The organism is Streptomyces sp. NBC_01257 (assembly GCF_035917255.1).
Lineage (GTDB): Bacteria > Actinomycetota > Actinomycetes > Streptomycetales > Streptomycetaceae > Streptomyces.
On the sequence record NZ_CP108472.1, the window covers coordinates 4,789,427 to 4,904,769 of the forward strand.

At 70.6% G+C, this 115,343-nt stretch carries 86 protein-coding genes, 6 tRNA genes, 3 rRNA genes and 1 riboswitch (2 of these 96 running past the window's edge); of the genes, 51 read left to right on the top strand and 44 right to left on the bottom strand.

Translation table 11 applies throughout. The annotated features are described in order from the left end of the window. Positions 1 to 30, bottom strand: the 5' portion of a protein-coding gene (locus OG408_RS20655; RefSeq protein WP_266780537.1) for a histone-like nucleoid-structuring protein Lsr2. The gene continues 306 nt to the left of window position 1, outside the view; 30 of the gene's 336 nt are visible here — the first part of the coding sequence; its start codon is at positions 28 to 30; its stop codon lies off the left edge, out of view. A 384-nt stretch (positions 31 to 414) separates the two neighbouring features. On the opposite strand from OG408_RS20655, the gene purS reads away from it, so the two are divergent. From purS to OG408_RS20680, 5 genes are all read left to right on the top strand, one after another. Continuing rightward, positions 415 to 675, top strand: a complete 261-nt coding sequence (gene purS / locus OG408_RS20660; RefSeq protein ID WP_030929711.1) for a phosphoribosylformylglycinamidine synthase subunit PurS — start codon at positions 415 to 417, stop codon at positions 673 to 675. Continuing rightward, on the top strand, positions 672 to 1,352 hold the full coding sequence (gene purQ / locus OG408_RS20665; RefSeq protein ID WP_326671260.1) for a phosphoribosylformylglycinamidine synthase subunit PurQ: 681 nt from the start codon (positions 672 to 674) through the stop codon (positions 1,350 to 1,352). The genes purS and purQ overlap by 4 nt, the downstream gene beginning before the upstream one ends. After that, complete coding sequence (gene purL / locus OG408_RS20670; protein WP_326671262.1) at positions 1,349 to 3,598, top strand: phosphoribosylformylglycinamidine synthase subunit PurL; 2,250 nt, start codon at positions 1,349 to 1,351, stop codon at positions 3,596 to 3,598. The genes purQ and purL overlap by 4 nt, the downstream gene beginning before the upstream one ends. 201 nt (positions 3,599 to 3,799) lie before the next feature. Next, complete coding sequence (locus tag OG408_RS20675) at positions 3,800 to 4,381, top strand: ArsR/SmtB family transcription factor (protein WP_326671264.1); 582 nt, start codon at positions 3,800 to 3,802, stop codon at positions 4,379 to 4,381. A gap of 84 nt (positions 4,382 to 4,465) precedes the next feature. Next, entirely contained in the window at positions 4,466 to 5,461 is a 996-nt protein-coding gene (locus OG408_RS20680; protein WP_326671265.1) for a M23 family metallopeptidase, read from the top strand. Here OG408_RS20680 and OG408_RS20685 read toward each other — a convergent pair. After that, a complete protein-coding gene (locus OG408_RS20685; RefSeq protein ID WP_326671266.1) occupies positions 5,446 to 7,179 on the bottom strand; it encodes an MFS transporter in 1,734 nt (577 codons plus the stop codon). The genes OG408_RS20680 and OG408_RS20685 overlap by 16 nt on opposite strands. Before the next feature lie 134 nt (positions 7,180 to 7,313). On the opposite strand from OG408_RS20685, the gene OG408_RS20690 reads away from it, so the two are divergent. Beyond that, positions 7,314 to 7,952: a TetR/AcrR family transcriptional regulator gene (locus OG408_RS20690; RefSeq protein WP_326671268.1), complete on the top strand. Its 639-nt coding sequence runs from the start codon at positions 7,314 to 7,316 to the stop codon at positions 7,950 to 7,952. A gap of 226 nt (positions 7,953 to 8,178) precedes the next feature. Continuing rightward, a complete protein-coding gene (locus OG408_RS20695) occupies positions 8,179 to 8,979 on the top strand; it encodes a maleylpyruvate isomerase family mycothiol-dependent enzyme (RefSeq protein ID WP_326671270.1) in 801 nt (266 codons plus the stop codon). A gap of 10 nt (positions 8,980 to 8,989) precedes the next feature. Here OG408_RS20695 and OG408_RS20700 read toward each other — a convergent pair whose 3' ends face one another. Both OG408_RS20700 and OG408_RS40185 read right to left on the bottom strand, forming a co-directional pair. Beyond that, entirely contained in the window at positions 8,990 to 10,426 is a 1,437-nt protein-coding gene (locus OG408_RS20700; RefSeq protein WP_326671272.1) for a sulfatase-like hydrolase/transferase, read from the bottom strand. Positions 10,427 to 10,675: 249 nt separating this feature from the next. Beyond that, entirely contained in the window at positions 10,676 to 10,768 is a 93-nt protein-coding gene (locus OG408_RS40185) for a putative leader peptide (RefSeq protein ID WP_353051401.1), read from the bottom strand. 506 nt (positions 10,769 to 11,274) lie between these two features. Here OG408_RS40185 and purF point away from each other — a divergent pair. Next, complete coding sequence (gene purF / locus OG408_RS20705) at positions 11,275 to 12,801, top strand: amidophosphoribosyltransferase (protein WP_266780546.1); 1,527 nt, start codon at positions 11,275 to 11,277, stop codon at positions 12,799 to 12,801. Between the two features lie 60 nt (positions 12,802 to 12,861). Next, positions 12,862 to 13,935 (top strand): phosphoribosylformylglycinamidine cyclo-ligase, encoded by a 1,074-nt coding sequence (gene purM, locus OG408_RS20710; RefSeq protein WP_326671274.1) that lies wholly within the window; start codon positions 12,862 to 12,864, stop codon positions 13,933 to 13,935. A 341-nt stretch (positions 13,936 to 14,276) separates the two neighbouring features. Here the strand turns inward: purM and OG408_RS20715 are convergent, their stop codons facing one another. Both OG408_RS20715 and OG408_RS20720 read right to left on the bottom strand, forming a co-directional pair. Next, entirely contained in the window at positions 14,277 to 14,531 is a 255-nt protein-coding gene (locus tag OG408_RS20715; RefSeq protein WP_266780548.1) for a DUF3073 domain-containing protein, read from the bottom strand. A 354-nt stretch (positions 14,532 to 14,885) separates the two neighbouring features. Beyond that, positions 14,886 to 15,977, bottom strand: coding sequence for a Leu/Phe/Val dehydrogenase (locus OG408_RS20720; protein WP_266780550.1), 1,092 nt, complete (start codon positions 15,975 to 15,977; stop codon positions 14,886 to 14,888). Between the two features lie 188 nt (positions 15,978 to 16,165). Between OG408_RS20720 and OG408_RS20725 the strand changes: the two genes are divergently transcribed. Continuing rightward, positions 16,166 to 17,011, top strand: coding sequence for a hypothetical protein (locus OG408_RS20725; RefSeq protein ID WP_266780552.1), 846 nt, complete (start codon positions 16,166 to 16,168; stop codon positions 17,009 to 17,011). Between the two features lie 512 nt (positions 17,012 to 17,523). Beyond that, complete coding sequence (gene bldC, locus OG408_RS20730; RefSeq protein WP_003949541.1) at positions 17,524 to 17,730, top strand: developmental transcriptional regulator BldC; 207 nt, start codon at positions 17,524 to 17,526, stop codon at positions 17,728 to 17,730. A 524-nt stretch (positions 17,731 to 18,254) separates the two neighbouring features. Here the strand turns inward: bldC and OG408_RS20735 are convergent. The 3 genes from OG408_RS20735 to hrpA form a co-directional block, all read right to left on the bottom strand. Next, positions 18,255 to 18,716, bottom strand: coding sequence for a DUF6274 family protein (locus OG408_RS20735; protein WP_326671278.1), 462 nt, complete (start codon positions 18,714 to 18,716; stop codon positions 18,255 to 18,257). A 140-nt stretch (positions 18,717 to 18,856) separates the two neighbouring features. Further along, positions 18,857 to 18,931 (bottom strand) — tRNA-Asp (locus OG408_RS20740). A 138-nt stretch (positions 18,932 to 19,069) separates the two neighbouring features. Continuing rightward, positions 19,070 to 22,990: an ATP-dependent RNA helicase HrpA gene (gene hrpA / locus OG408_RS20745; RefSeq protein WP_285564345.1), complete on the bottom strand. Its 3,921-nt coding sequence runs from the start codon at positions 22,988 to 22,990 to the stop codon at positions 19,070 to 19,072. A gap of 158 nt (positions 22,991 to 23,148) precedes the next feature. Here hrpA and OG408_RS20750 point away from each other — a divergent pair, with 158 nt between their 5' ends. From OG408_RS20750 to OG408_RS20760, 3 genes are all read left to right on the top strand, one after another. After that, positions 23,149 to 23,535 carry a hypothetical protein gene (locus tag OG408_RS20750; RefSeq protein WP_326671280.1) on the top strand — a complete coding sequence of 129 codons (387 nt, stop codon included), beginning with the start codon at positions 23,149 to 23,151 and terminating at the stop codon, positions 23,533 to 23,535. Between the two features lie 61 nt (positions 23,536 to 23,596). Next, complete coding sequence (locus tag OG408_RS20755; RefSeq protein ID WP_326671282.1) at positions 23,597 to 24,424, top strand: DsbA family protein; 828 nt, start codon at positions 23,597 to 23,599, stop codon at positions 24,422 to 24,424. Then, entirely contained in the window at positions 24,421 to 25,287 is an 867-nt protein-coding gene (locus tag OG408_RS20760; RefSeq protein WP_266780562.1) for a cytochrome c biogenesis CcdA family protein, read from the top strand. Before OG408_RS20755 ends, OG408_RS20760 begins: the two co-directional genes overlap by 4 nt. 38 nt (positions 25,288 to 25,325) lie before the next feature. Here OG408_RS20760 and OG408_RS20765 read toward each other — a convergent pair. From OG408_RS20765 to OG408_RS20780, 4 genes are all read right to left on the bottom strand, one after another. Further along, a tRNA-Phe gene (locus OG408_RS20765) sits at positions 25,326 to 25,402 on the bottom strand. 22 nt (positions 25,403 to 25,424) lie between these two features. Then, positions 25,425 to 25,499: transfer RNA gene (locus tag OG408_RS20770), tRNA-Asp, on the bottom strand. A gap of 39 nt (positions 25,500 to 25,538) precedes the next feature. Then, a tRNA-Glu gene (locus OG408_RS20775) sits at positions 25,539 to 25,611 on the bottom strand. Positions 25,612 to 25,691: 80 nt separating this feature from the next. Further along, positions 25,692 to 27,248 (bottom strand): metallophosphoesterase family protein, encoded by a 1,557-nt coding sequence (locus OG408_RS20780; RefSeq protein WP_326671284.1) that lies wholly within the window; start codon positions 27,246 to 27,248, stop codon positions 25,692 to 25,694. An 85-nt stretch (positions 27,249 to 27,333) separates the two neighbouring features. Between OG408_RS20780 and OG408_RS20785 the strand changes: the two genes are divergently transcribed. The 9 genes from OG408_RS20785 to OG408_RS20825 all read left to right on the top strand — a co-directional run bounded on the left by OG408_RS20785 (position 27,334) and on the right by OG408_RS20825 (position 42,256). Continuing rightward, on the top strand, positions 27,334 to 27,684 hold the full coding sequence (locus OG408_RS20785; RefSeq protein WP_206309567.1) for a metallopeptidase family protein: 351 nt from the start codon (positions 27,334 to 27,336) through the stop codon (positions 27,682 to 27,684). Positions 27,685 to 27,906: 222 nt separating this feature from the next. Next, positions 27,907 to 28,482 (top strand): hypothetical protein, encoded by a 576-nt coding sequence (locus OG408_RS20790; RefSeq protein WP_326671286.1) that lies wholly within the window; start codon positions 27,907 to 27,909, stop codon positions 28,480 to 28,482. A 241-nt stretch (positions 28,483 to 28,723) separates the two neighbouring features. Continuing rightward, positions 28,724 to 30,967 carry a DEAD/DEAH box helicase gene (locus tag OG408_RS20795; RefSeq protein ID WP_266780569.1) on the top strand — a complete coding sequence of 748 codons (2,244 nt, stop codon included), beginning with the start codon at positions 28,724 to 28,726 and terminating at the stop codon, positions 30,965 to 30,967. 258 nt (positions 30,968 to 31,225) lie between these two features. Then, positions 31,226 to 34,303 carry an FG-GAP-like repeat-containing protein gene (locus tag OG408_RS20800; protein WP_326671288.1) on the top strand — a complete coding sequence of 1,026 codons (3,078 nt, stop codon included), beginning with the start codon at positions 31,226 to 31,228 and terminating at the stop codon, positions 34,301 to 34,303. A 432-nt stretch (positions 34,304 to 34,735) separates the two neighbouring features. Continuing rightward, positions 34,736 to 36,712: an FG-GAP-like repeat-containing protein gene (locus OG408_RS20805; protein WP_326671290.1), complete on the top strand. Its 1,977-nt coding sequence runs from the start codon at positions 34,736 to 34,738 to the stop codon at positions 36,710 to 36,712. Positions 36,713 to 36,762: 50 nt separating this feature from the next. Next, entirely contained in the window at positions 36,763 to 38,907 is a 2,145-nt protein-coding gene (locus tag OG408_RS20810) for a VCBS repeat-containing protein (protein WP_326671292.1), read from the top strand. A gap of 155 nt (positions 38,908 to 39,062) precedes the next feature. Then, on the top strand, positions 39,063 to 40,622 hold the full coding sequence (locus OG408_RS20815; RefSeq protein ID WP_326671294.1) for an amino acid permease: 1,560 nt from the start codon (positions 39,063 to 39,065) through the stop codon (positions 40,620 to 40,622). Between the two features lie 91 nt (positions 40,623 to 40,713). Beyond that, positions 40,714 to 40,787: transfer RNA gene (locus OG408_RS20820), tRNA-Lys, on the top strand. Between the two features lie 242 nt (positions 40,788 to 41,029). Further along, on the top strand, positions 41,030 to 42,256 hold the full coding sequence (locus tag OG408_RS20825; RefSeq protein WP_326671296.1) for a lipase family protein: 1,227 nt from the start codon (positions 41,030 to 41,032) through the stop codon (positions 42,254 to 42,256). 106 nt (positions 42,257 to 42,362) lie between these two features. On the opposite strand, the gene OG408_RS20830 is transcribed toward OG408_RS20825, so the two are convergent. Further along, a complete protein-coding gene (locus OG408_RS20830) occupies positions 42,363 to 43,340 on the bottom strand; it encodes an alpha/beta hydrolase (protein WP_326671298.1) in 978 nt (325 codons plus the stop codon). Between the two features lie 380 nt (positions 43,341 to 43,720). Between OG408_RS20830 and OG408_RS20835 the strand changes: the two genes are divergently transcribed. Further along, on the top strand, positions 43,721 to 45,160 hold the full coding sequence (locus OG408_RS20835) for an NAD(P)/FAD-dependent oxidoreductase (protein ID WP_326671300.1): 1,440 nt from the start codon (positions 43,721 to 43,723) through the stop codon (positions 45,158 to 45,160). A 103-nt stretch (positions 45,161 to 45,263) separates the two neighbouring features. Here OG408_RS20835 and OG408_RS20840 read toward each other — a convergent pair whose 3' ends face one another. Further along, positions 45,264 to 45,674: an SHOCT domain-containing protein gene (locus tag OG408_RS20840; RefSeq protein WP_266780583.1), complete on the bottom strand. Its 411-nt coding sequence runs from the start codon at positions 45,672 to 45,674 to the stop codon at positions 45,264 to 45,266. 205 nt (positions 45,675 to 45,879) lie between these two features. Further along, the gene (locus tag OG408_RS20845) at positions 45,880 to 46,281 is read right to left on the bottom strand and encodes a hypothetical protein (protein ID WP_326671302.1); all 402 of its coding nucleotides are present in this window, start codon (positions 46,279 to 46,281) and stop codon (positions 45,880 to 45,882) included. Positions 46,282 to 46,597: 316 nt separating this feature from the next. Here OG408_RS20845 and OG408_RS20850 point away from each other — a divergent pair. From OG408_RS20850 to OG408_RS20865, 4 genes are all read left to right on the top strand, one after another. Further along, positions 46,598 to 46,671, top strand: a tRNA-Met gene (locus OG408_RS20850). Positions 46,672 to 46,832: 161 nt separating this feature from the next. Beyond that, positions 46,833 to 48,047 (top strand): PP2C family protein-serine/threonine phosphatase, encoded by a 1,215-nt coding sequence (locus tag OG408_RS20855; protein WP_285564327.1) that lies wholly within the window; start codon positions 46,833 to 46,835, stop codon positions 48,045 to 48,047. A gap of 287 nt (positions 48,048 to 48,334) precedes the next feature. Next, positions 48,335 to 48,489, top strand: a riboswitch (cyclic di-AMP (ydaO/yuaA leader). 11 nt (positions 48,490 to 48,500) lie between these two features. Then, the gene (locus tag OG408_RS20860; protein ID WP_285564326.1) at positions 48,501 to 49,700 is read left to right on the top strand and encodes a M23 family metallopeptidase; all 1,200 of its coding nucleotides are present in this window, start codon (positions 48,501 to 48,503) and stop codon (positions 49,698 to 49,700) included. Between the two features lie 161 nt (positions 49,701 to 49,861). Then, positions 49,862 to 50,806 (top strand): aldo/keto reductase, encoded by a 945-nt coding sequence (locus tag OG408_RS20865; protein ID WP_285564325.1) that lies wholly within the window; start codon positions 49,862 to 49,864, stop codon positions 50,804 to 50,806. Between the two features lie 48 nt (positions 50,807 to 50,854). On the opposite strand, the gene OG408_RS20870 is transcribed toward OG408_RS20865, so the two are convergent. The 4 genes from OG408_RS20870 to OG408_RS20885 form a co-directional block, all read right to left on the bottom strand. Continuing rightward, positions 50,855 to 52,588 (bottom strand): PrsW family intramembrane metalloprotease, encoded by a 1,734-nt coding sequence (locus OG408_RS20870; RefSeq protein WP_326671305.1) that lies wholly within the window; start codon positions 52,586 to 52,588, stop codon positions 50,855 to 50,857. 118 nt (positions 52,589 to 52,706) lie between these two features. Beyond that, complete coding sequence (gene trmB / locus OG408_RS20875; protein WP_326674568.1) at positions 52,707 to 53,594, bottom strand: tRNA (guanosine(46)-N7)-methyltransferase TrmB; 888 nt, start codon at positions 53,592 to 53,594, stop codon at positions 52,707 to 52,709. Next, on the bottom strand, positions 53,584 to 54,840 hold the full coding sequence (gene lhgO, locus OG408_RS20880) for an L-2-hydroxyglutarate oxidase (RefSeq protein WP_326671307.1): 1,257 nt from the start codon (positions 54,838 to 54,840) through the stop codon (positions 53,584 to 53,586). The genes trmB and lhgO overlap by 11 nt, the downstream gene beginning before the upstream one ends. A 144-nt stretch (positions 54,841 to 54,984) precedes the next feature. Beyond that, entirely contained in the window at positions 54,985 to 56,697 is a 1,713-nt protein-coding gene (locus tag OG408_RS20885; protein WP_266780596.1) for a sporulation protein, read from the bottom strand. A gap of 1,383 nt (positions 56,698 to 58,080) precedes the next feature. Here OG408_RS20885 and OG408_RS20890 point away from each other — a divergent pair. Together OG408_RS20890 and OG408_RS20895 are read left to right on the top strand one after the other, a co-directional pair. Further along, the gene (locus OG408_RS20890) at positions 58,081 to 60,192 is read left to right on the top strand and encodes an asparagine synthase-related protein (RefSeq protein WP_266780598.1); all 2,112 of its coding nucleotides are present in this window, start codon (positions 58,081 to 58,083) and stop codon (positions 60,190 to 60,192) included. 131 nt (positions 60,193 to 60,323) lie between these two features. After that, positions 60,324 to 63,686 (top strand): BTAD domain-containing putative transcriptional regulator, encoded by a 3,363-nt coding sequence (locus OG408_RS20895; protein ID WP_326671310.1) that lies wholly within the window; start codon positions 60,324 to 60,326, stop codon positions 63,684 to 63,686. Positions 63,687 to 63,731: 45 nt separating this feature from the next. Here the strand turns inward: OG408_RS20895 and OG408_RS20900 are convergent, their stop codons facing one another. Further along, complete coding sequence (locus OG408_RS20900; RefSeq protein ID WP_326671312.1) at positions 63,732 to 65,798, bottom strand: sigma-70 family RNA polymerase sigma factor; 2,067 nt, start codon at positions 65,796 to 65,798, stop codon at positions 63,732 to 63,734. A 455-nt stretch (positions 65,799 to 66,253) separates the two neighbouring features. Further along, positions 66,254 to 67,144 (bottom strand): TetR/AcrR family transcriptional regulator, encoded by an 891-nt coding sequence (locus OG408_RS20905; protein WP_285564320.1) that lies wholly within the window; start codon positions 67,142 to 67,144, stop codon positions 66,254 to 66,256. A 419-nt stretch (positions 67,145 to 67,563) separates the two neighbouring features. Here OG408_RS20905 and OG408_RS20910 point away from each other — a divergent pair, with 419 nt between their 5' ends. Both OG408_RS20910 and OG408_RS20915 read left to right on the top strand, forming a co-directional pair. Next, the gene (locus tag OG408_RS20910) at positions 67,564 to 68,880 is read left to right on the top strand and encodes an NAD(P)/FAD-dependent oxidoreductase (RefSeq protein WP_266780606.1); all 1,317 of its coding nucleotides are present in this window, start codon (positions 67,564 to 67,566) and stop codon (positions 68,878 to 68,880) included. A 192-nt stretch (positions 68,881 to 69,072) separates the two neighbouring features. Further along, positions 69,073 to 70,737 (top strand): ATP-binding SpoIIE family protein phosphatase, encoded by a 1,665-nt coding sequence (locus OG408_RS20915; protein WP_266780608.1) that lies wholly within the window; start codon positions 69,073 to 69,075, stop codon positions 70,735 to 70,737. A gap of 24 nt (positions 70,738 to 70,761) precedes the next feature. Here OG408_RS20915 and OG408_RS20920 read toward each other — a convergent pair whose 3' ends face one another. Next, positions 70,762 to 72,069, bottom strand: a complete 1,308-nt coding sequence (locus OG408_RS20920; RefSeq protein WP_285564319.1) for an MFS transporter — start codon at positions 72,067 to 72,069, stop codon at positions 70,762 to 70,764. Between the two features lie 147 nt (positions 72,070 to 72,216). Here OG408_RS20920 and OG408_RS20925 point away from each other — a divergent pair, with 147 nt between their 5' ends. The 4 genes from OG408_RS20925 to rrf all read left to right on the top strand — a co-directional run bounded on the left by OG408_RS20925 (position 72,217) and on the right by rrf (position 78,609). Beyond that, positions 72,217 to 72,771, top strand: a complete 555-nt coding sequence (locus OG408_RS20925; protein ID WP_266780612.1) for a MarR family winged helix-turn-helix transcriptional regulator — start codon at positions 72,217 to 72,219, stop codon at positions 72,769 to 72,771. A gap of 691 nt (positions 72,772 to 73,462) precedes the next feature. Then, positions 73,463 to 74,988: ribosomal RNA gene (locus OG408_RS20930) — 16S ribosomal RNA — on the top strand. A 300-nt stretch (positions 74,989 to 75,288) separates the two neighbouring features. Continuing rightward, positions 75,289 to 78,413: ribosomal RNA gene (locus tag OG408_RS20935) — 23S ribosomal RNA — on the top strand. Positions 78,414 to 78,492: 79 nt separating this feature from the next. After that, positions 78,493 to 78,609, top strand: a 5S ribosomal RNA gene (gene rrf, locus OG408_RS20940). The 16S, 23S and 5S rRNA genes sit together here, the layout of an rRNA operon. A gap of 84 nt (positions 78,610 to 78,693) precedes the next feature. On the opposite strand, the gene OG408_RS20945 is transcribed toward rrf, so the two are convergent. The 4 genes from OG408_RS20945 to OG408_RS20960 are packed head-to-tail and all read right to left on the bottom strand — an operon-like array spanning position 78,694 to position 82,408. Then, entirely contained in the window at positions 78,694 to 79,359 is a 666-nt protein-coding gene (locus OG408_RS20945; protein ID WP_266780614.1) for a response regulator, read from the bottom strand. Further along, positions 79,356 to 80,615 carry a sensor histidine kinase gene (locus tag OG408_RS20950; RefSeq protein WP_326671316.1) on the bottom strand — a complete coding sequence of 420 codons (1,260 nt, stop codon included), beginning with the start codon at positions 80,613 to 80,615 and terminating at the stop codon, positions 79,356 to 79,358. The genes OG408_RS20945 and OG408_RS20950 overlap by 4 nt, the downstream gene beginning before the upstream one ends. Before the next feature lie 54 nt (positions 80,616 to 80,669). Then, positions 80,670 to 81,479 (bottom strand): ABC transporter permease, encoded by an 810-nt coding sequence (locus OG408_RS20955; RefSeq protein ID WP_285569334.1) that lies wholly within the window; start codon positions 81,477 to 81,479, stop codon positions 80,670 to 80,672. Next, on the bottom strand, positions 81,476 to 82,408 hold the full coding sequence (locus OG408_RS20960) for an ATP-binding cassette domain-containing protein (RefSeq protein ID WP_326671318.1): 933 nt from the start codon (positions 82,406 to 82,408) through the stop codon (positions 81,476 to 81,478). The genes OG408_RS20955 and OG408_RS20960 overlap by 4 nt, the downstream gene beginning before the upstream one ends. A gap of 163 nt (positions 82,409 to 82,571) precedes the next feature. Between OG408_RS20960 and OG408_RS20965 the strand changes: the two genes are divergently transcribed. After that, positions 82,572 to 83,129, top strand: coding sequence for a GNAT family N-acetyltransferase (locus tag OG408_RS20965; protein ID WP_285569329.1), 558 nt, complete (start codon positions 82,572 to 82,574; stop codon positions 83,127 to 83,129). A 26-nt stretch (positions 83,130 to 83,155) separates the two neighbouring features. Here the strand turns inward: OG408_RS20965 and OG408_RS20970 are convergent, their stop codons facing one another. The 10 genes from OG408_RS20970 to sigJ all read right to left on the bottom strand — a co-directional run bounded on the left by OG408_RS20970 (position 83,156) and on the right by sigJ (position 94,334). Then, complete coding sequence (locus tag OG408_RS20970; protein ID WP_326671320.1) at positions 83,156 to 84,679, bottom strand: type VI secretion protein; 1,524 nt, start codon at positions 84,677 to 84,679, stop codon at positions 83,156 to 83,158. Between the two features lies 1 nt (position 84,680). After that, positions 84,681 to 86,099 carry an ATP-binding protein gene (locus OG408_RS20975; RefSeq protein WP_266780626.1) on the bottom strand — a complete coding sequence of 473 codons (1,419 nt, stop codon included), beginning with the start codon at positions 86,097 to 86,099 and terminating at the stop codon, positions 84,681 to 84,683. 42 nt (positions 86,100 to 86,141) lie between these two features. After that, entirely contained in the window at positions 86,142 to 87,692 is a 1,551-nt protein-coding gene (locus OG408_RS20980; protein ID WP_266780628.1) for an SCO6880 family protein, read from the bottom strand. Beyond that, positions 87,689 to 89,044, bottom strand: coding sequence for a hypothetical protein (locus tag OG408_RS20985; RefSeq protein ID WP_326671323.1), 1,356 nt, complete (start codon positions 89,042 to 89,044; stop codon positions 87,689 to 87,691). The genes OG408_RS20980 and OG408_RS20985 overlap by 4 nt, the downstream gene beginning before the upstream one ends. Then, entirely contained in the window at positions 89,034 to 89,897 is an 864-nt protein-coding gene (locus tag OG408_RS20990; RefSeq protein WP_326671324.1) for a hypothetical protein, read from the bottom strand. The genes OG408_RS20985 and OG408_RS20990 overlap by 11 nt, the downstream gene beginning before the upstream one ends. 183 nt (positions 89,898 to 90,080) lie before the next feature. Further along, a complete protein-coding gene (locus tag OG408_RS20995; RefSeq protein WP_018101695.1) occupies positions 90,081 to 90,389 on the bottom strand; it encodes a hypothetical protein in 309 nt (102 codons plus the stop codon). A 279-nt stretch (positions 90,390 to 90,668) separates the two neighbouring features. After that, the gene (locus OG408_RS21000) at positions 90,669 to 91,388 is read right to left on the bottom strand and encodes a DUF402 domain-containing protein (protein ID WP_326671326.1); all 720 of its coding nucleotides are present in this window, start codon (positions 91,386 to 91,388) and stop codon (positions 90,669 to 90,671) included. Between the two features lie 464 nt (positions 91,389 to 91,852). Continuing rightward, positions 91,853 to 92,464: a hypothetical protein gene (locus OG408_RS21005; RefSeq protein WP_266780636.1), complete on the bottom strand. Its 612-nt coding sequence runs from the start codon at positions 92,462 to 92,464 to the stop codon at positions 91,853 to 91,855. A 69-nt stretch (positions 92,465 to 92,533) separates the two neighbouring features. Further along, positions 92,534 to 93,262 (bottom strand): DUF5701 family protein, encoded by a 729-nt coding sequence (locus OG408_RS21010; protein ID WP_326671328.1) that lies wholly within the window; start codon positions 93,260 to 93,262, stop codon positions 92,534 to 92,536. 145 nt (positions 93,263 to 93,407) lie between these two features. Continuing rightward, the gene (gene sigJ / locus OG408_RS21015) at positions 93,408 to 94,334 is read right to left on the bottom strand and encodes an RNA polymerase sigma factor SigJ (protein WP_285569306.1); all 927 of its coding nucleotides are present in this window, start codon (positions 94,332 to 94,334) and stop codon (positions 93,408 to 93,410) included. 103 nt (positions 94,335 to 94,437) lie between these two features. Between sigJ and OG408_RS21020 the strand changes: the two genes are divergently transcribed. After that, positions 94,438 to 94,800, top strand: a complete 363-nt coding sequence (locus OG408_RS21020; protein WP_326671330.1) for a hypothetical protein — start codon at positions 94,438 to 94,440, stop codon at positions 94,798 to 94,800. Between the two features lie 92 nt (positions 94,801 to 94,892). Here OG408_RS21020 and OG408_RS21025 read toward each other — a convergent pair whose 3' ends face one another. Next, positions 94,893 to 95,678: a DUF4232 domain-containing protein gene (locus tag OG408_RS21025; protein ID WP_326671332.1), complete on the bottom strand. Its 786-nt coding sequence runs from the start codon at positions 95,676 to 95,678 to the stop codon at positions 94,893 to 94,895. A 294-nt stretch (positions 95,679 to 95,972) separates the two neighbouring features. Here OG408_RS21025 and OG408_RS21030 point away from each other — a divergent pair, with 294 nt between their 5' ends. Further along, positions 95,973 to 97,163 (top strand): hypothetical protein, encoded by a 1,191-nt coding sequence (locus OG408_RS21030; protein ID WP_266780646.1) that lies wholly within the window; start codon positions 95,973 to 95,975, stop codon positions 97,161 to 97,163. Positions 97,164 to 97,219: 56 nt separating this feature from the next. On the opposite strand, the gene OG408_RS21035 is transcribed toward OG408_RS21030, so the two are convergent. Continuing rightward, the gene (locus OG408_RS21035) at positions 97,220 to 98,410 is read right to left on the bottom strand and encodes a low temperature requirement protein A (protein WP_326671334.1); all 1,191 of its coding nucleotides are present in this window, start codon (positions 98,408 to 98,410) and stop codon (positions 97,220 to 97,222) included. Positions 98,411 to 98,717: 307 nt separating this feature from the next. On the opposite strand from OG408_RS21035, the gene OG408_RS21040 reads away from it, so the two are divergent. From OG408_RS21040 to OG408_RS21075, 8 genes are all read left to right on the top strand, one after another. After that, entirely contained in the window at positions 98,718 to 100,355 is a 1,638-nt protein-coding gene (locus tag OG408_RS21040; protein ID WP_266780650.1) for a hypothetical protein, read from the top strand. A gap of 170 nt (positions 100,356 to 100,525) precedes the next feature. After that, entirely contained in the window at positions 100,526 to 100,909 is a 384-nt protein-coding gene (locus tag OG408_RS21045) for a hypothetical protein (protein WP_266780652.1), read from the top strand. Next, on the top strand, positions 100,906 to 102,714 hold the full coding sequence (locus OG408_RS21050; protein WP_326671337.1) for an alpha/beta hydrolase: 1,809 nt from the start codon (positions 100,906 to 100,908) through the stop codon (positions 102,712 to 102,714). The genes OG408_RS21045 and OG408_RS21050 overlap by 4 nt, the downstream gene beginning before the upstream one ends. Positions 102,715 to 102,797: 83 nt before the next feature. Continuing rightward, a complete protein-coding gene (locus OG408_RS21055; protein ID WP_326674569.1) occupies positions 102,798 to 103,250 on the top strand; it encodes a hypothetical protein in 453 nt (150 codons plus the stop codon). A gap of 347 nt (positions 103,251 to 103,597) precedes the next feature. After that, complete coding sequence (locus OG408_RS21060) at positions 103,598 to 105,910, top strand: alpha/beta hydrolase (RefSeq protein ID WP_326671339.1); 2,313 nt, start codon at positions 103,598 to 103,600, stop codon at positions 105,908 to 105,910. Further along, a complete protein-coding gene (locus OG408_RS21065) occupies positions 105,907 to 106,503 on the top strand; it encodes a hypothetical protein (protein WP_266780658.1) in 597 nt (198 codons plus the stop codon). The genes OG408_RS21060 and OG408_RS21065 overlap by 4 nt, the downstream gene beginning before the upstream one ends. Before the next feature lie 255 nt (positions 106,504 to 106,758). Then, positions 106,759 to 107,751, top strand: a complete 993-nt coding sequence (locus tag OG408_RS21070) for a C40 family peptidase (protein ID WP_266780660.1) — start codon at positions 106,759 to 106,761, stop codon at positions 107,749 to 107,751. 268 nt (positions 107,752 to 108,019) lie between these two features. Continuing rightward, positions 108,020 to 108,754, top strand: a complete 735-nt coding sequence (locus OG408_RS21075) for a phosphatase PAP2 family protein (RefSeq protein WP_266780662.1) — start codon at positions 108,020 to 108,022, stop codon at positions 108,752 to 108,754. Positions 108,755 to 108,884: 130 nt separating this feature from the next. On the opposite strand, the gene OG408_RS21080 is transcribed toward OG408_RS21075, so the two are convergent. Beyond that, entirely contained in the window at positions 108,885 to 110,477 is a 1,593-nt protein-coding gene (locus OG408_RS21080; RefSeq protein ID WP_326671343.1) for an FAD-binding oxidoreductase, read from the bottom strand. A gap of 84 nt (positions 110,478 to 110,561) precedes the next feature. Beyond that, entirely contained in the window at positions 110,562 to 110,750 is a 189-nt protein-coding gene (locus tag OG408_RS21085) for a hypothetical protein (RefSeq protein ID WP_266780666.1), read from the bottom strand. A 132-nt stretch (positions 110,751 to 110,882) separates the two neighbouring features. Between OG408_RS21085 and OG408_RS21090 the strand changes: the two genes are divergently transcribed. Both OG408_RS21090 and OG408_RS21095 read left to right on the top strand, forming a co-directional pair. Further along, a complete protein-coding gene (locus OG408_RS21090; protein WP_285569275.1) occupies positions 110,883 to 111,767 on the top strand; it encodes a hypothetical protein in 885 nt (294 codons plus the stop codon). A gap of 161 nt (positions 111,768 to 111,928) precedes the next feature. Continuing rightward, entirely contained in the window at positions 111,929 to 112,123 is a 195-nt protein-coding gene (locus OG408_RS21095; RefSeq protein ID WP_266780670.1) for a hypothetical protein, read from the top strand. A 36-nt stretch (positions 112,124 to 112,159) separates the two neighbouring features. Here the strand turns inward: OG408_RS21095 and OG408_RS21100 are convergent, their stop codons facing one another. Further along, positions 112,160 to 112,543 (bottom strand): metal-sensitive transcriptional regulator, encoded by a 384-nt coding sequence (locus OG408_RS21100; protein ID WP_266780672.1) that lies wholly within the window; start codon positions 112,541 to 112,543, stop codon positions 112,160 to 112,162. Positions 112,544 to 112,743: 200 nt separating this feature from the next. On the opposite strand from OG408_RS21100, the gene OG408_RS21105 reads away from it, so the two are divergent. Continuing rightward, entirely contained in the window at positions 112,744 to 113,364 is a 621-nt protein-coding gene (locus tag OG408_RS21105) for a DUF47 domain-containing protein (protein ID WP_148019498.1), read from the top strand. Positions 113,365 to 113,369: 5 nt separating this feature from the next. After that, positions 113,370 to 114,368 carry an inorganic phosphate transporter gene (locus tag OG408_RS21110; RefSeq protein ID WP_326671347.1) on the top strand — a complete coding sequence of 333 codons (999 nt, stop codon included), beginning with the start codon at positions 113,370 to 113,372 and terminating at the stop codon, positions 114,366 to 114,368. Between the two features lie 119 nt (positions 114,369 to 114,487). Here OG408_RS21110 and pstB read toward each other — a convergent pair whose 3' ends face one another. After that, on the bottom strand, positions 114,488 to 115,264 hold the full coding sequence (gene pstB / locus OG408_RS21115) for a phosphate ABC transporter ATP-binding protein PstB (RefSeq protein WP_266780677.1): 777 nt from the start codon (positions 115,262 to 115,264) through the stop codon (positions 114,488 to 114,490). A 23-nt stretch (positions 115,265 to 115,287) separates the two neighbouring features. Then, a protein-coding gene (pstA, locus tag OG408_RS21120; protein ID WP_285569266.1) for a phosphate ABC transporter permease PstA crosses the window boundary here: on the bottom strand, positions 115,288 to 115,343 show its end. 1,030 nt of this gene lie beyond the right edge of the window; only the last 56 of its 1,086 coding nucleotides appear in the window; its start codon lies off the right edge, out of view; its stop codon occupies positions 115,288 to 115,290.

A 115,343-nucleotide genomic window follows, 5' to 3' on the forward strand; every position in this document is an offset into this window, starting at 1 on the left:
GGAGAGCGTGACCACTACGCGCTGAGCCACGGATTTCGGTCCTTTCCTACGGCATCCGCGCCTGACATGCGCGGATGCCGGCCTTCCGGCTGTGAGCGCGGATGCGGGCCGACCGGTGTCGGCCGTTTAAGGGCAATGTTGCTTTCCCTGGTAATCATTTGTACAGCGATGGGTGCCGCATTGTGAAGCCCGCCCAATTACCTGCGCGTGTCAACCGGCTTTGTGTGCCGCTGGTGAGGATTTTTTTTGCAGGATTTTCCGCACCCGTTGTCGCGGCCGATATCTCGGCGTGATCCGGGCCGCTCGATATCTACCCGCGTAGAATTTCAGGCCAGGTACGCTGAGTGGACCCGCGGGGGTCTGGGGAACCCCCCGGAGAAACAGCCGCACCACACCACCACACCGGGAGTGCCAGTGGCACGCGTCGTAGTCGACGTCATGCTCAAGCCCGAGATTCTCGACCCGCAGGGACAGGCTGTGCAGCGTGCGCTGCCCCGTCTCGGCTTCGAGGGAATCGCGGACGTACGTCAGGGAAAGCGTTTCGAGCTGGAGGTCGAGGGGCCGGTCGATGACGCCGCCCTCACCCGTATTCACGAGATGGCCGAGACGTTCCTCGCCAACACCGTGATCGAGGACTTCACCGTGAAGGTGGAGAAGGCCGAGGAGTCGAAGTGACTGCTCGTATCGGAGTCGTCACCTTTCCGGGCACGCTCGACGACCAGGACAGCCTTCGGGCCGTACGGGTCGCCGGCGCCGAGCCCGTATCGCTGTGGCACCGCGACAAGGACCTGCACCAGGTCGACGCGGTCATCCTGGCGGGCGGTTTCTCCTACGGCGACTACCTGAGGGCCGGCGCCATCTCGCGCTTCTCGCCCGTCATGGAGACGGTGATCGAGCAGGCGAAGGCGGGCATGCCGGTTCTCGGCATCTGCAACGGCTTCCAGATCCTGACCGAGGCGCACCTGCTGCCCGGCGCGATGCTGCGCAACAACCACCTGCACTTCATCTGCCGCGACCAGAAGCTGCGCGTCGAGAACGCGGAGACATCCTGGACCTCGGACTACTCCGCGGGCCAGGAAATCTCCGTACCGCTCAAGAACATGGACGGCCGCTACACCGCCGACGAGCACACACTCGACGAGCTGGAGGCAGAGGGCCGTATCGCGTTCCGCTACGTGGACGTGAACCCCAACGGCTCGCTGCGCGACATCGCCGGCATCACCAATGCCGCGGGCAACGTCGTCGGCCTGATGCCGCACCCGGAGCACGCCGTGGAGCCGCTGGTCGGCACCGGTCGTACCGACGGTCTCGGTTTCTTCACCTCGATCATCAAGAAGCTGGTCAACGCATGAGCCTGGACACGGTCAAGCACGCGGCCGAAACCCCGGACACCGCGCAGCCCTGGAAGGAGCTCGGCCTCAAGGAGGACGAGTACGCCCGGATCCGCGAGATCCTGGGCCGCCGTCCCACCGGCGCCGAGCTCGCCATGTACTCCGTGATGTGGTCCGAGCACTGCTCCTACAAGAGCAGCAAGGTCCACCTCAAGCAGTTCGGCGAGAAGGTCCCGGAGAACGACGCGATGCTCGTCGGCATCGGCGAGAACGCCGGTGTGGTCGACGTCGGTCAGGGCTACGCGGTCACCTTCAAGGTCGAGTCGCACAACCACCCCTCGTACATCGAGCCCTACCAGGGCGCGGCCACCGGCGTCGGCGGCATCGTCCGCGACATCCTCGCCATGGGCGCCCGTCCGATCGCGGTCGTCGACCCGCTGCGCTTCGGTGCGGCCGACCACCCCGACACCCGGCGCGTCCTGCCGGGCATCGTCGCGGGCATCGGCGGCTACGGAAACTGTCTCGGCCTGCCGAACATCGGCGGCGAGGTCGTCTTCGACGCCTGCTACCAGGGCAACCCGCTCGTCAACGCCGGCTGCATCGGCGTGATGAAGCACGAGGACATCCACCTGGCCCAGGCCTCCGGCCCCGGCAACAAGGTGATCCTTTACGGCGCCCGCACCGGCGGCGACGGCATCGGCGGCGTCTCCGTGCTGGCCTCGGAGACCTTCGACGACACCAAGCCCACCAAGCGGCCCGCCGTCCAGGTCGGCGACCCGTTCCAGGAGAAGCTCCTCATCGAGTGCACCCTGGAGATCTTCAAGGAGAAGCTCGTCGCGGGCATCCAGGACCTCGGCGGCGCCGGGCTCTCCTGTGCCACCTCCGAGCTGGCCTCGGCCGGCTCCGGCGGTATGCGCGTCGAGCTGGACACCGTGCCGCTGCGCGACTCCTCCCTCTCGCCCGAGGAAATCCTCATGAGCGAGTCGCAGGAGCGCATGTGCGCGATCGTCGAGCCGCAGCACGTGGACCGCTTCCTGGAGATCTGCGAGAAGTGGGACGTCATCGCCACCGTCATCGGTGAGGTGACCGAGGGCTCGCAGCTGGAGATCTTCTGGCACGGCGAGCAGATCGTGGACGTGCCGCCGCGGTCCGTCGCCCACGAGGGCCCGACCTACCACCGCCCGTTCGCCCGCCCGACCTGGCAGGACGCGCTGCAGGCCGACGACGCCGGAAAGCTGGCCCGTCCGGCGAACGGCGCCGAGCTGCGCGAGCAGGTGCTGGCGCTGGTCTCCTCCCCGAACCAGGCCTCGAAGTCCTGGATCACGGACCAGTACGACCGGTTCGTGCAGGGCAACACCGTGCTCGCGATGCCCGAGGACGCCGGCATGGTCCGCATCGACGAGGAGTCCAACCTCGGCGTGGCCATGGCGACCGACGGCAACGGCCGGTACGCGAAGCTCGACCCGTACACCGGCGCGCAGCTCGCGCTGGCGGAGTCGTACCGCAACGTCGCCGCTTCCGGCGCCAAGCCGCTCGCCATCTCGGACTGCCTGAACTTCGGTTCGCCCGAGGACCCGGACGTCATGTGGCAGTTCGCCGAGGCCACCCGTGGTCTGGCGGACGGCTGCCTGGAGCTGGGCACCCCGGTCACCGGCGGCAACGTGTCGCTGTACAACCAGACCGGTGACACGGCGATCCACCCGACGCCGGTCGTGGCCGTGCTCGGTGTGATCGACGACGTGACCCGGCGTACGCCGGTCGCCTTCAAGGAAGAGGGCCAGCTCCTCTACCTGCTGGGTGACACGCACGAGGAGTTCGGCGGCTCGGCCTGGTCCGAGGTCGTCCACCAGCACCTCGGCGGCATGCCGCCCAAGGTCGACCTGGGCCGCGAGAAGCTGCTCGGCGAGATCCTGATCTCGGCGTCCCGCGACGGCATGATCGACGCGGCGCACGACCTGTCCGACGGCGGCCTGATCCAGGCGGTCACCGAGTCCTGCCTGCGCGGCGGGAAGGGTGCCCGGCTGGTCGTGCCGGACGGACTGGACGCGTTCACGTTCCTGTTCTCCGAGTCGGCGGGACGTGCGATCGTCTCGATCCCGCGCAGCGAGGAGCTCCGCTTCAACGACATGTGCGGGGCGCGGGGTCTGCCCGTGACCCGGATCGGTGTCGTGGACGGCGAGGAGATCGAGATCCAGGGCGAGTTCAGCATCCCGCTGAGCGAGCTGCGTACGGCGCACGAGGGAACGATCCCCGCGCTGCTGGCGTAGCCCCGCCCGACTGTCAGGCACTGTGACGTGCTGTGACGTGTCGTGATGTGCTGCCACGTGCGCGCGTCACGTGCGCGCGTCACGCTTTGCAGAAGCCCCCGCCCGGCTCGACCGGACGGGGGCTTCTGCATGCCCGGGTTGGTTCCGCCGGTTTCAGGGGAGGGCTTGACGGGGATTACGTAATTACGTAATCCTTGAGCAATGGAACTGGAGGAACGGGTCTCGGAGCTGGAGAGACGGCTTGAGGCGCTCGTGGGCGACCACTCCGAGGCGCCGCGACCGACCGGGGCCGATTTCTGGGCCCTGGAGGGGTTGAAGCGGGAGCTCTCGGGGGCGGGGGTGGCTGACGGGGGAGTGCTCTATACGGGGGCGGTGCGGCTGCCGACGGGTGAGCGGTACGAGTGGCAGTACGGCGCGCTGACCGAGCAGCTGCTGGACGTGGAAGGGCCCGCCGAGGCGGATGGCAGTGACAGGACGGAGGAGGGGGGCGGAGAGGAGAGCGGTCGGGCGGCGCCCGGTGCCGACTGGTCGGATACCGCCGAGTCCTTCGCCGCCCTCGGCCACCCGGTGCGGCTGCGGCTGCTCCGGGAGATCCTCGGCGGCCGGCGCACGGCGGCGGAGCTCGCCGCGCTCGAGGAGACCGGGACGACGGGGCAGATCTACCACCATCTGCGTCAGCTGACCGGCGCGGGCTGGCTGCAGACGAAGGGGCGCGGGAGATACGAGGTCCCGGGGGCCCGCGTGGTGCCGCTGCTGGTGATCCTCACGGCGGCCAGACCCTGAGGAGGCCCGTGCGGGCCATCCGCGACCACTGACGAGACGACGACGAAGAGACCGACGTTCGGACCCGACGACCAGGGGGAAGTCATGTCTGCCCGCAAGACCGTCATGGTGCTCTACCGGCTCTGCTGGATCACCTTCTTCGCGATGGTGGTCATCAGCCTCTCCACCCGCCCACCGTTCCCGTACTGGGTGACCTGGGTGCCCGCTGTCGCCGCGATCGCCCTGCTGCTGACGGCGGGCCGCAAGGCCCGCGCGGCCGTGGCCGACCCGCCGCCCGCGGTGGAGGTGGAACCTCCGGTGTCCGGGCGCTGGACCGCGTTGAACAGTCCGGCGGACAAGGTGCCCAGCCACGGGATACACGGCTACGGGCAGACGTACGCGATCGACATCGTGGCCGAGCCCCGGCCGTGCGATGAGCCTCAGCCGCCTTGCGACCCTCAGCTGCGTGACGACCCTCAGCCGCGTGACGATTCCCGGCCTCCGCCGCGAGCCGGGGAGGATCCGGCAGAAGGCCCCGGGGGATCGGCCGCTGCGGACGACGGCCTGTCCCGTCCGGAGTTCCGCCGCCTGTGGCCGGTCGCCCGGCGCAACCACCACTTTCCGGCGTTCGGAGCCCCGCTGCTCGCGGTCGCCGACGGCACGGTGGTCCACGCCTCGCACGGCCGGCGTGACCATCTCAGCCGCAATTCCATGCCCGCGCTGGTGTATCTGATGGTGATCGAGGCGTCCATACGGGACGTGCTCGGACCGGGCAGCATCGTCGGGAACCACATCGTGCTCGACCTGGGCGACGGTACGTATGCGCTCTACGCCCATCTGCGGCGCGGCTCGCTCCGAGTGCGCGAGGGGGACAGCGTCCGGACAGGGCAGCAGCTCGCCGAATGCGGAAACTCGGGGAATTCCACCGAACCGCATGTGCATTTCCAGCTGATGGACGATCCGGACCTGGATGTGGCGATCGGAATTCCGTTTACCTGGCGCGGGATAGGCGTGCCGGCCAACGGCGAGACGTTCACGGTCGGAGGGCCTGCGGACGGGAGTCCTGTTCCCGGTCAGGACGCGGCTCAGACCGCTTCCTGAGTCCGCGCCGCCGCGCCTTCCTGAGCCCGCGCCGCCGCGCCCGGCAGCCGGGTGGCCAGGACCAGGGCCAGGACCATCACGGCGGTGGCGCAGCCGAACACCACATCGGTGGAGGAGGCGAAGGCGTTCAGGGCCTGTTGGTGCGCGGCGCCGGTGAGCCCGCCGATGCCGCTGGTCGTCCCACCGGGCCCGCGGGCCGCGTACACCCTGCTGAGCACGGTGCCGAGGAGGGCGGCGCCGAGGGCGGTCCCGAGGGTCTGGAAGAAGCGGACTCCGGTGGTCGCGACGCCCAGTTGGCGGGGTGGGGCGGTGTCCTGGATCAGCTGGATGAGCTGCCCGACGAGCTGTCCGAAGCCCAGCCCCATGAGCAGCATCGCGCCGCGCACCGTCCAGAGACCGGTGTCCGTCGTCAGGGTGGCCAGCAGGGCGAGGGCGGCCGACGCGAAGACCGTGCCGCTGACAACGAAGGTCTTCTGCGACCAGCCGGCCGATACGAGGCGGCCGGAGACGAGACCGACCACGGTCATGCCGACCGCCATGGGGACCAGATACAGCCCGGCCGAGGTCGCGGCGACTCCCCGTACGACTTGGAGATAGATCATGACGTAGACGATCGACCCCATCATCGCGGCGCCGACCAGCCCTTGGATGGCGAAGCCGTAGCGCATCGTCCGGTTGGCGAACAGGGTGAGCGGCAGGATCGGTTCGGCCGCGGTGGCCTGGCGCCGGAGGAAGAGGCCGAGGGTGGCGACGGCGGTGACCAGCAGGCCGACGATCAGCGGGGAGGACCAGGCGTGGTCCTGGCCGCCCCACTCGGTGACCAGGAGAAGGGAGGTGGAGAAGGCGGCGGCGAGACCTGCGCCGAGGAAGTCGATCCTGTGGCGTGTGGTGCCGGAGGGGAGCTGCAGGACTGTGATGGCGGCGACCAGGACGGCGATGCCGACTGGCAGATTGACGTAGAAGATCCATCGCCACCCGGCATGGTCGGCGAGGGATCCGCCCAGCCAGGGGCCGAGGGCCATGCCGGCACCGGCGATGACTCCGCCGAGGTTGCCGCCCTTCTCGCTGCGGCCCGTGCCGGAGGACGCGGTGCCGCCTGCGCCGGATGCGTCCTTGTGGCGTCGGTTGCGGCTTGGGCTTTGGCTCCGGGTGCCGCTGTCGTCGGCCTCGGGCCCCTGTTTGGCGAGGTGGTGCAGGACGACCATGGTGACGCTCATCAGGCCACCGCCGCCAATGCCCTGGAGGGCGCGTGCGGCGATCAGTTCGCCCATGGACTGCGCCATGCCGCACAGCGCGGACCCGGTCAGAAACGTGGCCAGCGCCCCGATGAAGACCTTCTTCGGGCCGAGTGAGTCGCAGAGCTTTCCGTACAGCGGGAGGGCGGCGGTCGCGGCGAGCTGGTAGGCGGCGATCAGCCACGGGATCCGGTCGAGGCCATGGGCCGGGTCGAGGTCGCGGACGATCGGCACGGTCGCCGAGGACACGATGTTCGAGTCGAGCACGGCCAGGAGGATCGTGATGACGCAGAGCGCGATGCCGAGGGTGCGCCTTCCGCCGGAGCCCGGCGGGCGGGCGGGGGAGGCGGAGGCCGTGGGACCGGCCTCGGTGGACGCGTCGGTGGGCGCGTCGAGCGATGCGTCGGACGGTGCGTTGGGCGGCGCTTCAGACGGCCGTCCGGACGGTGCTTCGGGCAAGGCTGTGGACAGGGCTTTGGGCATGGCGGGCTCCCCTCCTGGGCGGCGAAGTGCCGCCTTGGTGGGCACCACTGTTCCCGTAAAAATGTACTGGGTCAACTTTACGTCCAGGATAAAAATTATTCTGAGATCAAGTTTCATCCTGGTACAGTGATGGCATGACCGAGGGGATGGGCCTGCGCGAGCGCAAGAAGATCCAGACGCGACGCCGTCTGCTGGCCGAGGCCACGAGGCTCTTCGGCGAGCGCGGGTTCGACGAGGTCTCGGTTGCGGAAATCGCCGAAGCGGCCGATGTGTCGAAGATGACCGTCTTCAACTACTTTGACAGCAAAGAGGACTTGGTTCTCGCTCCCATGGAGGAGCACATCGGCGATGTCGCCCGGGTGGTGCGTGACCGGGCCCCCGGCGAGTCAGCGGTGACCGGTATGCGTCGCCACTTCCTGGCCGCGATCGAGGACCGGGACCCCGCGGTCGGGATGAGTGATTCGCCGGTGGCGCTGGGGCTCATCCAGTTGATCCAGCAGACGCCGGCCCTGCTCACCCGGGCCTACGCGTTCTTCGCGCGCACCGACGAGATGCTGATCGACGCCCTGGTCGAGGACGGGGAGGATCCGGCTGTCGCGCGCATCGTGGCTGCCCAGCTGATCAGCACCCGCAACACCTTGATCACCGAGAACCAACGGCGGTTGCTCGCAGGTGAGTCGGCCGACGCGATCGCGGCGGACGCCGTCGCGCTTGCCGAGCGAGGGTTCGACCTGCTGGAGAAGGGCCTGGGCGACTTCGCGACCCGCGCCTGACCCGGGCCGCCCCGCCTGACCCGACCCGACCCGGCCTGGGCGACTTCGCGACCCGCGCCTGACCCGGGCCACCCTGCCTACCCCGACCCCGACCCCGGCCCCCACCCCCACCCTCGCTCTCTCCTGCCCGGCCCAGCCCCCGCCCGACCTCGCCCGACCCCGGTCTGCCCCCGCGCCCTCCCCCGCCCGTCACGCGACTCCGGCGGTACGTCGTAGGCTCCCGTGCATGCCGCCGTCCCGGAAGCGCGCCCGTCGCTACGACCCGGTCAGGACCCGCACTGCGGTCCTGGCGCAGTTCGCCCATGTCCGCACCGCAGTAGGCGCGCTGACACCGCAACAGCTGGACGCGCCGAGTGGGCTCGGCGCATGGACCGTGCGCGAGCTCGCCGTCCACGTGACCATGGCGCTCTCGCACGTCAGCAGGCATCTCGAACTGCCCGAACCGGCTCTGGCCAAGCCTGAGACGACCTTGTTGGAGTGGCCGTTCGCCACAGCGGAGCGGGCCGGCCGGATCGCCGACGACACGGTGGCGCTCGCCGCAGGGCACCCCGATCCGGACGCCCTGTACGCGGAGGTGGCCGACCGCTTCGAGGCGCTGGTGCAGGCCGCCTCCGAGGACCGGCTGCTGGCCACCCGGGTCGGTGTCATGCGGCTCGGGGACTTCCTGGTCACGCGCACCGTGGAGCTCGTGGTCCACACGTACGACCTCAACGAGGCGGCCGGGCTGGACATCCCGTACGACCGTCAGGCGCTGGCCGCCTGCACCCGGTTGCTCGCCGACGCCCTGGCGGAGAAGGCGCCGGGCGGTTCGGTCGAGGTGAGGGTCCCGCCGTTCGCCGTCGTCCAGTGCGTCGAGGGACCCCGGCACACCCGCGGCACGCCGCCCAATGTCGTCGAGACCGATCCGCTCACCTGGATCCGGCTCGCCACCGGGCGTACGTCGTGGGCGCGGGAACTCGACGCGGCGAAGGTCGGCGCCAGCGGCGAACGGGCCGACCTTGCCGCGCTGCTGCCCCTGATGGGGTGACGAGCGCCGGTCAGGAGCTCTTCGGATAGGGCAGCAGGCCGGCGTCCGTCCGTTCCCAGGCCGCTTTCAGTGCTGCCAGCAGTGCCGGCTCGGCGGCCGCGCGGTCGGCCTGCTCCCGCTGGTCCTTCGCCAGGTGGAAGAGCTGGTCCGCCCCGCCGCTGCCCCGGTAGTACTTCCAGTCGCCGCGGCGCAGCGCGCGCTCCCCGCGCACCCGCCAGAACAGGTCCCGTTCCCGCGGTTGTTCGCCCCGCAGGAGGTATCCGGCGAGGCTGATGCCGTCCAGCGGGTATGCCGGATCGGGGCGGGCACCGGCGAGTTCCAGCAGCGTCGCCGTCCAGTCGGGAGAGAACAGCGGCAGATCGCTCACCTGGCGGGGATCGATCCTGGCCGGCCAGCGCAGTACGGCGGGCACCCGGATGCCGCCCTCCTGGAGGGAGCCCTTGTTGCCGGAGAGCGGCCACTGGTAGGAGAAGCGCTCACCGCCGTTGTCGCTGGCGAAGAAGACCAGGGTGTCCTCCTCCTGCCCGGACCGCTTCAGCGCCTTCAGTACCTCGCCGACCGAGCGGTCCAGGTCCTCGACCATTTCCTTGTACTTGGCGAGCGAGCCCCCGTCGGCGTGGAACAGCCCGCCGAGACCGCCCTCCTTGATCTTCCGTACGATCTCGGCGCTCTCGGCCGTGTCGCCCTCGGCGATCCAGGGCCAGTGCGGTGTGGTGAAGTTGAGGTTGAGCAGCCACGGCTTGTCGTGGTCGCGCTGGACGTACTCGCTCGCCCGCTCGGTCAGGATGCGCGTGTAGTAGCGCAGGTCCTTGTACTCGGCATCGCCCTCGTAGAGGTCGTACTCACCGCCGAGACCGAGCTTCGAGTAGTACTCCAGCGCCCCGCCGAAGTTGCCGAAGAACTCGTCCCAGCCGGACTTGGTGGGGCTGTAGTCCGGCAGGTAGCCGCAGTGCCACTTGCCGATCAGCGCGGTCGCGTATCCGGCGCCGCGCAGCAGCGAGGCGAGCGTCGGGTGAGTGGGTTCGAGACCGACCGACCGGTCTGCGATGGGTTCGGCGAGGCCGCCCTTCGTACGCCCGGGATAGCGGCCCGTGTACAGGCTGAACCGGGTCGGCGAGCAGGTCGCGGACCCGGCGTAGGCGTCGGTGAACCGCACACCCTGCCGGCCGAGCCGGTCCAGGTTCGGGGTACGGATGTCCGGCGACCCGTACGAGGAGAGATCGGCCCAGCCGAGGTCGTCCCCGAGGATGAACAGGATGTTGGGCCGCCGGGAGTGCCGGCCCCGGGCCGCCCGGAAGGCCTGCTCGGGGGCGACCGGTTCCGCAGCGGCGGGGGCGGCTGCGGTCACGCCCACCGCGGCGGTGGCGGCCGTGGCGCCGACGGCGGTTCCGAAGGCGCGGCGGGTCAGCGGAGAGCCGGAACTGTGGTTCGAGTCGTGAGAAGGCATGACTGCTCCAGGGCAGGGCTGGGCCGCTCAGCGGGACGGCAGCGGATGCGGCATCGGAGGGGGCAGTGGAGACGGCAGCGGAGGCGGAGGAGGGTCCCGTCACGTCCGTCGGCGGCGGGGCGACTGTGGATGCGCGTGCCTACGGGCCCGGGCGGCCTCGGCGGAGCCGGGAGGGCGGAGCGGGGGAGGGGACAGCAGGAGAGGGGGAGAAGAGGTGAGGCAGCGGAACCCTCGTGCGCGCCGGAGGAATCAGGCGCGGCGACAGATGGCGCTCGACACACGTCCCAGATCGACGTGACGGCGCTCCACGAGCGTGACCGTGCGGTCACCGAGGGGCTGCATGGGCCAGGAGCCTGCCAACGCGCCATGCGCCTGTCAACGCCGGTCTCGCGCCTCGGACGGGTCCGCCCGCGGACGTCGACGGCTCCTGACAGCCGCACCGCCGCCCCCGTCGCCCCAGCCGACCTCCCAGCCGCCTCCCCCCCCCACGTCCAGCCGCTCGCCAGAAGCCGCATACCGGTCGTCCCGGTGTGAGGCTCGCCACGAAACGAGCGTTCGGCCACCCCGCGGGGCGGCGGGGTCGGCCGCCTCACGGAGTGCCACGAACTCGTCCCGCCGGTGCCGGAGCCCAGTGGCCGGAACCTGTCGGTAACCCGCCGTTGATCGGGGCGACGACTGCCCTCCGCCCGTTGCGGCCCTCATGCGCACACCGGAGCGTGATCACTCCGCGTCACCGTGCGGTAGGGGGTGGAAGGGGGCCGGAAGGGGGGTGCGGGGTCCGTTCACCCGTGCTCGGGCGGGGTGTCCCCAATTCGGACCAGTGGTCGATCTCGCCTACACTCGGTGGCGTGCCTCGTGGTGATGGACGACTCAACCACGACCTGCTCCCCGGAGAGAAAGGCCCCCAGGACGCTTGTGGCGTCTTCGGTGTCTGGGCTCCGGGTGAAGAGGTCGCCAAGCTCACCTATTTCGGACTGTATGCCCTGCAGCACCGTGGACAGGAGTCCGCGGGCATCGCAGTGAGCAACGGGTCCCAGATCCTGGTCTTCAAGGACATGGGACTGGTCTCGCAGGTCTTCGACGAAACGTCTCTGGGATCCCTCCAGGGCCATATCGCGGTCGGTCATGCCCGCTACTCCACCACCGGTGCCTCGGTGTGGGAGAACGCGCAGCCGACGTTCCGTGCGACCGCGCACGGCTCGATCGCCCTGGGTCACAACGGCAACCTGGTCAACACTGCCCAGCTCGCCGAGATGGTCGCCGACCTTCCGCGCAAGGACGGCCGCGCCACCCAGGTCGCCGCGACCAACGACACCGATCTGGTGACCGCTCTGCTCGCCGGCCAGACCGATGAGGACGGCAAGCCGCTCACCATCGAGGAAGCCGCCGGCAAGGTGCTTCCCGAGGTGAAGGGCGCCTTCTCCCTCGTCTTCATGGATGAGCACACCCTCTATGCGGCCCGCGACCCGCAGGGCATCCGCCCGCTGGTCCTCGGCCGGCTGGAGCGTGGCTGGGTGGTGGCCTCCGAGTCCGCCGCCCTCGACATCTGCGGCGCCAGTTTCGTCCGCGAGATCGAGCCGGGCGAGCTCGTCGCCATCGACGAGAACGGGCTCCGCACCTCGCGCTTCGCAGAAGCGAAGCCGAAGGGCTGTGTCTTCGAGTACGTCTACCTGGCCCGCCCCGACACGGACATCGCCGGGCGCAACGTCTACCTCTCCCGGGTGGAGATGGGCCGCAAGCTGGCTGCCGAAGCCCCGGTCGAGGCCGATCTGGTCATAGCGACACCGGAGTCCGGCACCCCCGCGGCCATCGGTTACGCGGAGGCCAGCGGAATCCCGTTCGGCGCCGGACTGGTGAAGAACGCCTACGTCGGCCGGACCTTCATCCAGCCCTCGCAGACCATCCGGCAACTGGGCATCCGCCTCAAGCTGAACCCGCTCAAGGAAGTCATCAAGGGCAAGCGACTGGTGGTCGTCGACGACTCGATCGTCCGCGGCAACACGCAGCGCGCACTCGTCCGGATGCTCCGCGAGGCTGGCGCCGCCGAGATCCACATCCGGATCTCGTCCCCGCCGGTGAAGTGGCCCTGCTTCTTCGGAATCGACTTCGCGACCCGCGCCGAGCTGATCGCCAACGGCATGTCCGTCGACGAGATCGCCACGTCGATGGGGGCCGACTCGCTCTCGTACATCTCGATCGACGCGATGATCGAGGCGACGACGATCGACAAGCCGAATCTGTGCCGCGCCTGCTTCGACGGTGAGTACCCGATGGAGCTGCCGGACCCGGAGCTGCTCGGCAAGCAGCTGCTGGAGACCGAGCTGGCGGCAGGCCCTGCGGCGACCGCCGCGGCCGACGCGCTGCGCCGTCCGTGACCCGGACCGCACGGCAGCCTTCCCCCCAGCCCCGTATTTCCACACGAAAGATCCCAGGCAATGTCTGAGACAACAGGTGCTTCCTACGCGGCAGCGGGCGTCGACATCGAGGCCGGCGACCGCGCCGTAGAGCTGATGAAGGAGTGGGTGAAGAAGACGCAGCGCCCCGAGGTCGCAGGCCTCGGCGGTCTCGGCGGCTTCGCCGGGCTCTTCGACGCCTCGGCCCTCAAGCGCTACGAGCGTCCGCTGCTCGCCTCCGCCACCGACGGCGTCGGCACGAAGGTCGACCTCGCCCGCCAGATGGGCGTGTACGACACCATCGGCCACGACCTCGTCGGCATGGTCGTGGACGACCTCGTCGTCTGCGGTGCCGAACCGCTCTTCATGACCGACTACATCTGCGTCGGCAAGGTGCATCCCGAGCGTGTCGCGGCCATCGTGAAGGGCATCGCCGAGGGCTGTGTGCTGGCCGGCTGCGCCCTCGTCGGCGGCGAGACCGCCGAGCACCCCGGCCTGCTCGGCGCGGACGACTTCGATGTCGCCGGCGCCGGTACGGGTGTCGTCGAGGCCGACCGCCTGCTCGGCCCGGACCGTATCCGCAAGGGCGACGCTGTCATCGCGATGGCATCGTCCGGTCTTCACTCCAACGGGTACTCGCTCGTCCGTCACGTCGTCTTCGACCGCGCCGGCTGGGCGCTGGACCGCCAGGTCGAGGAGTTCGGCCGGACGCTCGGCGAGGAGCTCCTGGAGCCGACCCGGATCTACTCCCTGGACTGCCTGGCGCTGACCCGTACGACCGAGGTGCACGGCTTCAGCCACGTCACCGGCGGCGGACTGGCCAACAACCTGGCCCGGGTCATCCCGGACTCCCTGCACGCGACGGTGGACCGTTCCACCTGGACGCCCGGCGCGGTCTTCGACCTCGTGGGCAAGGCCGGTCAGGTCGAGCAGCTGGAGCTGGAGAAGACGCTGAACATGGGCGTCGGCATGATCGCGATCGTCCCGGCGGAGTCGGTGGACGCGGCCCTGACGACACTGGCCGACCGTGGCGTCGACTCCTGGGTCGCCGGCGAGATCACCGACCGCGGTGCGCACACGGCGGGCGCGGAGCTCGTGGGCGGGTACGCGCGCTGAGCGCGGGCGCGCGGGATGCCCGCAGGCGCCGGACGGGCCGCGACGGCCCGTCCGGGTGCCATGGCCATGACGGCCCGGGACGAGCCCGTGGCGCAACGTTGCGTGCGGCGGACGAACCAAGGCGAGTGACGTTGCGGGCGGCGGAGGACACTCAGCCCGCGACGCCGAGTGCCGCAGCGGACACAGGGCACGCGACGACGTCGAATGCGGCGCAGGACGGCAGACGCCGGCAGGCAGTGGCAGTGGACCCCGCATGCGGTACACCGCGCACGATCCGGACCGGGACAGCACAGAACCCGGTCCGGGACAGGCCCGGACCGGGTTGATGTGTCAGCGCGAGGTCAAGCGCCGCGGCGCTGTGACGACGGACCGGACTGATCGTCCTCGTCCTCGTCATCGTCGTTGTACTGATCCGCGTACTGTGCGTACGGGTCATCTTCCTCGTCGTCGTCCTCGAACGGCTCAGCGTTCGGTGGTTGACTCGAAGGTGATGCGCCCAGCTCATTGGCCAGACGCGACAGGTCAGTCCCGCCGCTGCTGTACTTCAGCTGACGGGCGACCTTGGTCTGCTTGGCCTTTGCCCGGCCGCGCCCCATGGCTCGACCCCCTCGGTGACGGGGCTCGATGGCCCCAGAGTCTTGACACGCGTTCATGTTTCAGGACGGACTCTCGGCAGAGAGACCGCGCCTGTAGTGCTTTAACGGTACCTGCTTCCGCGGCCATACGGTACGCCGCCCGCATCACGCGCCTCGGAAGAGGACCCGCGAAGAGCTCTGTCCTCGCTGGTCAACTGCGATTTTAACCTCATATTGGCATGCGACCCGCCGACCGGGGTGAGTCTTGTCTCGCCGGTCGACGGGTCGCAAACCGTACGCATGCCGTAGCCGTGCCGTGCGCGGACCGTGTGCGTGCTGCCTACAGGCGGTGACGCCCGACGGGGTCCGCCCCTGTCAGCCGCGGCGTGCTTCGGCCATCCGCTGTTCGGCGATCCGGTCGGACGCGGCGGCCGGCGGGATGCCGTCGGCCTTCGCACGCGCAAAGATGGCCAGCGTGGTGTCGAAGATCTTCGCCGCCTTCGCCTTGCACCGGTCGAAGTCGAAGCCGTGCAGCTCGTCCGCGACCTGGATGACACCGCCCGCGTTCACGACGTAGTCGGGGGCGTACAGGATCGACCGGTCCGCCAGGTCCTTCTCGACGCCCGGGTGCGCGAGCTGGTTGTTGGCCGCACCGCACACCACCGAGGCGGTGAGCACCGGGACGGTGTCGTCGTTCAGGGCGCCGCCGAGCGCGCACGGGGCGTAGATGTCCAGGCCCTCGGTGCGGATGAGCGCGTCGGTGTCCACCGCGACGGCGACCTCGGGGTGCTTCTCGGTGATCCGGCGCACGGACTCGGCCCGCACATCGGTGATCACCACCTCGGCGCCGTCCGCCAGCAGGTGCTCGACGAGGTGGTGGCCCACCTTGCCGACACCGGCGATGCCCACTTTCCGGCCACGCAGCGTCGGGTCGCCCCACAGGTGCTGGGCCGAGGCCCGCATGCCCTGGAAGACGCCGAAGGAGGTGAGCACGGAGGAGTCGCCGGCGCCGCCGTGCTCGGGGGAGCGGCCGGTGGTCCAGCGGCACTCGCGGGCCACGACGTCCATGTCGGCGACGTATGTGCCGACATCGCAGGCCGTCACGTAGCGGCCGCCGAGCGAGGCCACGAAGCGGCCGTAGGCCAGCAGCAGTTCCTCGCTCTTGATCTGCTCGGGGTCCCCGATGATGACGGCCTTGCCGCCGCCGTGTTCGAGACCGGCCATGGCGTTCTTGTACGACATGCCGCGCGCCAGGTTCAGCGCGTCCGCGACGGCCTCCTCCTCGGAGGCGTACGGATAGAAGCGGGTGCCGCCGAGGGCCGGGCCCAGGGCGGTGGAGTGGATGGCGATGACGGCCTTGAGGCCGCTGGCGCGGTCCTGGCAGAGGACGACTTGTTCGTGGCCCCCCTGGTCCGAGTGGAACAGGGTGTGCAGTACGTCGACGGGCACGCCGGTCACATCGGTCACTGTGGTGACTCCCAAGTACGAAGCGGCGGAGAAGACCCTCCTGAAGGTGGGGAGGGCCCCGGACCGGCCGTGACGGCAGGTCCGACGGGCATGAGCTTAAGGCCGGCGCCGGCCCCCGGCCGAGGAAGATCCGGTCGCGTGGAGAGGATCACCCACCAGGGGAGTACGGGCGTGACACGATCTGCTGCATGTCGGTGGTGTCTTCGGTGTTCGTCCCTTACGCGTCCTACCTCCGGGTGTACGAGCCACTGGCGGCCTTCCCGGAGGCCGAACGTGCGCACTGGGCCCGCTATGCGGGCCGCGAGCGGATTCCCACGGCCCAGGACGAACTGCGCCGTTCGCTGGCCGACTTGGCGGCGACCCCGCCGGTCGGTGTGCCGGCGCACGAGAGCGCGGACGCGTTCGTCGCCGAGGTGGACGGGGTGGTGTGCGTCTGCCCGTGGCGGACCCGGCTGCGCGGGTGGCTGGCCCTGGACGGGCTGGCGGACATGTTCCCCGGTCCGGTGCTCGACGCGGTGCTGCCGCCGGTGGTGCGCGGGCAGGCGGTGGCGGACCACGAGCGGTGGGCGGAGCGCAATCCGGACGCCCGGCCGTGGATCAGGACGGCGGTGTGGCAGGTGCCGGTGCGCTGGTTCGTCCTGTTCTCGGACGAGGAGCGCGAGTACCTGGTGGCGGGCGAGGACGGTGAACCGCCGGTGCTGCGGTACCGGACGCCGATGGTCCAGGCGCGGCGCCGGCTGGCCCGGGCGCTGAAGACGCTGCGGGAGTCCATGGACGAGGGGCCGCTGACCGAGGGGCTGGTGGACGTCGGGCGGTGGCTGGAGGAGTTCCACCCGCGCTCGCTCGTGGAGCTGGACTACGGCGGGCTCGTGCACGCGCTGCCCGCGGAGCAGCTTGCGGGGGACCGGAGCGCCGCCGATGTGGCGGAGGGCATCGCGGCGCTCGGTGCGGGGGACGCGGAGGGGGCGGGCGAGGCGTACGCGCGTCTCGCGGAGCGCTGGAGGGCCGTGAGGGACCGCCAGTTCGCGAACTGACGTGCCATGAACCTGTGCCCTGTGTGACACGTGAGGGTGAAGAGGCGGAAGCGGACTTCAGTGGTCTTAGGACCTACGTCCCGAACCGGGCCTTTGCCTCAAGCGTGATGGATAGCACTTACGGGGCCCTTGCGTCCTTCCCTACTCCTCGTGCCAAAATAGGACAAGGAGTCCGGGGAGGGCTCCATCCGTCCAAGTAAGGGCGGATTGCTCTGCATTGCACTCTATGGGGGGTCTGATGACTCCTGATCGCTCTGTGACTGATCGTCACGGTGGTGTGACTGTCCGCTATGGCATGGTCCATCGGCTTCCGTCGCTGATGAACACCTGGGAGGGCAATTCCATCGGTTTGGCCGACGTGGCTGGACGGATGGTGTAGTTGTAGTGCCGAGGACAAGCCGTTCGTCCTATAACCGACTCGGCCCGCGTCCGCCATTTCGGGCAACGCGGGTCAAGGTGCAGAATTTAGAGGAAAGAACCGAGATGGTTCGGTTCTCCCGAGGAGGCCGCTCATGACCGCTCGCACCCCTGATGCCGAGCCGCTGCTGACCCCGGCTGAGGTTGCCACGATGTTCCGCGTGGACCCGAAGACGGTGACCCGTTGGGCCAAGGCAGGCAAGCTCACGTCCATCCGCACGCTCGGTGGACATCGCCGGTACCGCGAGGCAGAGGTCCGCGCACTGCTTGCGGGTATTCCGCAGCAGCGCAGCGAGGCCTGACATACCCCTGTCGCCGCGTCACAACTGGGCTTTTGGGTCCCCCAACCCACATAGCCCACCCATAGCTCCATATGACGGGCGCCCGCCCCAACGGGCGCCATACCTGTGCCATACGGGTTTTGTCATGAGATCGCGCTGGACTCCGCCGGGTCCAGCGCGATCTTTTTTGTGCGCTGTGCGGCCGGCGTGGAGTCCTGCCGTGTCCCCGCTGCTCGCGCCTCTCGCGGGCTGAAAACCGGGCGTCCGGTTGGCTCCGTGCGAGCCCCGTGGGGGTCTCGTGCGAGCTTGCTCGGGTCTGTGCGGGACTGTGCGCCCTCGCCCCGTGAGGGCCGGACCGGGGTGGTTCGAGGGTTCCTGCGGGGCCCCTGTCCGGGTGGTGCAATTGCACATATTAAATTCGCCAGTTGTAGGAAGGGCGTAAAGTCACCCCTTCTCAAAACTGATTCGGTGACACCCGTCACATGGCATGAGTCTTGCCAAGTACGAGACTGCCACTGCTGTGGAGCGGAAGGCCACGCCATTGGTCACGCGTCGGCAGGACTTTCGTCCTCGGTCCATGAGGCTCGGGGGCCGGTGTCCGGGGCCTCCTCGGGCCGGCCGGGCGGCGCCGGGGCGCGTACGGCGGCATGGAAGGCCGGCGCGGGCAAGGGGGCGGTCCGCGCCACAGGCGCCCGAAGGCCGGCCTCCGAGGGCTCCTGCGCCCGGGAGGCGGCCTCCTCGGGCGCCCGGGCGCGCTCCGGGGCGCTGTGGGCCGCCGGGTCCTCCGCGGTCCGTTCCCGGGCCCCGGAGGCCGTCGCAGGGTCCAGCGCGAGCCGGAGTATCCGCGCGCAGACCGCGCAGTGCCGGGTGAGGTGGCGATAGCCCGAGGCCGCCGCCAGATGGGCGCGCAGCAGCGCGCGGATCTCGTGCCGGGGCGTCCTCCCGCGGACGGGTTCGCGGGCACCGGACCGGTCCGGCCGGAAGTCCTCGCCCGTGGATGCCGCCATCCGCGCCACCTCCCGGTGGTTGCGCGCCGTCCCGCCCCAGGAAACCAGGGACAGCCCCTGGTTTCTGAGTACTCGTCGGCGGACACCGGAGTCAAGACGCACGAAAGCCCGGATCCAGGGGATCCGGGCTTTCGTTACTGCGGTCCTGACGGGATTTGAACCCGCGGCCTCCACCTTGACAGGGTGGCGAGCACTCCAAACTGCTCCACAGGACCAGGTTTTCGCGGCTGCCTTGCGGCTGGCTGCGAAGACAGACTGTACAGGAGGTCAGAGGGTGCGGTCGACCTCACTCCTGGTGGTGAGGCCGTTACGCGTGCACCCCCGGGCCGCCCGCGTGCCCGCCGCCGTACGGCCTAGGGGGCGGCGGCGTCGATCGCCTTCACGATCCGCTTGTCCGAGACGGGGAAAGCGGTGCCCAGGGCGTGCGCGAAATAGCTGACCCGCAGCTCCTCGATCATCCAGCGGATGTCCAGGACCTCCTGCGGAACGGGCCTGCCCTGCGGCAGTTGCTCCAGCAGCCAGGCGTACTCGTCCTGCATCTCGTGGACCTTCTCCATGCGCGTGGTGTCGCGCTGGACGTTCGTCGGCATCTGCTGGAGCCGGCGGTCCTCGGCGACCAGGTAGCGCATCAGGTCGGGCAGCCTGCGCAGTCCGGTCAGGGTGACGAACCCGGGTGGCACGAGACGGGCCAGGTGGTCCCGTACGTCCGTGACGTTGTTGATCAGGACCAGGCTGTTGGTGGTCTTCAGCCGGCGCTCGCAGGCCTGCCAGGCCGCCAGGATCTGCTGGACCTGGCCGATCGTGCGGACGGTCAGGTCCACCAGGTCGGCGCGCACCTTGTCGTACAGCTTCCGGAACGACGCCTCGTCCCAGGCCGGGCCGCCGTGCGCGGCGATCAGCCGGTCGGCGGCCGCCGTCGCGCAGTCGTCGAAGAGCGCCTGGATGGAGCCGTGCGGATTGCGGGACAGCGCGAGCTTCTGCTGGTTGGTGAGCTTGTCCGATGCGAACTTCGCCGGGTTCACCGGGATGTTCAGCAGGATCAGCTTCCGGGTGCCGCGCCACATCGCCTGCTGCTGCTCGGCCTCGGTGTCGAAGAGCCGTACGGCCACTGTCTCGCCCTGGTCGACCAGAGCCGGGAACGCCTTCACCGGCTGACCGGCCCGACGGGTCTCGAAGACCCGGTCCAGCGCGCCGATCGTCCAGTCCGTGAGGCCCGAGCGCTCGATGGACTCACCGGTGGGGCCGGCGGTCGCCGCGGCGGCCTTGGAGAGCGCCTGACGGGCCTTGGGACGCAACTGGACGCGCAGCGCCTCCAGGTCCTTGTCCTCGGCCACCTTGCGGCGCCGCTCGTCGACGACCCGGAAGGTGATCTTCAGATGGTCCGGGACCCGGGTGAGGTCGAAGTCGTCGGCCGTGACGGGGACGCCGACCATCCGCTGGAGCTCGCGCGCCAGGGTGAACGGCAGCGGCTCCTGGAGGGGCACGGCCCGGTCCAGGAACTTGTCCGCGTAGTTCGGCGCGGGCACGTAGTGCCGGCGGATCGGCTTCGGCAGGGAGCGGATCAGCTCGGTGACCACTTCCTCGCGCAGGCCGGGGATCTGCCAGTCGAAGCCGTCGGACGTGACCTGGTTGAGCACCTGGAGCGGGATGTGGACGGTCACACCGTCCGCGTCCGCGCCGGGCTCGAACTGGTACGTCACCCGGAACTTGAGCTTCCCCTGCCGCCAGGAGTCCGGGTAGTCGTCCTTGGTGACGGCCCCGGCCTTCTCGTTGATGAGCATGGAGCGCTCGAAGTCCAGCGCGTCCGGCTCGTCCTTGCGCTTGTGCTTCCACCACGAGTCGAAGTGCGCGCCCGAGACGACGTGTTCCGGGATCCGCTGGTCGTAGAAGTCGAACAGCGTCTCGTCGTCCACGAGGATGTCGCGGCGCCGGGCGCGGTGCTCCAGCTCCTCGACCTCGCCCAGGAGCTTGCGGTTGTCGTGGAAGAACTGGTGGTGGGTGCGCCAGTCGCCCTCGACCAGGGCGTTGCGGATGAAGAGGTCCCGCGAGGTCTCCTGGTCGATCCGGCCGAAATTGATCTTGCGCTGGGCCACGATCGGTACGCCGTACAGCGTGACCCGCTCGTACGCCATCACCGCCGCCTGGTCCTTCTCCCAGTGCGGCTCGCTGTAGGTGCGCTTCAGCAGATGCTGGGCCAGCGGCTCGATCCACTCCGGCTCGACCCGGGCGTTCACCCGCGCCCACAGCCGGGACGTCTCGACCAGCTCGGCCGACATCACGAACCGCGGCTGCTTCTTGAACAGCGCCGAACCGGGGAAGATCGCGAACTTGGCGCTGCGGGCGCCCAGGTACTCGTTCTTCTCGTTGTCCTTCAGCCCGATGTGCGACAGCAGACCGGCGAGCAGCGAGGTGTGCACCGACTGCTCCGGGGCATCGTCCTCATTGAGCTCGATCCCCATCTGCTTGGCGACCGTACGCAGCTGCGCGTAGATGTCCTGCCATTCGCGGATGCGCAGGAAGTTCAGGTACTCCTGCTTGCACATCCGGCGGAAGCTGGAGGAGCCGCGCTCCTTCTGCTGCTCGCGGATGTAGCGCCACAGGTTCAGGAACGCCAGGAAGTCGGACGTCTCGTCCTTGAACCGGGCGTGCTGCTGGTCGGCCTGCGTCTGCTTCTCGGACGGCCGCTCGCGCGGGTCCTGGATGGAGAGCGCGGAGGCGATGACCATGACCTCGCGGACACAGCCGTTGCGGTCGGCCTCGATGACCATGCGGGCGAGCCGCGGGTCCACCGGCAGCTGGGAGAGCTGACGCCCCAGCGGGGTGAGCCGCTTCTTCGGATCCTTCTCGTCCGGGTCGAGCGCGCCGAGCTCCTGGAGGAGCTGCACACCGTCACGGATGTTGCGGTGGTCCGGCGGGTCGATGAAGGGGAACTTCTCGATGTCGCCGAGGCCGGCCGCGGTCATCTGGAGGATGACGGACGCCAGGTTCGTCCGCAGGATCTCCGGGTCGGTGAACTCCGGCCGGGTCAGGAAGTCGTCCTCGGAGTACAGCCGGATGCAGATGCCGTCCGACGTACGGCCGCAGCGGCCCTTGCGCTGGTTGGCGCTGGCCTGCGAGATCCGCTCGATCGGCAGCCGCTGGACCTTGGTGCGGTGGCTGTAGCGGGAGATGCGGGCGTTGCCCGGGTCGATCACGTACTTGATGCCGGGGACGGTCAGCGAGGTCTCGGCGACGTTCGTCGCGAGGACGACCCGGCGTCCGGTGTGGCGCTGGAACACGCGGTGCTGCTCGGCGTGCGACAGGCGCGCGTAGAGGGGGAGCACCTCGGTGTGTCTGAGGTTGCGTTTGCCGAGCGCGTCCGCGGTGTCACGGATCTCCCGCTCGCCGGAGAGGAAGACCAGGACGTCGCCCGGCCCCTCCGTCTGGAGCTCGTCCACGGCGTCGCAGATCGCGGTGATCTGGTCGCGGTCGGAGTCCTCGCTGTCCTCTTCGAGGAGGGGACGGTAACGCACCTCGACGGGATAGGTACGCCCGCTGACCTCGACGATCGGCGCCTCGCCGAAGTGGCGCGCGAAACGCTCCGGGTCGATGGTCGCCGAGGTGATGACGACCTTCAGGTCCGGGCGCTTGGGCAGCAGCCGGGCCAGGTAGCCGAGCAGGAAGTCGATGTTCAGCGACCGCTCGTGGGCCTCGTCGATGATGATCGTGTCGTATGCGAGCAGCTCGCGGTCCGTCTGGATCTCGGCGAGCAGGATGCCGTCCGTCATCAGCTTGACGAACGTCGCGTCCTGGTTGACCTGGTCGGTGAACCGGACCTTCCAGCCGACGGCCTCGCCCAGCGGCGTCCTCAGCTCCTCGGCGATGCGCTCGGCCACCGTGCGCGCCGCGATCCGGCGCGGCTGGGTGTGCCCGATCATGCCGCGGACGCCACGGCCCAGCTCCATGCAGATCTTGGGGATCTGGGTGGTCTTGCCGGAGCCGGTCTCACCGGCGACGATCACGACCTGGTGGTCGCGTATCGCCTCCAGGATCTCGTCCTTCTTCTGGCTGACCGGCAGCTGTTCGGGGTACGACAGGGCAGGCAGCCGCCCGGCCCGCAGTGCGAGCCGCCCGGCTGCCTTGGTGGCCTGGCCCGCGATCTCGTCCAGCACGGCCTGCTGGGCCTCGGGCTGACGAATGCGGCGCGCGCCTTCGAGGCGGCGGCCGAGCCGGTGCGCGTCGCGGAGCGAGAGCTGCCCGAGCTGGGACTGGAGATCGGCAAAGGAAGTAGACATACGGGTCCCAGGATCTCACCCGGGCCCGAGGAACGGCGAACCTATTTCGCGCGGTCTCGGTCACCGGACCCGCACGGTCGGGGAGCGCGCGGTCACAGCACGTACCATTCCGGACAGTCGATCTCTCTGCCGAGCCCCTGCCGGAAGGCCTGTCCGCCGTGTCCCGTTCGTCGTGGTGCTGCCTGCTGGCGGCCCTCGCTGTCGTCCTGGGACTGTTCTGCGGACCGGCGACGGCGACGGCCGCGGTGCCGTCGCCTCTCCCGGACGCGTCCGTTGCAGCTGTGACCGCGACCGAGACGGTGGCCCGGGACATCGGGCAGCGGGACGGGCTTGCGGGCTGCGGGCGCAGGAGCGGGCACGACGGCGGTGAACCAGGTGTCCCGGGGCGGTCCCGAGCCGCCCACGACCAGGCGCCGGGCCTCGCCGAATGGGGTCTGCCCGAGGCCGTCGGACCGGAGCCGCTGCGGTGGTCCGCACCGATGAACCCGCGTGGCCCGGACGCGGCCGCGCCGACCCCGGTGGAACTCTCCGTACTGAGGGTGTAGACGGCCCGCACCTCCCGGCCGTCCTCCTTCTCTCTCCCGCATCGCCAGCTCGGAGTTCCGCATGCCCACATCCCCGCCCAAGCCGTCGTCCCGGAAGCAGTCCTCGCGCAAGCCGCTCGTCTACGCCGCCGGGGTCGTCGTGGCCGCCGCCCTGTTCGGCTACGTCTCCTACCGGGCCACCGCCCCCGAATCCGCCGGCGCCTCCTCGTCCTCGGTGGTGGCCGACGTCACCGCGGGCCCGGACGAGGGCGTCTACCCCGAGCTGGCGAAGCTCGCCCGCCGCGAGGCCGGCGACAAGCTGGCCCTGGGCCGGGCGGACGCGCCCGTCGTCCTCATCGAGTACGCCGACTTCAAGTGCGGCTACTGCGGCAAGTTCGCCCGGGACACCGAACCCGCCCTGGTGAAGAAGTACGTCGACAACGGCACCCTGCGCATCGAATGGCGCAACTTCCCGATCTTCGGCGCCGAGTCCGAGGCCGCCGCGCGTGCCTCCTGGGCCGCCGGACAGCAGGGCCGCTTCTGGGAGTTCCACCGGGCCGCGTACGCCGAAGGGGCCAAGGAGAAGGGGTTCGGCAAGGACCGCCTGAGGGCGCTCGCCCGCCAGGCGGGGGTGCCCGACCTCGACCGCTTCGTGCGCGACACGGACGGCACGGCAGCCGCGGCGGCGGTGAGCGAGGACCAGGAGCAGGGGTACGGAATCGGGGCGACGTCCACCCCGTCCTTCCTGGTCAACGGCCGCCCGATCGCCGGGGCGCAGCCCGCGGAGACCTTCACCCGGGCCATCGACCAGGCGGCGGAGCGCGCGAAGAACATCGGCAGCGCGGGCCAGGACGCCGAGGGGACCCCCGGGACGAGCACCGCGTCCCCCGAAGCGAGCGCCGCGAAGTGACGCCCGACATCGGCTACTTCGCCGCGTTCCTCGGCGGGCTGCTGGCCCTGCTCAGCCCGTGCAGCGCCCTGCTGCTCCCCGCCTTCTTCGCGTACTCCATCGACTCCGCTTCCCGGCTGCTCGCCCGGACCGGGATCTTCTACGCCGGACTGGCCACCACGCTCGTGCCGCTCGGCGCCGCGGGCTCGTACGCCGGGCGGCTGTTCTACAGCCACCGCGACGCCCTCGTCCTCGGCGCGGGCTGGCTGATCATCGGCCTCGGCGTCGCCCAGATCGTCGGCCTGGGCTTCGCCTCGCGCCGGATCTCCGCCCTCAGCGGCCGGATCAGGCCCACCACGGCCGTGTCCGTCTACGCCCTCGGCGCCGTCTACGGACTGGCCGGCTTCTGCGCGGGACCGATCCTCGGCAGCGTCCTGACCGTCGCGGCCGTCAGCGGCAGCCCGGCGTACGGCGGACTGCTGCTCGCCGTCTACGCGCTGGGCATGGCGGTGCCGCTGTTCGTGCTCGCGCTGCTCTGGGAGCGGTTCGAGCTGGGCCGGCGGGCCTGGCTGCGCGGCCGCGCCCTGCGGCTGGGCCGCTTCGAACTGCACACGACGACGCTGCTGTCGGGGCTCTTCTTCATCGCCCTGGGCGCCGTGTTCCTCGTGTACGACGGGACGACGGCGCTGCCCGGACTGCTGGACGTGGACCAGTCGTTCGCCGTCGAGCAGTGGGCCCGGGGCATCGGCGAGCACGTGCCGGACGCGTTGCTGCTGGTCGCGGTGGTGGCCGTGGCGCTGCTGGTGATCGCGGTGCGGTCCGGGCGCCGCCGGGACCGCGGCGGGGCGGAGGAGCTGAACACCGTGGACCGGGAGGGGGCCTGACACGGCGAAAGCCCCGTCCGACGGACGGGGCTTTCGGGTGGTGGCTGGGGCCGGGATCGAACCGGCGACCTATCGCTTTTCAGGCGATCGCTCGTACCAACTGAGCTACCCAGCCACGCAGCTCACAAGGGCTGCAGCGGTCCTGACGGGATTTGAACCCGCGGCCTCCACCTTGACAGGGTGGCGAGCACTCCAAACTGCTCCACAGGACCAAGCAATGTGCGAGAACAAGTCTCGCACACGTTAAAGCGTGCCCCCAACGGGATTCGAACCCGTGCTACCGCCTTGAAAGGGCGGCGTCCTGGGCCACTAGACGATGAGGGCTAAGGGCCCACCTGCGCGCTTTCCAGCGCGTCGGGGACGTCAGAAGCATATGGGATGGCGGCGGCTATCGCCAAAACGGTTTACGGGGAGGGGGTGGGAGACGTCGGGAGCGGGCTCCGGAGGGCCGGGTCGTCCTTGGGCAGATGGCGGCTGACCTCGGCGGTCGTCAGCCCGAGACCGCCCAGCGTGATCTCGTCCCAGGCCTGCAGACGGCGGGTCGAGCGGTCCAGATAGAGCACCGACGCGAGGACCTGCTCCGGCTTCTCGTTCTGTACGGCCCGCAGCCCGCCGCCGCCCGTGGACCCCTCGATCATCAGCCGGGTGCCGCCCTTCATGAGCTCGTTCTGCCGGTGGTGCACATGACCGGCCAGCACCAGCGGGACCGCCCCGTCCGTCTGCCGGGCCGCCTCCGGTTCGTGGGTGACGGCGATGTCGGCCGGGGTGCCCGCCCGCTGCTGGGCGCGCAGCGCGCCGGCGAGCCGCAGCCCCGCCGCCCGCTCGACGTCCGCGGCCTGCTCCGGCCCCGTGCGGTCCGGGGTGAACTGCGGGTCCCCGATGCCCGCCACCCGCAGCCCGCCGACGGTCAACGCGCGGCCCTCGTCCAGCACGTGCACGTTCTTGAAGCGCTTGTTCCCCTCCAGGTACTTCTGCGTCACCGCGGAGTCGTGGTTGCCCCGGACCCAGACGTAGGGCGCGCCCAGATCGCTGACCGGGTCGAGGAAGCTGTTCTCCACGGCCGCCCCGTGGTCCATCGTGTCGCCGGAATCGATGATCACGTCGATGTCGTACTGCTCGACGAGCGAGCCGATGATGTGCCAGGCCGCGGGGTTGAGGTGGATGTCGGAGACGTGCAGGACGCGGAGCGTGGCGGGGTTCGGGCTGTAGACGGGGAGCGTGGATGTGGCGTCGTACAGCTTGGTGACGTTGGTGACCAGCCGGGCCAGCTCCTGCTGGTAGACGTCGAAGTCACTGACGATCGAGCGGGCGTCGCCGACGACGGAGGGCGCGCTGGAGAGCAGTCCGGAGAACTTCGGCTCCAGGACGGACTCCGGGTTCCAGGTGGCGTACGCGCTGACGCCCGATGCGGCCAACAGGGTGAGCGCGAGCCCGCCGGCGGCCAGGGCGCGGCGGGGCCGGCGGTAGACGGCGAGGCCGAGGGCGGTGGCCCCGGAGACGACCGCGACGCAGGAGCGCACGGCGAGCTCGCGGGCGCCGGTGCTGACGTCGCCGGTGACCTCGTTCTCCAGGCCTGCGAGCCGTTCGGGGTGCTGGACCAGGGCCTCGGAGCGCACCGGGTCGAGGCGGTCGACGTCCACGTCGAGACGGACAGGGGCGTGGTGCGAGTCCAGTTCCAGTGCGCCGAGCGGGGACACGTTGATCTTGGTGCCGCCGCTGAGGGAGGGGCGCAGGGTCATCGTCGTGTCCATCGGGCCGACGGGCGTACGGACGCTCCCCACGACCAGCAGTCCCAGCCAGGCGCCGCACAGCACGACGGTGACCAGGCCGAGCGCCCGGACGAACGGGCGGGGCGAGACGGCGGACAGGGCGCCGGGGCGGGGCCGGCGGCCGGGGCCGCGGCCGGAGCGCAGGAGGTGCCGGACGCGGGTTGCTGCGGCGCGGAACGGGGCGCGGGCCATTGGGCGCGTATGCCCCGGTGCGGGGGCGAATATGCGCTTCGGCCGGTCCGGGGCGCATCCGGCGGCCGTACGTGACAATGGCGGGGTGCTGGAGATGACGCGGGAAGCGTTCGAGGAACTGGTCGGCGAGGCGCTCGACCGGATCCCGCCGGAGCTCACCCGGCTGATGGACAACGTCGCGGTGTTCGTCGAGGACGAACCGGAGTCCGACGATCCGGAACTGCTGGGGCTCTACGAGGGCACACCGCTGACCGAGCGCGGTGAGTGGTACGCGGGCGTGCTGCCGGACCGGATCACCATCTACCGGGGACCGACGCTGCGGATGTGCGAGTCGCGCGAGGACGTCGTGGCGGAGACGGAAATCACAGTCGTGCACGAGATCGCCCACCACTTCGGCATCGACGACGAGAGGCTGCACGCGCTCGGCTACGGGTGAGGGCGCGGGGCCGGCCGCAGGCGGGATCGGCTTCGGGCGAGGGCGCGGGGCGGGCCGTACCGGCCCGGCTCCGGGGGTCCGCGGAGTGCGCCGTGAGGTGTGAACGACCTGTGCGGGCCTGCCCGGGGGCGTGTCCCCGGCGGGGCGGCGGGAGTTGGGCACAGCGCTCCCGGCTCGTTTCCGTCCCGCCCCGTCCTTCCTCGCGCCCCCGGAGGTGCCCCCGTGCGCCAGTTTCCCGTTCCCGTCCGCTGGGCGGCCGTCACTGCGGTGACGATCGCCGCGTCCACCGGCTGCATGAGCATCGGCTCCGACGGCGGGAAACCGGCGCCCTCGCGGTCCGCCTCGCCCAAGGGGGCGGCGGCGGAGCCGGACGGCTCCACGGTGGCCGGCACCGGCAGCGCCCGTACCGGGGGCGGCTCCGGGGCGCACACCGAGCGCAAGGGCGGCCGGTCCGGTGATCCGAGTGCCTCCGCCGCCCCCTCGGGCAGCCCCGGCGGCGGCCGGGACCGGCCCGGACCGGCCCGGGGCGGCGATCCGTCGGCGCCGGGGCCATCGGCGCCCGGGCCGGGCGTTCCCGAGCAGCCCCAGACGCCGGCGCCGTCCGACCCGGGACCCGGCACCCCCGAGAGCCCGCAGCCGCCGGTGGAGCCGGAGCCCGATCCGGAGCCCTCGGACCCCCAGCCGCCGGCGCCCTCCGCGTCGCCGGCCGCGCAGCTCCGTAACGGTGCGCCGGGCTCGCCGGACGGCGTCTACGCGCTGCGGACTCCGCAGGCATCACCGCAGGTGGGACCCGCTTGACGGGGCGGTCGGCAGGGAGCGGTTTGCGCAAAGTGGGGGAGAGTGCGTATGGTGGTAGATCGTTTGATCCCATTGCCCGGCGCCGACACAGAAGAGCGCCGTGTGGCGCGTACTCTCCCTTGCCGTGGCTGGACCGCATTGAGGCGGTCGAAATTGCGAAAACACGGAGTTACGGGCGCGTGCCGAGACTCCGGAAGGTTTCGCATTTCGCATGTCAATTTCCAGTTCTGACCACACCGTCATGCCCGAGAACGTCGAGAACGATGTCGAGAGCGCCGAGCTCATCGAGGTCGCGGAGGCCGTCATCGCCGAGTCCGCCGACTCCATCGACTCCGCCGACGCCATCGAGGCGGACGCCCCCCAGGCCGAGCAGGCCGACACCGACGCCGCCGACGAGGCGGACGCCGAGCCGACCATCACCTTCGCCGACCTGGGCCTGCCCGAGGGCATCGTCCGCAAGCTCGCGCAGAACGGTGTGACCGCGCCCTTCCCGATCCAGGCGGCGACCATCCCGGACGCCCTGGCGGGCAAGGACATCCTGGGCCGAGGCCGTACCGGCTCCGGCAAGACCCTCTCCTTCGGTCTGCCGACCCTGGCCTCGCTGGCCGGTGGGCACACCGAGAAGAAGAAGCCCCGCGCGATCATCCTCACCCCGACGCGTGAGCTCGCGATGCAGGTCGCGGACGCGCTTCAGCCGTACGGCGACGTGCTCGGCCTGAAGATGAAGGTCGTCTGCGGCGGTACGTCGATGGGCAACCAGATCTACGCGCTGGAGCGCGGTGTCGACGTCCTCGTCGCCACCCCGGGCCGGCTGCGCGACATCATCAACCGGGGCGCCTGCTCCCTGGAGAACGTCCAGGTCGCCGTCCTCGACGAGGCCGACCAGATGTCCGACCTGGGCTTCCTGCCCGAGGTCACCGAGCTGCTCGACCAGATCCCCGGCGGCGGCCAGCGCATGCTCTTCTCCGCCACCATGGAGAACGAGATCGGCACCCTGGTCAAGCGCTACCTGAGCAACCCGGTCACCCACGAGGTCGACTCCGCCCAGGGCAACGTCTCGACCATGTCGCACCACGTCCTCGTCGTGAAGCCGAAGGACAAGGCGCCGGTCACCTCCGCCATCGCCGCCCGCAAGGGCCGCACGATCATCTTCGTCCGCACCCAGCTGGGTGCCGACCGCATCGCCGAGCAGCTCGTCGAGGCGGGCGTCAAGGCGGACGCACTGCACGGCGGCATGACCCAGGGCGCCCGTACCCGCGTTCTCGAGGACTTCAAGAAGGGCTACGTCAACGCGCTCGTCGCGACCGACGTCGCCGCCCGCGGTATCCACGTCGACGGCATCGACCTGGTCCTGAACGTGGACCCGGCCGGTGACCACAAGGACTACCTGCACCGCTCGGGCCGTACCGCCCGCGCCGGCAAGTCCGGTGTCGTCGTGTCGCTGGCGCTTCCGCACCAGCGCCGTCAGATCTTCCGCCTCATGGAGGACGCCGGCGTCGACGCGTCGCGCCACATCGTCCAGGGCGCGGGCGTCTTCGAGCCGGAGGTCGCCGAGATCACCGGCGCCCGTTCGCTCACCGAGGTCCAGGCCGACTCCGCGAACAACGCCGCCAAGCAGGCCGAGCGCGAGGCCGCCGACCTGACCAAGCAGCTGGAGCGCGTCCAGCGCCGTGCCGTGGAGCTGCGCGAGGAGGCCGGCCGTCTGGTCGCCCGCGCCGCACGCGAGCGGGGCGACGACCCCGAGGCCGCAGTGGCCGAGGTCACCGCCGAGGCGGAGGCCGCACTGCTGGCCGCCACCTCCGTTCCGGAGCAGCCCGCAGCGCGCGAGGAGCGTCGCGACGACCGCGGCAACTACGAGCGTCGCGACAACCGCGGCGGCGACCGTGGCGGTTACCGCGGCGGCAACAGCGACCGCACCGGCGAGCGCAGCGGCCGTCCCGCCGGCAGCAACGGCTACCGCGGCAGCAGCGACCGTCCGTCCTTCCGCGGCAGCAACGACCGTCGTGAGGACCGTCCCGTCGGCGGCGGCTTCCGCTCCGGTGGCGGTGACCGTCGTGACGACCGCGGCGGCCGTTCCTTCGAGCGCCGTGACAACGACCGTCCGTCGTTCAACCGCGACCGTCGTGACGAGCGCCCCTCGGGCGGCTTCCGCTCCGGTGGCGGTGACCGTCGTGACGACCGCGGCGGCCGTTCCTTCGAGCGCCGTGACAACGACCGTCCGTCGTTCAACCGCGACAACGACCGCCCGTCGTTCAACCGCGACCGTCGTGACGACCGCCCGTCCGGTGGCTTCCGCTCCGGCGGCAGCGACCGTCCGTTCAACCGCGACCGTCGTGACGACCGCCCGTCGGGCGGCTTCCGCTCCGGCAGCAGCGACCGCCCGACCGGCCGCCGCGACGACCACCGCGGTGGCACCGGCACGGGTACCGGCACCGGCACCTTCGGCCGCCGCGACGACAAGCCGCGCTGGAAGCGCAACGGCTGATCGCAGATAGGCCTCACGGCCTCCTGAAGCGGGCTCGTCCTTACGGACGGGCCCGCTTTTCTTTTCACTTACTTCACATGCGGACTCGCTGTTACGATCCGGCGACTTGGACGTGGGGGGCCATGGGCAAGGGGGAGGCCGGCACAGCCGGCCATCGGGGGCAGCGGACTGCCGTGCGGCCGAAGGCCCGAACCTCCTGACCCGCATCACGCGCCTCCCTCCTCCCGGTATCCGATCCGGCATCCGAACAGGAGACCTGTGTCCGGCAAGAGACCTTTCGCCGCTGTCGTGGGAGTCGCCACCGCTGTCGTGCTGGGGGCGGCGGTCCTCACCGTTCCCCTCGCATCCACCGCGCAGGCCGAACCCGGGCCGCAGGTGATCCTCCCGGCGGCCACCAGCGATGTGCCCGTCAAGGGAAGGCTGGTGAACGCGGGGCCGCACGGATATCTGCGCGTGGAAGAGGGGCGCGGCGCGATCTGGCGGTCGTACCACGCGACGGCCGACACCCAGGTCGACCCCTCCGCGACGCTCGACGGCCGTGTCTTCGAGTGGGGCACGGGCTCCGACGTCGTGGCCCAGTACCGGTCCGCCACGCGCACGGTCGAGCTGCGGAACATGGTGTCCGGCACCGTCCTGAACGTGCCGCTGCCGTCCGGGCACAGCTACCTGGGATCGTTCGGCTGGAACGTGCTGACGCGTGACGGTTTCGGCAAGGAGACCCGCTTCCACGTACTGGACCTGCAGACCGGCGAGGTCCGGGACCGCCTCATCGACGACATGGCGGGACTCGGTTCGTACGCGATCGTCCCCGGGCTCGGGGACGAGGACGGCATGGTGATCTCCGCCGGCGGGCGGGCCGTCTGGCTGGATGTCGCGCAGCGGCGGACCGTGCCGCTCCCGGCCGGCACCACGCTGAGCGCCGACGGCCTCGCCCTGACCCGTGACCATCTGCTGGTCCGGGAGGGCGGCAAGGTCTTCGTCTACAGCCGGGAGGACTTCACCCGGGCGCAGAGTGTCCATGTGCTGGACGAGGGCCCGGGCACCCGGCTGCTCGGCATGGTCGGCAACGAGCTGATCATCGCCCGCCACGACCCGGCCCTGGGCGGGCTGTCGGAGTACCTTCCCGTGTGGCGGATCGACGCCGAACCGCTGGACGGCGCCCCCGTCCACACCGTTCTGGCCAGGTCGATCGGCCGGGCCCTCGCCACCCCGAACGGTGGTCTGCTGGTGCAGGGGGGACCCACGGAGTCGTCCTGGGCGGTCCAGCTGATCGACGCGGAAGGGCCGGAAGGCCCGGTGGCCCGGGCGACTCCCGAGACCAGGATTCCCTCCCCGGCCGTGCCCAACTCCGTGCACCAGCTGTCCCTGCGCCAGGGCCGGCTGACGAGTGTGGAGAGCGTCGCGACGTCGGGCCGCGCCCATGCGTACAGCTGGACCGCGGAGCGTGACGGCGATGGCTGGGCGTACGGCGGACGCCAGGACCGCGGCACGCTGCCCGAGCCGCCGGAGGGGTGCTCCGTCCCCGACTGCCCGAAGGTGGAGGAGAGCGGGGACGGCAGGCTCGTCTACGGCGGTCCGTTCATGGCGGGGACCGCGGTCCCGATGCCGTTGCACAGCGTCCCGGAAGGGACGAAGCTGCCCGGTGCGACGATCGACACCGGTTCCCGTTCGAGGGGCCTCATCGGCAGCTCGGGCCGCTGGGCGGTGATCTCCGCGACGCTGACCGACGGATCGCCCGAGGCCCGCGTGGTGAACACCGATACCGGCCTGGTGACCCGGAAGTTCCCCGTGCATCCGTACGCGCTGTCCGGCACCACGCTGTGGACCGCCGAATCCAACGACACGGCCGTGGGCTACGACATCAGGACCGGCGCGGTCACCGAATCGGCCTACATACCCGGCTGCCTCCTCGACGGCATCCAGGGCATCGGGCACTGGCTGCTCTGGAACTGCGCCGGACCGAGGGACGACGAGGGTATCTACGACCTGCGCACCCGCACGATCACCCCGCTGGGCATCGGATACGGCGCGGGGGCGCAGCTCGGGGACGGGTTCGTCGTCTATCCGTCGGGCGGCCGCCTGAAGGTGAAGGAACTGGCCCCCGGCGGCACGACTCAGGACATCGGGGCCGACGTCAGTTCATCCGAGACCGCGTGGGCGGTCGACCCCGCCGACGGGACGGTCGCCTGGGCGGACCGGACCGGCGGCATCCACGTCGTGGACAGCGGTGCCGGGACTGCCCCGGTGGTCATCAAGGACACGGACATCGCCGCGACCCAGGCGGTGAACGGCGGCAAGGCGCCCTGGAAGCCGCGCTGGTGGCTGTCGAAGCCGGTGGCTCCGTGGACGCTGACCCTGAGGAACAAGGCGACCGGAACGACGGTCCGGACACTCTCGGGCGGCACGGCGCGCGGCCTGGTGGCCGCGTCGTGGGACGGCAAGGACACGGCGGGCAGGCTGGTCGCCAACGGCGCGTACACCTGGACCCTGTCGGCGAAGCCGGTGGACGGCCGGGGGGCGGCGCTCGCGGTGTCGGGCTCGGTGAAGCTGACCGGTGGCGCGGCGGTCCCGCGCGACTTCGCGGGGAACGACGGTTTCGGCGACCTGCTGGCGTTCACGTCGGCGGGCGCGGCCGATTTCCGGGCCGGTACGGGCACGGGCTCGGTGGATGCCAGGCTCTCGGGCTCGGGCTGGTCGGGTGCGAACGCGGTGACTGCGGCGGTTCCGTTCGACGATGTGAGCGGCGACCGGTGCAATGACGTGCTGGTGCGGGTGCAGAGCGGTGAGCTGCGGGCCTACAAGCCCTCGTGCGGCGGGGCGTTGAAGCCGACGACCGCGTACACGAAGGTCGGTGCGGGCTGGAACGTGTACGACGCGCTGACGTCACCCGGAGACCTGACGGGCGACGGGCGTGCGGACGTGCTGGCCCGGGAGACGTCGACGGGTTACCTGTTCCTGTACGAGAGCAGGGGTGCCGGTGTCTTCAAGGCGCGGGTGAAGATCGGCACAGGCTGGAAGGGCTATCTGCTGGCGGGTGCCGGGGATGTGACCGGTGACGGCAGGGGTGATCTGTTGGCGCGGGATGCGGCCGGGGTGTTGTGGCGGTATGCCGGGACGGGCAAGGGGACGCTGGCGGCGCGGGTGAAGGTCGGTGGTGGCTGGCAGGTGTACAACTCGCTGGTGGGCGTGGGCGATCTGAGCGGTGACGGCAAGGCCGATCTGCTGGCCCGGGACACGTCCGGGGTGCTGTGGAGCTACCGGGGCGACGGCAAGGGGCTGTTCTCGGCCCGGGCGAGGGTCGGGGGCGGCTGGCAGACGTACCGGACGCTGTCCTGACGCAGGGCCCGACAGGGCGCACGCGGCTGGCCCGTACGGCACTCCTTGCCGTACGGGCCAGCCGCGTTGGGCCTGTGCCCGCTCTTTTGAACGAGTTCGAGAAGGGGCTTCGTGGCTGGTCACATCGTTGCTAGGATCCGCTCAGCTTTCCGGGCTCATCGGGGAGAGCGGGGTGGGGACCCCGCTCGGATCTTCACCACTCGGCCGTCATCACTTCCGCGTTCTTCTTCGCAGACAGACCACCGTGGTCCCCCGTGCCCGTTTCTGCTCCTGGGGAGGGACACGGACGTGAGGCGTATTCGTGCGCGCAGAACGATTTCCACTGTGGTGGCGGTCGGGCTGATGGTGGGGTCAGGGATGTTCGCGGGCGGGGCTGCGGCTGCCGGCGAAAGCTCGTCGGGGGATGCGCCAGGGGGTCTCGCGGCGCAGACGGTGCGTGCGGTCGCTCCGGTCGCAGGAGGGGTCAGCCGGGTCTCGCTGGCCAACGGCGTGCTGGCGACCAGGGAGTCGAACGGCTCCGATGAGGCCTTCTACCGCCGGATGGTGACGGCCACGCCTGCGGGGCTCACTGTGGGCGGTCCCGAGCTCCTGGGTCACACGGACGCCGCATACGTGGGTCCCTACCCGAGCGGTGACGGCCACGTGTTCGAGTTGTACCGCTATGAGGCCGGCACCACGAGTGTCAGCTCGGTGGGTGACGAGGACGACCGGCGGTCGTTGCGCATGGACGCGGACCTGGACTCGGTTGTCGAGATCACCGGGCGCTACGCGGTCATCAACGGCAGCAACCCGGTGCTCCAGTACATCGGTGATCTCGGGGAGAGCCCCTCCATCGTCGTGTCCCGTCCGGTCAGAGCCGCGTCCGTGTGGGGCACCACGCTGTGGTCGGCCACGACGGCGAAGGGGGTGCTGACCGCACAGGATCTCAAGACGAGGAAGATCACCCGGACGATCGACACCGGTCTGCCTTGCGTGTTCAAGGAACTCCAGGCGGTCGGACGGTGGGTCTACTGGTCGTGCGGGCCGACCGGACAGGCCGGGGTCTGGGACGTCACGGCCGGCAAGAACATCGGGGTGCCCCGCGGCGAAGCGCTCATCGGCGACGGCTATCTGGTGCAGCACGACAGGAGCACCGGACAGCTGATGCTCACCGGCTTCCAGGACGGCACGGCGAACGACACCCATGCCATCGGTGAGGTGCCGGACACCGCTGAGCGCGGGGTGACCTGGACGGTGGACAGGTTCGGTGGTCCGGTCGCCTACATCGCGGCCGACCAAGGCGTGTATCTCGTATCGAGCGGGGTGGCGAGGCAGCCGGTCGCGGTCGTCGAGACCGAGGCCGGCGGCAGCACCGGATGGGCCAACCCCTGGAAGGCCACCTGGCTGATGTCCCGGCCGGTGGGCTCCTGGAGGATCGTCATCAGGAACAAGGCCACCGGCACGGTCGTACGCACCATGGACGGCCTGCCGAACGCGGGTGGCGTATCGGGCTCGGCGACCTGGAACGGCCGCAACGACAAGGGTGGTTACGTGCCTAACGGCGCGTACGTCTGGACGCTGTCGGCCAAGCCGCTCGACGGGAAGGGGCCGGACGCGAGCACCTCGGGCACCCTGAAGCTGACCGGTGGTGCGGCAGTGCCGCGTGACTTTGTGGGGCGTGACGGTTTCGGCGACCTCCTGGTGTTCACGTCGAACGGAGACTCCGCGTTCCGGGCCGGTACGGGGACGGGCCGGGTGGACTCGTACGAGCCGGGCAGCATGGACTGGTACGGCGCCAAAGCGGTGACGGAAGCGGTGCCGTTCGACGATGTGAGCGGTGACCGGTGCAATGACGTCCTGGTGCGGATCCCGAGCGGTGAACTGCGGGCGTACAAGCCGAAGTGTGGTGGTGCGCTGTACAACACGACTGCGTACACGCGGGTCGGTGGTGGCTGGAACGTGTACGACGAATTGACGTCGCCGGGTGATCTCACGGGTGACGGGCGTGCGGATCTGCTGGCCCGGGAGAAGGCGACGGGCTATCTGTATCTGTACGAGAGCAGGGGTGCCGGTGTCTTCAAGGCGCGGGTGAAGATCGGCACGGGCTGGAAGGGCTATCTGCTGGCGGGTGCCGGGGATGTGACCGGTGACGGCAGGGGTGATCTGCTGGCGCGGGATGCGGCCGGGGTGTTGTGGCGGTATGCCGGGACGGGCAAGGGGACGCTGGCGGCGCGGGTGAAGGTCGGTGGTGGCTGGCAGGTGTACAACTCGCTGGTGGGCGTGGGCGATATGAGCGGTGACGGCAAGGCCGATCTGCTGGCCCGGGACACGTCCGGGGTGCTGTGGAGCTACCGGGGCGACGGCAAGGGGCTGTTCTCGGCCCGGGCGAGGGTCGGGGGCGGCTGGCAGACGTACTCCAGGCTCGCCTGATGTCCCGACCCGCAACCACACCGGTTCGTCCGGGAGACAGAGGGAAATCCTTGTCCATATCTGCCCGTGCACTCAGGGGGGCGGCAGCGCTGGCCGTGCTCGCCTCCGTCGGCGGGGCGCTGCCCGCCACCGGCGCTGCCGCCCGGGAGGCCCCGCCGGCAGCCGCCGCTCCGGCCAGGATCAGCACGACGGGTGTCTGGGGTCTGGACTTCGGCGGCGGCGTGCTGAACACGGTGGAGCGCTTCACCAACGACATGCAGTACGTCCTGTCGCGCCGGATCAGTGCGGACGGGACGTCCGTGGGCGAGCCGCTGCGCGGGGCGTTCGCGGGCGTGTACGCGACCGGGGACCACCTGGAGCGGGTGCCGTGCGACGCCGGTTCCTGCGTTCCCCTGACCGCTGCGGGCAACGGCCACTACGGCGTGACCGAGGTGACGTCCAGCGGTCTGGAGACCGTGAAGGTCTGGGTGGATCCCAACCAGCTGTACTACGCCCCGGACGCGCAGTTCCCCGCGGCGAACATCGTGGACCTGACCGGCCGCTACTCGGTCGTCGACGCGGGATCACCGTCCAGGCAGTACGTACTGGGGGTCCAGAAGTACCGCCTCACCCAGGAGGAATGGACGCGCAAACCCACCGCCGCCGCGGTGTGGGGGACCAGGCTCTGGGCCGCGAGTGCCACGGCGGGTGCCGTCACCTCGACCGACATCGCGCGGAAGAAGGTCATGGAGACGGTCGCCACCGGCGCCCCTTGCGTGATCAAGGAACTGCGGGTGGTCGGACGCTGGGTCTACTGGAACTGCGGCTCGGCCGGACCGGCGGGGGTCTACGACCGTACGTCGAAGAGGTCCGTCTCCGTGCCGTCGGGGCCCGCGCTCGTCGGCGACGGATTCCTGGTCCGGCACGACCGGGCGGCCGGCAAGCTGATGCTCACGGACTTCCACACGGGGACTGTCGCGGCGCCGCGAGCGGTTGCCGATGTGCCGGCCGGAACGGTCGCCGACCAGCGGCGGCTCACCTGGGCGGTGGACAAGTTCGGCGGGGACATCGCCTACCTCGACTCCACGGCCACCGTCCACATCGTGCCCAGCGGGGTATCGGCCCAGCCGCTCGCGAAGATCGCGTCCGATCCCGCCACGAACGACGTCTACATCGGGGGTGCGGACGGCCTCCCGGACCGGTCGAGCACCTGGCAGTTCAACAAGCCCGTGAACTGGACGTTCACCGTCAAGGACTGGCTCGGGCGCACCGTACGCACCATGAAGGGCGAACCGGGCACGGAGGTCGACGTCACCTGGGACGGCACCACCGACACCGGCGGCTACACCCGCAGCGGGCCCCACACCTGGTCCCTGAAGGCGACGGCCGCCGACGGTGGCGGCACGTACACCACCAGCGGGAGTGTCGGTGTCGCCGGCGGCGAGGAAGGCTTCCACGACCAGGGCTACTACGCCTTCGGTGACCTGGTCACCCTCAACTCCTCCGGTGCCCTGACCGTTCAGTTCGGGCAGATCGCGGGACGCTTCGACGGCAAGACGTCCGGCTCCGGATGGCCGGCGGGCACCCTCGCCGTGCCGTTCGCGGACACCGGCAGCGACCGTTGCGCCGAACTGCTCGTCCGGCTCCCGGGCGGCGAGCTCAGTCAGTACGCGGGCCGCTGCGGCAAGTCGGGATACACGCCTGCGAGCAGTCACCTCTCGGTCGGGAAGGGCTGGCAGCAGTACGACGTGCTGACCTCGCCCGGTGATGTGAACGGGGACGGCCGGGCCGATCTCGTCGCACGGCAGACGAGCACCGGCGACATGTACTTCTACGCGGGTGCGGCCGGCGGGAAGTTCGCGGCCAGGGTGAAGATCTTCAACAACTGGAAGACGTACGCGCAGATCACGGGCGCGGGGGACCTCACCGGCGACGGCCGCCCCGACCTGCTCGGGCACGACCGCAGCGGAGGCCTGTGGCGGTACGACGGCCGGGCCGACGGCACGTTCGCGCCGCGGGTGAAGGTGTTCTCGGACTGGGGGCGTACGTACGACACCGTCGTGGGCATCGGGGATCTGTCGGGCGACGGCAGGCACGACATCGTCGTACGCGACTCGGCGGGGAAGCTCTTCCGCAACGACGGTAACGGCAAGGGGTCGTTCGGGGCCCGAATCCCGATCGCCACCGGATGGCAGGTCTACAAGGGGATCTACTGACAGCGGGACGGCCCGCGTGCGGGCCGTCCCGTACTCGGGCTGCGTCCTGACGGTGGGCCGTTCCGTAAAGCGGGTCGCGTTCTGACGGTGGGCCGTCCCGTACGTGGGACGCGCCCTGCGCATGTCATGCCCCCAGCGAGGGAATCGCTGGGGGCATGACAAACAACCCAGGCGGCGCGCCGCCCGAGAACCCGTCCCCGCCGCCCCCGCCACCCTCTCCCGCCCCACCCGCAGACTCGGACGAGGCGCGGCTGGCCGAGCTCGGCTACACGCAGGTCCTCGCGCGCCGGATGTCCGCGTTCTCCAACTACGCGGTCTCGTTCACGATCATCTCGGTGCTGTCCGGCTGCCTGACGCTCTACCTCTTCGGCATGAACACCGGCGGCCCGGTCCTGATCACCTGGGGCTGGGTCGGCGTCGGCCTGATGACGTTGTTCGTGGGCCTGGCGATGGCCGAGATCTGTTCGGCGTACCCGACCTCCGCGGGCCTGTACTTCTGGGCCCACCGGCTGGCCCCGCCCCGCTCGGCGGCCGCGTGGGCGTGGTTCACCGGGTGGTTCAACGTGCTGGGGCAGGTCGCCGTGACCGCCGGGATCGACTTCGGGGCGGCGTCGTTCCTGGGGGCGTACCTGAACCTCCAGTTCGACTTCGAGGTCACCCCGGGCCGCACGATCCTCCTCTTCGCCGCCATCCTGCTGCTGCACGGCCTGCTGAACACGTTCGGCGTGCGGATCGTCGCGATCCTCAACAGCGTCAGCGTCTGGTGGCACGTGCTCGGGGTCGCGGTGATCGTCGGCGCGCTGACGTTCGTACCGGACTCGCACCAGTCGGCCTCGTTCGTCTTCACCGAGTTCGTGAACAACACCGGGTGGGGCAGCGGCTTCTACGTGGTGATGATCGGGCTGCTGATGGCCCAGTACACCTTCACCGGCTACGACGCCTCCGCCCACATGACGGAGGAGACGCACGACGCCGCGACCGCCGGCCCGCGCGGCATCGTCCAGTCGATCTGGACCTCGTGGATCGCCGGATTCGTCCTGCTGCTCGGCTTCACCTTCGCCATCCAGTCGTACGACGGAGCCCTCGGCTCACCGACCGGGGCCCCGCCCGCCCAGATCCTCCTCGACGCCCTGGGCGCGACCACGGGCAAGCTGCTGCTCCTGGTGGTGATCGGCGCCCAGCTCTTCTGCGGCATGGCGTCCGTGACCGCGAACAGCAGGATGATCTACGCCTTCTCCCGGGACGGCGCCCTGCCGTTCTCCCGCGTCTGGCACACGGTGAGCCCCCGCACCAGGACCCCCGTGGCGGCGGTCTGGCTGGCCGCCACCGGAGCGCTGGTCCTGGGCCTCCCGTACCTGATCAACGTCACCGCGTACGCGGCCGTCACCTCCATCGCGGTGATCGGCCTCTACATCGCCTACGTCATCCCCACCCTGCTCCGCCTCCTGCGCGGCGACGACTTCCGCCCCGGCCCCTGGCACCTGGGCCGCTGGTCCCGCCCCATCGGCATCGTCGCGGTGGTGTGGGTCGTGGTGATCACGGTGCTCTTCATGCTGCCCCAGGTGTCGCCCGTCACCTGGGAGACCTTCAACTACGCCCCGGTCGCGGTCCTGGTGGTCCTGGGCTTCGCCGCCACCTGGTGGTTCGCCTCGGCCCGCCACTGGTTCCTCAATCCGGATCACAAACGCACGATCGCCCGCAATACTCCCCGCTGAACGGGGGCGCTGCCACGACGACCGGGCCCGGCAACCGATACCCGATCGGAGGCCGGGCCACGGCGGGCTATGCTCGTGGGAGATTCGCCGAGGGCCGTTAGCTCAATTGGTCAGAGCAGCGGACTTTTAATCCGTTGGTTGTGGGTTCGAGTCCCACACGGCCTACGCGATGCAGGGCGGGGAAGCCCATCCGACCTGCCGCTCAGCGCCTCGACCGGTTCCATCCGGTCGGGGCGCTGCGTCGTTCCGGGGCTCTTGCGTGAGCGGACGGGCCGACAACAGAGGCAGGGTTTCCACGCGAGAGCCGCTTTCCGCCAAATACGCGACACATCAACACATGCGTGGTGTCGAGCGTCGTGTCTCCGGTAGTCAGTGGATCTTCCGATTCCCCGACCGAGGAGCCCCTCGTGTTGCGTCGTCACGCCCCCCACCTGCCTGCCGCGGCCGCCGTCACTGCCACCGCCCTTGCCGCGCTCGCCCTCACCGCCTCGTCCGGTCAGGCGGCCACCGCCGGCGGCCAGTCGCGAGTTGAGTCACGGCCGGCCGTTCTGGCTGCCGACAACGGTGATGTGCTCAGCTCGGAGTCGGGTGTCTTCTACCTGGACCCGCTCAAGGCGATCAAGGTCAAGGCGACCGTGCACCGGATCATGTACCGCACCACCGACCGCACCGGCAAGGTCATCGCCGTCACCGGCACCGTGCTGAACCCCGCGACGTCCCCGTACGGTGAACGCCCGATCGTCGCGTTCGCCCCCGGCACGCAGGGCCTGGCGGACAAGTGCGCCCCATCGCGCCAGATGGCCGACGGCACCGAGTACGAGGCGCTGCCCATCAAGCGGCTCCTGGACCGGGGTTATGCCGTGGTGGTGACGGACTACCAGGGGCTCGGCACGCCCGGAGTCCACACGTACATGACCCGCGAGGCGCAGGGCCGCGCGGTCCTGGACTCCGTCCGGGCGGCCCAGCGCCTGGACGCGGTGGATCTCCCGGACGCCGGTCCGGTCGCGCTCTACGGCTACTCCCAGGGCGGCGGCGCCACGGCGTCCGCCGCCGAACTGGCCCCCACCTACGCGCCCGAGCTGAAGATCAAGGGCGCCGTCGTCGGCGCTCCGCCCGCGGACATGAACAAGGTGGCCGACAGCATGGACGGCTCCGCCTACGGGGCCTTCTTCAACTACGCCCTCTCCGGCCTGGCCACCGCGTACGGCATCGACATCGACCCGTACCTGACCGCCCATGGCAAGCGCGTGACGAACGACCTGCGCGACAACCTGTGCACGACCCAGGCCCTCGCCAAGTACCCGTTCCTGAACTCGCGTTTCCTGACCGTGGACGGGCGCCCGCTCACCGAGCGCCTCAAGCGTGCCCCGTGGAACGCGATCGTGGCCGACCAGCGGCTCGGCGAGCGCAAGCCCGCCGTACCCGTCCTGCTCTCGCACAGCGCCCTGGACGATGTCATCCCCCAGCAGGTCGGCAAGGACCTGGCCGCCGACTGGTGCCGGCTGGGCGTGACGGTCAGGTTCGCGGGCAACATCGTCCCCGGACACATCGCCGCGACCGAGGCGACCAGTGCCGACGGACTCCCCTGGCTCGCGGACCGCTTCGCGGGGAAGTCCGCCCCGAGCACCTGCTGACCGGGACGGGCGGATCGGGAATCCCGTCTGTGCCTTGACCGTCTTGATCGCCTCGGACCCGAGGAACCTCCCGGCCGGCCCACGGGCCGGCCGGGAAGGAGCCCGTTCAGCTCCCGTGCAGTGCCTTCTTCAGGGCGTCGATCGCCAGGTGGCGTGCGACGTTGGCGGCGCGGGTGTCGCGGAGGCTGTCCAGGAGCAGGAAGTCGTGGACCATTCCGGCGACCCGGACCGCGGTGACGTCGACGCCCGCCTCGCGGAGCTTGTTCGCGTACTTCTCGCCCTCGTCGCGCAGGACGTCCGCCTCGTCGGTGATGACCAGGGTGGCCGGCAGCCCCTTGAGCTGGTCGAGGCTGGAGCGGAGCGGGGAGGCGTAGTGCTGTTTCCGTTCGGCGGGGTCGGCGGTGTACGCGTCCCAGAACCACTTCATTCCGTCGCGGGTGAGGTAGTAGCCCTCGGCGAACTGCTGGTACGACGGTGTCTCGAAGTCGGCGTCCGTCACCGGGTACAGCAGGACCTGCGCCTTGAGATCGATGCCGTTGTCGCGCTCCTTGTTCATGAGCGCGAACACCGCCGACATGCAGCCGCCGACCGACTCGCCGGTCACCGCGACGCGGGAGGTGTCGAGGCCGTGGTCGGCGCCGTTCTTGAGCACCCACTGGCCCACGGCGTAGTTCTGCTCGACCTGCGTCGGGTACTTCGCCTCCGGTGCCCGGTCGTACACCGGGAAGACGCCCGCGGCGCCCGCACCGACGACCAGCTCGCGGAAGAGCCGGTCGTGCGTCTTGTCGTCGCCGAACACCCAGCCCGCGCCGTGGATGTAGACGACGACCGGCAGCGGACCCGTCGCGCCCTTGGGGCGGATGATGCGGGTCCTGACCGTGCCCCACTCGCCGGCATCGACGTCCACCCACTCCTCGTCGACCTCCGGGCGGGGGACGCCCTCGCCGCTCTGCAGGCCGGCGAGGATGTCGCGGCCCTGCTCCGGCGGGACCTCGTAGATCCGCGGGTGCGGGTCGGTCGCGTCGGCGAGCTCCTTCGCGGCGGGCTCCAGGTAGGGCGTGACGGGCGGGGGAAGCTGCGTCATCAGTGCTCCAGTGCATACGGTGCCCCCAGGTCAGGGCACGGATCCCCCGCTCTTTTCTCCCGTCCCCATGATTCCCGCGAACGACGGCACTGCAAGCCGAAGAGCGCCGGCGGTCTGCCGCGGCGCCGACGCCGTTCGCCGTCGTTCCGTGTCGTCAGCATGGATCCGCGCGGACCGGCTGGCGGCGCGGAAGCCGTTCAGCAGGGACGTACGGGCTGGGAGGGCCTTCTCGGAGGGGGCCGGTCCCGCCCTGTTGCATGGGCCACTTGGGATCCTTCCGTGTGTTGTCCGCCTGTGGGCGGGGGAGGTTCGCGACGACGCCCGGGGCAATTCGTTCCCCGGCCGGCGTGGACGGGCAACACGGCCTCCGGGGAGCTGCATTGACACAGGGCGCGGGCACACGGGTCGCGGTGGTCGGCGGCGGGATCGGCGGGCTGGCCGCCGCGCTGTTCCTGGCGCGTCGTGGGCACACGGTCACCGTGCTGGAGCGCGACGGACACCGTCCGGGGCACGGTCTCGACGAGGACTTCTTCGACTGGCGGCGCCCCGGAGTGCCCCAGGCCGTCCAGCCGCACGGACTCCTCGCCCCGGTCCGTACCGTGCTGCGGGCGGAGACCCCCGACGTGTACGACGCGATGCTGCGCATGGGCGCGGGCGAACGCAACGAACTCGAATGGTTCACCGAACCGCCGCCCGCCCGCCCGGGGGACGAGGACCTCGTCACCGTCCAGACGCGGCGCATCGTGCTGGAGACGGCGCTGTATGAAGCCGTACGTCGCGAGCCGGCCGTCGATCTCCGGCTCGGGGAGCCCGCGGAGGGGCTGATCGTGGATGGGCGCGGTGACGTTCCCCGGGTGACAGGGGTGCGGTCGCGGTCCGGGCGCCACGATGCCGATCTGGTGCTCGACGCCTGCGGGCGCCGCTCCCCGGTGCCGGGATGGCTGTCCGCCGCGGGCTGCCGGGAGGTGGTCGTGGAGAACCACCGGATCGGGATCGCGTACTTCTGCCGCTGGTACCGGCTGTCGCCGGGCGGGCCGAGGAATCCGGGGCGGGTCAAGGCCGGTTCGGTGGCGGCCTTCGCGGTCGGCGGGGTGTTCCCCTCGGACAACGGCACCTTCGCGGTGTCCCTGACCGTGTCCACGGCCGACCCCACCCGTGGCGCACTCCTGGACCCCGAGGTCTTCGAACGGGTCGCCAGGACGTTTCCCGCCGTGGCCGCCTGGCTGGATCTGCGGCCCGAGGCGATCTCCGGGGTGCTGGCGATGGGCGGTCTCGACAACCGGTGGACCGGGCTGTGCGACGACGCAGGGCCCGTGGTCACGGGGCTGGTCGGGGTCGGTGACGCGGTCACCCACACCAATCCCACGATGGGGCAGGGAGTGGCGCTGGCCCTGTGGGCGGCGCAGTGGGTGGCGGCCCATGCGGGGGAGGCCGCCGGCGACCCGGCGGGGTTCGCGGGCGACTTCCACCGCTGGACCGGGCGGGCGCTGCGGCCGTGGTTCGACGTGCAGGTCGCGATGGACCGGGCCAACGACAGCCGGCTCAGGAACCCGGCCCGGGTGCCGCGGAATCCGCGCACCGAGGAGGCCCGCGCGCAGGCTGCCCTGTCCGCCTGTTCCTGGGACGACCCGGTCGTGATGCGGGCCAGGGCCCGCATCCGTCATCTCGTCCAGCCCGCCGACGAGGCGTACGGAACGGAGGAGGTACGCGCCCGCCTCGCGTGCTGGCTGGCGGAACACCCGGACTTCACCCCCGTGTTCGACGGGCCCGCCCGCGAGGAGTGGGAGTCGGCCGTGCGGGCCGCCGGGCAGCCCCTCTGAGGGAGGGGAGGTTTCGCGCCGCTCCCGGTCCCGACAGCACGGCGGCGCCGGTGCCGGCCATTCGTGGCCGGCACCGGCGCCAGGGCCGTGCGTGATCCGGAGGTCAGACGAGGAGCTTCGTCTTCGCCCGCTGGTACTCGTCCTCCGTGATCGCGCCCTTGTCCTTGAGATCCGCGAGTTTCGACAGGTCCTCGACGTGGCTGGCCTTCGGTGCGCCGTTCGCGTCGGACGTGCCCGCGGCGTCTCTCACGTACGCCTTGAACGCGGCGTCACGTTCCTTCGCTTCCTTCACATCGCGCGTCCCCATGGACTTGCCGCGTGCGATCACGTAGATCAGCACGCCCAGATACGGCAGCACCAGGGCCAGGATCAGCCAGCCCGCCTTGGCCCAGCCGCCGAGGTCGTCACTACGGAAAATGTCCATGATGACCCGGAACAGAAGGAAGAGCCACATGATCCAGAGGAAGAACCAGAGCATGGTCCAGAACAGATTGAGCAGGGGATAGTCGTCCATCGTCCACTCCAGACGCCGCGCCGACATGGCTGAATCTGAAATCAGTCATATCACCGCATTTATCCACTCGCCCGTTGGCGTGGCCCGGCATGGGCCGGGCGGGGGAGGGCGGGGTGCGACGTGGTGTGGCGGGGCGCGCGGTGGCCGCTTCTCCTGTACCCGCTACTGGCAACTTCTCCTGTGCTGGCCGCTTCTTCGGCAGCGGCTACTTCTCCGGTACGGAGACTGGGGCCTCGGCGTCGGGTGTGCCGGTGGCGGGTTCGGCCGGCTCGGCCTGCTGCGGAATCCCGGAGGCGTCCGAGGCGGGCGCGGGCGCGGTCTGCGCCGCGTGCGCGACCGTCGTGGTCTTCCGGATGTGCATCAGGAGTCCTATGAAGCCGGCGAGGAAGCCGCTGGCCAGACCCGATATCGCGTGGTTGACCGCGTTGACCGACTCGCTGTCCGGAAGCCCGATGGCCGCGTAGTTCACCGCCGCGCTCATCAGTGCCCCCATCACGCCGCCGATGAGGCCGCTGACGGCGGCGGCGCGTACGGGAGAGGGCGGGGCGGCCGGGGCCGCCGGGGCGGAGGTGGCGGTGGGGGCAGGAGTGGTGAGCGGTGCGGTCATCGTCGAGGGCCCTCCAGACAGGCTGCGATGGAGACCGGGAGCGGCTCACGGGCGCGGCGGCATGCGCGCTCCAGGGACTGCTCGCACGGGCAGCCCACCGGTCCGGAGGGTGCAGCAGACACCTTGCGGCAGAACACGTGTTCCTCGCAACACCTTCTCGGTTTCAACACTTTGACGTTCCGTCGGGGTGTTCGCGGGGGTGTGAGGTGGTGGCAGGCCAGTGCGTGCGGGCGGGGCGTGGCGGGCGGCCGGTCAGGGGTGCGGGGGCGGAGTGGTCATGCGCGCCTCGAACATGCCGTAGAGTTGTGTTTACCGACGCGGGGTGGAGCAGCTCGGTAGCTCGCTGGGCTCATAACCCAGAGGTCGCAGGTTCAAATCCTGTCCCCGCTACTGAAGAATCAGGCCCGGCATGCATACAGCGTGCCGGGCCTGATTCGTTTGTACGTCGCCGGGCCGTCGGCCCGGCGACCGGCGGGACCCGCACCGCGCACGTACCCCCATTGGCCGACGTGGAGTCGCCCCGCGACCCCGCTCCGGGAAGCCTGGAGGTGGTGCGCGGTACCGTCCGCGGCCGTGGGTGCGCCGGGCAGGAGACCAAACAGGTGGGGAAGCGGGAGAAGCGGCGGAAGGGGCGTGCCGGGAGCGTGCGCGCCCGCCGGTTCGTCCGGGCGCTGCCGGCACTGATGATCATCGGTGGCGTGGCGTTCGACCTCCTCACCCCGCCCGCCTTCACCGCCATCCCGCTGTTCGCGGCGGCCCCGCTGATCGCGGCGCCCTTCTTCTCGCTCGCCAGCACCGTTCGGACCGGCATCGCCGCACTGCTGGCCGTCGCCGGGGTGCGTCTCTACGACGGCCATGTGATCCGGGTCGTGCCCTCCATCGAGATGCTCACCGTCCTCACCGTCTCCGTCCTCGCCGTGGTGATCAACGGCGTCGTGCGGCGCAGTAACGAGCAGCTGGCCTCGGCCCGCGTCATCGCGGAGACCGCGATGCGGGCGGTGCTGCCGACGCCGGCCGAGCGGATCGGCGGACTGCACGTGGCCGCGCGGTACGAGGCGGCCCAGGCGGACGAGTTCGTCGGCGGCGACCTCTTCTCGGTCACGGACACCCCGCACGGGGTGCGGCTGGTGGTCGGGGACGTGCGCGGCAAGGGGCTGGACGCCGTGGAGGCGGTGGCGGTGATCATCGGGGCGTTCCGGGAGGCGGCCGAGCAGGAGGAGACGCTGGAGGGCGTGGCGGAGCGGCTGGAGCGTGCGCTGGCGCGCGAGTCGAGCCGGCGCGGCGGTCTCGACGCGGTCGAGGGGTTCATCACCGCGGCGCTCGCGGAGATCCCGCCGGGTTCGGCCCGGGTGCGGATCGTCAACCGCGGCCACCCCGAGCCGCTGCTGCTGCACACGGACGGGGCGCTGGACGTGCTCGGCCCGTCCGTGCCCGCGCTGCCGCTGGGCATGGACCTGGGGGTGTGGCCGGACCGGGCGGACGAGTGGGAGCTGCCCGCCGGGTCGACGCTCCTCTTCTACACGGACGGCCTCTCCGAGGCCCGTAACACCGAAGGGGTCTTCTACGACCCCGCCGAGCGGTTGCGCGGACGGATCTTCCCGGGGCCCGAGGAACTGCTGTCCGCGCTGACCGACGACGTCCGGCTGCACACGGGTGGCGAGTCGACGGACGACATGGCCCTGCTCGCGGTCCTGCGGCCCGCCGAGGGCCAGCCGGACCGGCGGACGACCGTGAAGATCGTCGGTCTGGGCGACGGCTCCGGCTGAGCGGGTGGCCGCCGGTGCCGGCGGCGGGGGACGGTACGGGAGGGCTCCGGCCGCGGATACCACTGTCCGTAACTGAAAGACAGCCCTCCGCATAACGTTTGACGCAACGTCAGAAAGACGGTATCGCCCGAGAGGCGATCAACTCGCCCGATTCCACCCGGTTGTGTCCCGTAAAGTCCAGGCCAAAGACGTGAACGATCAGTGGGAACGGCTTGGAATCGGACCCGGGTGTCTATTAACGTTCGATAACGCAGCGCGGTTGTCCCTGCCGCCGTCAGTGGCGGCACCGTGCGCGAGCGCCGAATTCCGCAAGGGAACCGGGGAACCACCTACATGGGGTGAATCGGGCATCTCTGTCTCGTTTTCGAGGCGGAGGTACTCGTAGGAGACCTTCCTGCTCCGAACCCGTCAGCTAACCCGGTAGGCGAGAAGGAAGGAAAGGAGTGCGCCCCCGTGGCGTCCAACAAGCCTGCCCCAGAATCTCCCTCCCGGTTCGGGTCCGAGTACGGCAATGACTTCGCGACCGGATCCGCTACCGCTTTCGGTACGGAGTACGGGGCCGACTACGCGACCGACTACGGGACCGATCGGGGCAGCGACTTCACCAACGACTTCCGCGCCGACGGCGTCCGCGTCGATGCCTTCCGCGCCGACGAGGCCGGGGCCGACCGGGCCTGGGAGGAATGGAATCCCACCGAGGAGTCCGTCCGTCCCGTGCGCGGCAAGCACCGCGTCGCCAAGCAGCGCAATGGTCTGGCCCGCAGCTCCACCGTCCTCGGCGTCGGCGTCATAGCGGCCGTCGGTGCGGGTGGCATGGCCACCGCCCAGAGCAAGCCGCCGGTCTCCATCTCCCTACCCGATGCCATCTCGGACAATCTCCCCGACGCCAAGTCCCTTCCTGGCGTGGGCGCACTGTTCGCGGGCGGGACCGAGTCCGCGGCGGACAAGGCCGACGCCGCGATCGCCGCCGCCCCGCTGACGTCCGCCGGCATCACCACCGCCGAGGCCGAGCAGGGCACCACCGACGCGGGCGAGGCGCTCCGCGCCCGCATCCTCCAGCAGGCCGAGCAGCAGCAGGACTCCGCCGACGCCGAGGTCAAGGCGGCCGAGGAGAAGGCCGCGGCGGAGAAGGCGGCCGCCGAGGCGAAGAAGCAGCAGGACGCCGCCGAGGCCAAGATCGCCGCCGAGAAGAAGAAGGCGGCCGAGGAGGCGAAGAAGAAGGCGGAGGCCCTGCGGCTCGCCAAGCTCGCCGCCAGCTACGCCATCCCCACCTCCTCGTACACGATCACCTCGACCTTCGGCGAGGCCGGATCGATGTGGTCCTCCGGCTACCACACGGGCCTCGACTTCGCGGCGCCCACCGGTACGCCGATCAAGGCGATCCACAGCGGCACGGTCAAGTCGGCCGGCTACTCCGGTTCCTACGGCTACCGCACGGTCCTGGAGCTGGAGGACGGCACCGAGCTGTGGTTCTGCCACCAGTCCTCGATGGACGTCAGCATCGGCCAGAAGGTCACCACCGGCGACACCATCGGACGCGTCGGCGCGACCGGCAACGTGACCGGCCCGCACCTCCACCTCGAGGTCCACACCCCGGACGGCACCGGCATCGACCCGATGGCCTGGCTGCGTGCCCGTGGTCTGACGGTCTGAGACCGTTCACCTCCGCCGGTCCTCCGGCCGGACGACGAAACCCCGGCAGCCCTGACGCTCACCCCCCGACGTCAGGGCTGCCGGTCCGTCTCCACGGCGTTCATCCATGTACCTGTACCGGGCATGGAATAGCGGAGCCGGTGGAGCGGGTTGTTCCACCCATGACTTCTCTTCGCACACTCGGTTCCTCCAGCCTTCAGGTCTTCCCGCTCGCCCTCGGGGGCAACGTCTTCGGCTGGACCGCCGACGAGGCGCAGTCCTTCGCCGTCCTCGACGCGTACGCGGCGGCCGGCGGCAACTTCATCGACACCGCCGACTCCTACTCGGCCTGGGTCCCCGGCAACGAGGGCGGCGAGTCGGAGACCCTCATCGGCAAGTGGCTCGCCGCGCGCGGCAACCGCTCCGACATCGTCGTGGCCACCAAGGTCGGCGCCCACCCCTCGTACAAGGGGCTCTCCGCCACCACGATCAAGGCCGCCGCCGAGGAGTCGCTGCGCCGGCTCGGCACCGACCACATCGACCTCTACTACACGCACTTCGACGACGAGACCGTCCCGGTCGAGGAGATCATCACCGCGCTCGACCAGCTGGTGAAGGACGGAAAGGTCCGCGAGATCGCCGCCTCCAACATCAGCCCGGAGCGGCTCCGCGCCTCGCTGGAGTTCTCCGAGCGCGAGGGACTCGCCCGGTACGTGGCCCTGCAGCCGCACTACAACCTCGTCTCCCGCGACACCTACGAGGGTGAGCTCCAGGACACCGCGGCCGCCGCCGGGCTCGCCGCCGTCCCGTACTTCGCCCTCGCCTCCGGATTCCTCACCGGCAAGTACCGTCCGGGCACCTCCGTCGACAGCGCCCGCGCGGGCAGTGCGGCCACGCACCTGGAGTCGGAGCGCGGGCAGAAGGTGCTCGCCGCGCTCGACACGGTGGCGCAGCAGCGGGACGCGGAGATCGCGACCGTGGCGCTGGCGTGGCTGGCCGCCCGGCCGACCGTCGCCGCGCCGATCGCGTCGGCCCGTACGGTCGAGCAGCTTCCCGCGCTGGTGGCCGTCGCCGAACTGCGGCTGACGGACCAGGAGCTCGCGCTCCTCACCGAGGCTTCCGCCTAGTCCGGCTGCCCGGTCCGGACGTCTGGCCCGGCTGCCAGGTCCGGACGTCTAGCCCGGCTGCCCGGGCCCGTTCGGTCCGTCCGACGGGCCGTGCGGCGGGTCGTACGGTGCGGGGCCCGCGTACGGCGGTGCGCTGTACGGCTGCTGCCCGGCGTAGGCCTGTCCTGCGTAGGTCTGCCCGCCATGGGGCCGGCCGGCGTACGGATACGCGGGGTGCGGGTACTGCGGGTACTGCGGGTACTGGGCGTACGGGGCCGGTCCGGTCCGGGGGTGGTGCGAGCCGTAGGCCCCGTACCCCTGGGGCCGGTACGGCTGGGGCGCCGCGGGTATGAAGCGGGGGCGCAGCCGGCCCGTGGCCTGTGCCGCGTACGCCAGGGCCGGGCCCGCGGTCTCCCTGCGCTGCCACAGGTGGTGCAGCAGCTCCACCTCACGTACGCCGAAGTCCGGGCCCGCCGTGCCGCGGCGGGCCTGCCGGCGCAGAAAGGCCAGCGAGGTCGCGAACGACTCGTACTCGGCGACCGCGCGGGCCGCCTCCTTGCCCCGGGCCTTCGCCGCCTTCCGCACCGTGGCCGGTAGCTGCGCCCGGGCGTGCACATGGTGAGGAGCGGCGTGGTGAGGAGCGGCGTGGTGCGGGACGACGTGTGCGTGGTGAGCGGCGTGCGCGGGGGTGTGTGCTGCGGCCGTCGCCTCCGCCGCGGCGCGTTGCCGCGCGACGTCCCTGGCCATGCCGCGGGCCCGCATGGAGGACAGGGCGAGAGGTTCGGCGGGGGACAGCCAGCCGGCCGCGGCGTAGGCCGGCAGTTCGATGCCGAGGGTGCGCAGTCCGCGCTGCCGGGACCAGACCGCCAGCCAGGTCATCAGCCCGAAGACCGGCACCATGAACGCCCCGTACACGGCGTAGAAGCCGTACGGGCCGAACGACGACGAACCGTTCCACAGGGCGTGCATGCCCATCGCGAGGAGCAGGCCCAGCGGCGGGAGCGCGATGCGGCGGAGGCGCTGGTGGCGCGCGCTGCTCGCGGCGATCCCGAAACCGATGCCGGTCAGCACCGTGAAGAGCGGATGCGCGAACGGCGACATCACCGCCCGTACGAAGAACGTCGCCACGGTCACCGAGGCGAAGCCGGAGCCCATCTGCTGGTCCTCGCCGAAGGCGTTGCCCAGGTAGAGGATGTTCTCGGTGAAGGCGAAACCCGTCGCGGTGAAGCCGGCGACGACCACGCCGTCGACGATTCCGCCGAAGTCCCGTCTTCGGAAGAGGAAGAGCAACAGCACGGCGGCCGCCTTGGCGCTCTCCTCCACGACGGGCGCTATGACCGTGGCGCCCAGGGTGTCGGCGTTACCCGGATCGGCCGTGGCGGTGGCGATCCACTGCGTCGCGAAGGAGTTCGCGAGGATCGCGACCAGGGCGGCCGCACAGGCACCCCAGGCGAAGGCGAACGTCATGTTCCGCCAGGGGCCCGGCTCGACCCGGTCCAGCCAGCGGAAGGCCGTCATCAGCACCGGGACGGGCAGCACGGCCAGCCCCAGACCGACGAGGAACCCCTGCGTCCCGGTCTGGTCGCGCACCAGGGCCAGGATCACCAGACCGCAGAGCGCCAGCACGGTGAAGACGGCGACGACGCGAAGTGTCCTGCTCCGCCACAGCACGCCGACGCGGCGCGGGTGGTAGCGCCACTGACCGCGGTCCGGCACGGCAGCCAGGATCTCGCCGACCCGCTGCTCCTCGAGCAACGGGACGGCCGGCTGTGACTGCTGCTGCTGGACAGACCCGTCGGACACCCCACGACCCTAACGAGCAGGACTGACAACGGCCATGGCGTGTGGGTGCCCCCGGCCGGAAGAGGGCGCACGCACGGTGTGACGGGACGGCAGGGGAGGCGGGCCGGCCCGCCCGCCGTCAGCAGCGGGCGAAGAGCAGGTCGTGCACGACGTGGCCCTTGTCCAGGCCCTGTCCCTCGAACCGGGTCAGCGGCCGGAACGCGGGCCGGGGTGCGTAGCCGCCGTCCGCGGCCGTGTTCTCGAAGCGGGGGTGCGCGGTCAGCACCTCCAGCATCTGCTCGGCGTACGGCTCCCAGTCGGTCGCGCAGTGCAGGACCGCTCCGGGCCTCAGCCGCTGCGCTGCCAGGTCCAGGAACTCCGGCTGGATCAGCCGGCGCTTGTGGTGGCGCGACTTGGGCCACGGGTCGGGGAAGTACACGCGCAGCCCGTCCAGGGTGTCCGGCTCCAGCATCTCCCGCAGCAGGATGATGGCGTCCCCGTTGGCGACCCGGATGTTGGACAGGCCGTTCCGGTCCGCGAGACCGAGCAGGTTGCCCTGGCCCGGGGTGTGCACGTCGACGGCGAGGATGCCGGTGCCGGGGTCGTCGGCGCCCATCTGCGCGGTGGCCTCACCCATGCCGAAGCCGATCTCCAGGACCACCGGGAGGCCGTCGAACAGCTCGGGCAGATCGATGACGCGCAGCCCGTCGATGTCCAGGCCCCACTTCGGCCAGAGCCGCTCCAGGGCGTCCTGCTGGCCGGGGGTGACCCGGCTGCGGCGCGGCTGGAAGCTGCGGATCCGGCGCTCGTGGTGCGAACCGGCCGGATCGGCCGCGGGGCCGCCCGGGAAGCGGGGTTCCTGGCGCAGCCTGCGCGCACGGTCCAGGGCCGCGGCGCGCAGCTCGTCCGGGATCCCGGCGGTGGCGTGCGGTGCGGTGGGGGGCGTCCCGGTGGGGAGCGTGCTGTCCGTCTCGGCAGCGGCGTCGCCGGGCGTCGCGGGGGAGGGGTTCAAGGGCTCAGACACAATGCCCTGATTCTACGGCGGGAGGCTTCCACCCCGTGCCCTGTGCCCGGAGCAGCGCCCTGCGTGCCACCTCCCGCCCGATGGGCAGCGCGGCCGTGGCGGCGGGCGACGGGGCGTTCAGCACGTGCACGGTGTGCGGGGCCTCCCGGATCAGGAAGTCGTCCACCAGGGTGCCGTCCCGCAGCACGGCCTGGGCCCTGACCCCGGCCGGGGAAGGGCGCAGGTCGTCCTCGGTCACCTCGGGCAGCAGCCGTCGCACGGCCGTCGTGAAGGCGTGCTTCGACAGCGAGCGGTGCACCTCGCCCGCCCCGTACCGCCAGTGTCTGCGCGCTATCCGCCAGGAGCCCGGCCAGCTCAGCGTGGAGAACAGCTCGCGCGGCCGGACGACCGGCCAGCCATAGCCCTCACGGGCCAGCGCGGGCACCGCGTTCGGACCGACGTGGACGCCGCCGTCGTGACCGCGGGTCAGGTGCACCCCGAGGAACGGGAACGCCGGATCGGGCACCGGATAGACCAGGCCGCGCACCAGACCGGGCCGGGCCAGCTCGTAGTACTCCCCCCGGAAGGGCACGATGCGCATCCCGGGATCGTCGCCCGCCAGCCGCGCCACCCGGTCGCTGTGCAGCCCCGCGCAGTTGACCAGCACCCGGGCCCGCACCACCAGGCCGTCCGCCGTCCGCGCCGCCACGCCCCACGGGCGCCGGTCGATCGCGGTGACCTCCGCGCCGAACCGGATCAGTCCGCCGGCTTCCCGCACCTCGGCGGCGAAGCGCTCGGTGACCGCGCCGAAGTCGCACACCCCCGTCGTGCCCACCCGGATCGCGGCGAGGCCGCGCACATGCGGCTCGTACTCCGCGATCTGGGCGGGTCCGAGCTCGCGCACCGGCAGTCCGTGCTCCCGGCCGCGCTGGACCAGGGCGTGCAGCCGGGGCAGCTCGGAGCGCCCGGTCGCGACGATCAGTTTGCCGGTCACCGCGTGCGCGATGCCGTGCTCGCGGCAGAATTCGACCATCTCGGCCGAGCCGCGCAGCGCGTACCGCGCCTTCAGGGAGCCCGGCGGGTAGTAGATGCCGCTGTGGATCACCCCGCTGTTGCGCCCCGTCTGGTGGCGCGCGGGGCCCCACTCCTTCTCCAGCACGGTCACCCTCGTGCCCGGTGCGGTCCGCGTGATCGCATACGCGGCCGACAGGCCGACGATCCCGCCGCCGATCACCAGCACATCGCAGTCGTACGCCGCGTGCGTCATCATCACGCCACCTCCCACCCCGATAGTGCACTGACCCACTGACAACGCGCTCAAACCAGTGCGGGCACAGCGTGGCGGATCCCGGCCACGACACGGCCACGTCCCGGTCCCGGCCCGGCGGGGCCCGGCCGGGGCCTCGTCCTCCGGCTACGCGGGCGCGACGAGCAGCGGCCTGGCGCGCTCCCGCAGCTCGACGACGCGCGGCTCGTCCCCGTAGGGCTCCAGCCGGTGCAGCAGGTCGCGCACGTACTCGGTGGTCCGGGCCGACGAGATGCGGCCGGCCACCTCCACGGCCCGGGTACCCGCCGCGCACGCCGCGTCCAGGTTCCCCGACTCCAGCTCGGCGACGGCCGACACGACGAGCCGCAGCCCGTGCGAGCGGACGAACTCCTCGGTGGGCCGGGACAGCGCCTGCTCGGTGAAGCGCCGCACCTGCCGCGGCGCCTTCAGGTCGAGGTGGCACTCGGCGGCGTCGGCCGCGAACCGGTCGTACGAGTAGAAGCCCAGCCACGACGGGTCCGCGTCGCCGTCCCGCGAGCGCTCCAGCCACCCCTCGGCGGCCTTCAGCGCGGCTCCGGCGGCCGGTGCGTCGTTGGCCTTGGCGTGGGCCCGCGCTTCCACCAGGCGGAAGAAGCTCATGGTGCGGGCCGTCGCGAGGCCGCGGTTGCGCTCGACCGCCGCCTGCGCGAGGTCGACGCCCTCGTCGGCGAAGCCGCGGTAGGTCGCCTGCAGCGACATGGACGCGAGGACATAGCCGCCGAGCGGCACGTCGGCGGCGGCCCGGGCCAGGCGCAGCGCCTGGATGTAGTAGCGCTGGGCGGCTTCCTGCTGGCCAGTGTCGAAGGCCATCCACCCGGCGAGTCTGGTCAGTTCGGCCGCCGCGCCGAAGAGCGCCCGGCCGACCTCGTCGCTGTACGAACCGAGCAGCAGCGGTGCCGCGTCGACGCGTAAGCACTCCGGGACCATGGACGAACGCCAGTCCCCGCCGCCGTACTTGGAGTCCCAGCGGCGCGCGTCCTGGGCGGCCTCGCGCAGCTTGGACACGTCGCTGTGGCCGACCCGCAGCGACGAGATGTCGTGGGCGGACTCCGGTCCCGGCTGGACGGGGATCGACAGTCCGTGCCCGGGAACCGCTGCCGTGCCGGGCCCGGCGGGCGCGGACGGCCCGGTCGCCGCCGTGGGACCCGAAGTGTCCGGTACGAGCGCGGAGCCCGACGGGTTCCGCTGCCCCGGTGCACCGGGCGATCCGGACGGGCCGGATGATCCCGGGGGTCCGGACGGGAGCAGGATTCCCGGAGCGCCCGATGTCCGTTGCGCCCCCGACGCGCCCCGTGCGCCCTGCGTGCCGTACCGCTGGGGGTCCGCCACCTCAGCCGCCGTCGAGGCACGGGCCACCGACGGGTCGGCAGGGGATATCAGCCAGCGGGACGCGGGGGTCGCGTACGCGCTCACGGAGAACGAACCCGCCAGCGACTGCCAGATCCCGCCGCTGCCGGCCCGCCGTCCGGCCAGATCCAGCCGGTACAGCTCGGTCGCCGAACGGACCGCCTCGCCCACATCGCGCGGAAACGCCAGCCCGACCTCCGGCGCCGGGTCGGCGTCGGCCAGGCCGATCTCGTGCAGAGGGACCGGGCGGCCGAGCTTGGCCCCGATCGCCGCGGCGATGAGATGCGGCGCGGCGCCCTGCGGCACCATGCCCTTGGAGACCCACCGGGCCACCGAGGTCTTGTCGTACCGAAGTGTCAGTCCGCGCTGCGCCCCGAGGTCGTTGACCCGCCGGGCGAGCCCGGCGTTGCTGATTCCCGCGAGGGCGAGAACGGTTCCGAGCTTCTCGTTCGGTCCGCGTTGCTCCCTGGACATGCGCCACCCCTCGACACACAGACGGCAGCCGCGTCACCGTGGAGGCGCGCGGCATTCGTACCGTGTTCTCCCCAGGGACGAACCCCGGCACTCCGGCCGCACACGCATTTGGCCGAGCCCCGAGGAATATGCCGCCCTGCTGAGAACATCAGTAAACCCAGCGTAGTTCGCCGCATCCCTACCGTTAAGGGGCAGACGTCCGTATGGCGGGATTGTTGTCCGTCCCCGGCCACGCGCGGCGAACAGCGGGGAGCCGGAGCGGGCGAGGGGCCCGCGGGGCGGGTGGGGTGAGCGGGAGGCGGAGGATGCGCGAAGGAGCGGGGGAGGAAACGCGGAGGAAGAGCGGGGGAAGAGCGGAGGCCCGGGGGAGACTCCGCCGGGCCTGCCCCGGCCGGCCCGGGGAGATCGCCGGAGCGGGCCGCGCCCGGCGGTGCGGCGCCCGGCCCGGTGCCGGTGCGCGGAGCGGTGCGGAGGGTGCGCGGACCGTACGGTTCCGGGTCCCGCCCGCCCGTCGACCTGCCAGGACCCGGGCGCCGTGGGCTGCCCCGGCGCCCGGTCTGCACGGCCCCGGCGGCCCCCTCCGCGGTCCCCTTCCGAGGTGTCTCCGCGTGCTCCTGGCGTGTGGCCGTGCGCCCGGCCGTGCGCTCTGGCCCGGCCACCACGGCAGCGCTTGCATGGATGCTGCGTGGGTCGGCCCGCTGCACTGGACTCGGCGGGCTGGGGGAATACCGCTGCCTCATTCCCCGCAGGCGGCGGACCGGTCCGGGGGGCGGACTGCGCCTCCCGGACCGTGCGACGAGCCCGCGCGGGCCGTCCGCCGGACCGGGCCGCGGGGCGCTGACCGGGGCGACGCCCGAGACCTGTCACGGCTCGGAGCCCGCGCACCGATCACTCGGCAGGGGCCCGGCAGCGGCCCGGGCACAGTCGCGCAGCGGTCCGGAACAAACCGGTGCGAACAATGATGAATTCGGCCGCGAAGACCAGGTCGATCGGTTCCCGCGGCTCCTGAGATTGGCCGGATGTCGCCGGTCGGGTGCGGTTGGGCCGACGGATCCGCGGACATCCCGGCGGCCGTCCGGACGGGTGGCCGGCCATGGCCGGATCGGGGCCGTTCGGCCCGGGTGCGTACGGGGAAGGCAACGCGCGGAATGCAACGCTCCGTTGACGCCGGGGCCGACGCGCGCGGGCCGTACGCCGAACGCCGGGTCCGACGGCCGCTCTCCGGCCTTTGCCAGGGGCGCATGCGCTCGCGACGTGCGCCGTCCGTAGCCCCTCCTGCACGCCGTTGTCGTGGCAGCATGTCCGCAACGGCGCCGCGCGTTACCGGAGTTCTCCCGATACCGCCCTGCTGCGCCGATTTGTCCACAGCCTGTGGAGGCGGCGATGCGTTGGTTGGTGGGCTGGAGCAGTATCGCCGCGAGCTTCGGCACGGTCGGAGCGGTCGGCGGCAGTGACGAGGGGCGCACGATGCACCCCGTGGGTTCCCAACTCCTTTGGGGGGACCCGGATCCGCTGTGGGCGGTCGGCGACTGGCGCCCCGACGAGATCCGCACCGTCCGGGTGGACACCGCCGAGGGCACCCCGACCGCCCGGCTCGCCGTACTCGGCTGCTGCGGCGCCACCGACGAGCAGCTGCGCATCGGGCTGCTCGCCGCCCGCGGTGGCGCGCTGCGCCACCTCACCGCGTGGACGGGCAGCTACACGGCCGTCGTGCAGATAGGGCGACGGATCACCGTGACCGGGGACCTCGCCGGTGCCCGCCCGGTCTTCTACACGCCCTGGGCCGGCGGCACGGCGTACGCCACCGCCGCGCTCCCCCTCGCCGACCTCATCGAGGCCCAGCTGGACATCGGCCACCTCGCCGCCCTGCTCGCCTGCCCCGAGACCCCGGAGGCGCTGCGCGACGGCACCCCGTACACGGGAGTGAAGCGCATCCCGCCCGGGCACGCGCTGATCCTCCGCGAGGGTTCGCGGGAGATCACGGGGTACGAGGCGGTGGCCTCCCTCGCCGTGGCCGCACCCGAACTCGACCCGGTGAGTGCCGTCGACGGGGTGCGCGACGCTCTGGTCGACGCGGTGCGCGCCCGGCTCCTGGCCCCGCGCCACGCCCCGGAGACCCTGCCGCCCGACCCCGGCCCGGTGCCCGGCATGGGCCCGGCCGAACGCCGCGCCGCCCGCGGCGCACCCGTCCCCGGCATCGGCTCCGACCTCTCCGGGGGCAGCGCGTCGGCGACCCTCGCCCTGCTCGCCGCCGGCCTGCCCGGTCTGCCCGGCACGCTCCTGGGCCACGGCACGGGAGCGGGGGAGCGGCTGCTCGCCGTCACCTTCAACGACCTGACGACGCGCGCCCACGAGGACGAACTCGAACGGGCCCGCGTCATCGCCGCCAATCCGAGGCTCCACCACGTCGTGGTCGCCGCCGGCGAGGAGGCCCTGCCGTACGCCGATCTGGAGAACGGCCCGCTCACCGACGAGCCGGCCCCCTCCCTCGTCCTCGTCGAACGACACCGCCGCCGGCTCTCCGCGGGCAGCGCCGACCACTTCGTCGGCGACGGTGCCCGGCAGGTGCTCGACGCCCATCCGGCGCGCCTCGCCGATCTGCTGATCGACCGCAGACGGCGCCATCTGGTCCGCCCGGTCGCCGCGCTCGCCAAGGCCGAAGGGCCCTCCGCGCACTCCCTGTTCGTGCCGCTGACCGTCTACCGGGCGGCCCGCCGGCTGGCCCGTACGTCCTACCGCACCGGTCTCGAAACGGCGGCCGGCCGGCTGACCGACGCCAACCGCCTCACCCCCGACCTCGACACCCCCGCCGACGCCTCGCTCGCCGCACTGGCCTGGTCCCGGCCGGGTCCGGCCGCCCGGTGGCTGACCGGGGAGGCGCTGGCTGAAGTATCGGTTCGTCTCCAGGAGGCGGCGATCCGCCCCACGTCCGTCCAGCGCCCCGGCGAGGCCCGGGCCAGGGCCTCGCTGGCCCGGCAGGCCGCCGACCACCGGATCCTGGAGCAGGCCGCCGAGATCCGCAGCCAGCGGCTGCACGCGCCCTTCCTGGACAACCAGGTGGTACGCGCCGCCCGTGCGCTCCCCGAGTCCCTGCGCGTCCAGCCGGGCGCCCGGGCGGCGATCCTGCGCCGGGTCCTGGCGGGCACCGGCATCCACGATCTGCCACCCGGCTGGGGCACCCCGTCCCAGGCCACCTCGACCGCCGTCACGCGCACCGGCCTGCGCGCCTCGCTGCCCGAACTGATCGCCCTCTTCGACGCCCCGCTGCTCGCCGACGCGGGCCTGGTCGAGGCCCGCGTCGTCCGCAAGGCCCTGCGCGCGGCCTCCGAGGGGGAGCCCCTCCCCCTGGACGGCCTGGCCGACCTCGCCTCCACGGAGCTGTGGCTGCGCCGCCTCGTCTCGCGCCGCGGCACCTGCTGGACGGGCACGGCGGCACCGCGCCAGCGCGCGGTCGCCGGCGGGGTGGCTCCGGCCCGGCGGTCGCTGCAGGGGTGACCCGCGCGGCCCGTGCACCGAGGCCGTGATCCGGGGCCCGCATCCGATGCCGGCCGTGCCCGCGGCCCGGTGACCGCGCCCGGTACAGGCGTTCGGTGACCGTTGTCCGAGGGGCGGGACACAATGGCAGAGTGCGGTATCTGATCCTGGGCGTCACGGAGGCGCGAGACGAGAGCGGCGACGCGCTGTCCCTCGGCGGTACGCGGCTGCGCGCCCTGCTCGCGGCCCTCGCCCTGCGCCCGGGCCGCCCGGTGCCGGTCACCGACCTCGTGGACGACGTCTGGGCCGACGAACCCCCGGCCGACGCCCCCGCCGCGCTCCAGGCCCTCGTCGGGCGGCTGCGCCGCGTGCTCGGGAAGGACGCGCTGGCCAGCACCCCGGGCGGCTACCGCCTCGTCGCCGGTCGGGACGACGTCGACCTGTACGTGTTCGAGCGGCTCGCCCGGCAGGGCACGGCCGAGCTGGAGGCCGACGCCCCGGCCGAGGCCGCGCGTACGCTGCGCGAGGCGCTCGCCCTCTGGCGCGGCCCCGCGCTCGCCGACCTGCCCGACGGGGACCGGGGCCACGCCCTGAGACCGGAGGCCCACCGGCTGGCCGCCCGCGAGCGCCGGATCGAGGCCGACCTGCGCTGGGCGGCAGCGACCGGGAGGCCCCCGGCCGACGCCGACAGCGACACCAGCACCGCCCCCGACCCCGCCGCCCTCGTCGCAGAGCTGACGGAGCTGACCGCCGCCCATCCGTACGACGAGCGCTTCCGGGCCCAGCTCATCCGCGCCCTGCGCGCCGACGGCAGACAGGCCGACGCCCTCGCGGCGTACGAGGACGCGCGCCGCACCCTCGCCGACGGCCTCGGCACCGACCCCGGGCCCGAACTGACCACGCTCCACCAGGAGCTCCTCAGCCCCGCGCCCACCGCGCCCGTCCCGCCCGCTCCGGACGGCGCACCGCCTGCGGCGCGCGGCAACCTCCGCCCCCGGCTCACCTCGTTCGTCGGACGCGAGCCCGAACTGCACGCCATCCGCGACGAGCTGACCCGGTCCCGCCTGGTCACCCTCACCGGCCCCGGCGGCTCGGGGAAGACCCGCCTCGCCGAGGAGTCCGCGGCCCACGAGAACCGCACCGCCGCCGCCCCGCGCGAGATCTGGCTCGCCGAACTCGCCCCGGTGGAGGACCCCGACGCCGTCCCCGGAGCCGTACTCTCCGCGCTCGGGCTGCGCGAGACGGCCCTGCTGCGGGACAGCACCCACGACGGTCCGCTGCCGCGCACCGACCCGGTCGACCTGCTCGTCGACCATCTCGCGCACGGCTCCCGGTCCCGGCCCGTCCTCCTCATCCTCGACAACTGCGAGCACGTCATCGACGCGGCCGCCGCACTGGCCGAGACGCTGCTGACCCGCTGCCCCGAGCTGCGCGTCCTCGCCACCAGCCGCGAACCGCTCGGCGTCCCCGGCGAGTCCGTCCGGCCGGTCGACCCGCTCCCCGCCGACCCCGCCCTGCGTCTCTTCACCGAACGGGCCCGGGCCGTACGCCCCGGATTCGACCCCGAACACGAGCCGGCGCACGATCCCGAGGCCGTCGCCGAGATCTGCCGCCGGCTGGACGGGCTGCCGCTCGCGATCGAACTGGCCGCCGCCCGGCTGCGGCTGCTCGGACCGCGCCAGATCGCCGACCGGCTCGACGACCGCTTCCGCCTGCTGACGGGCGGCAGCCGGACCGTGCTGCCCCGCCAGCAGACCCTGCAGGCCGTCGTCGACTGGTCCTGGGACCTGCTCGACGAGGATGAACGCACCGCGCTGCGCCAGGTCTCCGTCTTCGCGGGCGGCTGGGACCTGGCCGCCGCCGAAGCCGTCGTCGGCGCACCGGCGGAAACCGGCGGCACCGTCCTGGCCGACACCGCGGACCTGATCGGCGCCCTCGTCGACAAGTCCCTGGTCGTCGCGGCCCCGGCGGGGGACGGCACGATGCGCTACCGCCTCCTGGAGACCATCCACGAGTACGCCGCCGAGCGCTGCGCCGAGACGCCGGACATACGGGCCGCCGCCGGCCACGCCCACACCGCGTACTTCACCGCACTCGTCGAGCAGGCCGAACCCCTCCTGCGCTCCAGTGAACAACTGCCGTGGATCCAGCACCTGGAGACGGACCTCGACAACATCAGGGCCGCCCTCCAGCGCACCACCACCGCCGGCCCTACCGGCGAACCGGACGCGGCGCGCCTGGTGCTGGGCATGGCCTGGTTCTGGTGGCTGCGCAACTACCGCCCCGAGGGCCACGCCTGGGCCGACCGGACCCTGGCCCTCGGCCCCGAAACCGCGGACCCCGCGGACCCCCGCTACTGGCCCCGGATGAACCTACACATGGTGCGGTTCTTCCTCATGATGGACAGCCGGCCCGCCGACCGGGACGAGGAGGGCCCGGACGACCAGCAGGTCCAGGAGGTCATGAGCCGCGTCGCCGAGGCGTTCGCCGAATCCGGGCCGCAGGGCGCCCGGTTCCCCGGACTGCTCTGGCCGATGACCTCGTTCCTCACCTGGACCACGGCCGACGTGCGGCGGAAGATCGACGTGGCCGTCGACAACGCCCGTGTCCACGGTGGCCCGTGGGAGTACGGCGTCGCCCTGATGTTCCGTACGCACATGGTCGTCGACATGCCCGGCGGCATGCCCGGTGTCGACGAGGACCTCGCCGAACTGCGCGTCCTGAGCCGCCGCGTCGGCGACCGCTGGATGCGCGCCCAGGTCGCGAGCGCGGCGGCCGAGGCGGGCATGATGCGCGGACGGTACGAGGAGGCGCGCGCCGACTACGAGGAGGCGCTGCTGCTCGCCCGCGAGGTGGGGGCCCATGCCGAGGCCCCGTTCCTGCTGGCCCGGCTCGCCGAACTCGCCTACCGCACCGGCGACCTGGCCGCCGCCGAGGAGGGCCTGGACCGCTCGGAGACCGAGGCGGATCGGCACCGGACGCACGACGCGACTTCGTACGTCCACTACCTGCGGGCCCTCATGGCGCTCGACCGGGGCGATGCGGTGACCGCCCGCCGGCAGCTCACGTCCGCCCAGGAGGCGAACGGGCGCGGCGGCCCGGCCTCGCACTTCACCGTCATCCAGGAAGGCCTCTCGGCCCGGATCGCGATACACGAGGCCGGGCCCGCGGGCGGCCCGGCCGTCGGGGTGCGAGGGCTGACGGCCGCCCTGGTCCTGGCGAAGGAGGCGCAGTGCGCCGAGAACGTCACGGGGTATCTGGCGGACAGCGCGGGAGTCGCGCTGCCGAGGATCGGCCGGCACGCGGAAGCCGTACGGATCCTCGCCGCCGCCGACACCTGGCGGCTCTCCGGGCCCAGGTCCGCCATGGAGCAGTCCGAGGTGGACGCCGCCGAGCGGCTGGCCCGCAAGGAACTGGGCGAACTGCGGTACGAGGAGGAGCACGCCGCGGGCCGCGAGCTGAGCCTCGATGACGTCACCGCGCTGATGGAGAGCGTCACCGCGGACCTCCCGTGAGCCGGAGGAGCACGGTGGGAGGCGCACCGGGCGGCTCCCGCCCGGTCAGCGGCAGCTGATCCGTGATTCGGCCCAGTCGGCGAGGGCGACCCCGCCGAACGGGCCCGTCGGCTCCACGACGAGCCGGATCCGCTCCTGCCCCTCGATGCCGACACTCACCGGAACGGCCGGGTCGTCACCCTTCATCACGGGGGACTGCCACAGCCGCGCCCCGTCGCCGTTGAACACCGAGAAGCGCACCGAGCCGAGCCCCATCGTCAGGTCGTCGACGCCGACCATCGCCTCGTAGCGGCTGCACCGGCGGTTCAGCTGGATGATCACCGATGACCGGCTGTGGACGGTCACCCCGTGCGCGTACCGCGTGCCGCCGATCGACATGCCGGAGCGCTGCCAGACCCAGCTGCTCTCGCCGAGCACCACCTCGGGGCCGGTGTGGTCGCCGAGCAGGGTGTAGTCCAGCTCGCTGACCTGGTACACCTCCGGCGCAGGTGCGGGCGGCGGCGGGGGAGTCGGGGCCGGCGGCGCCGGAGGTGGTGACGGAGGCGGCGTCGGCTTCGGTGCGGGCTTCGGGGGCGGGGTGGGGGTGGGTGTCGGGGTGGGGGTCGGCGTGGGTGTGGGCGTGGGTGTGGGCTTCGGCGGCGTGGGAGCCGGCGGAGCGGGCGCGGGGGGAGTCGGCTTCGGTTTCGGCTTCGGCGGTGCGGGGCTCGGCACCGCGGGCGCCACGGCCGGGGGCTTGGCGACCGGCTTCGCCTCCGGGCGCGGCTGTTCGTCCCCGACGAGCGCCCATACGAGTCCGGCCGCGGCCGCGACGGCGACCGCCGCAGCGATACCGGCCTTCGCCGGAGCACCGAGCCCCTCGGAGGCGGCGGCGCCACCGGCCGAGCCCGCGGACGAGCCCCCGCCGGTCGCGGCGGCCGCGGCCCCCGCACCGGCGGCACCGGCCGCGCCGCCCGCCACGATCCCGGCGGCCTTGAGCGCGTATCCGGCGGCGAACCAGCCGATGACCGCGACCGGGAGCAGCGCGGGGATACCGGCGTTGACATGGGCGAGTTCGCCCGCGGCGAGCCGGCACTTCGCGCACTCGTCCAGATGCCCGCGCAGCCCGCGCTCGGCCCGCATCCGCAGCCCGCCCCGGGCGTAGGCGCCGAGCCGGTCGGCGTAGCGTGCGCAGTCGCCGCCCGAGGTGAGCGCCTGGCTCACATGGGCCTGCAGATAGGCCTGCTTGAGTCCTTCACGGGCGCGACTGGCCAGGACGGACGTGGCGTTGGCGGTCAGTCCGAAGAGCGGGGCGATGTCGCTGGGCGACTCCTCCTCGACGGTGGTGTGCCACAGGACGGCCTGCCAGCGCTCGGGGAGGCTGCGGAAGGCCTGCATCGCCATCGACTGCTCGGCCTCGTGCATCGCCATCACATCGGCGCCGAGATCGAGGGTGTCGGCGTCCGAGATATCGGAGGAGTGGGCCGCCTGGGCGGCGAACACCGCGAAGTCGTCGACCAGTTGCTCACGCTTCGCGGTCTTCGTCCATGCCGCGGCCACGTGCCGAACCGCCGTCATCAGGTAGGCCCGCACGGCCTCCTCGGGGCCCTTGCCGCCCCGGACGGCCTGCAGTGTCCTGGCGAAGACCTCGGCCGTCAGGTCGTCGGCGGTGTGCGCGTCACGGCAGCAGGTGCGCGCATAGCGGCGCACGGCGTCGGAGTGGCGCCGGAACAGCTCCTCGTACGCCAGGTCGTCGCCGTCCCGCATCTGCTGGATCAACTGGGCGTCGGCGGGCGCGAGTCCGGAGGAGGCGACGCCGGACGCGCTGCCGGGCGCCCGCTGCTGCGGCACGGCGGCCGCGGCGGCGGCATCGATCGCGTCCGTGTCAGTCCTGTCGGTCCTGCCGGTCCTGTCCGCAGAGTTCGCCGTGTCCACCGTGTCCGCCGTGTTCTCGACGGGGGCGGGCGGCCACGGCCCGGGCAGGACGGTGCCGCCCTCGTTGTCGTCCTCGGCGTCGGACCGGCGCGGTCGGGCCTGGCTCGGCACCTGTTGGCCGGGCAGCCCGCCCGTCTCCGTGCCGCCGCCCGCGGCGACGGCGCCGTCGAGCGACTCTTCCTGCTGCCCGTCACCGCTCATCGCGGTCGCCCCCGTATGCGCTGTCGGACCCGAACACCGGGCAAGCGTGCCACAGCGGGCGGGAGCGGCGAACCCTCAGCCTCGCCAACCACTCATCCGGGGCGTTTTCCCGAATGTGAGCTCTAACGACGACCCATTCGGGGAAGGAGTAACAGGATGTGCTGACGGGACAGTTGGGGCGGAACGCACCGAGAGCACCACAAGTGCCCTGCCCGGACAGGCTGGGGCAGCCCGGCCGGACGCCGCGATGCTCCCGGGCCGGACGGCCAACACCGCACCGGCCCGAGCATCACCGCACCGGCCCGAGCATCACCGCACCGGCCCGAGCATCACCGCACCGGCCAGCACTGCGCAACGCACGCACCACATCGGTCCGCCCTGCGCACCGCGCCCTACCTGACCGCACTGCGCACCGCGCCCCACCGGACCGCACTCCGCAACAGAGCGCCGCACCCCTACGCGGGCCGCGAGCGCAGGCCCTCCAGCAGGATGTCCAGCAGCCGGGCCGAAGCGGCCGCCTGCTGAGCCGCGTCCGGCAGCGAGGGTGCCGCCGTCGCGATGACCAGCAGCACATCGGCCACCGTCACATCGCGGCGCAGCTCACCGGATGTCCGCGCCCGCTCGACCAGCCGGCCCACGACCTCCAGCAGTTCGGCCGCGCCCGCGCCGAGGTCAACGGCCTCGTCCTCCGGTGCGGCGCGGCGCTCGGCCGCCCGCAGCCCGGCCTGGCCGGTCTCCTGGCGCTGCTGGGGCACCCGGGTTTCGTCCCGCGTGTCCTGCGGCGCCGCCGGCGTCCGTACCTCGCCCGCTTCGCCGACCACCGTCGAGTCGTCGACATCCACCCCGACCCGCAGTATCTGCGGAGGCAGCAGCCGTCCCGCGCCCGAGGCCACCGAGGTCCGCAGGAAGCGCGACAGCGCCGACCACGGCTCGTCCTCCTGCCCGAGCGCGGACCGGGCCTGGTCGGTCAGGCGGGCGGTCTCCTCCTCGGCTATCCGGCGCACCAGCACGTCCTTGCTGGGGAAGCGCCGGTACACCGTGCCGACGCCGACCCGTGCACGGCGTGCCACGTCCTCCATCGGAGCGCCGTATCCCAGCTCGCCGAACACCTCGCGGGCGGCACGCAGCACGTGCTCCAGATTGCGCTGCGCGTCCACGCGCAGCGGCGCCGAGCGGTTGTGGGCACCTGAGGCCGAGCCGAGCGCGGCCCCCAGCGTGCTCACTGTTCCCGTCGATGCGGCGGTCGCGCCCGACCCGACCCCGCTCACTGTGCCGACTGCCCCGATTCGCCCGTTTCCTTCGGGCGCGACCGCAGCAGTCGGCCAATGCGATTCCTGAATATGCATAACTGTTCCCCCGGTTATGACGTCTCCCCCCGGAGACTCCCGCCGTGTCAGTCGAGGGTGGACCGTTGGTCACCGTCCGACACCCCGACGACACACGAACATAGTTGAGCCCGGGTCAATTCAGAAGGGGGCAGTCCGTCCGGAGCGCCCCCTGATCGGAGCAAGGACCGGTTGGTCACCGATTGGGCCCCCGCCCGTATCCCTCCCCGTAACCCCTGACCTGCGGGACTTCCGTACAAGCGGGTCGATCCGCGGCACCGGCCCGTGCGGAACCTCCGGTCACACAATTTGCCGGGGCTGTGGACAAACTCCTGTGCACGTTGCGTCATGGGGTGGTGATGGCTTCAGATTCCGGGGGGACACCCCCCGGCCCCCCGCCGGGTGTGCGCATTCTCGTCGTCGGTGGGGGCTATGTCGGGATGTACACCGCACTGCGTCTCCAACGGAAGCTGAAGCAGCGGCTGAGAAGCGGTGAGACGGAGATCGTCGTCGTCACCCCCGACCCCTATATGACGTATCAGCCGTTCCTTCCCGAAGCCGCCGCCGGTTCGATCTCACCGCGCCACGTCGTCGTGCCGCTGCGCCGCGTCCTGCCCCACTGCACGATCGTCATCGGCGAGGCCCGGAGCATCGACCACGCCAAGCGCACCGCCACGGTCACCACCCTCGCCACGGGCGAGGACGGCACCGGCGCCGTGGAGATCCCGTACGACGAACTCGTCCTCGCCCCCGGCTCCGTCTCGCGCACCCTCCCGGTCCCCGGCCTCGCCGAGCACGGCGTCGGCTTCAAGACCATCGAGGAGGCCATCGGCCTGCGCAACCACGTCATCGAGCAGATGGACATCGCCTCCGCCACCCGCGACCCCGCGATCCGAGACGCCGCCCTCACCTTCGTCTTCGTCGGCGGCGGCTACGCGGGAGTGGAGGCGCTCGCCGAGCTGGAGGACATGGCCCGCTACACCTCGCGGTACTACCACAACATCAAGGCCGAGGACCTGAAGTGGATCCTCGTCGAGGCCACCGGGCGCATCCTCCCCGAGGTCGGCGAGTCGATGGGCCGGTACGCGGTCCGGGAGCTGCGCGGCCGCAACATCGACGTCCGCCTCGACACCCGGCTGGAGTCCTGCGAGGACCGGGTCGCCGTACTCAGCGACGGCTCCCGCTTCCCGACCCGCACGCTCGTGTGGACAGCCGGCGTCAAACCCGCCCCGCTGCTCGCCGCCACGGACCTGCCCCGCAACGAACGCGGCAGGCTCGTCTGCACGCCACGGCTCACCGTCGAGGGGACCGAGCACGCCTGGGCGGCCGGTGACGCCGCCGCCGTCCCCGACCTGACCGCCGCCGAACCGGGCAGGGAGACCGCGCCCAACGCACAGCACGCCGTCCGCCAGGCCAAGGTCCTCGCCGACAACCTTGTCGCGGCGCTCGACGGCCGCCCCCTCGCGGACTACCGCCACAGCTACGCGGGATCCGTCGCCTCGCTCGGCCTCCACAAGGGCGTCGCCCACGTCTACGGACGCCGCCTCAAGGGATACCCGGCCTGGCTGATGCACCGCATGTACCACCTGAGCCGCGTCCCCACGTTCAACCGCAAGGCCCGGGTGCTGGCCGAGTGGACCCTCGCCGGACTCTTCAAACGGGAGATCGTCTCCCTCGGCTCCCTGGAACACCCCAGGGCCGAATTCGAAATCGCCGCAGGCCGGCAGCCCCGGCCGGACGACGACGACTGTCAGTAGGGTCCGACACACTGGACGTGTGACCATAGGTGGGCTCACATCTGCACAGAGTGACCCGGCCGGCAGCGACCGACAGTGACCACCGAACACCGTCCCAGGGGCAACCAGACCGCCACTACATACTTGTGACGCCCCGGCAGAGGAAGCAGCCCGCCCGAGCGGACCAGACCGACACACGAGGCCAGAAATTCCGTGAACTTCACGCGTTGGAGCGCCCGCCTACCCGGTACGCAGCGTCGAGCCGCCCGGGACGACCGCAGTCCCGTACCCGCGGCCCGCGCCGAGTACGCACAGGCCGCCACCGGATCCGGCCCCCCGGACGCCGATCCGGAAAGCCCCGGCGCCCGGCCCGCCGCGCCCGCCCTCGAGGACCTCTCCGCCCGCGACATCCTCGGCCAGCTCCCCGCTCTCGTCGCCCTGGTGCACGGACCCGACCACCGCATCGCGTACGTCAACGACGCCTACGCCGCGGCGTTCGGCCCGCGCCCGTCCGGCGTCCCCGCCGCCGAGGCCATGCCCGAGCTCACCGAGCTCAGCCTGCTCCCCCTGATGGACCAGGTCCTGCGCAGCGGCACCCCCCGCACGGTCAAGTCGCGCAAGGCCGGCAGCGGCAACTCGTACACCGTCACCTGCACCCCCGTGCGGCGCGACCAGGACAAGGGGCACGAGGGCGGAGTCCTCGTGTACGCCGCCGACGTCACCGACCACGCCGAGGCCGCCGAGCGGCTGCGCACCAGCGAGAGCCGCCACCGCGAGACGGCCGTCACCCTCCAGCGCTCGCTGCTCCCGCAGGAGCTGGAACAGCCCGACGACCTGCGGATCGCCGCCACCTACCAGCCGGGCGGCACGGACGCCGCGGTCGGCGGCGACTGGTACGACGTGATCACCCTCGGCGCGGGCCGCACCGCGCTCGTCATCGGGGACGTGATGGGCCGCGGGGTGCGCGCCGCCGCGGTGATGGGCCAGCTGCGCACGGCCGTGCGCGCCTACGCCCGGCTCGACCTGCCCCCGCACGAGGTGCTCCAACTGCTCGACGGCCTGGCGGCCGAGATCGACGCCAGCCAGATCGCCACCTGCGCCTACGCCGTGCACGACCCCAACGAGGGCCTGCTCGTCTACTCCTCCGCAGGCCACCTCCCGATCCTCGTGCGCGACGAGGACGGCGCGGTCCACCGCGCCGCGGACCCGACCGGCCCCCCGCTCGGCACCGGCGGCTGGATCCACACCTCGGGCACGATCGCCCTGCCGCCCGGCTCCACCGCCGTCCTCTACACGGACGGCCTGGTCGAGCGCCGCAGCGAGGACATCGACGAAGGCGTGGCCGCGCTGGAGCGGGCGCTGTCCGGTGCGAAGGGTTCACCGCAGGTGGTCTGCGACCGTCTGATCCGTTCCCTGAACGTCACGGCGGAGCACGACGACGACGTGGCGGTGCTGGTCGTCCAGCACCCCGCCCGCACGGGCCCGACCGCGGAGCTCTTCCACAACGCCTCGCTCGATCTGCTCGGCGGCATCGAGGCGGCCCCGCGCGCCCGCGCCTTCGCGACGGGCGTGCTGACGTCGTGGCGCTTCCCGGTCGAGCTGTGCGACCTGGGTGTCCTGGCGGCCGGCGAGCTGGTGGCGAACTCCCTGCAGCACGGCACACCGCCGATGCGCCTGGGCCTGCGCCGTACCGACCGCCGGCTGATCATCGAGGTGACCGACGGCGACGACCACCTGCCGCGCCGCCGCCGCGCCGAACCAGGGGACGAGGCGGGCCGGGGCATCTCCATCGTCGCGTCGATCGCGACGTCGTGGGGCAGCCGCCGCACGCCCGGCGGCGGCAAGGCGGTCTGGTGCGAGTTCGCCCTGCCGCAGTAGCGGCCCGCAGGCCGGCCCGGTCCGTCAGTGAACGACGGCGACCGGGGCCGGCACCTCGGCCTGTGCCTGCTCCGGCAGTGACACGGCCACCACCCGCGACGGCACCGCCGCGAGCGAGGGCTGGTCCTGTACGGGGGTGAGCCGCCGGCCGAGCCGCAGCGCCAGCACCGTGATGCCGAGCGAGAACAGCACGAACGTCACGATGTACGGCCCGTGCAGCGAGGCCCCCATCGGCCCGCCCACGGCAGGACCCACCGCCAGCGCCAGCTGCTTGCAGAGCGCGAACGCCGAGTTGTACTGCCCGACCATCGACTCCGGCGCCAGATCCGCGACCAGCGGGGCGACGGTCGGCGACAGCATCGCCTCACCGAGCCCGAAGAGCGCGTACGTGGAGATCATCGCGGCGGTCGCCATGGTCTGGCTGCCGTGCCCGAGGCCCGCGTAGCCCGCCACGATCCAGGCGAACGCCCAGATCAGACCGACGGAGGCGATGACCCGGCTGCGCTTGCGGCGCTCCACCAGGCGCAGCACCACGAACTGGGCCACGACGATGACGGCGGTGTTGGCGGCCAGCGCGATCCCGAGCGTCGAGGGCTGGATGCCGGCGGCCTCGGTGCCGTACGCCGCGAGGCCGGACTCGAACTGTCCGTAGCAGGCGAAGAACACCACGAAGCCCAGCACGCACAGCTGCACCATGGCCCGGTGCGAGAGCAGCACCCGCAGCCCGCCGCGCGGCGCGGACCCGTCGGCCGCCGTCTCCGTCACGACAGCGGCGGTACGCGGCATCCGCACGGTCGCCGTGATGGCGCCGAGCACGAGGAACATCACCGCTTCGATCAGGAACAGCAGCGTGAAGGACGCCGGCCGGCTCGTGTCGACGATCTGTCCGCCGACGAGGCCACCGATGCCGAGCCCCAGGTTCTGCAGGAAGAACTGCATCGCGAAGGCCCGCGTACGGGTGCTGGTGTCGGAGCAGCGGACGAGCATCGTGGCGAGGGCCGGCTGCATGACGGCGGTACCCGCGCCGAGCACGGCCGCCGACAGGACGGACGCGGTGACCTGCGAGGAGAAGCCCAGCGCGGCAGCGCCCAGGGAGGCGACGACCGAGGCGACGATCAGTACGGGCAGTGGCCCGCGACGGTCGATGGCCCGGCCGGTGAACGGTAGGACGGCGAGCGCTGCCATGGCGAAGACCGCCAGTACGACTCCCGCCGTACCGGCACCCAGATCCCGTACCTGCGCCACGTAGACGTACAGATACGGAACGGTGAACCCCAGCCCGAACGCGCTCAGCGCGCTCCCCAGCTGGATCCGCCGCAGTGCTGCACCCATTTCCCTGGTCACACTCACCTACCTCAAGGTCTCGAAACCACGTCATCGAACGACTCGAACCCGAAGACTTTAGCACTAAAGTTAGAAGCTCAACAATACAGCCTGAAGGACTTCGACGGCTGTGGGCGGCGTGCCATACTGCGCGCCATGCCTGACACCACCGAGCCCGGACTCCAGGAACCGAGCCTCGACGAGCAGATCGCCGCCTATCAACGCGAGTTCCGCGACCTCGACCCGCAGGTCGAGCAGGTCGTCTCGGCCCTGGGCCGGCTGAACCGCCGGATGAACGTGGCGTACGGACGGCAGGTCGCCGCCCTCGGCATCAGCAACGCGGAATGGGAGGTCCTCAAGACCCTCGTGCTGGCCGGCACCCCGTACCGGCTGGGCCCGGGCGAACTGGCCAAGCGGCTCGGTCTCACCCCGGCAGCGATGACGCACCGCATCGACCGCATGGCGGGCGAGGGCCTGGTGACCCGCGACCGGGACGAGAACAACCGGGTCCGCGTCATCGTCGAGCTGACGGACGAGGGCCGTACGAAGTGGCTGGAGGCGATGCGCATGGCCTCGGACTTCGAGGAGGAGCTGCTCCAGGACCTCTCGGGCGACGAGCGCGGCGCCCTCGGCGAGATGCTGATCCGTCTCCTGCGCCGGGTGGAGCACGCCCAGCCAGACGCCGGCGGCCGCCTCAAAGACCTGGACTGAGCCCGACCGGAGCCGCACCGCTCGGCAGGGCCGAGGAGGGGTTGACACACCCCTGGGCGATCCGTAAGGTTCTTCGAGTTGTCACGGAGCCGGAACGGTTCACCGACAACCGATCACGCCGCTCATGCGGCAACCAACTCTCAGCACGATCTCCCACTCGGGAGAATTTCGGCGTGCCGAAATTGATTTCGATGACTCGATTATGAGTCGCCGGAAGAATCCGCTAGAGTTTTGGACGTCGGAACGGCCCAACAGCCGGGAAGACAAGCCCCACTGACTGGGAATCAGGCCCGAAAGGATCTGATAGAGTCGGACTCGCCGGAAAGGGAAACGCGAAAGCGAAGAACTGGAAAGCGGAAAATGCGAGGCCCGCTTCGACCGGGAATCGGACACGAAAGAGTCTGGTAGAGTCGGAAACGCAAGACCGAAGGGAAGCGCCCGGAGGAAAGCCCGAGAGGGTGAGTACAAAGGAAGCGTCCGTTCCTTGAGAACTCAACAGCGTGCCAAAAGTCAACGCCAGATATGTTGATACCCCGACCTGCTTCGGCAGGTTCGAGGTTCCTTTGAAAGTCCTACCAGGTCTTTACCGACCTGGTAGGCAATGAACACAGCGAGGACACAGTGAACGGTCGGTCTTATTCCGACCTGACCGTTCCGCTCTCGTGTGTGTCTACCCGATTACGGGAAAACATTCACGGAGAGTTTGATCCTGGCTCAGGACGAACGCTGGCGGCGTGCTTAACACATGCAAGTCGAACGATGAAGCCCTTCGGGGTGGATTAGTGGCGAACGGGTGAGTAACACGTGGGCAATCTGCCCTTCACTCTGGGACAAGCCCTGGAAACGGGGTCTAATACCGGATAATACTTTCCCTCTCATGGGGGAAGGTTAAAAGCTCCGGCGGTGAAGGATGAGCCCGCGGCCTATCAGCTAGTTGGTGGGGTAATGGCCTACCAAGGCGACGACGGGTAGCCGGCCTGAGAGGGCGACCGGCCACACTGGGACTGAGACACGGCCCAGACTCCTACGGGAGGCAGCAGTGGGGAATATTGCACAATGGGCGAAAGCCTGATGCAGCGACGCCGCGTGAGGGATGACGGCCTTCGGGTTGTAAACCTCTTTCAGCAGGGAAGAAGCGAAAGTGACGGTACCTGCAGAAGAAGCGCCGGCTAACTACGTGCCAGCAGCCGCGGTAATACGTAGGGCGCAAGCGTTGTCCGGAATTATTGGGCGTAAAGAGCTCGTAGGCGGCTTGTTGCGTCGGTTGTGAAAGCCCGGGGCTTAACCCCGGGTCTGCAGTCGATACGGGCAGGCTAGAGTGTGGTAGGGGAGATCGGAATTCCTGGTGTAGCGGTGAAATGCGCAGATATCAGGAGGAACACCGGTGGCGAAGGCGGATCTCTGGGCCATTACTGACGCTGAGGAGCGAAAGCGTGGGGAGCGAACAGGATTAGATACCCTGGTAGTCCACGCCGTAAACGTTGGGAACTAGGTGTTGGCGACATTCCACGTCGTCGGTGCCGCAGCTAACGCATTAAGTTCCCCGCCTGGGGAGTACGGCCGCAAGGCTAAAACTCAAAGGAATTGACGGGGGCCCGCACAAGCAGCGGAGCATGTGGCTTAATTCGACGCAACGCGAAGAACCTTACCAAGGCTTGACATCGCCCGGAAAGCCGTAGAGATACGGCCCCCCTTGTGGTCGGGTGACAGGTGGTGCATGGCTGTCGTCAGCTCGTGTCGTGAGATGTTGGGTTAAGTCCCGCAACGAGCGCAACCCTTGTTCTGTGTTGCCAGCATGCCCTTCGGGGTGATGGGGACTCACAGGAGACTGCCGGGGTCAACTCGGAGGAAGGTGGGGACGACGTCAAGTCATCATGCCCCTTATGTCTTGGGCTGCACACGTGCTACAATGGCCGGTACAATGAGCTGCGATGCCGCGAGGCGGAGCGAATCTCAAAAAGCCGGTCTCAGTTCGGATTGGGGTCTGCAACTCGACCCCATGAAGTCGGAGTTGCTAGTAATCGCAGATCAGCATTGCTGCGGTGAATACGTTCCCGGGCCTTGTACACACCGCCCGTCACGTCACGAAAGTCGGTAACACCCGAAGCCGGTGGCCCAACCCCTTGTGGGAGGGAGCTGTCGAAGGTGGGACTGGCGATTGGGACGAAGTCGTAACAAGGTAGCCGTACCGGAAGGTGCGGCTGGATCACCTCCTTTCTAAGGAGCACTTCTTACCGGACTTCGGTTCGGTCAGAGGCCAGTACACCGGCGAATGTTCGGTGCTGGTTGCTCATGGGTGGAACGTTGACTATTCGGCACGACAGGTTGTTTTCACTAGTACTGCTTCGGCGTGGAACGTGAGGGTGATCGGTCGGGTCGGGCACGCTGTTGGGTATCTGAAGGTACGGCCGTAAAGGTCGTCCTTCGGTTGCCGGCCCCAGTGAACTCGCCTGTAAGGGTGGGGTGATGGGTGGCTGGTCGTTGTTTGAGAACTGCACAGTGGACGCGAGCATCTGTGGCCAAGTTTTTAAGGGCGCACGGTGGATGCCTTGGCACCAGGAACCGATGAAGGACGTGGGAGGCCACGATAGGCCCCGGGGAGCTGTCAACCAAGCTTTGATCCGGGGGTGTCCGAATGGGGAAACCCGGCAGTCGTCATGGGCTGTCACCCGCTGCTGAACACATAGGCAGTGTGGAGGGAACGAGGGGAAGTGAAACATCTCAGTACCCTCAGGAAGAGAAAACAACCGTGATTCCGGGAGTAGTGGCGAGCGAAACTGGATCAGGCCAAACCGTATGCGTGTGATACCCGGCAGGGGTTGCGCATGCGGGGTTGTGGGATCTCTTTTTCATAGTCTGCCGGCTGTGAGACGAGTCAGAAACCGTTGATGTAGGCGAAGGACATGCGAAAGGTCCGGCGTAGAGGGTAAGACCCCCGTAGCTGAAACATTAACGGCTCGTTTAAGAGACACCCAAGTAGCACGGGGCCCGAGAAATCCCGTGTGAATCTGGCGGGACCACCCGTTAAGCCTAAATATTCCCTGGTGACCGATAGCGGATAGTACCGTGAGGGAATGGTGAAAAGTACCGCGGGAGCGGAGTGAAATAGTACCTGAAACCGTGTGCCTACAAGCCGTGGGAGCGTCGCGCATCGAGTTTACTCGGTGCGTCGTGACTGCGTGCCTTTTGAAGAATGAGCCTGCGAGTTTGCGGTGTGTTGCGAGGTTAACCCGTGTGGGGAAGCCGTAGCGAAAGCGAGTCCGAATAGGGCGATTTAGTAGCGCGCTCAAGACCCGAAGCGGAGTGATCTAGCCATGGGCAGGTTGAAGCGGAGGTAAGACTTCGTGGAGGACCGAACCCACCAGGGTTGAAAACCTGGGGGATGACCTGTGGTTAGGGGTGAAAGGCCAATCAAACTCCGTGATAGCTGGTTCTCCCCGAAATGCATTTAGGTGCAGCGTCGTGTGTTTCTTGCCGGAGGTAGAGCACTGGATAGGCGATGGGCCCTACCGGGTTACTGACCTTAGCCAAACTCCGAATGCCGGTAAGTGAGAGCACGGCAGTGAGACTGTGGGGGATAAGCTCCATGGTCGAGAGGGAAACAGCCCAGAGCATCGACTAAGGCCCCTAAGCGTACGCTAAGTGGGAAAGGATGTGGAGTCGCAGAGACAACCAGGAGGTTGGCTTAGAAGCAGCCACCCTTGAAAGAGTGCGTAATAGCTCACTGGTCAAGTGATTCCGCGCCGACAATGTAGCGGGGCTCAAGCGTACCGCCGAAGTCGTGTCATTCCAGCATTAAGGGCCAACGCCTGCTGGGATGGGTAGGGGAGCGTCGTGTGCCGGGTGAAGCAGCCGCGGAAGCGAGTTGTGGACGGTTCACGAGTGAGAATGCAGGCATGAGTAGCGATACACACGTGAGAAACGTGTGCGCCGATTGACTAAGGGTTCCTGGGTCAAGCTGATCTGCCCAGGGTAAGTCGGGACCTAAGGCGAGGCCGACAGGCGTAGTCGATGGACAACCGGTTGATATTCCGGTACCCGCTTTGAAACGCCCAATACTGAATCAGGCGATGCTAAGTCCGTGAAGCCGGCCCGATCTCTTCGGAGTTGAGGGTAGTGGTGGAGCCGACGAACCAGACTTGTACTAGGTAAGCGATGGGGTGACGCAGGAAGGTAGTCCAGCCCGGGCGGTGGTAGTCCCGGGGTAAGGGTGTAGGCCGTGTGGTAGGTAAATCCGTCACACATTAAGGCTGAGACCTGATGCCGAGCCGATTGTGGTGAAGTGGATGATCCTATGCTGTCGAGAAAAGCCTCTAGCGAGTTTCATGGCGGCCCGTACCCTAAACCGACTCAGGTAGTCAGGTAGAGAATACCGAGGCGTTCGGGTGAACTATGGTTAAGGAACTCGGCAAAATGCCCCCGTAACTTCGGGAGAAGGGGGGCCATCACTGGTGAGGGAACTTGCTTCCTGAGCTGGGGGTGGCCGCAGAGACCAGCGAGAAGCGACTGTTTACTAAAAACACAGGTCCGTGCGAAGCCGTAAGGCGATGTATACGGACTGACGCCTGCCCGGTGCTGGAACGTTAAGGGGACCGGTTAGCTGACTTTCGGGTCGGCGAAGCTGAGAACTTAAGCGCCAGTAAACGGCGGTGGTAACTATAACCATCCTAAGGTAGCGAAATTCCTTGTCGGGTAAGTTCCGACCTGCACGAATGGCGTAACGACTTCTCGACTGTCTCAACCATAGGCCCGGTGAAATTGCACTACGAGTAAAGATGCTCGTTTCGCGCAGCAGGACGGAAAGACCCCGGGACCTTTACTATAGTTTGATATTGGTGTTCGGTTCGGCTTGTGTAGGATAGGTGGGAGACTTTGAAGCGGCCACGCCAGTGGTTGTGGAGTCGTCGTTGAAATACCACTCTGGTCGTGCTGGATGTCTAACCTGGGTCCGTGATCCGGATCAGGGACAGTGTCTGATGGGTAGTTTAACTGGGGCGGTTGCCTCCTAAAGAGTAACGGAGGCGCCCAAAGGTTCCCTCAGCCTGGTTGGCAATCAGGTGTTGAGTGTAAGTGCACAAGGGAGCTTGACTGTGAGACCGACGGGTCGAGCAGGGACGAAAGTCGGGACTAGTGATCCGGCAGTGGCTTGTGGAAGCGCTGTCGCTCAACGGATAAAAGGTACCCCGGGGATAACAGGCTGATCTTCCCCAAGAGTCCATATCGACGGGATGGTTTGGCACCTCGATGTCGGCTCGTCGCATCCTGGGGCTGGAGTCGGTCCCAAGGGTTGGGCTGTTCGCCCATTAAAGCGGTACGCGAGCTGGGTTTAGAACGTCGTGAGACAGTTCGGTCCCTATCCGCTGTGCGCGTAGGAATATTGAGAAGGGCTGTCCCTAGTACGAGAGGACCGGGACGGACGAACCTCTGGTGTGCCAGTTGTCCTGCCAAGGGCATGGCTGGTTGGCTACGTTCGGAAAGGATAACCGCTGAAAGCATCTAAGCGGGAAGCCTGCTTCGAGATGAGTATTCCCACCAACTTGATTGGTTAAGGCTCCCAGTAGACGACTGGGTTGATAGGCCAGATGTGGAAGCCCGGTAACGGGTGGAGCTGACTGGTACTAATAGGCCGAGGGCTTGTCCTCAGTTGCTCGCGTCCACTGTGTTAGTTCTGAAATAACGAACGGCCGTGTTTTGTTCCGGTGTTGGTTAATTTCATAGTGTTTCGGTGGTCATTGCGTTAGGGAAACGCCCGGTTACATTCCGAACCCGGAAGCTAAGCCTTTCAGCGCCGATGGTACTGCAGGGGGGACCCTGTGGGAGAGTAGGACGCCGCCGAACTCCTTTTAGAATGGTTGAGCCCCGTGCCCTTGTGGCACGGGGCTTTTCCGCGTTTACGGCTCCTTACTCTGTGTGCAGGGCCTTTCAGCCGGCGGTCACCAGGTGGGTGTCGTACGCCAGGATGACCGCTTGGACGCGGTCCCGGGCGCCGGTCTTCGCGAGAATGCGCGAGACATGGGTCTTCACGGTCGACTCGGCCAGGTGGAGACGTTCGGCGATCTCCGAGTTCGTCCAGCCGCGGCCGATGACGGTGAGGATCTCTCTCTCCCGGTCGGTGAGCTTCGCGATCCGGGCGTCCGGGGTCGCGGGTCCGCCGGGAACGGCCGGCAAGTGCTGTACGTACGCGTCCAGGAGACGGCGGGTCAGGCTCGGGGCGACCACCGCGTCGCCGCTGGCCACCGCCCGTACCCCGGAGAGGAGCTCCTCCGGCAGCGCGTCCTTGATCAGGAAGCCGCTGGCTCCGGCGCGCAGACCGTCGTACGCGTAGCGGTCCAGGTCGAACGTGGTGACGATGAGGACGCGGGTGCGGGAGCCCGTCCTGATGATGCGGCGGGTGGCCTCGATGCCGTCGAGCAAGGGCATGCGGATGTCCATCAGGGCGACGTCCGGCTGGTGCCGGGCGACGAGTTGGAGCGCCTCGTGGCCGTTGGCGGCCTCGCCGACGACCGTCATGTCGTCCTGGCTCTCCAGCAGCATGCGGAAACCGAAGCGCTGCATGGCCTGGTCGTCCGCGATCAGCACGGTCGTCACGAGAGGGAGTCCTCCAGGGGGAGTAGGAGCCGGACCTGCCAGCCCGTGGTGACGGACCGGCCGGCTTCGAGTGTGCCGTCGTACAGGGAAGCGCGCTCGCGCATGCCCGTGATGCCCTGGCCGGTGCCGTCCGGCGCCCCGGTCCCGGGGCGGCGGGTGCCGTTGTCGGTGATCAGGACCTCCAACTCCGTCGCACGGTAGGTCAGCGTGACCTCCGCCGCCAGGGACGGAACCGTGGCCGTGTGCTTCAGGGTGTTCGTCAGCGCCTCCTGCACCACCCGGTAGACCGTCAGCTGCCGTCCGGCGGTGGGCGGGACGGCCGGCGGTGTGCCGTGGCGGTGCAGGCGTACGGGCAGCCCGGCGGCACGTACACCGGTGAGCAGAGCGTCTATGTCGTCGAGCGTGGGCTGCGGGGTGCGGTCGGCCCGGTCCGGAGCGTCCCGCAGGACGCCCAGCAGACGGCGGAGCTCGGCGAGGGCCTGGCGGCTGGTGGTGCCGATGGCGTCCAGGGCCTGGGCGGCCCGTTCCGGGCTCTTGGCCGCGGCGTAGGCGCCGCCGTCCGCGAGGCCCGTGATCACGGAGAGGTTGTGGCCGATGATGTCGTGCATCTCCCGGGCGATCCGGGTCCGTTCGGCGGCGGCCGCGAGCCGGGCCTGCTGGTCGCGTTCCAGTTCGAGCCGGTTCGCCCGGTCGACGAGGGCCTCCGTGTACTCCTTGCGCGTACGCACCACGATGCCGACCAGGGACGCGAACGCCAACGCGTACAGATGCGGGACGAAGAGGCGGTTCCAGTCGTCCGGGAAGTGACCCGCGCCGATCACCAGCGGGGCGAGCACGATGCCGCCCGACCACGCCAGGGTGCGCATCGGCTGCCGGAGCGCGATGTTGAAGACGACGATCTCCTGGAGGAAGGCGGCCTGGATGACCGCCCCCGTCCAGACGTTGACCAGGGAGAACGGGGCCATGAACACCAGCACGGCCAGCGGATGACTGCGGCGCCACAGCAGCGGGGCTGAGAACGCCACGCTCATCACGAGCACCAGGGGCGCCGGCACGCTCCGGTCCACGGCGACCGTGCGCCAGCCGCCCGACGAGACGTCGAGGACCGCGAACAGCACCCAGAACGTGGCCAGCAGCCCGTCCCAGACCAGCGGCCGTCGCCGGTCGTACGCGCGGACGCGCTGGAGCAGCCGCTGGATGTGACCGGTGAGCGGGAAGGCGCCCGTCGTGGAGCGGCCCGTGCCGTGGTCCGTCACCCGTGCATCACCTGTACTTCCTCGCGTCCGTCATCGAGACCGGTCCCGGCTGCGTCATGCGTCGCGTCGGCGCAGGAGCGCGGCCGCCGCGATCAGTGTGGCCGCCGACCACAGGAGGAGGGCGAGCAGGGCCCCGCCGGCGGGGGCGGCGTCGGGGAGGGGCGTCGCGGAACCGAGGACTCCGGCGGCCTGGGTCGGGAAGTAGCGGATGGCGGTCTCCACCGCGTCGTACGGGAGCATGCCGAGGACCTCCGGAAGGACCATCACGCCGCCGATGAAGGCGCCGATCGCGCCGGGGACCGAGCGGAGCAGGGCGCCGAGGCCCAGGGCGATGAGGCTGAGGAGGGTGGTGCCGACGGCGTTGCCCGCCACGGCGCGGAGCACGCCGGGGTCGGTCAGGGAGGCGGCCTGGTCCGTGTCGTGGAGGAACAGCTGGGCGGCGACGAACGTGAGCAGGGAGGTCGTCAGCATGACGCCGAGGACGGTGGCGCTGAAGACGGCCGCCTTGGCCCACAGGACGGGGAGCCGGCGGGGTACCGCGGTGAGCGAGGCACGGATCATGCCGGAGGAGTACTCGCCCGCGGTGACGAGGATGCCCAGCACCACCGTGCAGAGCGTGCCGAGAGTGGTGCCGTAGAGGACCAGGATGACCGTGTCGACGTCGGAGTCGCCGCCGTCGGACGTGTAGGTGATGCCCATGACGAGTCCGACGGCGAGGACGAGCGCGGCGGCGGACCCCAGGGTGATCCAGCTGGAGCGCAGGGTGCGGAGCTTGTGCCACTCGGAGCGCAGGACGCGGGCCGGGGTGACGCGGTAGCGGGGCGGTGCGCCGGTGGTGGCGGCGGTGGGCGTGGCGGTGGTCATGCGAGGGCTCCGGTCGGTTCGGGGGCGGTGATCCGGTACTCGACCGACTCCTGGGTGAGATCCATGAACGCCTGCTCCAGGGAGGCGGTGCGGGGCGTGAGTTCGTGGAGGGGAATGGCGTGGGCGGCGGCGACGCGCCCGATGTGGGCGGCGTCCGTGCCGCGGACCTCCAGCTGGTCCGGGCCTGCCGCGCCGCTGATGTCGATGCCGGGGCCGCGCAGCAGGTCGCTGAGGGCCGGGGCCTGGGAGGTGACGACCTTGACGGCGCTGCCGCCCGCCGTGGCGACGAAGTCGGCGACGGTCGTGTCGGCGAGGAGGCGGCCGCGTCCGATGATGACGAGGTGGTCGGCGGTCAGGGCCATCTCGCTCATGAGGTGCGAGGAGACGAGGACGGTGCGGCCCTGGGTGGCGAGGGACTTGAGCAGGTTGCGGATCCACAGCACGCCCTCCGGGTCGAGGCCGTTGACCGGCTCGTCCAGGATCAGGGTGGCCGGGTCGCCGAGCAGTGCGGCGGCGATGCCGAGCCGCTGGCCCATGCCGAGCGAGAAGCCCTTGACGCGTTTTCCGGCGACCCCGGTCAGTCCGGCGAGGTCGAGGACGTGCTCGACGCGGCTGCGCGGGATGCCGTGGGTGTGGGCGAGGGCCATCAGGTGGTGGAAGGCGGTCCGGCCGGGGTGGACGGAACGGGCCTCCAGCAGGGCGCCGACCTCGGTGAGGGGTGCGCTGTGGGTGGCGTACGCGCGTCCGCCGATCGTGGAGCGGCCGCGGGTGGGGGCGTCCAGGCCGAGGAGCATCCGCATGGTCGTGGACTTCCCGGCGCCGTTCGGGCCGAGGAAGCCGGTGACGGTGCCCGGCCGGACCGTGAAGTCGAGGTCCTGGACGACGGTCGTGCCGCCGTACCGTTTGGTGAGTTCGTATGCCCTGATCATGCGGCCGACGCTACGGAGCGGGCGGGCGCGGGGCGTCGGACCGGGGGCGGGATGTGGCGACGGGCGTAGTACCGGGGTACGACGCGGCGGCCACCGCCGCGGACCTGCCGGATCGGGCGGGAATCACATTGCGTGGCGCGGGAGCGCAGGTCAGGATCGGTGCATGGACTACGTGATACGGCCGGTGCGTGCCGACGAGTGGCAGCAGGCGAAGGAACTCCGACTGGCCGCGTTGCGGGACCCGGCGGCTCCGGTGGCGTTCCTGGAGACGTACGAGACCTGCCTGGAGCGCACCGACGACTTCTGGCGCGAGCGCACGCTCGGCGCTTCGGAGGACGGGGCCGGCGGGGTGCGGCAGTTCGTCGCCGAGGGATCCGACGGCAGTTGGGCGGGCACGGTCAGTGTGCTGATCGAGCGGCCCGACGGGGACGCGGTGTTCGGCGGGGCTGCCGTGGTGCACCAGGCCCATGTGGTCGGTGTGTTCGTGCGGCCCGAGGCGCGGGGCAGGGGGCTGATCGAGGAACTGTTCCGGGCCGGTACGGACTGGGCGTGGTCGTTGGGCGAGCCGTTGATCGAGCGGGTCCGGCTGTATGTGCACGAGGACAATCCGCGGGCCGCGGCCGTCTACCGCCGGATCGGCTTCGTGCCGACCGGGGAGACCGTGCCGATGCCGGGTGACCCGACGGCCCGGGAGCTGGAGTACGCGGTGCCCCGCCCCTGACGTGCGTACGACGGGGCGCGCGGCTGTCAGAGGGTGGTCGGGGTCTGGAGCTGCTGGGTCCAGCGGGCGCGGGCCTGCTCGGGGGAGCGGAGCAGGGCGACGACGGGCAGGCCCTGGTCCTCGCCGGTGGCCAGCAGCTCCGGCAGCCGGGGCAGCGGCGCCACGGCGGCGACGTCGTCGAGGACGAGCGTCATTGGTGGGTCGAGCCGGCCGTCGGATGACCGTGCGGCCATGCGGCGGCCGTGCTCGACCACGTCTGCGGCGAGCGCGGTGAGCAGGGGCATGGCCCCTGGGCCCGAGCGGGGGTTCTCGATGGGTTCACCGACCACATAGAGGCTGCCCCCCTCGTCCGCGAAAGATGCCAGCGCGAGCGAATCGGCTCGATTCGGTGTGCAGGCCTCCCGGATGTGGACCGAGGACAGTGCGCCGAAGGCCCGTACCGTCAGCTCCTGCGCCATCTCCCGGCGTTCGGGGTGGGCGGTCAGCGCGGACTCCAGGAGTCCGGCGAGTCCGGAGGCCGCCTTGGGGTGCGTACGGAGCAGGCGCACCGGTTCGTGGGCGCTGCCGCCGAGGGCCCAGCGGTGGACCTGGCGGAAGGGGCGTCCGTCGATGGCGGCGGCGTGCAGCCAGCACTGCAGGAGGGTCTCGGCGGTGTCGGCCGTCGCCGCGTCGATGCGGGACTGCGGCCGTACGGGGGCGAGGAGCGCGGCGGAGCGGGCGGCGGCACGGTCGGGCTGTTCGCAGTCGGCGGTGGGGGCCCAGTGGAGCCGGGCGGGGGTGTCGCAGAGGTGGCCGGGGTCGTAGACGAGGACCGGGCCGAGCTTGGCCCGGGCGTCCTTGGTCTCGGCCCAGACGCTGGGGTCGGAGGTGACGACGAGCACGGGCCCGTCCGCCTCCCGGATGGCCTGGACGGCGGTGGGCCGGCGGGTCGCGGCGGGGCCGTAGAGGACGAGCGGGGTGCGCGGGGCGGGGACGACGGGCGGGAGGGCGGCCAGCGGGAGGGCGGTGTCGTCCGGGGCGGCCGCCTGTTCGGTGACGGGCGGGGACGCGGGCGTGGGTTCCGGCCTGTGGTTGGCGGGCGTGGGTGTGGGCTCCGGCCGGCGGGTAGCGGGCCGTTCCTCGTACGCGTACTCCTGCGGGGACTCGATCCGTGGCTCCAGCCGTTCGGCGCGCTGTCGGGCCCGGACGCCGCGCCAGCGGGCGACCACGCCCATCGCGAACACCGACAGCACCACCAGCACCATCAGTTCGCCGATGAACAGGCCCCAGAAAAGCCCGTATCCGGAGAGTTCGCCGGCGGGTGTGGTCGGCCAGGCGGCCGGCAGGTCGTGCGGTGCCTCCACCAGGCGGCGCATGGCCAGCGGGGTCTCGGCGAGCGTGACGCCGTCCGGCCAGCCGCCGTGGGCGAGGAGGCCGGCCAGGCCGGTGGCCGACCAGGCCAGGAGGGTCAGGCCGAGGAGGAAGGCCAGCAGGCCGATCAGCAGCCCGTCGGGGATGCCGCCGCTCCCGTTGCCACCGCCGCGTACGTCACCGCGCCCCGCACCCGCCATGTCATGCCACCGTTGACTCGGACGACTCGTTCAGCCGTTGCTGGTTCTCGATCCGCGCCGCGCGTTGCTCCGCCTCCAGCTCGGCGGCGCGTACGTCCTCCGGGAGGAGATCGGTGGCCGAGGCCTCGGTCATGGCGCGGTCGGTGAAGACGAGAGGCCGTTCGGCCTCGGTGATCAGGTGTTTGACGACCTGTACGTTCCCGTTGACGTCCCAGACGGCGATGCCGGGGGTGAGCGTGGGGATGATCTCGACCGCCCACCGGGGCAGCCCGAGCACCCGGCCGGTCGCTCTGGCCTCGTCGGCCTTCTGGGCGTAGATCGTGCGGGTCGAGGCCATCTTCAGGATGGCCGCAGCTTCCCGTGCCGCGGCTCCGTCGACCACGTCGCTGAGGTGGTGGACGACGGCGACGAACGAGAGACCGAGCCGGCGGCCGAACTTCAGCAGCCGTTGGAAGAGCTGCGCCACGAACGGGGAGTTGATGATGTGCCAGGCCTCCTCGACCAGGAAGATGCGCTTCTTCCGGTCGGGCCTGATCCAGGTGTGCTCCAGCCAGACGCCGACGATCGCCATCAGGATCGGCATGGCGATGGAGTTGCGGTCGATGTGGGAGAGGTCGAAGACGATCAGCGGGGCGTCGAGGTCGATGTCGGCGGAGGTCGGTCCGTCGAACATGCCGCGCAGGTCGCCGTCGACGAGCCGGTCCAGGACGAGGGCGACGTCCAGGCCCCAGGCCCGTACGTCGTCTATGTCGACGTTCATCGCCTCGGCGGATTCCGGTTCCGGGTGGCGCAGCTGGTCGACGATGTCCATCAGGACGGGCTGCCGTTCGGTCTTCGTCTCGTTCACATAGGCGTGCGCGACCTTCAGCGCGAAGCCGGACCGTTCGTCGAGGCCGTGTCCCATGGCGACTTCGATGATGGTGCGCAGCAGCGCGAGCTGCCCGGTGGTGGTGATCGCCGGGTCGAGCGGGTTGAGCCGGATGCCGCCGTTGAGCGCGGAGGTGGGGTCGAGGCGGATGGGGGTGAGGCCGAGCTCCTGGGCGATGAGGTTCCATTCGCCGACGCCGTCCTCGCCCTGGGCGTCCAGGACGACGACCTGGCGGTCGCGGAAGCGGAGCTGGCGGAGCACGTAGGTCTTCTCCAGCGCGGACTTGCCGTTCCCGGACTCGCCGAGTACCAGCCAGTGCGGGGCGGGGAGCTGCTGGCCGTAGAGCTGGAAGGGGTCGTAGATGTAGCCCTTGCCGGAGTACACCTCGCGGCCGATGATCACGCCGGAGTCGCCGAGGCCGGGGGCGGCGGTGGGCAGGTAGACCGCCTGGGCCTGTCCGGTCGAGGTGCGGACGGGCAGCCGGGTCGTCTCCACCTTCCCGAAGAGGAAGGCGGTGAAGGCGTCCGACAACGCGGACAGCGGATCTCGCATGGCGTGACCGACCTCCCTTTCGTCTCTCTCGGTCGTGCGGGGCTAGCGGCGGATGCCGGTGGCGAACGGCAGGGTGTTCACGAACGCGCGGTGGTGCTCGCGGTCGCACCACTCCAGCTTCAGATACGACTTGCCGGCCGAGGCCCGGATCGTCCGCTTGTCGCGGGCGAGGGACTCGGGGGAACGCGACGACACGGTGATGTACCCCACGAGGTTCACCCCGGCCGCGCCGCTCGCGAGATCTTCACCCCGCTGGTCGAGCCGGCCATGGGCGGCGATGTCGCGGGGGTCGACGGTGCGGTTCATCTTGGCCTGGCGGCTGGCCTCGGCCTCGTCGTTGGTCTTCTCGGTGAGCATCCGCTCGATGGCGACCTCGGTGGGTTCGAGGTCCATGCAGACCGCGACCGTACGGATCACGTCGGGCGTGTGGACGAGGAGCGGGGCGAGGAAGTTGACGCCGACGGGTGTCATCGGCCACTCCTTCACCCAGGCCGTGGAGTGGCACCAGGGGGCGCGGGTGGAGGACTCGCGGGTCTTGGCCTGGAGGAACGTGGGCTCGACCGCGTCCAGTTCGGCCGGCCAGGCGTTGCGCTTCGTCATGGCCTGGATGTGGTCGATGGGGTGGTCGGGGTCGTACATGGAATGGACGAGGGAGGCGAGACGGCTCTGGCCGAGCGGCTGGCGCACCCTGATGTCGGCCTCGGCGAGGCGGGCGCAGATGTCGGTGAGCTCGCGGGCCATGACGACGGCGAGCCCGGCGTCCCGGTCGAGCTTGCGTCCGGCGTGCGGGCGGGCGGCGCGGGCCATGGCGTTGGCCTCGGCGGCGAGCTCGCGGTCGAACTCCATGCAGGCGACGAGGTAGGCGCGGTGCTGCTCGCTGGAGGTGGAGACCATCGACTGGAGCTGGTCGTAGGACTCCTGCAGCCAGCCGGGGGAGGCCTTGTCGCCGCGCTGGGCGACGTCCTTGGCGTGCGCGTCGGGGTCGGCGGGCAGGGTGCGGGCCAGCATCTGGATGCGGGTCACGAAGCCGTCGCCGTTCGCGACGTGCTTGAGGAGCGTGCCGAAGCGGTCGACGAGCGCTTCCTGGTCCTCGCTGTCGCGCAGCCCGACGCCCGGCCCCTCGATCTCGATCGCGGCGGTGACGGTGCGGCGGTCGGCGTGCAGCAGTACGGCGATCTCGTCCGGGCCGAAGGGGGCGGCCAGCCAGTTGATCCGGCCGATGCCGGGAGGCGGCCCGATCTCGACCTCGCGCCCGTCGGCGCTGACGCCGGCCTCCATGGCGGAGGAGCGGTAGGCCGTGCCCTGGCGCAGGGAGCGCTTGAAGCTGCGGTTGATCTCGAACCACTTGTAGAACGTGCGGTGCTTGTACGGGACGTAGACGATCGCCAGGGCGAGCATCGGGAAGCCGGTGAGCAGCACGATCCGCAGCGACAGGACCGGGACGAGGAGTCCGCTCATCATGCCGAGGAACGCCCCGGCGATGATCAGGGCGATCTCGCCGGTCTCGCGGTTCTTGCCGACCATCGCGTTCGGCCGGGCCCGGCCGATGAGATACGTACGGCGGGGCGCGATCGGATGGGACTGCGTGCTCAACGCCCGCCACCTCCTGTGCTCTTGTTACCTGAACTGCCTGATCCGCGCGAGCCGCGGCTGCTGTGCGGGGTGCCGGAGGTGGGGCCCGAACCGCTGCGGGGCGGAGGTGCGGCGGAGGGGACAGATCCGCCGCCGACCCCGCTCCCGGAGTTGCGGGAGCTGTGCGCGGCGACTCCGCCGCTGACCGGGTTGGCGGGCCGTCCGCCGCCGCTGTTGCTGCCGCCGTCCTGGCCGCCGCCGCGGCTGCTGTGGGTCTTGATGCCCTGCGAGACGAGAGCGGCGGGGGAGCTGATCATCGCGGCGGCCTGGGAGCCGTCGGTGGCCTGCTTGCGGTTGGTGCGGGCGCCCTGGATCTCGTCGCCGAAGCCGGGGACGAAGCGGTAGATCATGCCGGAGGCGAAGATCGCCAGCAGGATGATGGCCAGCCCGGAGACGACGGCCGAGAACGCGTCGGGCCCGTCGTCCGATGACAGTGCGCCGGCCAGCCCGAGCACGATGACGATGACCGGCTTCACCATGATCACCGCGATCATGATGCCTGCCCAGCGGCGTACGTGTCCCCACATGTTCTTGTCGACGAGCCCCGCGTACACGGCGGTTCCGAGCAGGGCGCCGACGTAGAGCAGGGCGGCGCGGATCACGAGCTCAAGCCAGAGGATTCCGGCGGCGAGGATCGACACGAGCGAGACGACGATCAGCATGATCGGGCCGCCGCCGATGTCGGAGTCCTTCTTGAGCGCCTCGGCGAACGACCCGAAGAAGACGTCGGTCTGCCCGCCGGATGACGAGGCGATGACCTCGGTGACGCCGTCGGTGGCGGAGACGATCGTGTAGAGGATCAGCGGGGTGAAGGCCGAGGCGAGCACGGTGAGCCAGAGGAAGCCGATGGCCTCGGAGATCGCGGTGGTCAGCGGCACGCCGCGGATCGCCCGCTTGGCGACGGCGAGCAGCCACAGGACGAGCGTCAGCACGGTGGAGGCGGCGAAGACGATCGCGTACTGCTGGAGGAAGCGGGTGTTGGTGAAGTCGACGTTCGCGGTGCTTTTGACGGCTTCGCTGAGCTTGCCCACGATCCAGGCCGCGGCGTCGGCGCAGCCGCGGCCGAGGGAGGTGAGGGGGTCGAGGGCGGGGTCGACGCTGTCGGGGGCGTTGGATTTGGGGGCGGAGTCGCCGTCCTCGCAGTACTGCTTGGCCGGTCCGATGAGCAGGTCGCAGGCCTTGTTGGCCGGACTCGGGGACGGCGACGGTGAGGGTGCGGCAAAGGCTCGCGCCGAGAAGATGACAACGGCTGTCTGTACGGCGGCCAGAGTGGTGACGATCGAGCGCGCGCGAAATCGAGGGCTACCTGGCATAAGTGAAGCCTCCGTACTCCTCGACGGCCTTGCTGATCTCATCAGAGCTGGAAGCAGCGACGTCTCCCGGGACGGGTGCGGGTCCATCCTTCTGCGTGTCACTCACAGCCCTCCAGCCTTCATCCGTCCAAGAGAGCTCGACGGTCCAGGTCTTCCAGGAGGTGCGGACAGGGTCGGTGGATCCGGCACCAGACATGCCGATCAGCCCCGTGTACCAGACCGAGACCTTCGCCGTATCGCCGCTGAAGGACTCCACCTTGGTGCCTACCGGGATCGTTCTCGACACGAATGTGCTGCCCTGCGGTGCGTTCCCATCGGCATCGAGACCGAGCTTTTGGAGGAAGGTCGTTGAGTACGCCTCATCCTGAGGAGCCTTCAGCTTGGCCGCGGCCGCAGAGGTGTAGATGCTGTCCACGATCACGTGGCGGCTGGTCTTCGTGAACATGTCGGCAGAGCCGAGCGCCACCGCGAAGTTGGAGGCCGCGCTCTGCGCCCCCTGCTCATCGTGCGCGAATCCGGACGGAATCTCGCCGTTCTTTCCCGTCACCGGCTTCGTCCCCGTAGCCGCCGTCGGTGACGTGCCCGCCTGGGTGCCGTTGTTTCCCGAGGTGCCGCCCTTGTCCCCGTCGTCCCCGCCCATGTTGGCGAATGCGATGGCTCCGAGCAGCAGGACGATCACGCCGACCACCGTGACCAGCGAGCGGGAGCTGCGGGCCGGGCGGCGGGGGCCGTAGCCGTCGCCGCCCTCGCCGTCGGGGAGGCGGGTACGGGTCTGGCGGGTGCCGCCGATGGTGCTGTAGCCGTCACCGGAGCGCCCCGAGTCGTTGCCGTAGCCGTCGTCGTCGAGACTCATGCCGCGTACGCCCCCTCAACCGTTGCCTGAACCGCCTCGTGGTACGACGGTAGCCGTGCTGGTTTCCGCGCGGACGCGGTGTGGTGACTCGACATCAGGGAGACGCAACCTCTGCCGGTGGGCACGACGGACGGATGGTGGGAGGTGGGGCGGGACTGCCCCGGGGAGCGGGCCGACGGCTGGTTAGACGGCCATCCCGTAGACGATGGTGAACAAGGTTCCCAGCGATCCGATGATGAACACACCGGTCAGGCCGGCGACGATCAGCCCCTTGCCCTGTTCCGCACTGAACGTGTCACGCAGGGCCGTCGCGCCGATGCGCTGCTTCGCCGCTCCCCAGACCGCGATGCCGAGACAGAGCAGGATCGCGATCGCCATCACGACCTCGATCATGACGCGGGCCTCGTTGCCGAGGGTCCCGAACGGCCCCCAGTTCGGGGCGATTCCGCCGATGATGGTGGTGATGTCGCCCTTTTCAGCTGCCAGGATCATGTAAGTCACCGCCCCTGTTGGGTAGTTCGGCGCCCGTACCGCACGGCACGGGTCACCCTCTATCTTCGCTGATGAAACTGCTCTCGTACGACGACTTGACGGCTCTCTTTACCCGGATCTCGTACATTTGACCGGTCTGACCGCCCTGACCTGCGGATCGAATCGGTGTGTGAGTGATTTGCGTATGGTTACTCTGTGTATCACGGAGGGTGACGCCGGGCAATGATCGCCATCACGCCACCCTGACCGAGACTCGCAACTGGGCTCGAACCGCACCCATCAGAGGTTCTGCTGGGAGGCCGGGGAGGTCGGGGAGGTCGGGACGGTCGACGGGCTTAGGAGTGGGTGGCGGGGGACGGGGGGTCTGGGTGGGGTCGTCCAGGCCGGGGGCGGCCGGAAATCGCACCAGGAGCCGTCGAAGGGAAAGGTTCCGGCCTCGGCGAGCCGGGCCACGGTGTCTCCCTCGGTCCTGATGGCCACGGCTTCCTCGGCCGTCCAGTACGCGGGATGGCCGGTCTTCTCCGCGAAGGACTGCTCGTCCTTCCAGCACCAGGTCCGGTCCGGTGCCACGTTGATGTCGAGTTCGTGGTCGGTGATGTCGATGTCGTCGCCGCGGTGGACGCGCCGTTCCAGATTGACGTACCAGCCGCGGAACTTCTGTCTGCGGCCGAAGAGCCACAGGACGGAGTGCGCGGCCCCGGCCGGCTGGTAGAAGAGCGCGTCGCCCATCGGCCACCGGTCGGCGACGACGGGATAGCCCTCGGCGGGGCGCTCGTGCGGTGCGATGTCCCGGAGGTGGGTGGCGCCGCGCGGGAGGGCGGTGCGCCACATCGGGGTGCCCGTCTCCATCCAGACCAGTTGGCCCTCGGGCGTGCGTTCGACGAGGCGCACGGGTACGGAGGCGCTCAGATGGCCGCCTATGAAGAAGTTCCAGTGCAGGATCCGTCCCTTCTCGCTGCTCGTGCGGTTGTTCGCGACGTCCTGCTTGTCGGTTTTCATGTGATTGATCATGCCCGCGGTGCGTGCGTCGGACACGTGGAAGGCGCAGGTCCCGCCGGTCGTCGGCAGGCCCTGCGCCCTGGCACGCGGGGGGACGCGGAGCGGCAGACCGGGCGGCGCAGTAAGCCCTCGACGGAGGCCATGAGGTGCTGGGTGCCGAGCGCCTGCTGCGTGATCGGGTCGCTGAGCTCCTCCGACGGTGCCCGGACCCGGCTGCCACGGGACCACGTGCACCGGCACCACGGGACCACGCGCACCGGCACCACGGGACCACGCGCACCGGCACCACGGGGCCACGTGCACCGGCAAGGATGCCGAGGACCTGGAGTGCTCCACGACGCGACGGGTTCGGTCTCCACACTCATGGCCGCCGCATCCGGTGCCATTCCGGGCCATGTCAGGGCCTGTCTGGTCCGGGCGGGCGAACGGCACTGCTTCACGGCGGCCCCGGGCCGGGTGCCGGGTCAGTGACCTCCCCGGTTCTCCACGCACGGGCCCGTACCCGGCTGGGGTTCGGCGTAGGCGCCGTGCACCGCGATGGTGAGTTCCCGCTCCGTCACGTGCCCCGACACGCACACGTCCCCCGTGTGCACGCTGTAGAAGTCGTGCCAGATGTAGACCCCGTGCTCCTTGCCGCAGCCGAGGTGCTCCAGCGCCGCCGTAATCCGCTGCACACTGACGTCGCCCTCCGTCCGGGCCTTCTCCAGTTCCGACCGGATGAGTCCGGCCGACGCCTCGCCCAGGGCGCGCTTCTCCGGAGTGAGCTCGGCGGACATGCGATAGGCGTGGTTGTCGGCGTAGTTGGGAGGCCGGTCGTCGTCGTTGCCCTCTCGGGGTGACATGGCCGCGCTCGCCCTGGGCGACGCGGAGGAGGGCGGGCCCTTCGGGGTCTCGGAGGGCTGGGCGCACTTGGGCCTGGGGGTGAACGACGGTCGCGGGATCGCGGACCGGGACTGTTGCCCGGACGCCGACCGGGACTGCCGCTGCCCGGCGTGTTCCGTTCCGCACGCGGTCACGGTGAGCGCGAGGAGGACGGCTGCCGCGGCCGTACGTCTGAGGCGTGTGGTGTGGGACATGACATGAGTCTCCCGTTCCCTAGGCCGGGCCCGCCTTTCGGGCGGACGGCGCTACTTTCGAAAAACGCCTCAGTGGCGGCCCGTCGTGGAGCCGAAGCCCAGCCAGGTGTGCCGGTTGCCCGCCCAGCACCACCCGGCCTTCGGGGCGTTGCGCCGCTCCCGGCCGTCCCGGCCGGTGCCGTTGCTGATCCAGAGTGCCGGCGTACGGGCGTCGAATGCGCCGTTGGCCTTGCGCAGCCGGGAGCCGATGGTCATGAAGCAGTGATTGCGCTCCAGGGCCGCGGGCTGTTGCAGCACCCAGTGGATGCTTTCGGCGAGCAGCAGCGGGGTGCGGCCCTGAGCCGTGAGGGCGGGGAGTGCCTCGTCGGGGCTCCAGTTGGCCATCTGGTCGCCGCGGTCGACGCCGTTGAGGACGTAGAGCGGTGCGTCGGGGAGGGCGATGGTGTCGAGCGGGGTGAAGAGGTCGACGTCCGGCATGTCGACGACGACGAATCCCGGCGTGTCGTCGCGGCGGAGCAGCGGTGCGAGTGCGGATGCGGGGGCCCGGTCCGGGTGGACGGCGAGCAGGCCGCCGCGTCCGTCGCCGCGTCCCTCGCCGTTCCCGGCGGCCTCGGCGGTGTCCGCACTCCTGCCGGCCTCCCTCGCCTTCGCCTCCGCATCCGCCGCGAAGTCGCGGATCTCGTTGGGGGAGAGCCCGGCGATCTCGTGCACCCCGAGTTCGATCAGTTGCTCGGCCTGTGCGCTCAGGGGCGGAAGCGTGGGGAGAACGGTGGTGGTGGCGGGGGTGGATTCGGGCACGGTGCTCCTCGGGCGACGGGGCGACGGGGTGACGTGGCGGCGGGGTGACGTGGACGGCCGCAGGCCTAACGAGACGGTCGCCGCGGAACGTTCCCTTCCCCCGTCCCGCCCTTTTCCCGCCTTCCGGCTCCCTCCGCCGTGCCTGTCAGGAGCCGTCCCGTGCCCACGGGCGCAGCTTCTCCGGGTTGCGCACCGCCCAGATCCGGCTGATGCGGCCGTCGTCGGCGATGTCGAACGCGGCGACGGTCATGACGGCGCCGCCCTGCTGGGCCACCAGACCGGGCAGCCCGTTGACCGGGCGCTCCAGGAGTTCGAGGCCCGGGGCCTTGTCGGCGATGGCGACCATGTACTGGGCGATGCGTGCGCCGCCCTCGATCGGGCGCAGGACGGTGCCGACCATGCCGCCGCCGTCGGCGGTCATCACGGCGGCCGGGTCGAGGAGGTCGACGAGGGCCGCGATGTTCTTGGTCTCCCACGCCTCCTTGACCTGCCGCACCGCTTCGGCCCGGCCGGCCGCCGACACGGGCGCCCGCGCGGGGCGCACCCGCCGTCGGGCGGAGGCCGCGAGCTGTTTGCAGGCCGCGGGGGTCCGGCCGAGGATGCCGGCGATCTCGGCGAAGGGGTACCGGAAGACGTCATGGAGGACGAACGCCACCCGCTCGGCGGGCGTCATCGACTCCAGGACGACGAGGAAGGCCATGGTCACCGACTCGTCCAGGACCAGCTGGTCGGCGGGGTCGGTGGAGGCGGGGGCGGCGCTACGGCCGGGGCCGGGGTTCAGCCCGGCGTGCCCGGGCAAGGGGTCGGGCAGCCATGCGCCGACGTACCGTTCACGCCGTGCCCGCGCCGAGCCGAGCACGTCCAGACAGATGCGTCCGGTCACCGTCGTCAGCCAGGCGCCGGGGGACACGATCTCGTCCTGCCGGCTGCGTGGCAGCGCGTACCAGCGGGCGAACGCCTCCTGCACGGCGTCCTCGGACTCGGCCACCGATCCGAGCAACCGGTACGCGACGTTCAACAGTTGGCGCCGTTCGCCGGCTATCCCCTCGGCACTCGCCCCCGCCGCTCCCATGTTCCCGACCGCCCCCTCGCCTTACCTTTCGCGGGCCCGCGTCGTCGGGCCGGTGAGACCTTATCGATCTACTGCCCCCGGGGGCGGAAAAGGGGACCGCGTCATGGCCACCCAGGCGACGGAACGGCACCACTTCTCGTTTCTGCAGATCGCGATCGCTCTGCAGACCCTGACCATCTTCCTCCAGGCGGTCTCCGCCGGACTGCTGCTGACCTCGTCCTACGGAGAGACGCTGCACAGCGCCGGCGCGCGGGTGATGTACGGGGCGTCGATGCTGTACGTCCTCGCGGCGGTGCTGGCGTGGAAGCCGGGCGGCGGGCCGGTCCGGCCGATCTGGTACGCGTCCGGCTTCCTCGTGCTCGCCTCGGTCCAGGTCGTCCTCGGCATCGCGCACGTGCCCTCGGTCCATCTCCCGCTGGGTGTGCTGATGTTCGGACTGAGCCTGCTGGCGCTGGTGCGGCGCTGACGCCCGGTGCGGGGCCGGCGTCTCCGGCACGGCGTGCGCGGTCGAGGAGGGCGTACGGGGCGGCCTCCCCGACCGCAGTCGGGGGCGGCGGGTCAGGACTTCGTGTCCGCCTGCTTCATGGAGGCCACGGCGTCGGCGACCGTGCTCTCGTAGAGACCGAGCTTCGGGTCGAGGACCTTCACGTCCGGGCCGAGCGGGAAGTTGAGCTGCTCCGCGTTGGGCATGTGGTCGCCGTCGGCCAGCACGTTCAGCTCGTTGATCCAGGTCACGCCGGAGCCCCCGCCGCTCGGGTTGAGGTCGATCACCGCGATGGCGGCGGTCTTCGGCTTGACCGGGTACGCGGGAGCGCCGCCCAGGCCGCTCGGGATCAGCGGCCTGATGTCGCCGCTGTGGTCCTTCGCGGTCGCGCTGCCCAGGCTGACACGCGGGAAGTAGCTCAGCCCGCAGGAGTTCGCCCCGGTGTTGTTGACCTCGATCACCTGCTGGGTGGCCGAGCCCTCGCGGGCGTAGACCCGTACCGACAGGTCCTCGCTCTTGCACGGGTGCTTGTAGGCGTAGCTGTCGCTGGTGTCGCCGCCGGTGGTGCCGCCGGCCTTGGCGGCGCCGCCGTTGGACTTGCCCGTGCTGGACGTGACGGCCTTCGCGGAGCCGCCGGTCGTTGCGGCGTCCGCGTTCGCGTCCTTGTCCGTGTCCGAGTTGGCGTCGTGGGACTTGGCCGCGCCGGACGTGCCGGCGGAGGAGGTGGAGGAGTTGTTCGCCGGGCCGGCGGACTTCGTGCCGCTGCCGTCGCCGCCGCAGGCGGTGAGCGCCAGGGCGAGTGCGGCGGTGGCGGCGGCGCCGATGGTGGCGGTGCGGATGCGGGTGCGGTTCGTGCGCATGAGGAATCCCCGTGTGTGTGGCGGTCGAGTGTGGTCGTCCAGCCGTGGCCCGGAACTTGCGGCGAACCGCTCCCCCTCCTGACCTGCTGACTTCTGAAGCTTCCCGCCCGCCGCTCATGTTCTGCTAACGCCTCCCTGACGTCCCGCTGACGTCCCCCGGAATGGCGGTGCCGCGGTCCCCCGTACGGCCGCGTCCCGCGAGGTCTCCCTTTCGTCGGGCCGCTCAAGGGCCAGCCCTGTGGTGTGGCCCACGTCACGCGTGACTTCTGCGGTCTGATCACCGTTAGATGTGATGTGCCCAAGCCTGCCGTCTCGCCCGAGCCCCCCACTCAGCCGGCTCCGCCGCCCGCGCCCCTGCCCTTCCTGCTGACGACGCGACAGGGAGAGGCGGCGCGCGAACTCCTCTCGTACGTCGCCGGGCTGCCGCTGACCTCCGTCGACGCGCAACTCCTCGCGGTCGTCGTGGCGATCCGGGCCGCGCGGACCGGGCTCGGCAACCTCACCGGCACCGATCTGCGGTCCCTGCGGCTGGACGATCCGCAGGGGGCCGTGGCCGAACTGATCGCGGCCGGCTGGCAGGTGCCCGGTTCGCTGCTCGACGGTGACCCGGACAAGCCGGCCGGGATCATCGTGCCGGAGATGTCACCGGGGCCCGGGCACGTACTGCCCCTGGGCAAGGGGGTGCGGTCGAAGGTCTCGGGATGGGCCATGCGCACGCGGATCGCCAAGCCGGTGAAGAAGACCCCGCCGGCCGCGCGGCTCGCCGCGCTGTTCCTGGCGGCGTACTGCACCGAGGAACTGGTCGGGGAGGCTCCCGCCGAGCTGCCCGTCGCCTGCTACGGGGCCGTGCCCGTCCTCCTCGACAAGGGGTTCCTGACCGAGATCTCCGGCCGGACGTACCGGCTCGGTCCGGCGGTGCGGCACCTCGCCGGCATGTTCCGTACGCCCGAGGAAGTCGCGGCACAGGAAGCCGAGGAGGCCGAGCGGCGGGCGGTGCGTGAGGCGGCGGCCGCCGAGGAACTCGTGGAGGTCACCCCGGAGCAGTGGGCGGCGTGGAAGTCGGGCATCAGTCCGGCGCTGCTGCGGCACGTGGAGGCCGTGGAGCAGTGCGCGGTGTGCCGGTGCTCCTTCGGGCGGGTCGCCAGGGCCTTCATGTCCTCGCCCACACCCGTCCCCGCGCCCCGGCCGGTGGCCGGTGACCACGAGGTGTGGCGGGACGCGCATCCGGAGTGCGGCCGGGAGGCCGCCGAGTTCACCCTGGCCTTCCGCGCCGAGCACGGACACGGGCCCTCGTACGGTCAGTTGTGCAAGGGCCTGGGCTGGAAGAAGCTGTCGCGCTCGCTGCGCGGCCTCGTCGTGGGCGGCATCCTCGCCGACGGATGGCTCACCGACACCTCGCCGGTGCCGTGGACGCTGCGCCCGGGGAAGACGGCCCAGGCGCAGGGGATCGCCCTGCCGGGACAGACGGCCAGGGGCCGGGGCTGAGGCTGTCCCCTCCCGGGCCCGGGAGGGGACAGCCTCAATCCGGGTCCTGGCCGCAGTCAGGAGGTTCCGGTCCTGGCCTTGGCGCGTGCGGACAGGATCACCGTCGTGGTGACCAGCAGCGCCGTGACGAGGCCCGTGACGAGCGCGGGGTAGGGGCCGGGCGCGAACGTCGCCGCGAGGACGGCGAGGACCGCGACCGGGTGGACGGCGTCGGCCGCCCGGCGCAGTCCGTCGCTCCGGTGGTGCAGCAGCCAGACGAGGCAGACGAACACGGCGACCGGAACGGTGTACGCCGCTGCCGCCGCACGGTCCGAGAGGTGACCGTGGCCCGTCGCATGGGCCACGTTGACGGCGAGGCCGGCGCCGACGGCCGCGGCGGACGCGAAGACGAGGTAGTGGCCGTAGCCCCAGAGCAGCGCCACGCGCAGCGTGGTGAGCCGTTCGGGAGCGCTCTGCGCGAAGTAGAGCCACCACAGGGCGAAGACGGTCAGGAGACCCCCGACGACGAGGACGGCGAGGTCGCCGAGCGGCGCGTGGGTGTCGAGCGCGGCACGTACCGCACCCGTGGCGGCGGTGATCGACTCGCCCAGCACGATCAGGGTGAACAGGCCGTACCGCTCGGCGATGTGGTGCGGATGCCAGGTGGTGGTGGCCGCGCGCTCCGCCCAGGCGGGGACGGCGATCTCGGCCACGACGAGGACGGCGAAGGTGGCGACCCCGATGTCGTCGGGCAGGGTGAGGCGGACGAGCCAGCCGATCTGCACCACGAGGATCCCCACGGCGTAGCGCAGGCAGGTGCGGCGCCGTTCGGGGTCGGACCTGGCGGCACGCAGCCACTGTGTGACCATGGCCAGCCGCATGATCACGTAGCCCCAGGTGATGACCGTGAAGTCCTCGTGCACGAGGGCCTCGGACGCTCCTGCGGCCAGGACGAGCGCCCCGGTGATCTGGACCAGGGTCAGGAGCCGGTAGGGCACGTCGTCGGTGTCGTAGGCGGAGGCGAACCAGGTGAAGTTCATCCAGGCCCACCAGATCGCGAAGAAGACCATCGCGTAGCCGAGGACGCCGTGACCGATGCGTCCCTCCGCGAGCTCGTGCTCGAAGGCGGCAGCGGCCTGGGCCACCGCGGTGACGAAGCAGAGGTCGAAGAACAGCTCCAGCATGGTCGCGGTGCGGTGCCGCTCGTCGGTGAGGCGGGCGACCATGGGCCGGTGCCAGGCGCTGGAGGTGGGCTGTGAATCACTCATGGCCCGCATTCTTCCTGCCCCGCGGGTGCGAAACCTGTTGGAACGGGGCGGGCGGCCCTGCCAGACTGCGCCGCATGACTTACGGAATCGAGAACCACCCCGCCCGTTGAGCGCCGGGGCAGAGCGCGAGGCGCTCACTCCTCCCTCGCTCCATTCGTACGCTGTGCGCCTGTGCCGCGACGAGCCCGATGGCCGGCTCCCCGCAGGGGGATATCCGCTACCCGACCTCTCCGGTCCGTCCGGTCCGTCCGGTGCCTCCCGCTCGAAGCCTCGGTACAGCCGCAGTTGGGCCGAGGCGCGGGCGGCGGTGACGGAGATCGTGGCCCCGCTGCTCGCCGACCCCGACACGGTTTGGGCCGCGGCGGAGACCGAACGGCGTTTCGCCGGACTGCGACCAGTCGTCCGGGACCTTCAGATCGGCCGCATCGTCCGCGAGCTGGCGCTGGAGCACGAGGACCGGGCGCGGGCGCTCGGACGCCGCCTCGCCCGTACGGGAACCACCCCCACCGCGGTCTGCGTCGGACTCGGCCTGCTGGCCCGGCTGGGCGAGCCGGAGGACGTGCCGTTGCTGGAGGTCCTGGGCGCGCTGCGTGACCTCGTGACCCCCGCCGTGCACGCGCTCGACGCCATCGACCGGCGGGCCGGGGCACTGGTGTGGCTGGGCCATCACGCCGAAGGGCCGGAACTGCGTTCGCTGGTCGCCGCGTTGGAGGCGGACGACGGGGCGGCGGTGCGCCGGGGGCTCGCGGCGGTTCCGAGAGAACGCCGGAACGTGGGGCCCGAGACCGCGCGACGCATCGTGGACGCGGTGCGGCCGGCCGACATCCTGAGGTCGCCGGACGTCACGCCGTCCCTGCGCGAGGCGTTGACGGCGCGTACGGGATGGCTGCTGTTCCGTGCGACGAGCCTGCGCGACGACCGGGCCGAGATCCTCTTCTGCGCGGAGGCCGTCAGCACGTACGAGGCGTTCGTGTCGTGCGCCGCGGGACTGGCGCCCACGCTCGACCACTACGCGCTGCTGCTCTCGGCGGCCTTCGACCTCCACAGCGGCCCCGGCCGGCTGCACGACTGGGGGACGGGCCGGCGCGAGGCGGTGCTGGAGCAGGTGGAGTCCGTGCTGGACCGGCCCGAGTGGCGCGCTGTCGTGGTCCCCGGAGCGGACCCGGGACCCGGTGCGGAGGGTGTGGAGCGGCGGCGGTTCCAGTGGGCCGTACGCAATGGGAAGCGGCCGTTCGCCGACGCGGCGGCTGGTGCGGATGCCATCGGCGGGCCGGGTCCCTCGCTACGGGCCCTCCGGATCGAGACCGTCGTACGCGACCCGGCCGATGCCCACACCGTGGAGTCCCGGATGCTGATCGACGGCCGGCCGCTGGTCCAGGAGGCGTTCGGGCGGGGTGCCGCGCATTCCCCCGAGGACCTGCTGGACAGCGGCGTGCTGCGGGCCACCGCGGAACCCCGGGAGGTGCAGCTCGCGGAGGCGTACTGCACCGAGGGCTGCTGCGGTGCGCTGTACGTCACCGTCCGGCGGGACGGCGACCAGGTCGTCTGGTCCGACTGGCGCCGCCCGCCCCCGCCGCCCTCGCCGCTGTACCTGCGGGAGATCCCGGAGTTGCGCTTCGACGGGGCGGCGTACGACGCGGAGATCGCGCGCGCCGAGAACGACCACGCGTGGACGTGGCCGGCTCGCAGGACGTCCCGGCTGATCGCCGCCGGACTGCGCGACCGGCCGGAACTGCTCACCCGGTGGGACATGGAACTGGGCTGGATCGCCACGGACTTCCAGGACCCGGACCGTACGGCGGTCTGCCTGCTGTACGCCGGGGACGACGGCGCCCCCCGGCACCGCATGTGGCAGATCCCGGAGGACGGCACCCCGCCGGAGGACCGGGCGGCCGCCGCGCTGGACCGGCTCGCCACGGTGGACCCGAGGACGTACGGGGCGTAGTGCCCGGTCCACCGTTCGGGTGATCTGCGCCCGGGCGGCGATGCGTTGGGAGGCCCGGGGAGTGGGCGACCGGCCCGCGCCCCGGCATCCGTGTGCCCGGCGTGTCGTGACATCTCCGTTTGGCACAGTGCCGCTCCACGATCAAGGAACGGGCGAGCGGGGTGAACGGGATGCAGAGGCTGAGTGATCTGGCCGGTGGCGGGACCGGTGGTGGGGGCGGCCCGGGCGGCGGGGACCGGCTGAGCCACAGCGACGGGGTGTGGTTGCGGGCCGCGGGGGGTGCGGACGGCATGGGGGTGCACCTGGGCCCGGTGAGGACGGAACTCGCCACGGCGCACGAGGGCTTGCTCGCCGGGACCGCAGGCCTGACCGCGCTGGCCGAGCTGGGGTCGGTACGCGAGTCCTGGGAGCGGCGCATCGAGACGGCACGGCGGGAGTGCGGGGCCCTGGCCGGGAACCTGCGGGCCGTGGCCCGGGCCCAGGGCGACACGAACGAGACCGTGAAGTCGTCCTTCGCCCCGGTGGCGAGGCGGACGCGGGGGGTCGAACGATGACGCCCGCTGCCGCCCCTGCCTCGCCGCTGACCTGGGCCCAGTTACGGGATCTGAAGTGCGCCGAACTGGAGGGCGCGGCCGACGGCTGGGGCAAGGCGAGCAACCGGGCCGACGCCGGGCGTGACCGGATCGAACACCAACTGCTGAACGGCCTGCGTGAGACCCAGCAGGGCGCGGCGGCGGAAGCGGCCGTGGGGCGGCTGCGGCGGCTGGGCCGGAACCTGAGTTACGTCTACACGGAGTGCGGCCTGGTCCGGACGGCGCTGAACAGCCTCGCCTTCGAGATGCGGGCCCAGCAACGGGTGTTGAGGGAGGCACTGGACGACGCGGAGTCGCTGAGGTTCACGGTGCATGCCGACGGGTCGGTGACGTATCCGGCGGCGGGGGAGGGCCTGATCGACGGGAAGCCGCTGGCGGGCGGGACGGCGTCGGTGGGGGCGGCGCCGGGACTGCTGCCACCGTCGGAGCTGGTGGCCCCGAACCCGCATGCGGCGAAGGCGCAGGACATCGCGGACCGGGTGGCGAAGGCGGTGCGGACGGCGGCCGAGATCGACTGGCGGTTCGCCAGGATCCTGCGGAAGCTGAAGGCCGAGGAGGGCCTGACGGTCCCGGAACGCACGTGGACGGACACGGCGGGGGACGCCGCGTCGGTACGGGCCGCGGCGCGGGGCTACCTGAAGTCGGGCATCCCGTACGAGGCGAGTGCGGTGGCGCGGCGCGAGTGGTGGGCGGGCCTGACGGACGAACAGCGCGAGGAGTACCTCGCGGTGTACCCGGACCAGATCGGCAATCTGGACGGCATCCCGGCCCTGGTCCGCGACACGGCGAACCGGGACAACCTGCAGCTGCTGATCGGCAAGCTGGAGGGGAGGGACGGTGAGCGGGCGGAGACGCAGTTGGCGGGGCTGCGGGAGATCGACCGGCAGCTGCGGGCGGGCCGGCAGCCGCCGATGTTCCTGCTCGGCATCGGTGATGAGGGGAACGGGCGCGCGATCGTTTCTTACGGGAATCCGGATACGGCGCGGAATGTTTCGGCTTATGTGCCGGGGTTGAATACTTCGTTGGATGCGGATTTTGCGAAGAATGACCTTAAGCGAGCTCGTGATACGGCGATCGGAATGCAGCAGCACGACCCATCTAGTGCGGCGATCGTCTGGCTTGGTTACGACGCGCCGCAATCTCCGGATGGTTTGGACAGTCTTGACGTAATGGGCGATGAGCGGGCCGAGAAAGGTGGATTAGCCTTCCATGGTTTCATGGGTGGCATTTCTGCCACAAATGAGAACGAGGATCCGCATATGACGGCGATCGGGCATTCATACGGTTCGCGCACAGTGGGTGCTGCGACGCAGCATGAAGACGGCATTCCAGGGGTTGATGACATCGTCCTGGTGGGCAGTCCGGGAGTCGGTGTAGATCGCGCGGATGACCTTGGTGTGGGTAAGGGGCACGTCTTCGTTGGTGCAGCAGAGAACGATGTTGTGACAAAGCTTCCTTCGAAGCAGCAGGGTGCGGTTGGTGCGGTTGGCTGGGCTGCTGCGGGCCCTGCTGGTGCCTACCTGCTCGGTGAGATCGCCGACAAGGAAGACGATGATCTTTGGTTTGGCAAGGATCCTGCCAGCGAGGCGTTCGGTGCCAGGAGATTTCCCGTAGATGACGGGCCAAGGCTTGTTAGCGGTCACGGCCTATCTATCGATGCGCACTCTCAGTATTTCGATCCGGATCGAGATGCTTCATCCGCGAACAGCATTGCTCTGGTTGCGGCTGGGCAATCTCGGAGGCTCAAGGCCGAGGAGTATCGATGATGGATCGCGTTTTGCGATGCACGGTGACGCTAATCCTAAGCGCAGTTCTGTCCGGATGCGTAATAAGCGAGAAGAGGGCGGACATGGACATGCAGTCAGCTGCGGACCACGCAGACGGGATTATGGATGCAACACTGGCGAGCATTGAGCCGTCTGTTGAGTGGGCTCACGGGCCCACCACCACAGGTAGCTGTGATGTGACCCGGCGCCGATCGGTAATGACTGTTGTGTCTGACGAACGGCGGGGTAGTTTCCTGGGGTTGGTGGAGAGGGTTTGGCGGAAACGTGATTACAGAATCAAGGGGGTCAACAATGACCGAGATTCGCCCGCGATCTATGGGCAAACCCGTGACGGGTTCGGCGTGAGCCTTATCTTCGGGGGAGGGCAAGCCTTCTTCGAAGTGGACAGTCCCTGCGTGGAGGAGTCCGAAGTCGCTGAGTCGACGACACCTCCCAACGGCCCCTCCTACGAAGGCATCTACCCGATCCCCCGCCCCAACGTCCACTCCGACTTCTGGTCCGCCGGGGCCTCCTGACGGCTCGTCCCTGCCCCCAATGACCGGAACGGCATGGTCGGTGGGGGTAAGGGACGGCTGATTGACCTCAGGTTGAGTCCAGCATTGGGCCCTAGGGCCCATGCACAACCCCGCAGCGTTGTGGTCGCATACGGATACCGGGGGAACCGTCGCTGCGCCTGCTCACAAAGCTGGGGAGACTCTTCGTGTCTGGCATAGGAGAAGTAGCGTTACCGGATGGTGCTGACGTAGGCACCCCCGAGGTCCGCCCGGGCAGACAACCGCTGTCGCGCCCCTTGCAGGCGGTACTGACTCTCGTCCGATTACTCTTTGTCGTCACGATCGTCGGCGCGTTCAACGTGTTGCTCGTGGCGTCCTCGGCCGACGCGGTGGACGGTCGGCTGCTCGGCATGTTGCTGTACGCCGTGCTTCCCGGCATCACCGGGTTCGTGTTGTCGCTGTACGTACGCGCCGGTGGCGTCCGCATCTGGTGCGGGCTGCTCGCCGTTCACGCCTGGCTCGTGCTCGGCGCGCTCGCGACGCTCAACGACGCGGACAACAGCCGGGGCGTGATGCAACTGGTGCTGCCGGTAGCCGTTCTCGTCCTCCTGTGCCTGCCCCGGTCCCGCGCGTGGTTCAGGCTCGCCCCCGAACAGCGCGTCGAGCACCGCCCGTTCCGCATACCCCAGTTGGCCGGATGGCGCTTGGACACCGGGCAGTCCGCTCTGGAGTACGTGGGCCTGGTCCTCGTCGTCGCGGCTCTCGTCGGCGGCCTCCTGGCCACCGGGGTCGGTGGGCCGGTGTCCGGTCGATTCCGCGGTGCCGTCTGCCAGGTGACCGGGAATGCCTGCCCTTCGCCCCAGGTCGTCGCCGACGGCGGCAGCGATGTGAAGGGTGGCGGCGTCCGGAGCAGGTCCAGCTCCGGTGACGGGTTCGAAGGCGCGACCGTGGCCGGGGGAACTGACTCCGGGGGGACTGACTCCAGCGGAGCCGAATCCAGCGGAGCCGAATCCAGTGGAAGCGATTCCGGCGGAGCCGACTCCGGTGCGACCGAGAGCGGTGGGTCCGACGCGACCGGAGGCAACGCCGCCGGCGGAAACGCCAACGGCGTCGGCGGCAACGCCAACGGGGCTGCCAACTCCGACACTTCCAGCAAGTCCGGCACCTCCGGCGCCTCCGACCCGGCCGCCGGTTCGGGCGGAACCGCCGGTTCTTCTTCAGGAGTCGACGCGGGTAGACAAGCCTCGAAACCCGGCTCCGACCGCGGCTCCGACGGCAACTTCTTCACCGGGCTCGTCGGTGGTGACGGGCTGCTGGGCGACGTGACCGGGGCCGTCGACACCATCGCGCACCCCGTCGACACCGCCAAGGGCGTCGCCCACCAGTACGCCCAGGCCGCCAACAAGTCCGGTGGCAAATGGGGCAACGGCCAGTACGTGGCCGCCGCGTGGGACGTGGCCAAGGGGTCCGGCGGGGTCGGTGGTGTCACCGGCCTGCCCGGTTCGGGTACACGCGTAGAGTCCGCGGTCCGGGACTCCGAGCGGCAGTACCTCAACGACCGCATTCCGACCGGTTCCAGCGCCGCCGGCCGCAAGGCCTGGTGGAACGGGCTGACGCAGCAGGAGCGTGACCGGTACCTGGAGCTCTCCCCGGACCGGATCGGCGCCCTGGACGGCATTCCGGTCGCCGACCGGGACACGGCCAACCGCCGGCACCTGCCCGATCTGATCGAGAAGCTGGAGGGGCAGACCGACAAGCAGTCGAAGGAGCAACTGGCCGGGCTCCGCGAGATCGAGCGGCAGCTGAAGGAGGACAGCCAGCCCCCGATGTACCTCATCGGCATCAGCGACGAGGGCCAGGGGCGGGCGATCGTCTCGTACGGGAACCCCGACACCTCGCAGAACGTGTCGGCCTACGTCCCTGGACTGAACACCTCCCTCGACGAGGAGTTCGCGAAGAACGACCTCAAGCGCGCCCGTGACACGGCGATCGGCGCCCAGGGGTACGACCCGTCCAGCGCGGCGATCGTCTGGCTCGGGTACGACACACCGCAGGCCCCCGACGGGCTGCAGAGCCTGGCCGTCGCGGGTACCGGGCGGGCGGAGAAGGGCGGTGCCGCCTATTACGACTTCATGGGCGGCATCGCGGCCACCCACCAGGGCAAGGATCCGCACATCACGGCGATCGGGCACTCCTACGGCTCCCGTGCCGTCGGCGCCGCGACCCAGCGGCTCAACGGGATTCCGGGGGTGGACGACATCATCCTCGTCGGCAGCCCCGGGGTGGGCGTGGACCACGCCGTGGATCTCGGGGTCGGGGCGGCGCACGTCTACGTCGGTGCCGCGGCCAACGATCCGGTGACCCAGCTCCCGTCCAAGACGCAGGTGGCGGTGGGTGCGATCGGGATGATCCTGGGCGGGCCGGCCGGCGCGTACGTGGCCGGGGACCTGGCCGATCCGGGCGACGACGATCTCTGGTTCGGCAAGGACCCGGCGAGCAAGGCGTTCGGGGCCGTACGGTTCCCCGTGGATCCGGGCAAGCCGCTCGTCAGCGGTGACGGGGTGAGCTTCGACGCGCACTCGAACTACTTCAATCCGGTGCGGGACGCGATGTCCGCCGACAGCATTGCTCTTATCGTGTCGGGACATGCCGACCGGCTCAAGATGGAGGAACAGCGATGAGTCGAAGGTTCCAGATCATCGCGGTGGCTCTGGCAGCCGGTTTCACGCTGTCCGCCTGTGGCAGCGAGACGGCTTCGTCGGGCGGGAGCGTGGGGGCCGGCGCCTCCGAGAGCCCGAGCGGCAGCAAGGGGAAGAGCATGGACATGCAGGGGGCTGCCGAGCACGCCGACGGCATGCTCGACGCCGTACTGAAACAGATCGACCCCGAGGTGCAGTGGGCCCACGGCCCGACGACCAAGGGCAGCTGTGACGTGACCCGCAGACGGACCGTCATGACCATCGTGTCCGCGGACCGACGGCAGACCTTCCTCGACCAGGTCGAGAAGTTCTGGCGGACGAGCGAGTACCGCATCAAGGCGAAGAACGACGACGCGGTGTTCCCGGCGGTATACGCGGTGACGAAGGACGGTTTCGGCATCAGCGTGAGCGTGCGTGCCAAGGGGCAGGCCTTCTTCGAGGCGGACACCCCCTGTGTGAAGGAGTCGAAGGTCGCCGACTCCGCGTCCAAGCCGAACGGGCCCGCGTACCGGGGTGTCTATCCGCTCCCCGGTCCCAACGTGCGGTCCGACTACTGGTCCGCGGGGCAGGCCTGAGGAGCAGTCGGAGGGATGGGGCCGGAGCCCGGCGGGCGGAAGCGAGCCGGGCATGAGCACGGCACGCCCGGTACGGCGCAGATCCGTGCGCCGTACCGGGCGTCCTGTGCGCCGGGCCGTGATCCCGGTGACCCCGGCGACCCGGGATTGCACCCGCATTGACCCCTGATTGACCCGGATGACTCGTACACACCCTCGAAACCGGCCATGAACGCCGCACCGATGGGGGATGGTTGAGGTGTGCGGAAATTCTGGATGGCTGGTGGGATCGGCGTCGGCGTCGCCATGTGCTTCGTGGCGCTGCTCGTCGTCGGTACGTACTCCGCCGCGGCCGGTCTCGGCGGCGGTGGGGGCGGTGCCGTGGGCCTGGCCAAGGGGGCCGTGCCGGCCAGGTACCAGCCGCTCGTCCAGAAGTGGGGCAACCTCTGTCCCGCCATCAATCCCGCCCTCCTCGCCGCCCAGCTCTACCAGGAGAGCGGCTGGAACCCGCGGGCGCGGAGCCCGGCCGCCGCTCAGGGCATCGCCCAGTTCATCCCCGGGACCTGGGCCTCGCACGGGGTCGACGGGGACCAGGACGGTGACCGTGACGTCTGGGACCCCGCCGACGCGATTCCGTCCGCCGCCTCGTACGACTGCGAGCTCGCCGGGTACGTGAAGAAGGTCCCCGGCGACGCCACGAACAACATGCTGGCCGCCTACAACGCCGGTGCGTACCGCGTCATCAAGTCCGGCGGCGTCCCGGCCATCGCGGAGACACAGAACTACGTCAAGATCATTCGGACCCTGGAGAAGAGCTTCGCCCGGCCCGTCGGGCGGGTGCAGCCCTCGCAGCAGGCGGCCGGCGCCATCTACTTCGCGCAGAAGAAGCTCGGCACGAAGTACCTGTGGGGCGGCAACGGCACCCCGGAGCAGGGCGGGCGGTTCGACTGTTCGGGGCTGACCCAGGCCGCGTACCGGACCGTGGACATCGAGCTGCCGCGGGTGGCGAACGACCAGTACAACGCCGGTCCGCACCCCTCGCGCGAGGAACTGCTCCCCGGGGACCTGGTGTTCTTCTCGGACGACCTGACCAACTCGCGGGCCATCCATCACGTCGGCCTCTACGTCGGGGGCGGGTACATGATCAACGCCCCGTACACCGGCGCCGTCATCCGCTTCGACAAGATCGACACGCCCGACTACTTCGGTGCGACACGCGTCACCAAGGACGGTGCCGCGGCACTTCCGACCACCCGGCCCGCGGCCTGACGTCCGGGCGCCGGTGGCCGGAACTCTCCGTGAAGCCTGGGCCCTGAGCTGCGACGATGAGTCACTCTTCGATAACGTCATGGTGATCATTCGGTGGAGAGTGGAACGTACGCACGGGACGCGTCGTTCTCTGGTTGGACCGGGGCCGCAGCCACTGACCTAGCGTCGCCCCCACGCACGTGAGTGATCGAACCGAACACGGGGGTTCGTCAAAGCGGCGCACATGGGTGTGCGTCGCAGCAGCAGACAAGGCAAGGGGCCGCGGCAGATGGCTGGACTCGCACTGGATGGGTCGAACCCCGATGTCAGCCTGCTCTACGACATCAACGGACTCGCCAGATCCGCTCCCACCTGGTTCGACCGGATCATGGAGTTCGTCGGCGAGTACGGAATCATGCTCGGCATGGTCCTGGTGGTCCTGTGGTGCTGGTGGAGCGTCCGCCGGCGCGGCACGGCCGAGGACTCGGTGACCGCGGTCGCCGGGCTCGTCTGGGCGCCGCTCGCCGCCGGGATCGCCCTGCTGATCAACATCCCGATCCGCGGTTTCGTCGAACGGCCCCGGCCCTTCAAGGACCACCAGGGGCTGGAAGTCCTGGTCGACGGGAAGAACGACTTCTCCTTCGTCAGCGACCACGCCACCATGGCGATGGCCCTCGGCGTCGGGCTCTTCGTGGCGAACCGGAAGTTCGGCATCGCGGCGATCGCGCTCGCCCTGCTGGAGGGGTTCTGCCGGATCTACATGGGCGTCCACTACCCGACCGACGTCATCGGCGGCTTCGCGCTCGGCACGGCCGCCGCGCTGCTCCTCGCGCCCCTCGCGATGATGCTGCTGACCCCGCTGATCGGCGCCGTCGCCCGGTCCGGCCGGGTGGGCCGGCTCGTCCGGTCGCGCCGGCCGCTCGCCCCTTCCGTGGCGGGGGGCCGGGGCGAGGCGCTCGGGATCCCCGAGCCGCGGCCCGGTTCGGGCGGCGGCTCGGAGGGCGAGAAGGGCCTCGCGGCCTAAGAGCAGGCCTAAGAGCAGGCCTAAGCGCAGGCCTAAGCGCAGGCCTAAGCGCAGGCCTAAGGGCTGTCCCGGAAGTCCCGCCTGCTCGGTGACGCCCGGCACGGCCCGGTCCCGCGGGGCGCCCCGCGGTTCACAGCGACTGCGGGTACGTGAACACGTCCTCCGGGTCGTACTGCTTCTTCACCTCGCCGAGTCGGCCTGCCGCCGATCCGTAGTAGGCCTGCCGCCAGTCCGTCAGCTTCGGGTCGCCGTAGTTCTGGTACGCCGCCCCCGAGGCGTACCGGCGCAGCGCGGAGTGGGTGTCTTTCAGCCACTTCTGCTGATCCGTGCCGGCCGTGCCCGCACGCCAGGCGCCGATGTACTGGGCGAGCATCCGTGAACGCCGGTGGACGAACGCGGTGGCCTGCGGGTCGACGCGGTTGACCGCCCCGCCCAGCGCGGTGAGGGCGACCGATCCGCCGCCGCCCTGGTCCTCGCCGATCCGGGTGAAGGCCTCGGTCCGGTCGAGCAGGGCCTGGATGCCGGCCGGCGGCAGCGAGCGGTCGTAGAAGTCGGATGCCGCCGCGTACGTCTCGCGCTGGAGCGAACCCTGCGGGGAGCGGCCCGGGGTGGTGCCGGGCAGGTGGCACTGGTCGTCGGTGATGCCCGAGCAGCCCGCGTACACGAGCATCGCCTCCCGGTAGCTGCGGCGGCGCAGCGAGACCGAGGTCGCCGAGGCGCCGATTCGGTCGGCGAGGCGGTCGACGGCGTTCTGCAGATCGCCGTACGTGCCGAGGCTGAAGGCCGAGACCGACACCGTCGGACTGCCGCCGCCCGGTCCCGCCGCGACATGGGCCGAGGACCAGATCTCGTCCGGCTGGTCCGGGCCCCACTCCTGCCAGGCCGTCAGGACGGCCCGGGCGCGCGACCACGGCCAGGACATGTAGGCGGAGACGGTCTGCGGGGCGGAGCGGGTGCGGAAGCGGAGTTCGGTGACGACGCCGAAGTTGCCGTTGCCCGCGCCGCGCAGCGCCCAGAACAGGTCCGGGTGGTGCTTGGCGTCGGCGGTGAGGGTCTTGCCGTCGGCGGTGACGAGGGTGGCGGCGGTGAGGCTGTCGCACGTCAGGCCGTAGGCCCGGGAGACGACGCCGTGGCCGCCGCCGAGGGTCAGGCCGGAGATGCCGACCGTGGGGCAGGAGCCGCCGGGGATCGTCAGGCCGTGCGCGGCGAGGCCCTGGTAGACGTCGAGGAGCCGGGCCCCCGCGCCGATCGTGCCGTCCCCGCCGACGCGGTTCAGTGACGAGACGTCGACGACCAGCCGCCCGGTGCCGCTCGACCAGCCGCCGTAGGAGTGTCCGCCGCCGCGGATGGAGACGGGCACGGAGGCGCGGCGGGCGAAGGCCAGGCACTCGCGGATGTCGGCCTCGTGCCGGACGTAGGCGACCGCGGCCGGTTTCTGGCCGTCGTAGCGGGTGTTGTAGAGCTGACGGGCGGTCGGATAGTCCGCGTCGTCGGGGCGTACGAGGGAACCGGCGAGGCTCTTGGCCAGCGCCGGCCAGTCCGCGGCCACGGCCGACGCGCTCTTCGACGGTGTCGCCGGGGAAGCGGTGCTCCCCGTGGGGGCCGGGGTGGAGCCGCCGGCCGGTGCGCCGGGGTCCTTGCTGTCGCACGCGGTGGCGGTGGCGCCGGTGAGTACGGCTGCGGCGCCGGCGGTCAGGACGGTGCGCCGCTTCAGCAGGGTCATCGGACCTCCGGTGTGGGGGGAGAGGAAGCGAGCCGTCCCTGGGAGAGGGAGGAGGGAGGAGTGGGGGGTGAGGAGGTGCGGTGGTCAGAGCGTCGATGCTCTGTGTTCCTCGGCGTCCGTGCGGGCCCGGTCGCGGGACCGGCGGGCCGGTCCCGACCAGCCGCAGCCGCAGCGGGCGGTGCAGAACGAACCGCGTTCGACGGTGGTGGGTTCGTGGGAGGGCCGGGCCGGTGGGACGGCCGGCGGGCCCTCTGCGGTGTGTTGGTCGTACACGCGTCCACGGTACTGGGCGGGGCCGTCCGGCGGTGAGGGGTGTGCGAGCGGCGTTACGGGGGGCTGGGGCTGTCGTTATGCGGAACGGGTGGGGGGCTCGGTCAGGCGGTCGGCGTTGGGGGTTGGCAGGCGATGGTGGTGCAGCAGCACAGGGCCGGAGGCGGGGCGCGCGCTGTGTGCGCCCTCGCCGTGATGGGCGTGATGGCGACGGCCGCCGGGTGTGCCGGGGGCGGGGGCGGGGATCGTGCCGCGGCCGACGACCGGGCCGGCGCCGGGGCCGTCGAAGCGGTGCGGCAGGCGGCGGCGGTGCTCGTGGGAACGGGTTCCGCGGCCGGGAGCGCCGAGGTGAGCACGTCGATGGAGACGGCGTCCGGCGGCACCCGGGTGACGATCAGGGGCAAGGGGACGTACGACTTCCGCACCCAGTCCGGCCGGCTCAAGGTCGTGCTGCCGCAGGACGCGGCGGGCGAGGAGGAGCACCGGCCCATCACGGAGCTGCTGGCCCCGGGCGCGCTCTACATGATGAACCGCGGCGCCGGGGTGCCCGCGGACAAGTGGGTGCGGATCGACACGACGGCCCTGGCGGACGGCAATCTGGTGACCGGCGGGGTGACCGATCCGATGGCCGCGGCCGAGCTGCTGCGCGGGGTGCGGGCGGTGACGTACGTGGGGGAGAGCGATCTGGCCGGGGTCACCGTGCGGCACTACCGGGGGACGGCCGACATCGGACGGGCCGCGCGCCAGGCGTCGGCCGCCTCGCGGGGGGCGCTGACGGCCGCGGCGAAAGGGTTCAGCACGGACGCGGTGCCGTTCGACGCGTATCTGGACGAGCAGGGCCGGCTGCGCAAGGTGCGGCACCGGTTCAGCTTCGCCAACGAGGGACCGGACCGGGAGGTGGTGTCGACGACGCTGCTGTACGGGTTCGGGGTGCCCGTCTCCGTACCGCTGCCGGACGAGCGCGACATCTACACCGGGGAGATCGACACCGGGGAGAGCGGGCAGGGGCGGCGGGAGTGACCGCCGGGCGCGGGCGCTGCCCCGGGGCAGCGGTCGCGGCATGATCCGGACGAGAGGTCCTAGGCATCTGGCGGCGGCGAAATGGTCCGTCCGTGCCATGCGCGGTGTGTGTTCCGCTCCCTACCCTAGGAAGCCGGCGACGGCAGTGAGAGGTGAGTGACGTGGTGACGCTCAGCGCGCGGACCGTATCGGACCATGTGGCCCTCGCCGAGATCGAGCTGTGCGGCGAGCTCATGATCGCGGCGTCGGCGGCGATCGGGGAGCGGCTCAGCGCGGACCGGATCGACGAGGTGCTCGACGTGAAGGTGATCACCGAACGCACCACCGTCCCCCGGCAGGCGGACCACCGGGGGTGACGGGGGAGGGGGCGACGGGCGGGAAGCCGGCCCCGGTCAGGTGCGCAGCAGGCGGGCGATGGCCTTGGTGGCCTCCTCGACCTTCGCGTCGATCTCCTCGCCGCCCTTGACCGCGGCGTCGGCGACGCAGTGGCGCAGGTGCTCCTCCAGCAGCTGGAGCGCGAAGGACTGGAGCGCCTTGGTGGACGCCGACACCTGGGTGAGTATGTCGATGCAGTAGACGTCCTCGTCGACCATCCGCTGCAGGCCGCGGATCTGGCCCTCGATGCGGCGCAGCCGCTTGAGGTGTTCGGCCTTCTGGTGGTGGTAGCCGTGTATCCCGCGGTCGTGGTCGGTGATGATCGCGTCCGTGTCCGCGGGGGCCGTGGCGCCCGTGCCGTCCGGCGACCGATCCGCCTCGGTGGCCTCGGTGGTGGTCATTACTGCCTCCCGTTTTCCCTTTACCCTGCCGTTTATATACCCCTGGTGGGTATATCCTAACGAATTCAGCTGAAACGTGACCGGGGGCCCGTGCTGATCACTGTGCCTGATGCGCGACACTGAAGAATGCCGGTTAGCCGTGGCCGGATGATGCGCCTAGCATCAGCCTGACCGAATCCAAAGCACCCCGAGGACCCCACGTGCGCTTTCGTCTGACCCCCAGGGAGACGAGCTTCTACGACATGTTCTCCGCATCCGCGGACAACATCGTCACGGGCTCGAAACTCCTGATGGAACTGCTCGGGGCGGATTCTGCCTCCCGAGTCGAGATCGCGGAGCGCATGCGGGCAGCGGAGCACGCGGGGGACGATGCCACCCACGCGATCTTCCACCAGCTGAACTCCTCCTTCATTACGCCGTTCGACCGCGAGGACATTTACAATCTCGCCTCGTCGCTCGACGACATCATGGACTTCATGGAGGAGGCCGTCGACCTGGTCGTGCTGTACCAGGTCGACGAGCTCCCGAAGGGCGTCGAGCAGCAGGTCGAGGTGCTGGCACGCGCGGCGGAGCTGACCGCCGCCGCCATGCCGAACCTGCGGACCATGGACAACCTCACCGAGTACTGGATCGAGGTCAACCGCCTGGAGAACCAGGCCGACCAGATCCACCGCAAGCTGCTCGCCCAGCTCTTCAACGGCAAGTACGACGCCATAGAGGTGCTGAAGCTGAAGCAGATCGTGGACGTGCTGGAAGAGGCTGCCGACGCGTTCGAGCACGTCGCGAACACGGTGGAGACCATCGCGGTCAAGGAGTCCTGAACCACGTGGACACCTTTGTACTGGTCGTGACCATCGGCGTCGCGCTCGGATTCACGTACACGAACGGCTTCCACGACTCGGCGAACGCGATCGCCACGTCGGTCTCCACCCGGGCGCTGACCCCCCGTGCGGCCCTGGCCATGGCCGCGGTGATGAACCTCGCCGGTGCGTTCCTCGGCAGCGGCGTCGCCAAGACCGTCAGTGAGGGTCTGATCGCGACGCCCGAGGGCGACAAGGGGATGGGAATCCTCTTCGCCGCCCTGGTCGGCGCGATCATCTGGAACCTGATCACCTGGTACTTCGGCCTGCCGTCGTCGTCCTCCCATGCCCTGTTCGGCGGCATGGTCGGCGCCGCGCTCGCGGGCGGCACGATGGTGCACTGGGACGGGGTGCTCGACAAGGTCGTCATCCCGATGTTCATCTCGCCGGTGATCGGCCTGGTGGTCGGCTATCTGGTGATGGTCGCCATCATGTGGATGTTCCGGCGGTCCAACCCGCACAAGGCCAAGCGCGGTTTCCGCATCGCGCAGACGGTCTCGGCCGCGGGCATGGCGCTCGGCCACGGTCTGCAGGACGCGCAGAAGACGATGGGCATCGTGGTGATGGCCCTGGTCATCTCCGGCCACGAGACGTACAGCGACCCGATCCCGGTCTGGGTGAAGCTGGTCTGCGCGCTGATGCTGTCGCTGGGTACGTACGCCGGCGGCTGGCGCATCATGCGGACGCTCGGCCGGAAGATCATCGAGCTGGACCCGCCGCAGGGCTTCGCCGCGGAGACGACGGGGGCGTCGATCATGTTCGGTTCGGCGTTCCTGTTCCACGCGCCGATCTCGACGACGCACGTGATCACCTCGGCGATCATGGGTGTGGGCGCGACCAAGCGGGTGAACGCGGTCCGCTGGGGTGTCGCGAAGAACATCATCCTGGGCTGGTTCATCACGATGCCGGCCGCGGCGCTGGTCGCCGCGGCGAGCTACGGGATCGTCCTGCTGCTGTTCGGCTGACCGCCGGCCGGTCCACCGTACGAACGGGTCCGCCCCGCTCTCCTCACGGAGAGCGGGGCGGACCCTTCGCCTTGTGGTGGCACCGCCATGCAGCACCCCAAGGCCGTCAGGGGGACCGGTCAGCCGAAGCGGCCGGAGATGTAGTCCTCCGTGGCCTGGACCGACGGGTTGGAGAAGATGCGCTCGGTCTCGTCTATCTCGATGAGCTTGCCGGGCATGCCGACCGCCGCGAGGTTGAAGAACGCCGTGCGGTCCGAGACACGGGCCGCCTGCTGCATGTTGTGCGTCACGATGACGATCGTGAAGCGCTCCTTCAGCTCACCGATCAGGTCCTCGATGGCGAGGGTGGAGATCGGGTCCAGGGCGGAGCACGGCTCGTCCATCAGCAGGACGTCCGGCTCGACCGCGATGGCGCGGGCGATGCACAGCCGCTGCTGCTGACCGCCGGAGAGACCGGAGCCGGGCTTGTTCAGCCGGTCCTTGACCTCGTTCCACAGGTTCGCGCCGCGCAGCGACTTCTCCACGATGTCGCCCAGGGCGCTCTTGCGGTACTTGCCGTTCAGCCGCAGGCCCGCCGCCACGTTGTCGAAGATCGACATGGTGGGGAACGGGTTCGGGCGCTGGAAGACCATGCCGACCGTGCGGCGCACGGTGACCGGGTCGACGTTCGATCCGTACAGGTTCTCGTCGTCCAGCAGCACCTTGCCCTCGACGCGGCCGCCGGGGGTGACCTCGTGCATCCGGTTCAGGGTGCGCAGGAAGGTGGACTTGCCGCAGCCGGACGGGCCGATGAAGGCGGTCACCGAGCGGGGCTCCACCGTCATCGAGATGTCGTCGATCGCCTTGTGGCTGCCGTAGTAGGCCGAGAGGCCGCTGATGTCGATGCGCTTGGCCATCTGAATCACTGCTTTCCGTGGCCTCAGCGGCCGGTCTTCGGGGCCTTCCAGCGGGCGATGCCGCGGGCCACCAGATTGA

Bases quoted from the DNA above. Each gene is read 5' to 3' on its own strand.
- purL (WP_326671262.1), top strand. From the start codon at position 1,349: ATGAGCCTGGACACGGTCAAGCACGCGGCCGAAACCCCGGACACCGCG.
- OG408_RS20675 (WP_326671264.1), top strand. From the start codon at position 3,800: ATGGAACTGGAGGAACGGGTCTCGGAGCTGGAGAGACGGCTTGAGGCG.
- OG408_RS20680 (WP_326671265.1), top strand. From the start codon at position 4,466: ATGTCTGCCCGCAAGACCGTCATGGTGCTCTACCGGCTCTGCTGGATC.
- OG408_RS20685 (WP_326671266.1), bottom strand. From the start codon at position 7,179: ATGCCCAAAGCCCTGTCCACAGCCTTGCCCGAAGCACCGTCCGGACGG.
- OG408_RS20690 (WP_326671268.1), top strand. From the start codon at position 7,314: ATGACCGAGGGGATGGGCCTGCGCGAGCGCAAGAAGATCCAGACGCGA.
- OG408_RS20695 (WP_326671270.1), top strand. From the start codon at position 8,179: ATGCCGCCGTCCCGGAAGCGCGCCCGTCGCTACGACCCGGTCAGGACC.
- OG408_RS20700 (WP_326671272.1), bottom strand. From the start codon at position 10,426: ATGCCTTCTCACGACTCGAACCACAGTTCCGGCTCTCCGCTGACCCGC.
- OG408_RS40185 (WP_353051401.1), bottom strand. From the start codon at position 10,768: ATGCAGCCCCTCGGTGACCGCACGGTCACGCTCGTGGAGCGCCGTCAC.
- purM (WP_326671274.1), top strand. From the start codon at position 12,862: ATGTCTGAGACAACAGGTGCTTCCTACGCGGCAGCGGGCGTCGACATC.
- OG408_RS20715 (WP_266780548.1), bottom strand. From the start codon at position 14,531: ATGGGGCGCGGCCGGGCAAAGGCCAAGCAGACCAAGGTCGCCCGTCAG.
- OG408_RS20725 (WP_266780552.1), top strand. From the start codon at position 16,166: ATGTCGGTGGTGTCTTCGGTGTTCGTCCCTTACGCGTCCTACCTCCGG.
- bldC (WP_003949541.1), top strand. From the start codon at position 17,524: ATGACCGCTCGCACCCCTGATGCCGAGCCGCTGCTGACCCCGGCTGAG.
- OG408_RS20735 (WP_326671278.1), bottom strand. From the start codon at position 18,716: ATGGCGGCATCCACGGGCGAGGACTTCCGGCCGGACCGGTCCGGTGCC.
- hrpA (WP_285564345.1), bottom strand. From the start codon at position 22,990: ATGTCTACTTCCTTTGCCGATCTCCAGTCCCAGCTCGGGCAGCTCTCG.
- OG408_RS20755 (WP_326671282.1), top strand. From the start codon at position 23,597: ATGCCCACATCCCCGCCCAAGCCGTCGTCCCGGAAGCAGTCCTCGCGC.
- OG408_RS20780 (WP_326671284.1), bottom strand. From the start codon at position 27,248: ATGGCCCGCGCCCCGTTCCGCGCCGCAGCAACCCGCGTCCGGCACCTC.
- OG408_RS20795 (WP_266780569.1), top strand. From the start codon at position 28,724: ATGCCCGAGAACGTCGAGAACGATGTCGAGAGCGCCGAGCTCATCGAG.
- OG408_RS20815 (WP_326671294.1), top strand. From the start codon at position 39,063: ATGACAAACAACCCAGGCGGCGCGCCGCCCGAGAACCCGTCCCCGCCG.
- OG408_RS20830 (WP_326671298.1), bottom strand. From the start codon at position 43,340: ATGACGCAGCTTCCCCCGCCCGTCACGCCCTACCTGGAGCCCGCCGCG.
- OG408_RS20840 (WP_266780583.1), bottom strand. From the start codon at position 45,674: ATGGACGACTATCCCCTGCTCAATCTGTTCTGGACCATGCTCTGGTTC.
- OG408_RS20845 (WP_326671302.1), bottom strand. From the start codon at position 46,281: ATGACCGCACCGCTCACCACTCCTGCCCCCACCGCCACCTCCGCCCCG.
- OG408_RS20865 (WP_285564325.1), top strand. From the start codon at position 49,862: ATGACTTCTCTTCGCACACTCGGTTCCTCCAGCCTTCAGGTCTTCCCG.
- lhgO (WP_326671307.1), bottom strand. From the start codon at position 54,840: ATGATGACGCACGCGGCGTACGACTGCGATGTGCTGGTGATCGGCGGC.
- OG408_RS20885 (WP_266780596.1), bottom strand. From the start codon at position 56,697: ATGTCCAGGGAGCAACGCGGACCGAACGAGAAGCTCGGAACCGTTCTC.
- OG408_RS20890 (WP_266780598.1), top strand. From the start codon at position 58,081: ATGCGTTGGTTGGTGGGCTGGAGCAGTATCGCCGCGAGCTTCGGCACG.
- OG408_RS20900 (WP_326671312.1), bottom strand. From the start codon at position 65,798: ATGAGCGGTGACGGGCAGCAGGAAGAGTCGCTCGACGGCGCCGTCGCC.
- OG408_RS20905 (WP_285564320.1), bottom strand. From the start codon at position 67,144: ATGCATATTCAGGAATCGCATTGGCCGACTGCTGCGGTCGCGCCCGAA.
- OG408_RS20910 (WP_266780606.1), top strand. From the start codon at position 67,564: ATGTACACCGCACTGCGTCTCCAACGGAAGCTGAAGCAGCGGCTGAGA.
- OG408_RS20920 (WP_285564319.1), bottom strand. From the start codon at position 72,069: ATGGGTGCAGCACTGCGGCGGATCCAGCTGGGGAGCGCGCTGAGCGCG.
- OG408_RS20925 (WP_266780612.1), top strand. From the start codon at position 72,217: ATGCCTGACACCACCGAGCCCGGACTCCAGGAACCGAGCCTCGACGAG.
- OG408_RS20955 (WP_285569334.1), bottom strand. From the start codon at position 81,479: ATGACCACCGCCACGCCCACCGCCGCCACCACCGGCGCACCGCCCCGC.
- OG408_RS20960 (WP_326671318.1), bottom strand. From the start codon at position 82,408: ATGATCAGGGCATACGAACTCACCAAACGGTACGGCGGCACGACCGTC.
- OG408_RS20965 (WP_285569329.1), top strand. From the start codon at position 82,572: ATGGACTACGTGATACGGCCGGTGCGTGCCGACGAGTGGCAGCAGGCG.
- OG408_RS20970 (WP_326671320.1), bottom strand. From the start codon at position 84,679: ATGGCGGGTGCGGGGCGCGGTGACGTACGCGGCGGTGGCAACGGGAGC.
- OG408_RS20975 (WP_266780626.1), bottom strand. From the start codon at position 86,099: ATGCGAGATCCGCTGTCCGCGTTGTCGGACGCCTTCACCGCCTTCCTC.
- OG408_RS20985 (WP_326671323.1), bottom strand. From the start codon at position 89,044: ATGCCAGGTAGCCCTCGATTTCGCGCGCGCTCGATCGTCACCACTCTG.
- OG408_RS20990 (WP_326671324.1), bottom strand. From the start codon at position 89,897: ATGAGTCTCGACGACGACGGCTACGGCAACGACTCGGGGCGCTCCGGT.
- OG408_RS20995 (WP_018101695.1), bottom strand. From the start codon at position 90,389: ATGATCCTGGCAGCTGAAAAGGGCGACATCACCACCATCATCGGCGGA.
- OG408_RS21000 (WP_326671326.1), bottom strand. From the start codon at position 91,388: ATGAAAACCGACAAGCAGGACGTCGCGAACAACCGCACGAGCAGCGAG.
- OG408_RS21005 (WP_266780636.1), bottom strand. From the start codon at position 92,464: ATGTCCCACACCACACGCCTCAGACGTACGGCCGCGGCAGCCGTCCTC.
- sigJ (WP_285569306.1), bottom strand. From the start codon at position 94,334: ATGGGAGCGGCGGGGGCGAGTGCCGAGGGGATAGCCGGCGAACGGCGC.
- OG408_RS21020 (WP_326671330.1), top strand. From the start codon at position 94,438: ATGGCCACCCAGGCGACGGAACGGCACCACTTCTCGTTTCTGCAGATC.
- OG408_RS21025 (WP_326671332.1), bottom strand. From the start codon at position 95,678: ATGCGCACGAACCGCACCCGCATCCGCACCGCCACCATCGGCGCCGCC.
- OG408_RS21035 (WP_326671334.1), bottom strand. From the start codon at position 98,410: ATGAGTGATTCACAGCCCACCTCCAGCGCCTGGCACCGGCCCATGGTC.
- OG408_RS21045 (WP_266780652.1), top strand. From the start codon at position 100,526: ATGCAGAGGCTGAGTGATCTGGCCGGTGGCGGGACCGGTGGTGGGGGC.
- OG408_RS21050 (WP_326671337.1), top strand. From the start codon at position 100,906: ATGACGCCCGCTGCCGCCCCTGCCTCGCCGCTGACCTGGGCCCAGTTA.
- OG408_RS21055 (WP_326674569.1), top strand. From the start codon at position 102,798: ATGGACATGCAGTCAGCTGCGGACCACGCAGACGGGATTATGGATGCA.
- OG408_RS21065 (WP_266780658.1), top strand. From the start codon at position 105,907: ATGAGTCGAAGGTTCCAGATCATCGCGGTGGCTCTGGCAGCCGGTTTC.
- OG408_RS21070 (WP_266780660.1), top strand. From the start codon at position 106,759: ATGGCTGGTGGGATCGGCGTCGGCGTCGCCATGTGCTTCGTGGCGCTG.
- OG408_RS21075 (WP_266780662.1), top strand. From the start codon at position 108,020: ATGGCTGGACTCGCACTGGATGGGTCGAACCCCGATGTCAGCCTGCTC.
- OG408_RS21080 (WP_326671343.1), bottom strand. From the start codon at position 110,477: ATGACCCTGCTGAAGCGGCGCACCGTCCTGACCGCCGGCGCCGCAGCC.
- OG408_RS21090 (WP_285569275.1), top strand. From the start codon at position 110,883: ATGGTGGTGCAGCAGCACAGGGCCGGAGGCGGGGCGCGCGCTGTGTGC.
- OG408_RS21100 (WP_266780672.1), bottom strand. From the start codon at position 112,543: ATGACCACCACCGAGGCCACCGAGGCGGATCGGTCGCCGGACGGCACG.
- pstB (WP_266780677.1), bottom strand. From the start codon at position 115,264: ATGGCCAAGCGCATCGACATCAGCGGCCTCTCGGCCTACTACGGCAGC.